General features: G+C 68.1%; 108 protein-coding genes, 2 tRNA genes and 1 pseudogene (2 of these 111 only partly in view). 60 read left to right on the top strand and 51 right to left on the bottom strand.

Going from position 1 to position 111,707, the window contains the following annotated elements; genetic code table 11:
* Positions 1-525, top strand: the end of a protein-coding gene (locus LSI54_RS05445; protein WP_241465538.1) for a threonine/serine ThrE exporter family protein. The gene continues 1,533 nt to the left of window position 1, outside the view; only the last 525 of its 2,058 coding nucleotides appear in the window; its start codon lies off the left edge, out of view; it ends in the stop codon at positions 523-525.
* A gap of 79 nt (positions 526-604) precedes the next feature.
* Here the strand turns inward: LSI54_RS05445 and LSI54_RS05440 are convergent, their stop codons facing one another.
* Positions 605-1,303: a uracil-DNA glycosylase gene (locus LSI54_RS05440; RefSeq protein WP_241470651.1), complete on the bottom strand. Its 699-nt coding sequence runs from the start codon at positions 1,301-1,303 to the stop codon at positions 605-607.
* A 101-nt stretch (positions 1,304-1,404) separates the two neighbouring features.
* Here LSI54_RS05440 and LSI54_RS05435 point away from each other — a divergent pair, with 101 nt between their 5' ends.
* Together LSI54_RS05435 and LSI54_RS05430 are read left to right on the top strand one after the other, a co-directional pair.
* Positions 1,405-1,638 (top strand): DUF3263 domain-containing protein, encoded by a 234-nt coding sequence (locus LSI54_RS05435; protein WP_241465536.1) that lies wholly within the window; start codon positions 1,405-1,407, stop codon positions 1,636-1,638.
* Positions 1,639-1,695: 57 nt separating this feature from the next.
* Positions 1,696-2,319 carry a LytR C-terminal domain-containing protein gene (locus LSI54_RS05430; protein WP_241470650.1) on the top strand — a complete coding sequence of 208 codons (624 nt, stop codon included), beginning with the start codon at positions 1,696-1,698 and terminating at the stop codon, positions 2,317-2,319.
* Positions 2,320-2,376: 57 nt separating this feature from the next.
* On the opposite strand, the gene LSI54_RS05425 is transcribed toward LSI54_RS05430, so the two are convergent.
* Complete coding sequence (locus LSI54_RS05425; protein WP_241470649.1) at positions 2,377-3,564, bottom strand: acyl-CoA dehydrogenase family protein; 1,188 nt, start codon at positions 3,562-3,564, stop codon at positions 2,377-2,379.
* A 146-nt stretch (positions 3,565-3,710) separates the two neighbouring features.
* Here LSI54_RS05425 and LSI54_RS05420 point away from each other — a divergent pair, with 146 nt between their 5' ends.
* Together LSI54_RS05420 and LSI54_RS05415 are read left to right on the top strand one after the other, a co-directional pair.
* Entirely contained in the window at positions 3,711-5,462 is a 1,752-nt protein-coding gene (locus LSI54_RS05420; protein WP_241470648.1) for an AMP-binding protein, read from the top strand.
* 137 nt (positions 5,463-5,599) lie between these two features.
* Positions 5,600-6,106: a MarR family winged helix-turn-helix transcriptional regulator gene (locus LSI54_RS05415; RefSeq protein ID WP_241465532.1), complete on the top strand. Its 507-nt coding sequence runs from the start codon at positions 5,600-5,602 to the stop codon at positions 6,104-6,106.
* Positions 6,107-6,115: 9 nt separating this feature from the next.
* Here LSI54_RS05415 and LSI54_RS05410 read toward each other — a convergent pair whose 3' ends face one another.
* The 4 genes from LSI54_RS05410 to LSI54_RS05395 are packed head-to-tail and all read right to left on the bottom strand — an operon-like array spanning position 6,116 to position 10,407.
* Positions 6,116-6,892 (bottom strand): enoyl-CoA hydratase-related protein, encoded by a 777-nt coding sequence (locus LSI54_RS05410; protein ID WP_241470647.1) that lies wholly within the window; start codon positions 6,890-6,892, stop codon positions 6,116-6,118.
* 3 nt (positions 6,893-6,895) lie between these two features.
* Complete coding sequence (gene mmsB, locus LSI54_RS05405; protein ID WP_241470646.1) at positions 6,896-7,831, bottom strand: 3-hydroxyisobutyrate dehydrogenase; 936 nt, start codon at positions 7,829-7,831, stop codon at positions 6,896-6,898.
* Positions 7,828-8,907, bottom strand: coding sequence for an enoyl-CoA hydratase/isomerase family protein (locus tag LSI54_RS05400; RefSeq protein WP_241470645.1), 1,080 nt, complete (start codon positions 8,905-8,907; stop codon positions 7,828-7,830). Before LSI54_RS05400 ends, mmsB begins: the two co-directional genes overlap by 4 nt.
* A gap of 3 nt (positions 8,908-8,910) precedes the next feature.
* On the bottom strand, positions 8,911-10,407 hold the full coding sequence (locus tag LSI54_RS05395) for a CoA-acylating methylmalonate-semialdehyde dehydrogenase (RefSeq protein WP_241470644.1): 1,497 nt from the start codon (positions 10,405-10,407) through the stop codon (positions 8,911-8,913).
* A gap of 339 nt (positions 10,408-10,746) precedes the next feature.
* Here LSI54_RS05395 and LSI54_RS05390 point away from each other — a divergent pair, with 339 nt between their 5' ends.
* Positions 10,747-11,520 (top strand): SDR family NAD(P)-dependent oxidoreductase, encoded by a 774-nt coding sequence (locus LSI54_RS05390; protein WP_241470643.1) that lies wholly within the window; start codon positions 10,747-10,749, stop codon positions 11,518-11,520.
* Between the two features lie 35 nt (positions 11,521-11,555).
* Here the strand turns inward: LSI54_RS05390 and LSI54_RS05385 are convergent, their stop codons facing one another.
* From LSI54_RS05385 to LSI54_RS05375, 3 genes are all read right to left on the bottom strand, one after another.
* Positions 11,556-12,782, bottom strand: a complete 1,227-nt coding sequence (locus LSI54_RS05385; RefSeq protein ID WP_241470642.1) for a 4-hydroxybenzoate 3-monooxygenase — start codon at positions 12,780-12,782, stop codon at positions 11,556-11,558.
* Between the two features lie 109 nt (positions 12,783-12,891).
* Complete coding sequence (locus tag LSI54_RS05380; RefSeq protein WP_241465525.1) at positions 12,892-13,635, bottom strand: IclR family transcriptional regulator; 744 nt, start codon at positions 13,633-13,635, stop codon at positions 12,892-12,894.
* Between the two features lie 41 nt (positions 13,636-13,676).
* Complete coding sequence (locus tag LSI54_RS05375) at positions 13,677-15,059, bottom strand: MFS transporter (protein ID WP_241470641.1); 1,383 nt, start codon at positions 15,057-15,059, stop codon at positions 13,677-13,679.
* A 216-nt stretch (positions 15,060-15,275) separates the two neighbouring features.
* On the opposite strand from LSI54_RS05375, the gene LSI54_RS05370 reads away from it, so the two are divergent.
* The 6 genes from LSI54_RS05370 (at position 15,276) to pcaC (ending at position 20,179) form a co-directional block, all read left to right on the top strand.
* The gene (locus tag LSI54_RS05370; protein WP_241477874.1) at positions 15,276-16,019 is read left to right on the top strand and encodes an IclR family transcriptional regulator; all 744 of its coding nucleotides are present in this window, start codon (positions 15,276-15,278) and stop codon (positions 16,017-16,019) included.
* A gap of 107 nt (positions 16,020-16,126) precedes the next feature.
* Positions 16,127-16,924, top strand: a complete 798-nt coding sequence (pcaH, locus tag LSI54_RS05365) for a protocatechuate 3,4-dioxygenase subunit beta (RefSeq protein ID WP_241465522.1) — start codon at positions 16,127-16,129, stop codon at positions 16,922-16,924.
* A 2-nt stretch (positions 16,925-16,926) separates the two neighbouring features.
* On the top strand, positions 16,927-17,508 hold the full coding sequence (gene pcaG / locus LSI54_RS05360; RefSeq protein WP_241465521.1) for a protocatechuate 3,4-dioxygenase subunit alpha: 582 nt from the start codon (positions 16,927-16,929) through the stop codon (positions 17,506-17,508).
* 23 nt (positions 17,509-17,531) lie between these two features.
* The gene (locus tag LSI54_RS05355; RefSeq protein ID WP_241477873.1) at positions 17,532-18,956 is read left to right on the top strand and encodes a lyase family protein; all 1,425 of its coding nucleotides are present in this window, start codon (positions 17,532-17,534) and stop codon (positions 18,954-18,956) included.
* Positions 18,949-19,800, top strand: coding sequence for an alpha/beta fold hydrolase (locus LSI54_RS05350; RefSeq protein WP_241470639.1), 852 nt, complete (start codon positions 18,949-18,951; stop codon positions 19,798-19,800). Before LSI54_RS05355 ends, LSI54_RS05350 begins: the two co-directional genes overlap by 8 nt.
* Positions 19,793-20,179, top strand: coding sequence for a 4-carboxymuconolactone decarboxylase (gene pcaC, locus LSI54_RS05345; RefSeq protein ID WP_241470638.1), 387 nt, complete (start codon positions 19,793-19,795; stop codon positions 20,177-20,179). The genes LSI54_RS05350 and pcaC overlap by 8 nt, the downstream gene beginning before the upstream one ends.
* A gap of 19 nt (positions 20,180-20,198) precedes the next feature.
* On the opposite strand, the gene LSI54_RS05340 is transcribed toward pcaC, so the two are convergent.
* Positions 20,199-21,398, bottom strand: coding sequence for a lipid II:glycine glycyltransferase FemX (locus LSI54_RS05340; RefSeq protein ID WP_241465517.1), 1,200 nt, complete (start codon positions 21,396-21,398; stop codon positions 20,199-20,201).
* Positions 21,399-21,747: 349 nt separating this feature from the next.
* Between LSI54_RS05340 and groL the strand changes: the two genes are divergently transcribed.
* A complete protein-coding gene (gene groL, locus LSI54_RS05335) occupies positions 21,748-23,385 on the top strand; it encodes a chaperonin GroEL (protein WP_241465516.1) in 1,638 nt (545 codons plus the stop codon).
* A gap of 250 nt (positions 23,386-23,635) precedes the next feature.
* Here the strand turns inward: groL and LSI54_RS05330 are convergent, their stop codons facing one another.
* The 6 genes from LSI54_RS05330 to LSI54_RS05305 form a co-directional block, all read right to left on the bottom strand.
* Positions 23,636-23,926, bottom strand: a complete 291-nt coding sequence (locus tag LSI54_RS05330; RefSeq protein WP_241465515.1) for a WXG100 family type VII secretion target — start codon at positions 23,924-23,926, stop codon at positions 23,636-23,638.
* A 203-nt stretch (positions 23,927-24,129) separates the two neighbouring features.
* A complete protein-coding gene (locus LSI54_RS05325) occupies positions 24,130-25,692 on the bottom strand; it encodes a sensor histidine kinase (RefSeq protein ID WP_241470637.1) in 1,563 nt (520 codons plus the stop codon).
* 61 nt (positions 25,693-25,753) lie between these two features.
* A complete protein-coding gene (locus LSI54_RS05320) occupies positions 25,754-26,482 on the bottom strand; it encodes a response regulator transcription factor (RefSeq protein WP_241465513.1) in 729 nt (242 codons plus the stop codon).
* 72 nt (positions 26,483-26,554) lie between these two features.
* Positions 26,555-28,213 carry a DNA repair helicase XPB gene (locus LSI54_RS05315; RefSeq protein WP_241470636.1) on the bottom strand — a complete coding sequence of 553 codons (1,659 nt, stop codon included), beginning with the start codon at positions 28,211-28,213 and terminating at the stop codon, positions 26,555-26,557.
* Positions 28,206-30,494 (bottom strand): helicase-associated domain-containing protein, encoded by a 2,289-nt coding sequence (locus LSI54_RS05310; RefSeq protein WP_241477872.1) that lies wholly within the window; start codon positions 30,492-30,494, stop codon positions 28,206-28,208. The genes LSI54_RS05315 and LSI54_RS05310 overlap by 8 nt, the downstream gene beginning before the upstream one ends.
* A gap of 1 nt (position 30,495) precedes the next feature.
* Positions 30,496-30,762: a hypothetical protein gene (locus LSI54_RS05305; RefSeq protein ID WP_241465510.1), complete on the bottom strand. Its 267-nt coding sequence runs from the start codon at positions 30,760-30,762 to the stop codon at positions 30,496-30,498.
* Between the two features lie 125 nt (positions 30,763-30,887).
* Between LSI54_RS05305 and LSI54_RS05300 the strand changes: the two genes are divergently transcribed.
* Positions 30,888-31,271, top strand: coding sequence for a cold-shock protein (locus LSI54_RS05300; RefSeq protein ID WP_241465509.1), 384 nt, complete (start codon positions 30,888-30,890; stop codon positions 31,269-31,271).
* A 2-nt stretch (positions 31,272-31,273) separates the two neighbouring features.
* Positions 31,274-31,759, top strand: coding sequence for a DUF3027 domain-containing protein (locus LSI54_RS05295; RefSeq protein ID WP_241470634.1), 486 nt, complete (start codon positions 31,274-31,276; stop codon positions 31,757-31,759).
* Positions 31,760-31,784: 25 nt separating this feature from the next.
* Here LSI54_RS05295 and serC read toward each other — a convergent pair whose 3' ends face one another.
* Positions 31,785-32,900 carry a phosphoserine transaminase gene (serC, locus tag LSI54_RS05290; RefSeq protein WP_241470680.1) on the bottom strand — a complete coding sequence of 372 codons (1,116 nt, stop codon included), beginning with the start codon at positions 32,898-32,900 and terminating at the stop codon, positions 31,785-31,787.
* Between the two features lie 178 nt (positions 32,901-33,078).
* Here serC and LSI54_RS05285 point away from each other — a divergent pair, with 178 nt between their 5' ends.
* The 9 genes from LSI54_RS05285 (at position 33,079) to LSI54_RS05245 (ending at position 41,974) form a co-directional block, all read left to right on the top strand.
* Positions 33,079-33,807: a metal-dependent transcriptional regulator gene (locus LSI54_RS05285; RefSeq protein ID WP_241465506.1), complete on the top strand. Its 729-nt coding sequence runs from the start codon at positions 33,079-33,081 to the stop codon at positions 33,805-33,807.
* Between the two features lie 460 nt (positions 33,808-34,267).
* The gene (locus LSI54_RS05280) at positions 34,268-35,320 is read left to right on the top strand and encodes a C40 family peptidase (RefSeq protein WP_241470633.1); all 1,053 of its coding nucleotides are present in this window, start codon (positions 34,268-34,270) and stop codon (positions 35,318-35,320) included.
* A 251-nt stretch (positions 35,321-35,571) separates the two neighbouring features.
* A complete protein-coding gene (locus LSI54_RS05275; RefSeq protein WP_241465504.1) occupies positions 35,572-36,072 on the top strand; it encodes an HNH endonuclease in 501 nt (166 codons plus the stop codon).
* Positions 36,056-36,775 (top strand): NTP transferase domain-containing protein, encoded by a 720-nt coding sequence (locus LSI54_RS05270; protein WP_241470632.1) that lies wholly within the window; start codon positions 36,056-36,058, stop codon positions 36,773-36,775. The genes LSI54_RS05275 and LSI54_RS05270 overlap by 17 nt, the downstream gene beginning before the upstream one ends.
* A 48-nt stretch (positions 36,776-36,823) precedes the next feature.
* Positions 36,824-37,114, top strand: coding sequence for a DUF6457 domain-containing protein (locus LSI54_RS05265; RefSeq protein WP_241465502.1), 291 nt, complete (start codon positions 36,824-36,826; stop codon positions 37,112-37,114).
* A gap of 16 nt (positions 37,115-37,130) precedes the next feature.
* Positions 37,131-38,375, top strand: coding sequence for a molybdopterin molybdotransferase MoeA (locus LSI54_RS05260; RefSeq protein ID WP_241470631.1), 1,245 nt, complete (start codon positions 37,131-37,133; stop codon positions 38,373-38,375).
* Positions 38,363-39,199, top strand: coding sequence for a formate dehydrogenase accessory sulfurtransferase FdhD (gene fdhD, locus LSI54_RS05255; protein ID WP_241465500.1), 837 nt, complete (start codon positions 38,363-38,365; stop codon positions 39,197-39,199). Before LSI54_RS05260 ends, fdhD begins: the two co-directional genes overlap by 13 nt.
* Positions 39,196-41,577 carry an FdhF/YdeP family oxidoreductase gene (locus LSI54_RS05250; protein WP_241470630.1) on the top strand — a complete coding sequence of 794 codons (2,382 nt, stop codon included), beginning with the start codon at positions 39,196-39,198 and terminating at the stop codon, positions 41,575-41,577. Before fdhD ends, LSI54_RS05250 begins: the two co-directional genes overlap by 4 nt.
* Before the next feature lie 193 nt (positions 41,578-41,770).
* Positions 41,771-41,974: a cold-shock protein gene (locus LSI54_RS05245; protein ID WP_036473143.1), complete on the top strand. Its 204-nt coding sequence runs from the start codon at positions 41,771-41,773 to the stop codon at positions 41,972-41,974.
* Positions 41,975-42,309: 335 nt separating this feature from the next.
* Here LSI54_RS05245 and LSI54_RS05240 read toward each other — a convergent pair whose 3' ends face one another.
* The 4 genes from LSI54_RS05240 to LSI54_RS05225 all read right to left on the bottom strand — a co-directional run bounded on the left by LSI54_RS05240 (position 42,310) and on the right by LSI54_RS05225 (position 45,283).
* Positions 42,310-43,416: an alkene reductase gene (locus tag LSI54_RS05240; RefSeq protein ID WP_241470629.1), complete on the bottom strand. Its 1,107-nt coding sequence runs from the start codon at positions 43,414-43,416 to the stop codon at positions 42,310-42,312.
* Between the two features lie 427 nt (positions 43,417-43,843).
* The gene (locus tag LSI54_RS05235; protein ID WP_241465497.1) at positions 43,844-44,011 is read right to left on the bottom strand and encodes a hypothetical protein; all 168 of its coding nucleotides are present in this window, start codon (positions 44,009-44,011) and stop codon (positions 43,844-43,846) included.
* Between the two features lie 376 nt (positions 44,012-44,387).
* Positions 44,388-44,463, bottom strand: a tRNA-Arg gene (locus tag LSI54_RS05230).
* Positions 44,464-44,554: 91 nt separating this feature from the next.
* A complete protein-coding gene (locus LSI54_RS05225; protein ID WP_241465496.1) occupies positions 44,555-45,283 on the bottom strand; it encodes a hypothetical protein in 729 nt (242 codons plus the stop codon).
* Positions 45,284-45,383: 100 nt separating this feature from the next.
* Here LSI54_RS05225 and LSI54_RS05220 point away from each other — a divergent pair, with 100 nt between their 5' ends.
* The 3 genes from LSI54_RS05220 to sucD all read left to right on the top strand — a co-directional run bounded on the left by LSI54_RS05220 (position 45,384) and on the right by sucD (position 50,259).
* Positions 45,384-48,077: an ATP-dependent helicase gene (locus LSI54_RS05220; RefSeq protein ID WP_241476110.1), complete on the top strand. Its 2,694-nt coding sequence runs from the start codon at positions 45,384-45,386 to the stop codon at positions 48,075-48,077.
* A 73-nt stretch (positions 48,078-48,150) separates the two neighbouring features.
* On the top strand, positions 48,151-49,329 hold the full coding sequence (gene sucC / locus LSI54_RS05215) for an ADP-forming succinate--CoA ligase subunit beta (protein WP_241470679.1): 1,179 nt from the start codon (positions 48,151-48,153) through the stop codon (positions 49,327-49,329).
* Positions 49,330-49,344: 15 nt separating this feature from the next.
* The gene (gene sucD, locus LSI54_RS05210; protein WP_241470627.1) at positions 49,345-50,259 is read left to right on the top strand and encodes a succinate--CoA ligase subunit alpha; all 915 of its coding nucleotides are present in this window, start codon (positions 49,345-49,347) and stop codon (positions 50,257-50,259) included.
* A 137-nt stretch (positions 50,260-50,396) separates the two neighbouring features.
* Here sucD and LSI54_RS05205 read toward each other — a convergent pair whose 3' ends face one another.
* The 3 genes from LSI54_RS05205 to LSI54_RS05195 all read right to left on the bottom strand — a co-directional run bounded on the left by LSI54_RS05205 (position 50,397) and on the right by LSI54_RS05195 (position 53,148).
* Positions 50,397-50,849 carry a pyridoxamine 5'-phosphate oxidase family protein gene (locus LSI54_RS05205; protein ID WP_241465493.1) on the bottom strand — a complete coding sequence of 151 codons (453 nt, stop codon included), beginning with the start codon at positions 50,847-50,849 and terminating at the stop codon, positions 50,397-50,399.
* A 128-nt stretch (positions 50,850-50,977) separates the two neighbouring features.
* On the bottom strand, positions 50,978-52,114 hold the full coding sequence (locus LSI54_RS05200; RefSeq protein WP_241465492.1) for a VIT1/CCC1 transporter family protein: 1,137 nt from the start codon (positions 52,112-52,114) through the stop codon (positions 50,978-50,980).
* A 59-nt stretch (positions 52,115-52,173) separates the two neighbouring features.
* On the bottom strand, positions 52,174-53,148 hold the full coding sequence (locus tag LSI54_RS05195) for an inositol monophosphatase family protein (RefSeq protein WP_241470626.1): 975 nt from the start codon (positions 53,146-53,148) through the stop codon (positions 52,174-52,176).
* A 73-nt stretch (positions 53,149-53,221) separates the two neighbouring features.
* On the opposite strand from LSI54_RS05195, the gene LSI54_RS05190 reads away from it, so the two are divergent.
* Entirely contained in the window at positions 53,222-54,361 is a 1,140-nt protein-coding gene (locus tag LSI54_RS05190; RefSeq protein WP_241465490.1) for an App1 family protein, read from the top strand.
* Between the two features lie 71 nt (positions 54,362-54,432).
* Here LSI54_RS05190 and LSI54_RS05185 read toward each other — a convergent pair whose 3' ends face one another.
* A complete protein-coding gene (locus tag LSI54_RS05185) occupies positions 54,433-55,704 on the bottom strand; it encodes a glycosyltransferase family 4 protein (protein WP_241470625.1) in 1,272 nt (423 codons plus the stop codon).
* A gap of 102 nt (positions 55,705-55,806) precedes the next feature.
* Here LSI54_RS05185 and LSI54_RS05180 point away from each other — a divergent pair, with 102 nt between their 5' ends.
* On the top strand, positions 55,807-56,559 hold the full coding sequence (locus tag LSI54_RS05180) for a TSUP family transporter (protein WP_241465488.1): 753 nt from the start codon (positions 55,807-55,809) through the stop codon (positions 56,557-56,559).
* Positions 56,560-56,608: 49 nt separating this feature from the next.
* Positions 56,609-57,967, top strand: a complete 1,359-nt coding sequence (locus tag LSI54_RS05175) for a cell division protein PerM (protein ID WP_241470624.1) — start codon at positions 56,609-56,611, stop codon at positions 57,965-57,967.
* 70 nt (positions 57,968-58,037) lie between these two features.
* Here the strand turns inward: LSI54_RS05175 and LSI54_RS05170 are convergent, their stop codons facing one another.
* On the bottom strand, positions 58,038-58,463 hold the full coding sequence (locus tag LSI54_RS05170; RefSeq protein WP_241465486.1) for a hypothetical protein: 426 nt from the start codon (positions 58,461-58,463) through the stop codon (positions 58,038-58,040).
* 74 nt (positions 58,464-58,537) lie between these two features.
* On the opposite strand from LSI54_RS05170, the gene purN reads away from it, so the two are divergent.
* Positions 58,538-59,116, top strand: coding sequence for a phosphoribosylglycinamide formyltransferase (purN, locus tag LSI54_RS05165; protein WP_241470623.1), 579 nt, complete (start codon positions 58,538-58,540; stop codon positions 59,114-59,116).
* Here the strand turns inward: purN and LSI54_RS05160 are convergent.
* Complete coding sequence (locus tag LSI54_RS05160) at positions 59,103-60,080, bottom strand: hypothetical protein (protein WP_241477871.1); 978 nt, start codon at positions 60,078-60,080, stop codon at positions 59,103-59,105. The genes purN and LSI54_RS05160 overlap by 14 nt on opposite strands.
* A gap of 170 nt (positions 60,081-60,250) precedes the next feature.
* Between LSI54_RS05160 and LSI54_RS05155 the strand changes: the two genes are divergently transcribed.
* From LSI54_RS05155 to ccsB, 5 genes are all read left to right on the top strand, one after another.
* Positions 60,251-60,952, top strand: coding sequence for a histidine phosphatase family protein (locus LSI54_RS05155; protein WP_241476107.1), 702 nt, complete (start codon positions 60,251-60,253; stop codon positions 60,950-60,952).
* A 147-nt stretch (positions 60,953-61,099) separates the two neighbouring features.
* On the top strand, positions 61,100-61,780 hold the full coding sequence (locus LSI54_RS05150; protein ID WP_241470620.1) for a TlpA family protein disulfide reductase: 681 nt from the start codon (positions 61,100-61,102) through the stop codon (positions 61,778-61,780).
* Positions 61,780-62,571, top strand: a complete 792-nt coding sequence (locus LSI54_RS05145; RefSeq protein ID WP_241465481.1) for a cytochrome c biogenesis CcdA family protein — start codon at positions 61,780-61,782, stop codon at positions 62,569-62,571. The genes LSI54_RS05150 and LSI54_RS05145 overlap by 1 nt, the downstream gene beginning before the upstream one ends.
* Positions 62,571-64,256 (top strand): cytochrome c biogenesis protein ResB, encoded by a 1,686-nt coding sequence (gene resB / locus LSI54_RS05140; RefSeq protein WP_446740415.1) that lies wholly within the window; start codon positions 62,571-62,573, stop codon positions 64,254-64,256. The genes LSI54_RS05145 and resB overlap by 1 nt, the downstream gene beginning before the upstream one ends.
* Positions 64,256-65,329, top strand: a complete 1,074-nt coding sequence (gene ccsB / locus LSI54_RS05135; protein WP_241470619.1) for a c-type cytochrome biogenesis protein CcsB — start codon at positions 64,256-64,258, stop codon at positions 65,327-65,329. The genes resB and ccsB overlap by 1 nt, the downstream gene beginning before the upstream one ends.
* Before the next feature lie 118 nt (positions 65,330-65,447).
* Here the strand turns inward: ccsB and LSI54_RS05130 are convergent, their stop codons facing one another.
* Positions 65,448-65,792 carry a DUF4229 domain-containing protein gene (locus LSI54_RS05130; RefSeq protein ID WP_241465479.1) on the bottom strand — a complete coding sequence of 115 codons (345 nt, stop codon included), beginning with the start codon at positions 65,790-65,792 and terminating at the stop codon, positions 65,448-65,450.
* 61 nt (positions 65,793-65,853) lie between these two features.
* Here LSI54_RS05130 and LSI54_RS05125 point away from each other — a divergent pair, with 61 nt between their 5' ends.
* A complete protein-coding gene (locus LSI54_RS05125) occupies positions 65,854-66,411 on the top strand; it encodes a PLD nuclease N-terminal domain-containing protein (protein WP_241465478.1) in 558 nt (185 codons plus the stop codon).
* A 72-nt stretch (positions 66,412-66,483) separates the two neighbouring features.
* Here the strand turns inward: LSI54_RS05125 and LSI54_RS05120 are convergent, their stop codons facing one another.
* The 5 genes from LSI54_RS05120 to LSI54_RS05100 form a co-directional block, all read right to left on the bottom strand.
* Positions 66,484-67,359 (bottom strand): 1,4-dihydroxy-2-naphthoate polyprenyltransferase, encoded by an 876-nt coding sequence (locus LSI54_RS05120; protein WP_241470617.1) that lies wholly within the window; start codon positions 67,357-67,359, stop codon positions 66,484-66,486.
* Between the two features lie 119 nt (positions 67,360-67,478).
* On the bottom strand, positions 67,479-68,819 hold the full coding sequence (locus LSI54_RS05115; protein ID WP_241465476.1) for an AMP-binding protein: 1,341 nt from the start codon (positions 68,817-68,819) through the stop codon (positions 67,479-67,481).
* The gene (locus LSI54_RS05110; protein WP_241470616.1) at positions 68,785-69,102 is read right to left on the bottom strand and encodes a TMEM208 family protein; all 318 of its coding nucleotides are present in this window, start codon (positions 69,100-69,102) and stop codon (positions 68,785-68,787) included. Before LSI54_RS05110 ends, LSI54_RS05115 begins: the two co-directional genes overlap by 35 nt.
* A 361-nt stretch (positions 69,103-69,463) precedes the next feature.
* Entirely contained in the window at positions 69,464-70,084 is a 621-nt protein-coding gene (locus LSI54_RS05105) for an NAD(P)-dependent oxidoreductase (RefSeq protein ID WP_241470615.1), read from the bottom strand.
* A complete protein-coding gene (locus LSI54_RS05100) occupies positions 70,081-70,965 on the bottom strand; it encodes an NmrA family NAD(P)-binding protein (RefSeq protein WP_241470614.1) in 885 nt (294 codons plus the stop codon). Before LSI54_RS05100 ends, LSI54_RS05105 begins: the two co-directional genes overlap by 4 nt.
* A gap of 17 nt (positions 70,966-70,982) precedes the next feature.
* Here LSI54_RS05100 and LSI54_RS05095 point away from each other — a divergent pair, with 17 nt between their 5' ends.
* The 8 genes from LSI54_RS05095 to LSI54_RS05060 all read left to right on the top strand — a co-directional run bounded on the left by LSI54_RS05095 (position 70,983) and on the right by LSI54_RS05060 (position 75,483).
* A complete protein-coding gene (locus LSI54_RS05095; RefSeq protein WP_241470613.1) occupies positions 70,983-71,447 on the top strand; it encodes a MarR family winged helix-turn-helix transcriptional regulator in 465 nt (154 codons plus the stop codon).
* A 438-nt stretch (positions 71,448-71,885) separates the two neighbouring features.
* Complete coding sequence (locus LSI54_RS05090) at positions 71,886-72,368, top strand: Asp23/Gls24 family envelope stress response protein (RefSeq protein ID WP_241465471.1); 483 nt, start codon at positions 71,886-71,888, stop codon at positions 72,366-72,368.
* On the top strand, positions 72,365-72,553 hold the full coding sequence (locus tag LSI54_RS05085; RefSeq protein WP_241465470.1) for a DUF2273 domain-containing protein: 189 nt from the start codon (positions 72,365-72,367) through the stop codon (positions 72,551-72,553). Before LSI54_RS05090 ends, LSI54_RS05085 begins: the two co-directional genes overlap by 4 nt.
* Positions 72,554-72,654: 101 nt before the next feature.
* Positions 72,655-72,948: a hypothetical protein gene (locus tag LSI54_RS05080; RefSeq protein WP_241465469.1), complete on the top strand. Its 294-nt coding sequence runs from the start codon at positions 72,655-72,657 to the stop codon at positions 72,946-72,948.
* Positions 72,945-73,526 carry a DUF6286 domain-containing protein gene (locus LSI54_RS05075; protein WP_241470612.1) on the top strand — a complete coding sequence of 194 codons (582 nt, stop codon included), beginning with the start codon at positions 72,945-72,947 and terminating at the stop codon, positions 73,524-73,526. The genes LSI54_RS05080 and LSI54_RS05075 overlap by 4 nt, the downstream gene beginning before the upstream one ends.
* Positions 73,523-74,125 (top strand): hypothetical protein, encoded by a 603-nt coding sequence (locus LSI54_RS05070; protein ID WP_241470611.1) that lies wholly within the window; start codon positions 73,523-73,525, stop codon positions 74,123-74,125. Before LSI54_RS05075 ends, LSI54_RS05070 begins: the two co-directional genes overlap by 4 nt.
* Positions 74,126-74,287: 162 nt before the next feature.
* Positions 74,288-74,863, top strand: a complete 576-nt coding sequence (locus LSI54_RS05065) for an RNA polymerase sigma factor (protein ID WP_241465466.1) — start codon at positions 74,288-74,290, stop codon at positions 74,861-74,863.
* Positions 74,860-75,483 (top strand): hypothetical protein, encoded by a 624-nt coding sequence (locus tag LSI54_RS05060; RefSeq protein ID WP_241470610.1) that lies wholly within the window; start codon positions 74,860-74,862, stop codon positions 75,481-75,483. Before LSI54_RS05065 ends, LSI54_RS05060 begins: the two co-directional genes overlap by 4 nt.
* Before the next feature lie 12 nt (positions 75,484-75,495).
* Here LSI54_RS05060 and LSI54_RS05055 read toward each other — a convergent pair whose 3' ends face one another.
* Both LSI54_RS05055 and LSI54_RS05050 read right to left on the bottom strand, forming a co-directional pair.
* Positions 75,496-76,503 carry a universal stress protein gene (locus LSI54_RS05055; RefSeq protein WP_241477870.1) on the bottom strand — a complete coding sequence of 336 codons (1,008 nt, stop codon included), beginning with the start codon at positions 76,501-76,503 and terminating at the stop codon, positions 75,496-75,498.
* Positions 76,504-76,719: 216 nt separating this feature from the next.
* Entirely contained in the window at positions 76,720-77,256 is a 537-nt protein-coding gene (locus LSI54_RS05050) for a BON domain-containing protein (protein ID WP_241470608.1), read from the bottom strand.
* Positions 77,257-77,575: 319 nt separating this feature from the next.
* Between LSI54_RS05050 and LSI54_RS05045 the strand changes: the two genes are divergently transcribed.
* Positions 77,576-80,500 (top strand): FAD-binding and (Fe-S)-binding domain-containing protein, encoded by a 2,925-nt coding sequence (locus LSI54_RS05045; RefSeq protein WP_241470607.1) that lies wholly within the window; start codon positions 77,576-77,578, stop codon positions 80,498-80,500.
* A 142-nt stretch (positions 80,501-80,642) separates the two neighbouring features.
* Here the strand turns inward: LSI54_RS05045 and LSI54_RS12975 are convergent, their stop codons facing one another.
* Together LSI54_RS12975 and LSI54_RS13255 are read right to left on the bottom strand one after the other, a co-directional pair.
* Positions 80,643-80,900 carry a DUF4386 family protein gene (locus LSI54_RS12975; RefSeq protein WP_342357799.1) on the bottom strand — a complete coding sequence of 86 codons (258 nt, stop codon included), beginning with the start codon at positions 80,898-80,900 and terminating at the stop codon, positions 80,643-80,645.
* Between the two features lie 52 nt (positions 80,901-80,952).
* Positions 80,953-81,210, bottom strand: a pseudogene (locus tag LSI54_RS13255) (DUF4386 family protein); the annotation flags it as partial.
* 18 nt (positions 81,211-81,228) lie between these two features.
* On the opposite strand from LSI54_RS13255, the gene LSI54_RS05035 reads away from it, so the two are divergent.
* Positions 81,229-81,621 (top strand): TetR/AcrR family transcriptional regulator C-terminal domain-containing protein, encoded by a 393-nt coding sequence (locus tag LSI54_RS05035; RefSeq protein WP_274617527.1) that lies wholly within the window; start codon positions 81,229-81,231, stop codon positions 81,619-81,621.
* A gap of 217 nt (positions 81,622-81,838) precedes the next feature.
* Entirely contained in the window at positions 81,839-82,033 is a 195-nt protein-coding gene (locus tag LSI54_RS05030) for a ferredoxin (RefSeq protein ID WP_342357798.1), read from the top strand.
* 337 nt (positions 82,034-82,370) lie between these two features.
* Here the strand turns inward: LSI54_RS05030 and LSI54_RS05025 are convergent, their stop codons facing one another.
* Both LSI54_RS05025 and LSI54_RS05020 read right to left on the bottom strand, forming a co-directional pair.
* Positions 82,371-83,372 carry an acyl-CoA thioesterase gene (locus LSI54_RS05025; RefSeq protein ID WP_241470605.1) on the bottom strand — a complete coding sequence of 334 codons (1,002 nt, stop codon included), beginning with the start codon at positions 83,370-83,372 and terminating at the stop codon, positions 82,371-82,373.
* 656 nt (positions 83,373-84,028) lie between these two features.
* Complete coding sequence (locus LSI54_RS05020; RefSeq protein ID WP_241465459.1) at positions 84,029-85,033, bottom strand: 1,4-dihydroxy-2-naphthoyl-CoA synthase; 1,005 nt, start codon at positions 85,031-85,033, stop codon at positions 84,029-84,031.
* A gap of 120 nt (positions 85,034-85,153) precedes the next feature.
* Here LSI54_RS05020 and LSI54_RS05015 point away from each other — a divergent pair, with 120 nt between their 5' ends.
* On the top strand, positions 85,154-85,813 hold the full coding sequence (locus tag LSI54_RS05015) for a TenA family protein (RefSeq protein WP_241465458.1): 660 nt from the start codon (positions 85,154-85,156) through the stop codon (positions 85,811-85,813).
* Between the two features lie 55 nt (positions 85,814-85,868).
* On the opposite strand, the gene LSI54_RS05010 is transcribed toward LSI54_RS05015, so the two are convergent.
* Genes LSI54_RS05010 through LSI54_RS05000 form a run of 3 tightly spaced genes read right to left on the bottom strand, consistent with a single transcriptional unit; the run spans position 85,869 to position 89,742 of the window.
* A complete protein-coding gene (locus LSI54_RS05010) occupies positions 85,869-86,717 on the bottom strand; it encodes a class I SAM-dependent methyltransferase (RefSeq protein WP_241470604.1) in 849 nt (282 codons plus the stop codon).
* Positions 86,714-89,002 (bottom strand): S9 family peptidase, encoded by a 2,289-nt coding sequence (locus LSI54_RS05005; protein ID WP_241477868.1) that lies wholly within the window; start codon positions 89,000-89,002, stop codon positions 86,714-86,716. Before LSI54_RS05005 ends, LSI54_RS05010 begins: the two co-directional genes overlap by 4 nt.
* Positions 89,003-89,034: 32 nt before the next feature.
* The gene (locus LSI54_RS05000; RefSeq protein ID WP_241465455.1) at positions 89,035-89,742 is read right to left on the bottom strand and encodes a response regulator; all 708 of its coding nucleotides are present in this window, start codon (positions 89,740-89,742) and stop codon (positions 89,035-89,037) included.
* Positions 89,743-89,825: 83 nt separating this feature from the next.
* Here LSI54_RS05000 and LSI54_RS04995 point away from each other — a divergent pair, with 83 nt between their 5' ends.
* Both LSI54_RS04995 and LSI54_RS04990 read left to right on the top strand, forming a co-directional pair.
* The gene (locus LSI54_RS04995) at positions 89,826-91,751 is read left to right on the top strand and encodes a sensor histidine kinase (RefSeq protein ID WP_241465454.1); all 1,926 of its coding nucleotides are present in this window, start codon (positions 89,826-89,828) and stop codon (positions 91,749-91,751) included.
* Between the two features lie 86 nt (positions 91,752-91,837).
* Positions 91,838-92,941, top strand: coding sequence for a fatty acid desaturase family protein (locus LSI54_RS04990; protein WP_241477867.1), 1,104 nt, complete (start codon positions 91,838-91,840; stop codon positions 92,939-92,941).
* 108 nt (positions 92,942-93,049) lie between these two features.
* Here LSI54_RS04990 and LSI54_RS04985 read toward each other — a convergent pair whose 3' ends face one another.
* Entirely contained in the window at positions 93,050-93,967 is a 918-nt protein-coding gene (locus LSI54_RS04985) for a phosphatase PAP2 family protein (RefSeq protein WP_241465452.1), read from the bottom strand.
* Between the two features lie 21 nt (positions 93,968-93,988).
* Positions 93,989-95,512, bottom strand: coding sequence for an alanine/glycine:cation symporter family protein (locus LSI54_RS04980; RefSeq protein WP_241470599.1), 1,524 nt, complete (start codon positions 95,510-95,512; stop codon positions 93,989-93,991).
* A gap of 105 nt (positions 95,513-95,617) precedes the next feature.
* Between LSI54_RS04980 and LSI54_RS04975 the strand changes: the two genes are divergently transcribed.
* On the top strand, positions 95,618-96,370 hold the full coding sequence (locus tag LSI54_RS04975; RefSeq protein ID WP_241465450.1) for an MBL fold metallo-hydrolase: 753 nt from the start codon (positions 95,618-95,620) through the stop codon (positions 96,368-96,370).
* A 32-nt stretch (positions 96,371-96,402) separates the two neighbouring features.
* On the opposite strand, the gene LSI54_RS04970 is transcribed toward LSI54_RS04975, so the two are convergent.
* Positions 96,403-97,371 carry a phosphatase PAP2 family protein gene (locus LSI54_RS04970; protein WP_241476078.1) on the bottom strand — a complete coding sequence of 323 codons (969 nt, stop codon included), beginning with the start codon at positions 97,369-97,371 and terminating at the stop codon, positions 96,403-96,405.
* Positions 97,372-97,414: 43 nt separating this feature from the next.
* On the opposite strand from LSI54_RS04970, the gene LSI54_RS04965 reads away from it, so the two are divergent.
* Entirely contained in the window at positions 97,415-98,500 is a 1,086-nt protein-coding gene (locus LSI54_RS04965) for an o-succinylbenzoate synthase (RefSeq protein ID WP_241477866.1), read from the top strand.
* Complete coding sequence (gene menD, locus LSI54_RS04960; RefSeq protein WP_241477865.1) at positions 98,497-100,536, top strand: 2-succinyl-5-enolpyruvyl-6-hydroxy-3-cyclohexene-1-carboxylate synthase; 2,040 nt, start codon at positions 98,497-98,499, stop codon at positions 100,534-100,536. Before LSI54_RS04965 ends, menD begins: the two co-directional genes overlap by 4 nt.
* 35 nt (positions 100,537-100,571) lie before the next feature.
* Here menD and LSI54_RS04955 read toward each other — a convergent pair whose 3' ends face one another.
* Positions 100,572-101,978, bottom strand: a complete 1,407-nt coding sequence (locus LSI54_RS04955; RefSeq protein ID WP_241477864.1) for an isochorismate synthase — start codon at positions 101,976-101,978, stop codon at positions 100,572-100,574.
* 60 nt (positions 101,979-102,038) lie between these two features.
* On the opposite strand from LSI54_RS04955, the gene LSI54_RS04950 reads away from it, so the two are divergent.
* Positions 102,039-102,767, top strand: a complete 729-nt coding sequence (locus tag LSI54_RS04950) for a demethylmenaquinone methyltransferase (RefSeq protein WP_342357729.1) — start codon at positions 102,039-102,041, stop codon at positions 102,765-102,767.
* Positions 102,768-102,788: 21 nt separating this feature from the next.
* Positions 102,789-103,841: a polyprenyl synthetase family protein gene (locus LSI54_RS04945; protein WP_241465445.1), complete on the top strand. Its 1,053-nt coding sequence runs from the start codon at positions 102,789-102,791 to the stop codon at positions 103,839-103,841.
* A gap of 14 nt (positions 103,842-103,855) precedes the next feature.
* On the opposite strand, the gene LSI54_RS04940 is transcribed toward LSI54_RS04945, so the two are convergent.
* Entirely contained in the window at positions 103,856-104,365 is a 510-nt protein-coding gene (locus tag LSI54_RS04940) for an HIT family protein (RefSeq protein ID WP_241465444.1), read from the bottom strand.
* The gene (locus tag LSI54_RS04935; RefSeq protein WP_241465443.1) at positions 104,362-104,811 is read right to left on the bottom strand and encodes a hypothetical protein; all 450 of its coding nucleotides are present in this window, start codon (positions 104,809-104,811) and stop codon (positions 104,362-104,364) included. The genes LSI54_RS04940 and LSI54_RS04935 overlap by 4 nt, the downstream gene beginning before the upstream one ends.
* 99 nt (positions 104,812-104,910) lie before the next feature.
* Here LSI54_RS04935 and LSI54_RS04930 point away from each other — a divergent pair, with 99 nt between their 5' ends.
* Positions 104,911-106,350: an FAD-dependent oxidoreductase gene (locus LSI54_RS04930; protein WP_241477863.1), complete on the top strand. Its 1,440-nt coding sequence runs from the start codon at positions 104,911-104,913 to the stop codon at positions 106,348-106,350.
* A 90-nt stretch (positions 106,351-106,440) separates the two neighbouring features.
* Here the strand turns inward: LSI54_RS04930 and LSI54_RS04925 are convergent, their stop codons facing one another.
* Positions 106,441-107,322, bottom strand: a complete 882-nt coding sequence (locus tag LSI54_RS04925; RefSeq protein WP_241470596.1) for a M48 family metalloprotease — start codon at positions 107,320-107,322, stop codon at positions 106,441-106,443.
* Positions 107,323-107,597: 275 nt separating this feature from the next.
* Between LSI54_RS04925 and LSI54_RS04920 the strand changes: the two genes are divergently transcribed.
* Positions 107,598-108,833, top strand: a complete 1,236-nt coding sequence (locus LSI54_RS04920; RefSeq protein WP_241465440.1) for a Na/Pi symporter — start codon at positions 107,598-107,600, stop codon at positions 108,831-108,833.
* 101 nt (positions 108,834-108,934) lie between these two features.
* On the opposite strand, the gene LSI54_RS04915 is transcribed toward LSI54_RS04920, so the two are convergent.
* Complete coding sequence (locus tag LSI54_RS04915; protein ID WP_241465439.1) at positions 108,935-109,423, bottom strand: YajQ family cyclic di-GMP-binding protein; 489 nt, start codon at positions 109,421-109,423, stop codon at positions 108,935-108,937.
* 239 nt (positions 109,424-109,662) lie between these two features.
* On the bottom strand, positions 109,663-111,030 hold the full coding sequence (locus tag LSI54_RS04910; RefSeq protein WP_241476073.1) for a GntR family transcriptional regulator: 1,368 nt from the start codon (positions 111,028-111,030) through the stop codon (positions 109,663-109,665).
* A 206-nt stretch (positions 111,031-111,236) separates the two neighbouring features.
* Here LSI54_RS04910 and LSI54_RS04905 point away from each other — a divergent pair.
* Both LSI54_RS04905 and trxA read left to right on the top strand, forming a co-directional pair.
* Positions 111,237-111,321 (top strand) — tRNA-Tyr (locus LSI54_RS04905).
* 144 nt (positions 111,322-111,465) lie between these two features.
* A protein-coding gene (gene trxA / locus LSI54_RS04900; RefSeq protein WP_241465437.1) for a thioredoxin crosses the window boundary here: on the top strand, positions 111,466-111,707 show its 5' portion. 145 nt of this gene lie beyond the right edge of the window; the window shows 242 of its 387 coding nt (coding positions 1-242); it begins with the start codon at positions 111,466-111,468; the stop codon falls past the right edge of the window.

Genomic DNA, 111,707 nt, shown 5'->3' with positions numbered 1-111,707 from the left:
AATCTGCTCGGCGCCCCGGAGGTCGAGGTGGCGGTGGGTCTGACTCGGATGTATCACCCCACCGTGCTGGTGGCGCTGGTGTTCTTGGCGGCGATGGCCGCCGCCGTCGTCGAACAGGCGAGCTGGCGGATGCTGCTGCCCATCGGTGCGGTCTCCGCGCTGGGATTCTGCGCCTTCTACGCCGCAGAGATCATCGGCCTGGGCGAACGCGTCACCCCGGTCTTCGGCGCCGTGGTGGTCGGGGCGCTGGGCCGGGTCCTCGCCCTGCGCATGGGGTCGCCTCAGCTGGTCGTGGCCGTGCCCGCGATGATGTTCATGCTCCCCGGGCTGATGGTCTTCCGCGGGATGTATCAGATCGCCATCGAATCCACGACCGTCCACATGATGGACGGGCTCACCGAGCTGTTCAACGCGCTGATCATCATCATGGCGATCGCCTCCGGGATCGTGCTCGGCGACGTGCTGATGAGACCGTTCACCGCAGGACTGCAGTCCCACGAACGATCGCGCACCCGACGCCGCTGACCGACCCGCGCTCGCGGACCTCGCGGCGCTGCTCGGTGCTGCTCGGTGCTGCTCGGCGCTGCTCGGTGCTGCGCCGGGGTCAGCCGTCGGGGTTCAGTCGCCAGTCCACCGGGTCTTCGCCGAGCCGGCGCAGCGCCTCATTCGCCTGTGAGAACGGTCGGGAGCCGAAGAACCCGCGTCGCGCTGAGAGCGGTGAGGGATGGGGGCTGGTGATGACCGCGGTGTGCTCGCCGGAATCGAGCACCGGCGCCAGCTTGCGCGCGTCGGCGCCCCAGAGGATCGAGACCAGGGGAGTGCCCCGATCCACCAGCGCGCGCAGCGCCGCCTCGGTGATCTGCTCCCAGCCGATGCCGCGATGCGAGGCCGGTGAACCCGCGCTGACCGTGAGCACCCGGTTGAGCATCAGCACCCCCTGCCGGGCCCATGCGGTGAGATCGCCGTGGGGACTCTTCGGGATCCCGAGGTCCGATTCGAGCTCGGTGAAGATGTTCCCGAGGCTGCGGGGCAGCGGACGCACCGCGGGGTCCACCGCGAAGGACATGCCGATGGCATGTCCCGGGGTCGGGTAGGGGTCCTGACCCAGAATCAGCACCTTCACCGCGTCGAAGGGCTGACGGAAGCCGCGCAGCACCAGCTCTGGGGAAGGCAGCACCTGCTCCCCGGCGTCACGGCGGCGGGCCAGCTCCTCGAGGACGGTCTCGAAGTGGGCGGACTCGCCGGCCAGGGCACGTTGCCAGCCCGTTTCCAGCGGAGCGATCAGTTCAGTCTCAGGTGTCATCGCCTCCACCATAGACAGCTCAGCCGATTGAACACACCGTCGAGCCCACGAGGGCCGATATTCCTGCAATGCGCGCTGCCCAGCCGTAGGATGACGGTGAGATGATCACTGAACAGCAGAAGAAGATGCTCGACCTGGAGCGCCAGTGGTGGAAGTACGCGGGCGCGAAGGACGAGGCCATCACCGATGCGCTCCAGATGTCAGCCGTGGCGTACTACCAGGCGCTGAATCTGCTGATCGACACGGAGGCGGCGCTGGCCCACGACCCGATGCTGGTGAAACGCCTGCGCCGGCAGCGGGATGCCCGGCACCGCGCCCGCGCGACCCGCCGCTGACGCAAGGTCGAGATCAGCAGCACCGAGCATCGCCCCCGCACTTTGAGGACAGGACCTATGAGCCAGCACCCGCACGACGAGTTCGACGACGTCCCCCCGTATCAGACCGGGGAGGCCGGCAAGCATCGGGCTCCAGGCGCAGCCGGAACGGGCGGGGCCGGTGGCAGCGGCCTGCGCTGGATCGGGCTCTTGGCTGGATTCGTGCTGCTCGTCGGGGCCTTCGCCTACTTCATCGTGCCGATGCTCTCCGACTCGGACCCGGACAGCACCGCCGAGGATCAGGATGCGGCGGTGTCCGAATCCGAGGACGACGCCGAGGATGACGCCGAGGCCGATGACGGCGCCGAGGGCGATGCGGACCAGACGGAGGAGCCCGCCGGGCCACAGCCGGCCAGCGACACCGAGACCCCGGTCCAGGTGGCCAACTACCAGGGCGCCGAGGGTGGCGCGACGGCGATGGGCGCCGAGCTCGAGGAGCTCGACTACAACGTGGTCTGGCAGGGCGACTGGGGCTTCGAGGAACGCGCCGAGACTCCGGCCGTGGTCTACCCAGCAGGCTCCGGAGACGCAGAGCAGGCCATCGCCGAGGAGCTTGCCGAGAGCTTCGGGGTCGACACCGTCGAAGTGCACGACCAGGCCAGCTTCGTCACCCTGATCATCGGGGACGAGTACGAGGGCTGAGCCCGCTCAGAGACCGTGCTCCGAAGGGGTGGTGCTCGCTCGTCCCGGCCTCCCAGGTCAGGCGAAGGCGGAGACTCCGGTCAGCTCACGACCGGCGATCAGCAGGTTGATGCCATGGGAGCCCTCGTAGGTATAGATCGCCTCGATGTCTCCTGCGATCTTGGCTGCTTCGTGATCGCTCAGTATGCCGTTCCCACCGAAGATCTCCCGCGCGGCGGCGGCGGACTCTCGTGCCAGCCGGGTCAGCGTCGCCTTGCCCAGGGACGCGTGCATCATGGTCAGCTCGCGGTCACTCTGCAGCCGGGTGAGCTCGGCCATGAAGGAGGTCGAGACCGCGAGGTTTCCGGCGACCTTGGCCAGAGCGGCCTGGACGAGCTGGAAAGAGGCCAAGGGTGCACCGAACTGGTCGCGCCTCTTCGCATAGTCCCGTGCGATGTCCAGCAGGGCCTGCTGGGCGCCGACGGCCTGCCACCCCACCCATGCCCGTGAGCTTCGCAGTCCGGTGTTCGTGGCGGTGAACGAGGTCGCCCCTGGCAGCAGGGCGTCCTGCGGCAGGGTGACATCAAGTTCGATGTCGGCGTTCGGCATGATGCGCAGTCCGGTCTTGTGGGTGATCTTTCGGGCCTGGTATCCCGCACACGATGTGGGCACCAGAAAGCCTTTGACCTGCCCGTCAGCGGTGTCTCGCGCCCACACCAGGGCGACGTCGGCCACCGTGCCCATGCCGATCCAACGCTTGGACCCCTGGATGCGCCACTGTCCGCCGCGCAGAGTCGCCGACGTGGCCAGTCCGCCGGCCACGTCGGAGCCGTGCTCAGGCTCGGTGAGGCAGAAGGCGCCGAAGGCCCGCAGCCGGCGCAGGGCCGGAAGCCATTCCTCACGCTGACGCTCCGAGCCCAGGGCTTGGATCATGCCGACGATGAGCTCATTGTGGATGCCGATGACCGCAGAGATCGAGACGTCGGCGCGTGCCAGCGCGGTGTGGGCAAGGCCGCGGAGCAGCGGTGAGGAACCGTCGAGGTGCAGTTCGCCGAGTCCGATGCTGCCCAGCCCTGCAAGCATGTCGAGCGGAAGGCGATCGTCGTTCCACGGTTCGAGGGACTGGCGTCGAATGTTGCGCTGCGCGTACTCGTCGATGACGGTCAGCCGGTCACGTTCTGCCGGACCGAGGTGGCGGGCCAGGTGCATCAGATCAGGGTCTTCGGAAATGGGGTCTGCGGCAGCGTGGGCGTCCTGCTTGGTCATCGAGGTCTCCTTGTCATCCGGCGGATCCGGGGCTGGGTGGGCGGGCCGCCATGTCACTGCACGTAAAACTGCATCTTTACCAACTATATGACTTCCAAGTATATTCTAGAGTGACCAAAATCACACAGACCTCGAGGAGGAGCGCCATGACAGTGACCGAAGAGTTTCGCGCAGCTCGGGACCAGCTCGTCGGTGCGCAGCAGGACTGGGAGCGCGCGCGCCGGGATTTCCGCTGGCCTCGGTTCACGCATTTCAACTTCGGCTTCGACTGGTTCGATCAGGTGGCGAAGAGCCCCGAACGATCGGGTCAGGACGCGCTGGTGATCATGGAAGAAGATGGGTCTCGGCTCACCCGCACCTTCGCGCAGCTGCGCGAAGACTCCAATCGAGTGGCCAACTGGCTGACCAGCATCGGGGTGAGGCGAGGCGACCGCATCATCCTGATCCTCGGCAACCAGGTCGAGCTGTGGGAGACGATGCTCGGCGCGATCAAGCTCGGTGCTGTGCTGATCCCCACCACGACTCAGATGGGCCCACACGACCTGCAGGACCGAGTCGGTCGGGCCGAAGCGAGCTGGATCGTCGGAGATTCCGAGACGCTGCGGAAGTTCACGCAGGTCGAGGGTGACTATGCGCTCATCCACGTGCCCGGCGTGTACGCCGATCGGCAGGCAGCGGTGCGGCCTGAGGTGTCGGGCCGCACCGTCCACTCGTACCAGGAGGCCTACGCGGCCTCACCGGAGTTGGAGCAGGTCGTGCCGACTGCCGCTGATGAGACGATGCTGCTGTACTTCACCTCCGGCACGACGTCGAAGCCGAAGCTGGTCGAGCATACGCACACCTCGTACCCGGTGGGGCACCTCTCAACCCTGTACTGGATCGGGCTCGAGCCCGGCGATGTGCATCTGAACGTCTCTTCGCCGGGCTGGGCCAAGCACGCGTGGTCGAACTTCTTCGCGCCGTGGATCGCGGAGGCGACCATCTTCCTGTACAACTTCAGCAAGTTCGACGCCGCGGCGCTGATGCGGTCCATGGACGACGCCGGGGTCACGAGCTTCTGCGCCCCGCCCACGGTCTGGCGGATGCTCATCAAGGCGGACCTCGCGCAGCTGAAGAATCCACCGCGCGTCACGGTCTCGGCCGGAGAGCCGTTGAACCCGGAGGTCATCGAACAGGTCCAGCGGGCGTGGGGGTGCACGATCCGCGATGGCTTCGGACAGACCGAGTCCTCGCTGCAGATCGCCAACACTCCGGGCCGGCGGGTGAAGTTCGGCGCCATGGGTGTCCCGCTGCCGGGATTCGACGTCGCCCTGATCGACCCGGTGTCGGGTGAGGAGGCCGAGGAGGGGGAGATCTGTCTCGCCCTCGACCCGAGGCCGGTCGGTCTGATGAAGGGCTATTACGGCGCGGAGGAGAAGAACGCCGAGGTCTTCCGCGATGGCTACTACCACACGGGGGACATCGCCTCCCGTGACGGCAACGGCGTCATCACCTACGTGGGACGGGCCGATGACGTCTTCAAGTCCAGCGACTACAAGGTCTCACCGTTCGAGTTGGAATCCGTGCTCATCGAGCACCCTGCCGTGGTGGAAGCCGCGATCGTGCCCGCACCGGATGAGCTGCGGCTGGCGGTTCCCAAGGCGTACGTGACGCTGGCCTCCGGGTGGGAGCCGAACGAGGCCACCGCGGCGGAGATCCTCCAGTTCGCGCTGAACAAGCTGGCGCCCTATAAACGGATCCGGCGCATCGAGTTCGCGGAGCTTCCAAAGACGATCTCGGGGAAGATCCGGCGGGTCCAGCTGCGCCAGGCAGAGGAGCGGCGCGCCGAAGCCAGTGAGGGACTGGAGGGATTCGGGGTGGAGTACCGAGAAGCCGATCTGGGACTGAGGCGCCCATGACGCTGCCCGCCTGAGCCAGAGCCGGGGCCACGGTGAGGCCTCAGCCCTCGGCGCAGGTCCGACATCAGATGATTCCCAGATAAACTCCGGTCCATCCCCACAATGGTCGGACCGAGCACGGAAGAGGAGACGCCTACATGCACCCCCCGCTTGCCAAGGACCCGATCGCTGAGATCCAGAAGAACTGGGAGCGGCAGGGATGGACGTCCGCGGCCGCCCCCGCGGCGGCGGTCACCGCAATCATGCGGACGCAGCAGATCCTCTTGGCGCGAGCACGGGACATCCTGAAGCCGTTCAAGCTGACCTTCGCCCGCTATGAGGTGCTCGCGCTGCTGGGGTTCTCCCGAGAAGAGCGGCTGCCGATGAACAAGGCCAGCCAGCTGCTGCAGGTCCATCCGACGTCGATCACCAACGCCGTCGACCGGCTGGAGTCGGCGGGTCTGGTGCGCCGCGAGCCGCATGACTCTGACCGGCGCGCAATGCTCCTGGTGCTCACCCCGGAGGGCAAGCAGGTGGCCGAACAGGCGACCAAGGCGCTCAATGAGCAGCTCTTTGAGCGCACCGGGTTCGAGTCGCAGGAGATCGACCAGCTGAACACCATCTTGGCGAACTTCCGCCAGCGAGCGGGCGACTTCCCGTCCTGAACCGCCGGGTCAGCGATGCCTCCACTGAGGTTCGCGCTTCTGGATGAACGCGCTCATGCCTTCGGACTGATCCTCGAGTGAGAACAGCGAATGGAACATCCGCCGCTCGAACGCAAGGCCCTGATGAAGCGTGGAGTCGAAGGCCGCACCCACGGCCTCCTTGCCCATCTGCGCAGCCGGCTTGGATTTCGAGGCGATCAGCTCAGCGACCTTGGTGGCTTCCGCGACCGTGTCTTCGTCTGCCACGACTCGTGAGACCAGGCCGATGCGCTCGGCTTCATCGGCGTGGATGTGCCTCCCGGTGAGGATCATATCCATCGCCTTGGCCTTCCCGACCGATCGGGTGAGCCGCTGGGAGGCGCCCATCCCCGGGATGACCCCCAGGTTGATCTCGGGCTGACCGAACCTCGCACCTTCTCCGGCCACGATGACGTCGGCCATCATCGCGAGCTCACACCCGCCGCCCAGGGCGTAGCCGTTCACGGCAGCCACGATCGGGGTGCGCAGGCGGGTGAAGTCATCCCAGCGGCGGAACCAGTCCGCGGCATACATCCCCGGATGGTCCTGCTCCGACATCTCGTTGATATCGGCACCCGCCGCGAACGCCTTGTCCGAGCCGGTGACGAGGATCGCCCCGATGTCGGGGCTGGCGTCGAAGACGCCGGCGGCGTGGACGACCTCCTCCATCATCATGGTGTTCAGCGCGTTGAGGGATTCGGGCCGGTTCAGCGTGATCCTGCCGACCCTTGCTTCGGTCGAGACCAGGATCGTCGAATATTCGGTCATGCCTCACGCTCCTGCGTTGTGGGAGTTGTCTCGGATGGTGTTGATGATGGCGGAGAAGTCCTGCCGCTGCCCGGGACCCTGGGCGAACTCGGAGAAGATGGCCGCCGCGAGTCTTCCCAGCTGTGCATCGACCCCCTGTTGGTCCAACGCGTTGGTGGCGAGGGTGAGGTCCTTGGCCATCAGGGCGCCGGCGAAGCCAGGCGTGAAGTCACGGTTGGCGGGGGAGGTCGGCACGGGACCTGGGACGGGGCAGTTCGTGGTCAGCGCCCAGCACTGACCCGACGCGTTGGACACGACGTCGTAGAGCGCCTGGTGGTCCAGCCCCAGCCTTTCGCCCAGAACGAAGGCTTCACCCACGGCGATCTGGCTGATGCCGAGGATCATGTTGTTGCAGAGCTTCGCAGCCTGGCCCAGGCCGCTGCCGCCACAGTGGACCACCCGAGCGCCCATGATCTCCAACAGCGGGAGGACCTCCTGGAACACCTCGAGACGGCCTCCGGCCATGAACGCGAGGCTGCCGGCCTCGGCGCCCACCACGCCCCCGGAGACCGGTGCATCGGCGGCCCGGAATCCCGCGCGCTCGGCCAGCTCCGCAGCCTCCTGCGCCTCGGAGATGTTGATGGTGGAGCAGTCCAGGAAGATCGTCCCTGGCCTGGCCGCGGAGAGCAGTCCCGGTGAGTCCCGATAGGCCGAGAGCACGTGCTGACCCGAGGGCAGCATCGTGAGCACCACCTCAGATCTCGCGACGGCGTCAAGAGGGTCGGTGACGACATCGATTCCCTTGGAGCGGGCGGTCTCCACGGCTTCGGCGCTGAGGTCGAACCCGTAGACCTGCACACCGGCCTGGACGAGGTTCGCGGCCATCGGGCCGCCCATGTTGCCGAGTCCGATGAACGCCACGGTGGGGTGTGTGTCGACGTCGTGTGTGGTGCTGTTCATGAATGTGCCTCCTGAATCGGTGAAAACAGCTCGAAGGTCGGATGTGGGCCGGGCAGGAAGTGCTCCTCGATCCTCATCTCGTCGACCTCCGGCAGGGTGGCCGGGTCCCACCGTGGGCTGCGGTCCCTGTCGATGACCTGCGCCCTGATGCCTTCGGCGAAGTCATGGCCGCGCAGCTGGTGCTGCCCGGCCGCATACTCCCGCACCAGGGCGGCCGACAGCTCCAGACGTGAGGCTTCGCGGATCCCGTGGAGCGTCAGCTTCAGCGCGGTGGGGGACCTGCTCAGGATGTCCTCTCGGGCCCGCGCCGCGTCCGGGTGCGTCGCTCCCCACGCCGCCAGCCGCTCGAGGATCTCTTCCGCGGTCTCGGCGGAATATGCGTCGTCGATCCAGTCCTGCGCGGACCGCAGCGGGGCGACCGGCGGGGTCTCGGTGAAGCCTGCCTTGACCTGGTCGAACGTCTCCTGCTCGAGGGCTTCCGCCAGCGCCGCCAGCTTGCCGGAGGGCACGTACACGTCGGCCAGGCCGAGGTGGATGGTGTCGGCGGCGCCGAAGATGCCCGCCGTCAGGCCCGCGTGGAGGCCCGCTCGTCCCGGTGAGCGGGCGAGCAGATGGGTCCCGCCGACGTCCGGGAAGTATCCGATGGTGGTCTCGGGCATGCCGGCCTTCGTGCGTTCGGTGACCACCCGGTGGCGGCCGTGGGCGGAGATGCCGATGCCGCCGCCCAGGGTGGCTCCGTCCATGAAGGCGATATACGGCTTCGGATACTGGCTGATCAGGTGGTTCAACCGGAACTCGGTGGCGAAGAACTCCGTGGTGGTGTAGTCGTCACGGCCGCTCGCCCGAGTGGCACGGATGTCTTCGTAGATGCTGCGCACGTCGCCTCCCGCGCAGAGGCCACGGTCTCCCGCGCCGAGGACCAGCACCTGGGAGACGCCCGGAGCATCGCGCCATTCCTGCAGCTGGTGCAGCATCTGTCGCACCATGTTCAGGTTCAGCGCATTCATCGCCCCGGGCCGGTTCAGTCTGATGACGCCGAGGGTGCCGCGCGCCTCGAAGAGCACCTCAGCGGCCATCGCTCAGCTCCCCTCGGGCATGATGAAGCTCGCACCCTCTTTGGTTCCGGAGGGCCAGCGCGTGCTGACCGTCTTGGTCTTGGAGTAGAACTTCAGTCCATCCGCACCGTGCTGATTGAGGTCGCCGAATCCCGAGGCCTTCCAGCCGCCGAAGGTGTAATACGCGATCGGCACCGGGATCGGCACATTGACGCCGACCATGCCCACCTCCACCCGGGAGGCGAAGTCTCTGGCGGTGTCGCCGTCGCGGGTGAAGATCGCCACCCCATTGCCGAACTCGTGCTCCGTGGGCAGCCGCAGGGCCTCCTCATAGTCCCGGGCTCGTGCGATGCACAGCACCGGACCAAAGATCTCCTCCTTGTAGATGCGCATCGCTGGTGTGACGTGATCAAAGAGCGTCGCGCCGATCCAATACCCCTCGGGGTGGCCCTCGACGACGACGCCGCGCCCGTCCACCACCAGCTCAGCACCCTCCTCGACGCCGAGCCCGATGTAGCCCTCGATCCGCTGCTTCGCGTCCGCGCCCACCACCGGACCGAAGTCGCTGGAGGGATCCAGGGAGGGTCCGACGACGAGCTTCTCGATGCGCTCCAGGAGCTTGGCTCGCAGCGCCTCAGCGGTGGCCTCGCCGACGGGGACGGCGACCGAGATGGCCATGCATCGCTCACCGGCGGAGCCGTAGCCGGCGCCGATCAACGCGTCGGCGGCCTGATCGAGATCGGCGTCGGGCATGATCACCATGTGGTTCTTCGCGCCGCCGAAGCACTGTGCGCGTTTTCCCCGGGCGGCGGCCGCGGTGTAGATGGACTGGGCGACGGGGGTGGATCCGACGAACCCGATGGCCTTCACCCGGGGGTCCTCGATGAGGGCGTCCACCGATTCCTTGTCCCCATTGATCACGTTCAGCGTGCCGGGCGGCATGCCCGCCTCCAGTGCGAGCTCGGCCAGGCGCAGCGGCACCGAGGGGTTGCGCTCCGAGGGTTTCAGCACGAAGGTGTTGCCCGCGGCCAGGGCGGTTCCGGCTTTCCAGAGCGGAATCATGGCGGGGAAGTTGAACGGAGTGATGCCGGCGACGACTCCGAGAGGTTGGCGCAGGCTGTGGATGTCCATGCCGGTGGCCGCGTCGTGGGAGAACTCGCCCTTGAGCAGATGGGGAGCTCCGGCGCCGAACTCCACGACCTCCACGCCGCGCTGGATGTCGCCCAACGCATCGTCGAAGGTCTTGCCGTGCTCATTGGAGAGCGTCTCGGCAAGCTCATCACGGTGGGTATGGATCAGGTCGGCCCACTTCAGCAGAATGCGTCCGCGCCGCTGGGGGTTCAGAGCCGACCACTCTCCGAACGCGGCCAGGGCGGAATCGATGGCCTGGGAGACTTCCTCGGCGTTGGCCAGGGGCACCTCGGCGGTGACTTCGCCGCGGACCGGGTTGAAGACCTCGCGGCTCCTGCCTGAGGTGCCATGTATGTGTTTGCCGTGGATGAAGTGGGTCAGATCCGTCATGGACGTGCTCCTTCGCGTCGAGATCAGCCTCGGGGATGCCTGGCGAGGGGCTGATCGACCTGGTATCGCATGTGATTCAGCTCTCACTGTGTTAGCCTAAACTCAACTTATTGGAAGTGCAACTATCGAGCTTGCGACCGGTATTCGAGCCAGGGAGCTCCAATCGGCAGAGGATGAGGCATCATGACCGGGTCCAGCCCGGCACCGTCGCCATTGCGGACGCGCTGGGCCGGGTGGACATCGCCGGGGGAGTGGATCCCTCCACCCCGGCGATCACCCTCATGCAAGGTCTGCCCTCATGCTCAGCGTGGATGAACCAACTCGATGAAGGAGATTCGGATGGAACTGACACGAGCCAGCGCAATCGTCAGCGGAGGAGCCTCGGGCCTCGGCCATGCCACGGCGAAGGCCCTGATCATGGCGGGCGCGCAGGTGGTGGTCGTGGACCTCCCGGACGCCGAGGGCAGCACGGAGCGGGCCGACGCCGTGTCCTCGCTCGGTGGACGCGCCGCCTTCTGCCCCGGGGACATCACGGATCCGGCCACTTCTCGCGAGGCCGTCGCTGCGGCAGCCGGGCGGGGGCCGCTGCGGGTTGCCGTGAGCTGCGCCGGTGTGGCCACCCCGGGAAAGCTGCTGGGTCGAGACGGCCCGCTCTCCCAGGAGCAGTTCATGGGTGTCCTCGCCGTCAATGTCGGCGGCACGGTGAACCTGATGGCGCAGGTCGCCGCCGCGATGCGGGACAACGAACCCTCCGCCGGCGAGCGCGGGGTGCTGATCAACACCGCGTCGGTGGCCGCCTTCGAGGGTCAGATCGGTCAGATCGCCTACGCGGCCTCGAAGGGGGCAGTGGCCTCGCTGACCCTTCCGGCGGCCCGCGAGCTCGCCCGGCATGCCATCCGGGTGATGACGATCGCGCCCGGACTCTTCGAGACCCCCATGATGGCGGGTCTGCCCGAGGAGGCCAAGGAGTCGCTGCGCGCCAAGACGCTGCACCCCGCCCGGCTCGGTGCGCCCGAGGACTACGCCCAGCTGGTCATGCAGATCGTGGCCAACCCGATGCTCAACGGCGAGACCATCCGGCTCGACGGCGCGATCCGGCTCGAGCCCAGATAGCCGCGGCGCTCGCGGTCCGAGCCTCGTCGGGAGGGTCAGTCGCTCCAGCCGGTGTAGGAATCCGCGAAATAGGCCTGGCCGTGCACGGAGCCGGTGATCGCGTCGAACTCGCCGCGGCGACGCCGGTGGGTGAAGGGGTTCTCGTCCGGCTGACGGTGCAGAAGGTTCGTCGCCCAGTAGGAGAAGTTCTGCGCCTTCCATACCCGGTCCAGTGCGGTCCGGGAGTATCGACGCAGCGACTCCGGGGTCTCGGCCGCTTCTCCTTCATGGCCGGGCGCATCGGCGCGCAGCTCGGTGATGAACTCCTCCACGCACGGAATCAGCACCCGCACATCGGCGAAGGCCAGGTTCAGACCCTTGGCCCCGGTCGGCGGGACGGTGTGGCCGGCATCGCCGGCCAGAGCCAGCCGGCCGTGGCTGAGCGGGTCACAGACATAGGAGCGGAAGGGCAGCACGGTCTTGTCGATGATCGGTCCGCGCTTGAGCTGGACGCCGCCCTCGGTGCCGAGCACCTGCTGGATGTGGTCGAAGATCGCGTCCTCGGACCAGCTGTCCGGATCGGTGTCCGGGTCGCACTGGAAGTACATGCGCTGGACGGTCTCATTGCGCTGGGAGATCAGTGCGAAGCCGAGCTCGGAGTTCGCGTAGATCAGCTCTGGGGCGGTCGGTGGGGCCTCACAGAGGATCCCGAACCAGGCGAAGGGGTAGGAGATGAAGTGGTCGGTGCGCACCTCCTCGGGGATCAGCCTGCGACACATGGAGCGGGACCCGTCGGTGCCGATGATCAGGTCGGCCTCGATGCTGCGTGCCTGAGCGTGCGCGTCGGTGAAGCTGATCCGCGGAGACGTGGTCTCGATCCCGTGGACCTGGGTGTCGGTGACGGCCCAGTGGATCTCCCCGCCTTCTCGTTCCCAGGCGTTGGCGAGGTCGAAGAAGACCTCGTTCTGTGGGTAGAGCCAGACCGAGCGTCCGACCAGCGCCTGGAAGTCGATGCGATGCTGCTCTCCGTCGAAGCTGAGCACCGTGCCCTCGTGTTCATGACCCTCGGTGAGCACTCGTGACCCGACTTCGGCGTCCACCAGCATGTTCACCGTGGCGGCTTCGAGGATCCCTGCACGCTGAGTGTGGTGGATCGTGTCCTTCGTGCGGGTCTCGATCACGGCGGCGGAGATGCCGCGTCGCTTGAGCAGCAGCGCGGTCATCAGCCCTGCGGGGCCGCCGCCCACGATGCCGACGTCGACTCGGGTGGTGTGCGCGGTCATGTCTCTCCTTCTCCTGGGCCGGTTCGACCCTGTGCAGATCAGTCTGGTCAGCAGATGTGCCCAGCGCCACAGAGATCCCATTGAATGCGATGGCAGCGCGGGGCGCGGTTCACCCCTTGCCGCTGATCTCGCGCTGTATGCCCCGTGCGGCGATCTGCAGCATCTGCACCCAGGGTGCGGGGCGTCGGGCGACGTCGTCGTCGTCGGTGACCACGCCCAGGGCGGCGACCACGGAGCGGCCGCGCTGCCGGATCGGCACCGCGACTCCGGTGACCTCGCGCTCGATCACGCCGGTCTGCGCGCAGTAGCCCTGCTGGCGGACCTGTTCCAGCCGGTCCTCGGAGATGATCTGACCAGGTGACGCGTCCTGATGGTGGGTCCGGTAGAAGGTGCGGAACTCGGGGGAGGCGTGGGCCAGGAGCACGAGGCCGGTGGCCGAGACGTGCAGCGGCAGTCGGCCGGCGACCCCGCCGTGGATGCGCGGCGCCTCCCGTGCCGAGAGTCGGTCCACGAAGAGCACCTCGTGGCCTTCGATCACCCCGAGCTGCACATGCTGACCCATCACGGTGTGGACATCGGAGAGGTAGGGTCGGGCGCGCACGGCGAGCTTCATCGTCGGCGCCGAGCGGTTGGTCATCTCCCAGAGGCGGGTGCCGACCATGTACCCGGCCGGCAGCGACTCCAACCAGCCCAGCTCGGCCATGTCGCGGCAGAGCCGGTGCGCGGTGGCCGGCGGCAGGCCGGTGCGCCGGGCGATCTCGGCCGCGGTGAGCAGGCTGTCGGCCGCCGAGAAGGTGGAGAGCACCCGGTCAAGCCGGGCCAGGACCGAATCACCGGTGGGGGAGTTCGCCATGGATCACATGCTAGCTTCCGCGGCCCCGGCCGGGTCCCGGCTCACTCTCGCGCCGCGAGCGCGTCGGCGCGCAGCGCGCTGGCCGTGCGCTGGTGCAGCGAGATCCGCAGCACGACGACGGCGGCCAGTGCCACGATGATCCCGGCGCCGGTGTAGAGCGCGGTGGGGGTGGCGCCGAGGTCCAGCAGCGCTCCGACTGCGATCGGGGCGATGATGGCGCCGGTGCGGCCGACGCCGAGGGCGACGCCGACCCCGGTGGAGCGCAGCCGTGGCGCGTAGGTCATCGGGGCGATCGTGTAGATGCCGGAGATGCAGCCGTTGATGATCATGCCCAGCAGCACGCCGGCGACCAGCGCGGCCGGCAGCCACGCGGTGGCGTTGATGAACACGATGAACATCACCCCGGAGCCGATGGCGAAGACCGCCTGGACTCGACGCACGTCCCAGCGGGAGGCGAACACCCCGTACAGGACCGCACCGATGGTGCCGCCGATCATCAGCATGATCCCGCCCATGATGCCCTCATCGGTGGAGAAGCCGACCTCGGTGAGCAGCTGCGGGGTCCAGGTGTTGGCGAAGTAGAAGCCGAACATCACGATGAAGAACATCGCCCACAGCAGAAGCGTGTTGCGCCGGTTCTCCGGACTGAACAGCGCGGCGTAGGAGTTCTTGGAGCTGCCCGGCGTCTCGGTGTCACCCGTGTCGTAGTTCTCCAGGACCACCGGGCCGGTGATCCCCATCCGTGCGGCGATGTCCTCGGCGCGGCGCTGCTCAGAGCCGTCCCCTGCCGCCTGTGGGCTGGTGGCGCGGGCGCCGAGGAAGTCCAGGGACTCGGGCATCTTGAGCCAGACGAAGACCACGGCCAGCACGGTCACGGCACCGCCGAGCAGGAAGACCGCCTGCCAGCCGATGGTCCCGATCAGCGGGATGGCGGCCAGACCGCCCAGGGTCGCGCCCACCGGGTAGCCGGCCGCGTAGATGCTCATGCACAGGCCGCGGTATTTGGCGTTGGAGTACTCCGAGACCAGGACGGTGCCGGAGGTGAGGATGCCGCCCACGCCGAGCCCGGTGATGACCCGCCAGGCCATCAGCTCCGGCATCGAGGAGGCGGTGGCGGAGAGGAAGAGCCCGGCGGCATTGATGATCATCGCGATCATGAGCATCCGACGCCGTCCGAAGCGGTCCGCGAAGGGGCCCACCCAGATCGCGCCCAGCGCCATGCCGATCAGCCCTCCGCTGAGCAGCAGGCCCAGCTCGGTTCCGGTGAGGCCGAGGTCGGCCGAGACCGGGTTCGCGGTGAACGCCATGGCCTGCACGTCATAGCCGTCCAGGCCCATCAGGGCTGTGGCGAGGGCGACCACGAACCACTGGTAGCGGCTCATCGGTCGGGAGTCGATCGACTCGCGGAGGCTGGTCTGGGTCATGGGGATCTCCTTGCACGGCAGTGAAATTCCGTGGCTCAGCTCACAGAACCTGTTGGACGCTAGCCGCTCGTGACCCAGGGCACAATTGCGCGGGATGGACAGGCGTGGACGTCTCGATGAATGGGATCGGCCTTGACGGTGCGTCTGGACGATGGGCCCCATGGTGCGCCGCGGAGGGGCGTCTCGACCCCGCGGCGCCGCGACTACGCTTGGCCCATGGCAAACTCGCCCAGCGGTGACGCGGTGCTGGATCGTGCGATGCGGATCCTCATGGCGCTCGAGACCCGGACCAGCCTTCCCGCCGGGGAGCTCATCGACGCCGTCGGGCTGCCCCGGACCACCGGATACCGGCTGCTGCGCACGATGCGCGCGCACGGCCTGCTCGCCGTCGCGGCCTCCGGGGAGCTGGTCCTGGGGCAGCGGCTCTGGGAGATCGCCCAGAGCGCCCCGATCAGCCGCACGCTGCGCGCGGCGGCGCTTCCCTTCATGCATGACGTCAACGCGGTGGTCCGTCAGACCACCCAGCTCTCGGTGCTCGATGAGCAGGGGGTGCTGATCGTGGAGCGGCTCTCCCGTCATGGTGCGGTGGTCAACCCGGCCGAGGTGGCGACCACCATGCCGGCGCACCTGACCTCGATGGGGCACGTGCTGCTGGCCCATTCCCCGGCCCACGTGGTGGAGGGCTGGTGGGATCCGCGGCGGCAGCTGATCGAGGAGTCTCGGCCACAGCTGCGCCGCGAGCTCGCCGAGGCGCGCACCCGAGGTCATGCGCAGCTGAGCGGGATGATCAATGCCGAGACCACCGGCGTCTCGGTTCCGGTGCTGGGCGCCGATGGCCACGCGGTGGCGGCGCTGACCGTGGTCGTCCCGCGCGACTCCAGGGAGATCCCGCAGTTCCTGATGGCGCTGCAGACCGCCGGCCGCGGAATCACGCGCGCCCTGGAGGGCATGGGCCATTGAATGGCAATCGTGTGGCGGCCGGTGCTGCAGGCCGGGCAGACTGAGTGAGAACCACGTCACACCTCGGCGACGTACGCCGCTGATCCCCTTCAAGGAGCGAGAGCCCGATGGCCGAGAAGAACACAGACCCGGACGCCGCCGCAGTCTCCCAGGCGGAGATCGACGCGGAGATCGCCGCCATCCACGGCGAATATCGAGCCCAGCGCGACGCCGGCGCTCAGGTGGAGACCAACGCCCGGCTGAACTTCCCGCCCTACCGCAGCTCGCTGCTGCGGCACCCGACGAAGTCCCTGCATCACGCGGACCCCGAAGACATCGAGCTCTACAGCCCGGCCTTCGGCCATCGCGACGTCTCCCCGCTGGAGGCGGACCTGACCATCGCGCACAACGGCGAGCCCATCGGTGAACGGATCATCGTGACCGGCCGGGTCCTCGACGGTGAGGGCCGCGCCGTCGCCGGCCAGCTCGTGGAGATGTGGCAGGCCAACGCCGCCGGGCGCTATATGCACAAGCGCGACCAGCACCCCGCCCCGCTGGATCCCAACTTCACCGGTGTCGGGCGCACGCTGACCGGCCCCCATGGGGAATACAGCTTCACCACGATCAAACCTGCGCCCTATCCATGGAAGAACCACCACAACGCCTGGCGCTCGGCCCATATCCACTTCTCGCTCTTCGGCACCGACTTCACCCAGCGCATCGTGACCCAGATGTACTTCCCCGGGGACCCGATCTTCGATCTGGACCCGATCTACCAGTCCATCACCGACCAGGCCGCCCGCGATCGCCTGGTCGCCACCTACGACCACTCGGTCTCCCAGCATGAATGGAACACCGGTTACCGTTGGGACATCGTCCTTTCCGGAAGCAACCGCACCTGGGCCGAGCAGGAGGAGGAGCACTGAACATGAAACTCACCCCCACCCCCGCCCAGACCGTCGGACCCTTCTTCGGCTTCGCGCTGCCCTATCCAGGCGGGGAGGCACTCGTCGACCGCTCGCACCCGGGAGCCGTGCGGCTGCACGGGACGGTCTACGACGGCGACGGCGTGCCCGTGCCCGATGCGCTCCTGGAGATCTGGCAGCCGGATGAGCACGGGGCGATCTCGCGGCAGCCAGGGTCTCTGCACCGCGACGGCTACACCTTCACCGGGTGGGGCCGCGCCGCCGTCGACGGCGTGGGCCATTACTCCTTCACGACGGTGGAACCGGGCAGCACCGGCGCCGGCGTCGCACCCTATGTCCTGGTCACGATCTTCGCTCGCGGGCTCATGGATCGGCTCTTCACCCGGGCCTATCTGCCCGCCGACGCCGCCGCCCTCGAGCAGGACGCGCTACTGAGCTCGGTGTCTGAGGATCGCCGCCACACCTTGATGGCCGCCCGGGAGTCCGATGGCAGCCTGCGCTTCGACATCCACCTTCAGGGCGCAGACGAGACCGTGTTCCTGACCTACCCCAACACCCCGCAGTTCACCGGCCCGGTGGAGTGATCGACAGGAGCGTGCCGCCAGCCATGACCGGACCCTACGGAATCCTCAGCCCGGTGTGGGCAGGCACCGCGACGGCGCAGCTGATGTCCGAGGAGTCCATCCTGCGGGCGATGCTGCGCGTCGAAGCGTCCTGGGCCCAGGCGCTCGCCGATGCCGGCGAGGCCCCTGCCGCCAGTGCCGCGGCCATCGTGGCGATCAGCGAGGACCCCGCGCGGGCCGGCCTCAGCGTCGAGGAGATCGCGTCGCAGAGTCCCGGCGGCGGGAACCCGGTGATCCCGATGCTGGCCGCCGTGCGCCGCGCCCTGGTCGAGGCCGGTGAATCCGATGCTGCGCTGCACCGGGGAGCCACCAGCCAGGACATCCTCGACACGGCGCTGATGCTGCTGTGCCGCGAGTCCGTTGCGGCTCTCTTGAGCGACGCGCGCCGGGCAGGAACAGCGCTGAGCAGGCTCAGCCAAGAACACCGGAACTCCGTCTGCGTGGCCCGCTCGCTGACCCAGCACGCGCTGCCGACCACGTTCGGGCTGCGCTGCGCCGGCTGGCTCGATGGGCTGACCCAGGCGATCCAGCGGCTGGAGCTGGCCGCGGCGAAGCTGCCGCTGCAGTGGGGCGGAGCCGTGGGCACCCAGGCCTCGCTCAGTGACTCACTCGGGCCGCAGCGAGCCGCCGCGCTGACCACCGATCTTGCGGCCCGCCTGGGACTGCGTGCGATGCCGCGACCTTGGCACACCCAGCGTCAGATGATCCTTGAGCTCGCCGCAGCGCTCGCCGGCCTGCTCGCGACGCTGGGAAAGGCCGCGGGAGATGTGCTCACCCTGCAGCGTCCTGAGGTCGCCGAGCTGCGCGAACCCACGGTGCCTGGCCGCGGCGGCTCCTCGGCGATGCCGCAGAAGCAGAACCCGGTGCTCTCCACCCTGATCCGCTCGGCGGCCCTGGCTGGTCCGGGGCAGCTGAGCACGCTCTACCTGGCCGCGGCCACGGCAGAGGATGAACGCCCGGCGGGCGGCTGGCATGCCGAATGGCCGAGCCTGGTCGAGCTGGCCCGGCTCAGCGGCGGTGCCGCCACCCGCGCCGCCGAGCTGTTCGAGGGCCTCGTGGTGGACCCCGGGGCCATGGCGGTGAATCTGCGACTCAGCGGCGACGCCGTGCTGAGCGAGCGGCTCATGGCGCGCCTGGGCAGCTCCTTCCCCGGGGGCAGGCAGGCGCTGCAGGATGTGGTGCGGCGCAGCGCCGTCGAGCGCGTCGGCCTGCGCGGCCTGCTGGAGGAGCAGCTCGGTGATTCGATCGCTCCAGCGGATCTCGATCGGCTGCTCGACCCGCACCGGTACCTGGGTCGGGCCCAAGAGTTCATCGATGCCGCCGTCGATGAGTTCAACCAGCAGGACTTCAACCAGCAGGACTTCAACCAGACTGCCGCGCAGCCGGAAGGACCCACCGACCATGCCTGAGCCAACTGTGTCTGAGCCGACGGCGTCTGAGTCAGGGACCGCACTGACTCTCACCCCGCAGCTGCTCTCCGGATCCGTGCAGGATCTCGCCGCCGGGACCCGCCCGGTGCTGGTGCTGGGGCCTTCCCTGGGGACCAGCGTCGCCGTCCTCTGGGAGGGTGCTGTGCCGCATCTCCAGGAGGCCTTCACCGTCATCGGCTGGGACCTGCCGGGCCACGGCGACGCGCAGCCCCATCCCGAGCCCTTCGAGATCACCGACCTCGCCGACGCCGTGGAGCACCTGGTCGCTGAGCTCGCCAGGTCCCACGGGATGCCTGCGGATCTTCCGGTCTACGCCGCCGGGGTGTCCATCGCCGGCACCGTCAGCCTGACCCTGGCGCTGCGCCCGCAGACGCGGTTCACCCGGCTGGCAGCCCTGTGCACGGCCGCGAAGATCGGTGACCCGCAGATGTGGAGCGAACGCGCCGAGCTCGTCGCGCAGGCCGGAACCCCCACCATGGTCGAAGGCTCGGCCCAGCGCTGGTTCGCCCCGGGGTTCATGGCCCGGCATCCGGCCGTGGTCACCGGACTGCTGAGCTCGCTGCAGCACGCCGATCGACACTCCTATGCCCAGGCCTGTCGCGCCCTTGGCCGCTACGACCTCACCGCCGAGCTCTCCGGCGTCGCCCGCCCGCTGCTGGTGATCAGCGGGGAACAGGACCCGGTCTGCCCACCCTCGGCGGTCCGGGACCTCGCCGCGGCCCCGCACACGAGGACCGCAGTGCTCGACGGCGTCGCTCACCAGGCCCCAGCCGAAGCGCCCGAAGCCACCGCCCGACTGCTCAAGGAGTTCCTCGATGACTGATTCCAGCTACCAGGAGGGAATGAAGGTGCGCCGGGAGGTGCTCTCCGACGCCCACGTGGACCGCGCCGAGGCCCGCAAGGACACCTTCACCGAGGACTTCCAGGAACTGATCACCAACTACGCCTGGGGATCGATCTGGACCCGCCCCGGACTGGACCGGCCCACCCGATCGGTGATCACCCTCACCGCGCTGATCGCCGGCGGCTACTGGGAAGAGCTGGAGATGCACATCCGCGCGGCGCTGCGCAACGGGCTCACCGAGGATCAGATCAAAGAGGTGTTCCTGCAGTGCGCCATCTACTGCTCGGTGCCCGCGGCGAACACCGCGTTCAGCATCGGGCACCGAGTCCTGGAGGAAGAACGCACCAGCGGCGCCTGATCGCCCGCAGCGGTCCCGCTCAGCGGCGCGACATGTACAGGTTGAACGCTTTGGCCAGCAGCGGATTGACCGGGTAGTCCCATTCGCCGAGCGTCTGGACCACATCGGCGCCCATGGTCGTCTTGAACCGGGTGAGCCCGGCCAGCGGGTACTCAGGGTCCAGCGAGGGGCTGAGCCCGCCGAGGTCGAACCACTGGCAGCCTGCGGCCAGCGAGTCTTCGATCTGGCGCAGCTGCAGCGCGCGCGGGGCGTAGCGCTTGCGCTCCTCGGAGGAGGAGGCGCCGTAGACGTACCAGGCGAACTCTCCCTGCCGGACGTAGATCGCCGCGGCCAGGAGCTGATCCTCAAGATGCGCCAGGTAGAGGGTGCACTCGCTCAGCGGCGAGGCATTGAGCTCGCGGTACATGTCCTGGAAGTAGGAGAGCGGCCGGCCGGTGAAGTCATCACGGTCGGCGGTCTCCGCGTAGAGCGCGTGCCAGGCCGGGAGGTCTGACTCGTCGCCGACGCTGACGCTCAGCTCGGAGCGGGTGGACTTCTTGGTCTGCCGGCGGGAGGACTGATCCATGCGGGCCAGCACGCCATCGATGGGCAGGGTGGCGCCGGTCTCGTCGGTGAGTGGAATGCGGGCCTGGAACTGGGGCTGCCCGGCCTCGAAGTCGGTGCTCGGGGCGGGGGCCTTGAAGCCCAGTGCGCGCAGCTGCTGCTGCCACTGGGCGGCCTGGGCGGCGCCGGCCGGATCGACCTCGAGCGGGTCGAGTTCTTCAATGCTGGTGTTCTCGCCGGCGGCCAGCGCGCGGCGGACCTCCTTGGCCTCCCACCGGCGCAGCACCGAGGGCAGGCCCATGCGGATCAGGAATGCGCCGGAGGCCTTGAGATGGGCGAGCAGCGGCGGGAGCAGCTGCTCCAGATCAGCGGCCGGGTCCAGCACCGGGCCCTCGGCCAGATAGGCGAGCGTCTTGTTCCCGAGCAGCGGCACCGCCGCGGGGATCGGGAGCCGACGGAAGAGCACCAGCGTGGCGGCCACCGGGGCGGATTCGGCTCCGGCGCTGGCGTCGAAGACTCCGAGGCTCTGGGCCCGCCACTCCTTCTTCACCGCGGGCCAGCGCGGGTTCTGCAGGAACGATGCGGTCTTCTGGTCGGCCAGGAAGCTGGTGTGCTCCTCTGCGCTGATCGGGCGGACCTCGTACACGGCGGCAACGCCTGAATCTCTATGCTCCATCACGCCTCAAGGGTACCGTCTGGTTCCTGTGCGGCTGGGAGATCAGGTTCAGGGGCAGTTCCGCTCCGCCGTCCCAGCCCGGCCCTCCTGCGCGAGAGCGGCGGCACAATCTGCCATCGGCGCAGAGGTTTGCACTCGGTAGGGGAGAGTGCTAAAAATTGGTTTAGCACTCTCGTGTCGAGACTGCTAGAGGAACCTGAGCAGGTGAGGCCATATAGATGTTCCCGGTGACGCGGGGACGGCCGTCCGTCGCGGGCACCTGGAATGGTTCGACCCAGCAGACGCGAACACGTCTGACAGTCACACACCACGGCTTGAGACAAGCCGAGTCCAGGAAGGACACGCCACTATGGCAAAGACTATTGCATTCGATGAAGAGGCCCGCCGCGGCCTCGAGCGCGGACTGAACGTCCTCGCCGATGCCGTCAAGGTCACCTTGGGTCCCCGCGGCCGCAACGTCGTGCTGGAGAAGTCCTGGGGTGCACCCACGATCACCAACGACGGTGTCTCCATCGCCAAAGAGATCACCCTTGACGACCCCTACGAGAAGATCGGCGCCGAGCTGGTCAAGGAGGTCGCCAAGAAGACCGACGACGTCGCTGGCGACGGCACCACCACCGCCACCGTCCTCGCCCAGGCCCTGGTCAAGGAAGGCCTGCGCAACGTCGCAGCCGGCGCCGATCCGATGGCGCTCAAGCGCGGCATCGACCTCGCCGTGGAATCCGTCACCGCCGAGCTGTTCAAGTCCGCCAAGGAGATCGAGACCACGGAGCAGATCGCTGCCACCGCCTCCATCTCCGCCGGTGATACCCAGATCGGCGCCCTGATCGCTCAGGCGCTGGACAAGGTCGGCAAGGAAGGCGTCATCACCGTCGAGGAGTCCAACACCTTCGGTCTCGAGCTCGAGCTCACCGAGGGCATGCGCTTCGACAAGGGCTACCTCTCCGGCTACTTCGTCACCGACGCCGAGCGCCAGGAAGCAGTCCTGGAGGACCCCTATATCCTGATCGCCAACTCCAAGATCTCCTCGGTCAAGGACATCATCGGCGTCCTCGAGCAGGTCATGCAGTCCGGCAAGCCGCTGCTGGTCATCGCAGAGGACGTCGAGGGTGAGGCGCTGGCCGCACTGGTGGTCAACAAGCTCAAGGGCACCTTCAAGTCAGTGGCCGTCAAGGCCCCCGGCTTCGGTGACCGTCGCAAGGCCATGCTGGCCGACATCGCCATCCTCACCGGTGGTCAGGTCATCGCCGAAGAGGTCGGCCTGAAGCTGGAGAACACCACTCTGGAGCTGCTCGGCACCGCTCGCAAGGTCGTCGTCACCAAGGACGAGACCACCATCGTCGAAGGTGCCGGCGAAGCCGACGAGATCTCGGGCCGCGTGGCCCAGATCAAGGCCGAGATCGAGAACTCCGACTCGGACTACGATCGCGAGAAGCTCCAGGAGCGTCTTGCCAAGCTCGCCGGAGGCGTGGCAGTCATCAAGGCCGGTGCCGCCACCGAGGTCGAGCTCAAGGAGCGCAAGCACCGCATCGAAGATGCCGTGCGCAACGCCAAGGCCGCTGTGGATGAGGGAATCGTCGCCGGCGGCGGCGTGGCCCTGATCCAGGCCGGCGCCCGCGCCTTCGCGACCCTGCAGCTCAGCGGAGACGAGGCCACCGGCGCGAACATCGTGAAGTTCGCCGTGGAGGCCCCGCTGAAGCAGATCGCCATCAACGCCGGCATGGAAGCCGGCGTGGTGGCCGAGAAGGTCCGCGGACTCCCCGATGGTCACGGCCTCAACGCCGCCACCGGTGTCTACGAGAACCTGCTCGAAGCAGGCGTCAACGATCCGGTGAAGGTGACCCGCTCTGCACTGCAGAACGCCGCCTCCATCGCGTCGCTGTTCCTCACCACCGAGGCCGTCGTCGCCGAAAAGCCGGAGAAGCACTCGGCCGGCGCCGGCGCCGAGGGCATGGACCCGATGGGCGGCATGGGCGGCATGATGTGATCACCTGATCACCGGCGCCCCCGCCGCACACCAGAGAGCCCCGCCGCCCACAAAAACAGCGGCGGGGGGCGAGGGTGTTGTTAGGGAAACGGGGGGGGCCCGGGCCCCCCCCCCCCCACCCCCCCCCCCCCCCCCCCCCCCCCCCCCCCCCCCCCCCCCCCCCCCCCCCCCCCCCCCCCCCGGGGCTCTCTGGTGTTGTACGGACTCCGGCCGGGCCATCCGGCTGCGGCCGTGCTCAGCTGAAAGTAGCTCAGTGGCCGAACATCCGGGTGTTCGCCGATTCGGTCTCCTCGTACTGGCTGGAGGCCGAGGCCATCGCCTGGCGGACGCTGGCCAGCGACTGCTCCACCTGCGCCTGGGTGGCGCGCCACTGGGTCAGCACATCCTGGAACGCCGTGGAGGCGGAGCCCTTCCAGGAATCCTGCAGCTGACGGAGCTGGGATTCCATCGAGCTGACATCGGTCTGGATGCGGCCCAGCGTGGCCTCCACGGTCTGGCTCTTGGCCAGCAGCTCCGCGGTGTCGATCTGAAGCATCGCCATGGTTCTCTCCTCGGGTGACCGGCGCGGCCGGTGCGGATCGGGTTCGGGCGGGGCCCGCTGCCCCGCCCGTGCTTGAGAAGAGTAGCCAGCCCGTCATCGGCGCAGGGCTGCGCCCGAGGCGCTGTGGAGGGCCGGGATCCTTCGGAGTCGAGTCGTCTCACTGGGGAAGACTGCGGTCCTGAGCGTCGCTCAGGCGCCGACGCTCATTCGGGAGTGCGCCGCTCTCGGGCTGTTGCACGGAGCTGGTCCAGCTCCTCCTCATCGATGTCCGTCTCATGGTCGCTCTGGTCATCGAGGGCCACCATGGGCAGCCGCAGGGTCATGGTGGCACCGCCGCCCTCCGTGGGGCTGTGGCGCACGGTGCCCTGGTGCTGCGCGGCGATCGCGGCGCAGATGGCCAGCCCCAGACCGGTGCCGCCGGTCTCGCGCTGTCGGGAGTTGTCCGCCCGGTAGAACCGCTCGAAGATCTTCGCGGCGTCCTCCTCGGCGATCCCGTCACCGTGGTCCCGGACCTCCAGCACGGCATCGATCTGAGAATCGGGGCGCTCCTGGGTGCCCACCGCGATCTCCAGCGGAGTCCCCTCAGGCGTGTAGCGCAGCGCGTTGGTCACCAGGTTCATCACGATCTGGCGGATCTTGCCCTCGTCGCCCACGGCGGGGGCCGGTACGGGGGAGCCGCCGTCGAGCCCGATGACCCGAGTCTCTCGATCCGGGGCATTGACGGCCAGGTCCATGATGGAGTCGTGGGCGATCAGGTTCAGGTCCAGCGGCGCCTTCTGCAGCGGCCGCTGCTCGTCCAGGCGGGCGAGCGTCAGCATGTCTTCGACCAGCTGACCCATTCGTTTGGCCTCGGACTCGATCCGCCCCATGGCCATGCCCACGGCCTCGGGGCTGTCACTGACCCCGCCCTGGCGGTAGAGCTCGGAGAACCCACGGATGGTCACCAGCGGAGTGCGCAGCTCATGGGAGGCGTCCTGGATGAACCGCCGCATGTTCTCCTCCGAGGTGCTCTTGGCCTGGAAGGCGGTCTCGATCTGCTCCAGCATGACGTTGAGCGAGCGCGAGAGTCGGCCGATCTCCGTCTCTGCCGGAGCCGCGGTCTCGACGCGTTTGGAGAAGTCTCCGGCGGCGATCTCTGCTGCGGTCTTCTCCACGTGGAAGAGCGAGCGGAAGGCCCGGGTGACCAGGGCGTAGGCGATGGTGGAGGCGCCGAGGGTGGCCATGAGCCCGATGGTGGCCACCAGGAAGGTGGCCCGCTCCACGGAGGTCTCCACCTGTTCCAGCGGCAGGGCGACCGCCAGGCTGTCCTCCCCGTTCTCCAGGGGCATCAGGTGCACGCGCCAGCCGCGGGAGCCCTCCAGGGTCCCTGGGACGTCGAGGTGCTCCTCCTGCTGCCAGAGCTCGAAGACCTCATCGAAGGTCATGCTGGGAATCTGCGGGATGTCTCCGCCGTAGCCGGCCGGGTGGGTGGAGTTGGCCTGCAGCAGCTCGCCGTCTTCATCCATCAGGATCCCGTAGAAGCGCAGGATGGACTGGGTGTCGCCGAACTCCGGGGGGCTGCGCCGGGTGAGGAACATCGAGACGTTGTTCGCGTTGGCGTAGATGTCCTCGTCCAGGTTGCGCAGCAGCTCCTGGCGGAACAGCGAGGCCGAGACGAAGGTGGTCACGAACAGGGTCAGGACCAGCAGCCCGGACATGATCAGCACCAGCTGGGTCCGCAGTGAAGCCTTGCGCCAGGTCTGAGTCACGGAGCTGAACGGGCGCATACGCAGACCTTACGTGCCGCAGCGAATCGGGGCGAGAACCCGTACAGGTTCAGCCGGTCTGTTACAGGCCCTGCGAGCGCTGACGGCGCTCCCAGGTCTGGAGCACATAGCCGACGCCGCGCTTGGTCTGGATCATCGGAGCGCCTTCGGAGCCGGAGTCGATCTTCCGGCGCAGGTAGGAGATGTAGGACTCCACGATGGAGGCATCGCCGTTGAAGTTGTACTCCCACACGTGATCAAGGATCTGCTGCTTGGAGAGCACCCGGTTGGGGTTCATCATCAGGTAGCGCAGCAGCTTGAACTCGGTGGGGGAGAGCTCCACCATCTCGCCTCCGCGGCGAACCTCATGGGCGTCGTCGTCGAGCTCGAGGTTGTCCACGACGATCACGGCGTCCTCATCTTCGAACGGCGCGGTGCGGCGCAGCACGGCGCGGATCCGGGCGACGACCTCGTCCAGGGAGAAGGGTTTGGTGACGTAGTCGTCGCCGCCCACGGTGAGGCCGGTGATCTTGTCATCGGTGTCATCGCGTGCGGTGAGGAAGAGCACCGGGAAATGCTTGCCGGCGGCGCGCAGCCGACGAGTGACGGTGAAGCCGTCCATATCGGGCAGCATCACGTCGAGGACTGCAAGATCGGGCTGGAACTCTTCGGCGGTCTCCAGCGCCTCGCGACCGTTGCCGGCCGCGGCGACCTCGAATCCGGCGAACCGCAGCGAGGTGGCCAGCAGCTCTCGGATATTGGGCTCGTCATCGACGACGAGCAGCTTCGCTTCAGGAGTCTTTTCAGTCACCCCTCCAGCTTGACCCCCATTTCTGGGTGCTTGCTGGACATTGCCTGTTCGTCGGGTGGTGTTCTCGTGGGTTCAGACGATGTCTTCGGCATCGAGGATCGAATAGCCGTAGCCCTGCTCGGAGAGGAACCGCTGACGTCGGGCCGCGTACTCCATGTCCACGGTGTCGCGGGTGACCACCGAATAGAAGTGGGCCCGCTTGGGGTCCTCTCCTTCGGCGGCCTCGCCAGGGCGCAGCAGCCGTCCGAGGCGCTGCGCCTCCTCCTGGCGGGACCCGAAGGTGCCGGACACCTGGATCGCCACCGAGGCCTGGGGCAGGTCGATGGAGAAGTTCGCGATCTTGGAGACCACCAGCACCTCCAGGTCGCCGGCGCGGAAGGCGTCGAACTGCTTCTGCCGGGCGGCGACGGAGGCCGATCCGGTGAGCACCGGCGCGCCGAGCTGCTCGCCGAGGCGCTGGAGCTGCTCGACGAACTGGCCGATCACCAGCACCTGTTCACCGCGGTGGCGGTGGCGTGCCACCAGTCGGGCCACCACGGCATCCTTGACCTCGGCCCCGGCGGCGAGCCGGTGCCGCTCCTTGTCCGCGGCGGAGGCGTATTCCATGCGCAGGCTGCGCGGCATGTCGGTGCGCACCTCGATGCAGGTCGCCGGGGCGATCCAGCCCTGGGCCTCCATCTGCTTCCAGGGAGTGTCATAGCGTTTGGGCCCGATCAGCGAGAAGACCTCGCGCTCCCGGCCGTCCTCACGGACCAGAGTGGCGGTCAGCCCGAGCCTGCGCCGGGCCTGCAGGTCCGCGGTCATCCGGAAGATCGGGGCCGGCAGCAGGTGGACCTCGTCATAGATGATCAGTCCCCAGTCGTGGCCGTTGAGCAGCTCCAGGTGGGTGAACAGCTCGTTCTTGCGGGCCGCGAGCACCTGGTAGGTCGCGATGGTCACCGGGCGGACCTCCTTCTTGGCCCCGGAGTACTCGCCGATCTCCTCCTCGGTCAGCGAGGTGCGCTTGAGCAGCTCTGCCTTCCACTGCCGGGCCGAGACGGTGGAGTTCACCAGGATCAGCGTGATCGTGCCGGAGGTGGCCATCGCCGCGGCACCGACCAGCGTCTTGCCGGCCCCACAGGGCAGCACGACGACTCCGGAGCCGGCCTGCCAGAAGTTGTCCACCGCCTCCTGCTGGTATCCGCGCAGCGTCCAGCCGTCCTGGCGCAGCGCGATCGGGTGCGCGGTGCCGTCGACGAATCCGGCCAGATCCTCGGCGGGCCAGCCCAGGCGCAGCAGCTGCTGCTTCAGCTCACCGCGGGCCTGTCCATGCACCGCCACGGTGTTCTCATCGATCTCGGGTCCGAGCAGGGAGGTCAGCGTCTTGGCGTGGAGCACCTCGCTCAGGATCCCAGGCTCCTGACTGCGCAGCACCAGCCCGTGGACCGGGTCCTTCTCCAGGCGCAGCCGCCCATAGCGGCTCATCGTCTCAGCGATATCGACCAAGAGCGCGTGCGGCACCGGGAATCGGGAGTGGTTGAGCAGGGTGTCGACCACGTACTCGGCGTCGAAGCCGGCGGCGCGGGCGTTCCAGAGGCCCAGCGGAGTGATCCGGTAGGTGTGGATGTGCTCCGGTGCGCGCTCGAGATCGGCGAAGGCGGCGACGGCCCGGCGCGCGGCATCGGCCTGCGGGTGATCCACTTCCAGCAGCACGGTCTTGTCCGACTGCACGATCAGCGGTCCATCAGCCATTGTTCTCCTCCATGTCGCGTTCCTGTGCAGCGGTGCCGCTCGTCAGGCCCGCTGCGGGATCCGCGGCGGTCTCCTCGACGGCCGCGATGCGGTGCAGCATCACCGTGGCCTCGCCTTCATCGTCTCGCACCCGGATCCTGACCCGCCCGGCGTTCATCCCGGTGGGCACCCCGGTGAGCCGGTGGGTGCTGCCCTGCGGGGACACCCGGGTCAGCGTCACCTCGCGCCGGGCCGCCAGGGCCGAGCGCAGCGTGCCGATGACATCCTGGGTCGCCGCAGAGTCCGAGGACGACGCCGGCGCCGCACGCCCGGCCTGCCGCAGCGCGGCCGCGGTGGCCCCCAGCAGGGTCTCGTCCAGGGCGCTGGGCTCCGCGCTGGTGATCCGCACCGGAGACTGCTCCCAGGGTGAGGTCTCCAGTGCCCAGGAGGCTGTGTGCTCGGCGGAGGTCCCGGTCTGCGCGCTGCGGTTCTGGTCTGGTTCGGCCTCGGTGTGCCGCGCGGTGTCGACGCCTGCCTCCGCCAAGGCCTGTTCAAGCGCGGCCGCGGGGGCGCGGCAGACCAGGATGTCCTCGGCCAGCACGCGCAGCCCGAGTCCACGGAGCACCGGATCATCGAGCAGGGCGTCACGCTGCTGGGAGTCGGTGACCCGCAGCCAGGCGCCCGCCTCTCCGATCTGCACACCGCGCCAGGTGCGTGCGGCATCCTCGACCTGGGTCCGCAGCGACGCCGGCACGTCGGTGAGGCTGTGCGCCTCGAGCCAGGCGAGAATCTCGGGCCCGGTCCATCCCCGAGTGAGTCCGCGGTGCAGCGAGTCGGGGCTGAACCGATAGGTCGGCACGGCCCCGTGGCCTTCGCGCTGGCCGAAATCTGCCAGCGCGGCTGTGCTCGGGGCGGAGAGCGCGCCGGTGGCGATCGCGGTGAGGTCCGACTGGACCAAGATGGTGTCCACCTGGGCGGGCATGGAGGAGGCCAGCTGCTCGGCGAGGCGGCTCAGCCCCGGTCGCCAGCTCGCACCGGGACTCGGCGAGACATCCTCGCGGACCCCGTCGGGCAGCGCCGACCCGTCGAGCAGCGCGGCCCCTGTGGTGCTCAGCGCACCCACGGCGAAGAGGCCGAGTCGTTCGGCTTCGCGGACCAGCCAGGGCAGCAGGTGCGCCACGCGCGCGCTCAGCAGCGGCCGGTCCCATGCGAGTCGGCGCGGCAGCGCACCGGTGAGGGCATCGAGGCCTGGAAGATCGTTCTCGGGAAGATTCAGTGCATAGAGCTGTCCGCCCTGCCCTGCGGGGTCTGCGCTGAGCGTCTCCGCGGTGCCCAGCAGTGCGCGACGAAGTCTTTCGGCATCCCCGCGCTGGCGGTCCAGGCCCAGCGTCGGGGCGATCCGGCTCGTCGGGTGGGGTCCGCGCAGCAGCATCGGCGCGCGCGGTGCCAGCAACCATCCGGAGACCAGCAGCTGGTGCTGGTGATGGCGTGCTGCGGCGCTCCATTGCTGAGCCAGCCGGCTCGGGGACCACGCCTGGTCGTCGGCGAGCTCGATCAGCCCGGAGGCGGCCGTGAGCTCCAGAAGCCATCCGATCTCCCCGACACTGGCATCGGAGCCCGCCGTGGCCCCGAGCGCTGCCGCGGCGGCGCGGCCACGCGCCGAGCCCGCCGGGACGGAGGGTCCCCACCGCGCTGACGCTGCGGCGATCCGGCGCAGTTCGCGCATGCCGACACCGCCGGTGCGCAGCGTCACGGCGGGGGAGTCGGACAGCAGCGCGAGCAGCTCCGCGACGTCGTCGAGCAGCTCGAAGATGGCGGAGAGCGAGGCGTTCTCGGTCACCGCGGCCTTCGCGCCGGCCGGGCTCGGCACTGAAGCGCGCTGACTCGAGAGGGTCTCGACGAGCTGCGGCAGATGTGCGGTGAGCGAATCGAAGATGTGCGGGAGCCGTGCGGGCGTCGCCAAGGTCTGCGCGGGCCCCGCTGCGCCGCCCGCTTCAGCGGAGGCCTCGAAGAACAGTCCCGCCGCCTGCAGGGCGTCCAGGGTGAATGGGTCCACGCGACCGGCCGGGACCGACTGCGCCGCAGCGCGGGAGAGCTCAGCGGCCGCGCGCAGAGTCGGGGCATCCAGGCGCTGCAGATGCTGCCGGAGGCTGGCCTCGGATCCGGCCCGCACCGCCAGCGTGGTCAGATCATGGGGGCTGGGCTGCAGCAGGTCGGGCCGAAGTCGCAGCAGTGCGGCCAGTCGGCTCTCGTCCCACGTCTCGAGGCGCTCAAGCAGAGCTTCCAGGCTGAGCAGGGACACTTCAGCCGATGCCGGTGCCGCGGCGGCGCCGGTTCACCGAGAGCAGCAGAAAAGCGATCAGCAGCGCGAAGCCCAGCGGAAAGCCCCATAGGGCGGCGACGTAGAACGCGGGATGCGGGTCGGTCTCCATGAAGTAGAGGCTCAGGATGACCAGCAGAGCGATCCCGGACAGGGCGGTGATCACCACTCCGGACCACAGCAGCGCCTGCGCAGGGCGGGAGCCGCTGCGCCGGTTCGCGCCATGGGCGGCGGTCGTCGTTGGGGACATGCTGCGATTCTAGCGCGCAGCACCGGGAGTCCTGTGCCCAAGTTCGGGCTCTGGCGCGGACGGCGGTACTCTAGAGGCCTTGATGATCAGTATCCGTCTCCGATGATTCATGAGGTAAGCGCACCGTGCCAACCGGGAAAGTGAAGTGGTTCGACGCCGAGAAGGGCTTCGGATTCCTGACTTCAGATGACGGCCAGGAAGTGTTCCTGCACTCTTCTGCCCTGCCGGCGGGAGTGCCCAGCGTCAAAGCGGGCGCACGCATGGAATACGGCATCGCCGACGGCAGGCGAGGCAAGCAGGCGCTCTCTGTGCGACTGCTCGAGGAAGCGCCCTCTGTGGCTCGCGCCTCCCGCAAGCCGGCCGATGAGATGGCCGAGCTGGTCCAGGACCTGGTCAACGTCTTGGAGAACTCCACCGGTGCGCTGCGCAACGGCCACTACCCGCAGACGGCGCAGTCGAAGAAGATCGCTTCGATGCTGCGCCGCGTGGCCGATGAGTTTGATGCCTGATCATGACTGAACAGACTTCTGAGCAGACCGTCGGCGAGAAGGCCAGCCTTGAGGCCGCCAGCACCGAGAAGACCAGCGCCATCAAGACCGGCGCCGTCAAGACCAGCGACCAGCCGGTCGCGCGCACGCGCCGGCCGGGGAAGCCGAAGGTGGACCCGGTTCTGGCCGATGCCGTGGAGTTCGCCCACGATGCGCTCTACGAGATCACCGATCCCGCCCAAGTGGGAGCTCACCTCGGCGTGACCGCAGAGGGAGACCGGCTGCTCACGCACCGGTTCGCCGCCGCAAAGCCCGGCTACCGAGGCTGGGAATGGTTCGTCACCGTGGCCCGCGCACCCCGGGTCAAGAAGGTCACGGTCTGTGAGATCGGGCTGCTTCCCGGCGAGGACGCGCTCATCGCTCCTCCATGGGTGCCCTGGCTCGAGCGGATGAACGACGAGGAGAAGCAAGCGCACAAGGCGGAGCAGGCCGAAGCCGACGAAGGCTGAGCCTGCCCCGCTCCGCGGTATCGGGTCAGCGCCCCAGCACGTGATCGATGCAGTTGAGCAGCCGGGTGACGTCCTCGGGCTCGATGGCGGTGAACGTCGCGATCCGCAGCTGATTGCGGCCGAGCTTGCGGTACGGCTCGACGTCGACGATCCCGTTGGCGCGCAGCGTCTTGGCCAGCTCGGCGGCATCCACCTCTTCGGCGAAGTCCACCGTGGTGATCACATTCGAGCGCTCCGCCGGTTCGGTGACGAAGGGCTGAGCAAGTTCATGCGCCTCGGCCCAGGCGTAGACCCGGCCCGCCGAGTCTGCGGTGCGGGCGGCGGCGAAGTCCATCCCGCCGTTGCCGTTGAGCCAGCGGACCTGCTCGTTCAGCGTGACCAGCGTCGCCAGCGCCGGAGTGTTGTAGGTCTGGTTCTTGCGTGAGTTCTCAATGGCCGTGGTCAGCTGCAGAAAATCGGGCACCCAGCGGGCGGCCGCCAGCTTCTCGGCCCGCTCCAGGGCTGCCGGTGACATCATGGCCAGCCACAGTCCGCCGTCGGAGGCGAAGTTCTTCTGCGGACCGAAGTAATAGGCATCGGTCTCGGTGACGTCCACGGCCAGCCCGCCGGCGGCGGAGGTGCCGTCGATGAGGACCAGCGCGCCGTCGTCGGCCCCGGTGACCCGCTTGACCGGTGCCGCCACTCCGGTGGAGGTCTCGTTGTGCGGCCAGGCGTAGGCATCCACGCCAGCCTCCGCCTCAGGTGAGGGCAGTGTGCCCGCTTCGGAGGTCAGGATGCTGGAGGCCTCGAGGAACGGGGCCTTGTCCGTGGCCTTGGCGAACTTGTGGCCGAACTCGCCGAAGGACAGGTGCTGGGCCTTCTTCTCCACGAGGCAGAAGGACGCGATGTCCCAGAACGCGGTGGAGCCGCCCACGCCAAGGATCAGTTCGTAGCCCTCGGGGGCGCCGAAGAAGGTGTGCAGGCCCTCGCGCACCTCGCCGACCAGGTTCTTCACCGGCGCCTGGCGGTGGGAGGTGCCCAGCAGCTCTCGACCTGCGGCGGAGAGCGCCTCGACCTGTGCCGAACGCACCTTGGAGGGTCCGGCGCCGAAGCGGCCGTCCTGCGGAAGCATCTCGTGCGGAATAGTGACGCGCTGGGACATGGAGACTCCTAGGTCGGTGAGAGTTGGTGGGCCCACGGGGTCCTCGGTGGTCGCATCGGTCAGCGTCATTGCCGAGGGGTTCCGGTGCGGAACTATGCTGTACAGCAGCTGCTTCCACCAGGACGAACAGCGCCGAGGCTCACGTTACCAAGGCCCGGCGCAGGAGAGTGAGTCATACGTGACCGATCTGATCGACACCACTGAGATGTACCTGCGTACGATCCTGGATCTCGAAGAGGAGGGGATCGTGCCGCTGCGGGCTCGGATCGCCGAGCGGCTCGAGCACTCCGGCCCCACGGTGTCCCAGACGGTGGCCCGCATGGAGCGCGATGGGCTCCTGGTGCTCACCCCGGATCGTCGCCTCCAGTTCACCGAGTCCGGCCGCGACCTCGCCGTACAGGTGATGCGCAAGCACCGCCTCGCCGAACGGCTGCTCTCCGATGTGATCGGGCTGGAATGGCAGTACATCCATGAGGAGGCCTGCCGCTGGGAGCATGTGATGAGCGAGCGGGTGGAGCGCCGGCTGGTGGAGATCCTGCAGTCCCCGGTGGAATCTCCCTACGGCAATCCCATCCCCGGACTGGACAAGCTGGGGGTGGTGCTCGCGGAGCAGCCTCCCGTTCCGACGAAGATCACTCTGCGTCAGGTCGCGGAGGCGGACCCGACGGGGCAGAGTTCTGCGCTCTGGATCGTCAAGCGCCTCGCGGAGTCCATCCAGATGGAGCCAGAGGTCCTCGAGCAGCTGCTCGAAGCCGGACTGCGTCCCGGCGGTGTGGTGCGGCTTCGCGGGGTGAATCAGGCCTACGTCATGTTGGAGGTCGTGCTCGCGGCCGAAGAACAACTGGAGGTCGAGCTGCCGCTGGAGGTCGCCCAGCATCTGTTCGTGGAAGAGTCAACGGCCTCCTGAACGCCCTCCCGAGGCACCCGAACACGGCAATGTCACGGTGAGATGAAGCACAAGGTCACGGTATGACAAAGCTCTCGTGATCGATTCGTTTCCTCAATGAAACTCGCATAAATCGCGCTGACTAGTAATTATGTGAGGATTCCCCGTGCTGGAAGAGCGCAATGACCCGTGTCTGATCGTGGCGCTTCCTGGGACTTGTGCACCGACCGTGACCTGAGCGTGACAATTTTATCGATCTGTTATAACGTCGTAGTCGTGCTCGCGGCCGATGTCCGAAGTCGCAGCGCCTCCAGTCAGATCTTCTCCTGCCGCTGACCGGAGCTGTTCCACGAAAACTACCGCAAGGCAGGGTGCAGGGCATCGCGGTCGATCAGGACCTGAAGACAGTGAGCTTCCCGGCTCGCACTTCACTTAGGCGGCCCCGCAACTACAGGGAGAGGTTTCCAGAGAAGTGACAGACATGACTTTCGTCTCACGCCGTGACCGGCGCCGCCAGGCCAAGCCATCATTGGCAAAGGCCGTGGCATCCAACGCCGGCACCGTCGGACGGGGCGCGGCAGCTGCCGTCGCCGCATCCGGCCTCGTGATCTCCTCAGGAGTCGCCGCGAACGCCGGCACCGACATCCAGGTCCCCGAGGTCACCACCTTGGACGTGACCGCATCCGGTCTCAGCGTGGAGCGCGCCAGCGCCACCTCCGCTGTGGCAGTGAGCGCCTCCCAGGACGTCGAGCTTTCCTTCGACCGTCCCGTGGTGACCTCCACCCCCGCACCGGAGCCCGCTCCTGCACCGGAGCCCGCTCCTGCACCGGAGCCCGCTCCTGCACCGGAGCCCGCTCCTGCACCGGAGCCCGCTCCCGCACCGGAGCCCGCTCCGGTCGTCGAAGAGGTCCAGGAGGCTGCTCCCGCCGCCCCGCAGGCCGAGCCAGAAGCCCCTGTGCAGGAGGCCCAAGAGGCCCCAGTGCAGGAGGCCCAGCAGGCCAGTGCCCCGCAGCCGACTCAGCAGACCGACACCGGTCAGCAGAGCCAGCAGTCGAGCTCCAACTCACAGTCGAGCTCCAACTCACAGTCGAGCTCTAACTCGCAGGCCAGCACCGGCCAGCAGTCACAGGGCAACACCCAGGTCGCCTCCACTTCTTCCGCACAGGACGAGGCCCCTGCCTCTTCCAGCGGTGGCAACGGCTCGATCGTGGGCGCAGCCTACGCCGGAGTCGGCAACCCCTACTCCTTGGGCGGCACCACGACCTCAGGCTGGGACTGCTCCGGCTTCATCAACTGGGCCTACAACCAGGCTGGCGTCTCGCTGCCCCGCACGACCTACGGGATGATGGCGTCGATGCGCCAGGTCTCCTCGCCATCCCCGGGCGACATCGTCATCCAGAACGGTGGCAGCCACGCCGCCATCTACGTCGGCAACGGTCAGCTCATCGGTGCGAACAACCCTCGCGTGGGCACCGTTCAGTACCCGCTGAACTCCCCGTACTGGTCCAACACGATGTACCTCAGCGTCAACTGATGCTTCTGCCGCCACGGCGGTGAACAGACCTCGGCCGCAGGGCGCGATCCTCACAGGGATCGCGCCCTGCGGCTTCTGTGTCGGCGCCTGCCACGTCATCAAGTGGGCATCATGGTCAGCACGGTCTATATTGAGCCTGTACAGGCAGAGCAGAATGCTGTTGAACCCTGTGAGGACCGCGCCGAGAAGCGCCCTGGAGGCGCACACACCGGCAGCACGACGAGCAGGGGTGAACGCACGGGAGCCCCGACATGCGCACACTGGTGCTCAACGCAGGCTATGAGCCGCTGAGCGTGGTCACCTCGCGCCGCGCCGCCGTGCTGGTCATGCACGGCAAGGCCAGCGTGCTCGCCGAGGATCACACCCCGATCGCCACGCCCTCGTCACTGGTTCCGCGTCCGGCCGTGATCCTGCTCCACCACTACGTCCGGGTGTCCCGGCGACGTCCGGCGGCGCCCTCGCGACGAAGCATCCTGCGCCGGGACGGGCGCCTGTGCACCTATTGCGCCCGGCCCGCGGCCACCGTCGATCACGTCATCGCACGGGCTCGCGGGGGAGACTCCAGCTGGGAGAACCTGGTCGCCTGCTGCGGGACCTGCAATGCGCGCAAGGGCAGCAAGACCCTCGACGAGCTCGGCTGGACGCTGAGCTTCACCCCCCAGGCGCCCCCTCATCACGTCTGGATGCCGGTGGAGCTCGACGCCCCCCGCGACGCCTGGATGCCATTCTTGACCCATGCCTCCTTCCGCTGACACGCACCCCCCAGAACTGCAGCCTTCCGCGGTCAAGCTGTCCGCGATCCTGCTCGCCGGGGGACGGGGAAGCAGGATGGGCGGGGTCGAGAAGGCTCTGCTCCGACGCGGGCAGCAGACTCAGATCCAGCGCTGGCTCCAGGAGCTTCAGCGTCTAGACATCCGCACCGTGGTGGTGGGGCCCCCCTCGCTCAAGCCCCAGATCCCGACCCCGGTCCCGCTGGTGCGTGAGACCCCTGCCTTCGCGGGACCCGCCGCGGGGGTCCTCGCTGGCGCCGTCGAGCTGCAGCGCCACGAGCGCGACACCAGCGCTGGCGCAGCTCCCGCCGGGTGGACCCTGCTGCTCGCGGTGGACCTGACCGAACCTGCACCGCTGCTGGACTGGCTCCTCGGCCAGCTGGAGGACTCCGCACAGTCAGAAGCGGCCACCGGCACCGACGATCCAGAGGGTGCACCAGCCGCGCTGCTGCCCTGCGATGACAGCGGGCGGCATCAGTATCTGAGCGCCGCGGTGCCCACCGGCTGGCTCCTGCGCCGCGCCGGAGCGCTGACCCCCGAGGAGGTCGAGCACCGCCCGCTCCGATGGCTGCTGAGCGGACTGGAAGACGCCGCCCGGCTGCGCCACCCCGTCGTTCCCCGCGGACTCAGCGAGGACGTGGACACCCTGCACGACGCACACCGGCTCGGCGTCCATCTGCCCTGACCTGCCCGGCTGTGAGATTCTGGAGGCAGCGTCAATGAAGGAGTCGGAATGACCGCAGAATCCACTGAACCGCATGAGTCCATCGAGCTCTGGGTCAAGGAGCTCGCCCACCACCTCGAGGTAGACGGCATCGAGATCGATATCGACGCCGTCCTCGCCCTCGCCGGCCAGGCGGCGCACACCGTGGTCCGCCCCGCGGCGCCGGTGACCACCTATCTCATCGGCTACGTCGCCGGCCTGGCCGAGGCCACCGGGCAGGCTGACTTCCAGACCGCCTCCCGCGCCGCCTCCCGGGTGGCCTCACAGCTGCTCGAGCGCCGTTCCGGCGCCGTGGGCTGACCGGCACCGAGCAGAGATGATGACCCTGATGCAGGCCCGCGAACGGGCCGCTGCCCTCGATGCGCTGGCCCCTGCCCGGATGAGCCTCGAGGAGGCCATCGGCAGCGTGCTCCTGGACCCGGTGCTGGCCCTGCAGGACATCCCGCATGTCTCGACCTCCGCGATGGACGGATGGGCCCTGGCCGCGGAGTCGCTGCCATTCCCCGACGGAGATTCAGGCTGGGCGCTGCGACCCGAGAGCGCGCACAGCCCCGCGACCCGCCCGACCCCGCTGCGGCCGGGAGAAGCCACCGAGGTGCTCACCGGCTCTCCCGTGCCGGCGGGAACACATGCGGTGCTGCGCTCCGAGCACGGTGTCATCGACGGGGACCGGCTGCGGGCGCTGCGCACCAGCCCGGACACCGCTGCTCAGCGCAACGTCCGCCAAGCCGGCGCGGAGTGTCGGGCCGAGGATGAGCTGGTGCCGGCCGGCGTCGTGCTCACCCCGGCGCGCGCCGCCGTCGCCGCCGTCGCCGGACACGACTACCTCACGGTGATCCGCAGACCACGGGTGCAGCTGGTGCTCACCGGCGCGGAGGTCACCACCAGCGGGACACCGGCTCCCGGACAGGTGCGCGACGTCTTCGGCCTGGCGCTGCCGCAGATGCTGAAGGAGCTGGGAGCCGCGTCGGTGGCATCCCAGCGGCTCGGCGACGACCCCGAGACGCTGGCCCGCACCCTCCGGCAGATCTCCGCCGCCGGCACCACCGACCTGATCATCAGCAGCGGCGGCACGGCCCACTCCCGGGCCGACGCGCTGCGACCCGCCCTGGACATGCTCGGAGCCCAGCTGGAAGTGGATTCGGTGGACATGCGCCCAGGCCACCCGGTGCTGCTCGCCCAGCTTCCCCGCGAGGAGGGCCCCCTGTATCTGCTCGGACTCCCCGGGAATCCCCTGGCAGGGTTCTCCGCGCTGACCGCGCTGGGCGTGCCGCTGCTGCGCGCACTGCGCGGAATCCCCGCCGAGGCTCGCACGCCCACGCTGCGCCGCACCGCCGGAGCGCAGCTGCCGGGTGCGCGCCGCGGCGTCCGACTGCTGCCCGTGCGACGGGGCCCGCAGGGCGTCCTGCCCGCCGGTCACAGCCGGGCGCACATGATGCGCGGCCTGGCCGACTCAGATGCGCTGGCACTCGTGCCAGAAGGCGGACTGGCGCAGGGTGACCCGGTGGTGTGCCTCCCGGTGCCCGGACAGCGGGAAGAAGGCCTGGAATGGGACGGCTGATCGAACGTCGTCGCGTGATCACCCTGCGCGCCGACGGCACCCGCAGCAAGATCGATCTGCTCGCCGTCGAAGAGCCCCTGGAGCTGCGCCTGGCGGGGGAGTCCTTCACCGTGACCATGCGCACCCCGGGGCATGACTTCGAACTCGTCGCCGGGTTCCTGGTCGCCGAGGGCATCATCAGCTCCCAGGACCACCTGCGCAGCCTGCGCTACTGCGCCGGCACCGACGAGCAGGGCAATCAGACCTATAACGTCATCGACGCCGAACTGGACCCCGCGCTGGCGCCGACCTCGCTGCTGCGCACCCGAAATGTGCTGACCACCTCGGCCTGCGGGATCTGCGGAACCACCTCCATCGACGCGGTGGAGAAGACCCTGCCGCCGTGCAGGACCGACATGCTGCGGCTGAGCCCCAGTGTGCTGCTGGAGCTTCCTGAGCTGATGCGCGAGAGACAGACCCTCTTCGGCAAGACCGGGGGCGTCCACGCCGCCGGGCTGTTCGACGCCGACGGCGCGCTGCTGTGCCTGCGTGAAGATGTCGGGCGGCACAACGCCGTGGACAAGGTGGTCGGATGGGCCCTGACCCAGGGCCGGCTCCCGCTGAGCGGCACCGCGCTGCAGGTCTCCGGCCGGGCCTCATTCGAACTGGTGCAGAAGGCCGCACTGGCGGGGATCGAGATGCTCAGCGCCGTGGGGGCGCCGTCGTCGTTGGCGGTGGACCTCGCCGAACGCTCCGGGGTGACCCTCGCCGGATTCTCCCGCGGCGGGTCCATCAACCTCTACACCCACTCACAACGAGTCGAGATGAAGGACGAGAAGCCATGACCAAGGTGCGCGATGAATCAGTCCGCGGTCACGCCGCGCAGTTCGAGGACATCGACGAAGACTCCCTCCAGGTGACCGAGCCTAAGGCCTACGCGGCCGGGCTCAAGGCGGTGGAGGTCTCCTTCTCCCGCGGCATGGCCCAGGGCGGACTCTCCCGCACCGTGCGGTCCATGTACCGGGTCAACCAGCCCCAGGGGGTGGACTGCCCGGGGTGCGCCTGGCCCGAGCCCACCGAGACGAAGCGCAAGCCGGTGGAGTTCTGCGAGAACGGCGCCAAGGCGCTCGCCGAGGAATCCACCACCCGGGTGGTCACCCCGCAGTGGTGGGCGGAGCACTCCATCGCCGAGCTGGAGACCAAGACCGAATACTGGCTGGGCCAGTCCGGGAGGATCACCCACCCGATGGTGATTCACGCCGGGGAGACCCACTACCGGCCGATCAGCTGGGCGGAGGCCTTTGAGACCATCGGCGCCCACGTCCGGGCGACGACGCCGGAGCGGTGCATGTTCTACACCTCCGGTCGCACCGCGAACGAGACGGCCTTCCTGTACCAGCTGCTGGCACGCTCGCTGGGGACCAACAACCTGCCGGACTGTTCGAACATGTGCCACGAATCCTCCGGGACGGCGCTGAACCCGACCATCGGCATCGGCAAGGGCACCGTCTCACTCAAAGACATCGAAGAATCCGAGCTGATCTTCGTGGTCGGGCAGAACCCGGGCACCAACCATCCGCGGATGCTCGGATCCCTGGCGCAGGCAAGGAAGAACGGCGGCAAGGTGGTCTCGGTGAACCCGCTGCCCGAGGCCGGACTGCTCCGGTTCAAGGACCCGCAGACCCCCAAGGGTCTGGTCGGCGAGGGTGAGCGGATCAGCGACGAGTTTCTGCAGATCAAGGTCGGCGGGGATCAGGCACTGTTCCAGGCGCTGGGGCATCTTCTGCTGCGCAAGGAGCAGGAGCATCCCGGATCCGTGGTGGACCGCGAGTTCGTGGAGTCCAAGACCAAGGGCTTCGCCGAGTACAGCCGGGCCCGCGCGACGCTGGACTGGGCCGAGACCGAGCAGGCCACAGGGCTGCAGCGCGCCGAGATCGAGCACATCGCCGAGTTGCTGGCGGCCTCGAAGGCGACCATATTCTGCTGGGCGCTGGGACTGACCCAGCAGCCACATTCGGTGGACACCATCAAGGAGATCGTCAACCTGCTGCTGCTCCAGGGCAACTTCGGCAAACCCGGGGCGGGGGCCTGCCCGGTGCGCGGGCACTCCAACGTCCAGGGCGACCGGACCTTCGGCATCTGGGAGCGGCCCACCGAGCCGTTTCTCAGCCGGCTCGACACCGAGTTCGGCATCCGCTCCCCGCGCGCCCACGGCTACGACTCCACGAACGGCATGTCCGCCATGGACTCCGGAGACGTCGACGTCTTCGTCTCCATGGGAGGAAACCTCGCCGCGGCGAACTCCGACACCGCGGTGATGGAGGCCGGGCTCAAGCGCACCGGGCTCACCGTGCACATCTCGACCAAGCCCAACCGCTCCCACGTGGTCCACGGCCAGACCTCGATCATCCTGCCCACGCTTGGCCGGTCCGACCGAGACGACAAGCACCCCGGCGGCGCCCAGTTCCTCTCGGTGGAGAACTCCATGTCGGTGGTCAGCTCCACCCGTGGGCGTCTCGAACCGGTCTCAGACCACCTGCTCGCGGAACCGGTGATCATCGCGCGGATGGCCGAGGCGATCTTCGGGCCCGACCATGTGGTCGACTGGCAGGCCATGGCCGAGGACTACGACGTCATCCGGGACCACGCCTCACGGGTGGTCGAGGGAACCGAGGACTTCAACCGGCGGATCCGGGACAAGATGGGATTCGTGCTGCCGAACCCGCCGCGGGACCACCGCTCCTTTGCCACCGCAGACGGCAAGGCAGGGTTCACCGTCCGGGCGCTGGAGTATCTGACCCCGCCACCGGGACACCTGGTGCTGCAGACGATGCGCTCCCATGATCAGTACAACACCACCTTCTATGGCCTCGATGACCGCTACCGCGGGATCTCCGGAGGCCGGCGGGTGATCCTGATCCACCCGGAGGACCTGTCCGAGACCGGCTTCGCGGACCGCGAGCTGGTCGACGTGGTCTCGGTGTTCCAGGGTGAGGAGCGCCGCGCCGAACGTTTCCACCTGGTGGCGTACCCCACCGCCCGCGGCTGCGTCGCGGCCTATTATCCCGAGGCGAATGCCCTGACCCACCGCAATCTGGTCGCTCGGGAGTCCAACACCCCCGGCTTCAAGGCGATGATGGTCCGGTTCGAGGCGCGCTCCCCGGAGGCCGATGCCCAGGCGGCTGAATCAGGGCGTGCACGGGTCGAATCGACGGCCCCATGAGACGCGCGATGACGCCTTCCGGACACCGGTAGTGACCCCAGCCGATTATTAGCGTAGGCTGACGGAGTACTACAAGGGCTTCCACACTTATGCGGTCGCCCGAATAGTCACCGCATTCGACCGGCCAGGTTGGCTGCGGAACATGCATCGTGAGATCGATGCGTAGCAAGAGCAAGTATATTAAGGAAACATCATGGCTACAGGCACAGTTAAATGGTTCAACGCTGAAAAGGGCTACGGCTTCATCGCTCCCGAAGACGGTTCAGACGATGTCTTCGTGCACTTCAGCGCGATCACCACTTCCGGCTTCCGTTCCCTCGAGGAGAACCAGAAGGTTGAGTTCGAGACCGCCCGCGGCCCCAAGGGTCTTCAGGCTGAGAACGTCAACCCTCTCTGAGCTTCACTGAGTTCGCCGAAGATGGCTGTATAGCCGTCGGACGCTGAGCATCTCGGGTTCGATGAACAGAACCTCAAAAGACCGGCCCCCTGATCTTGCATCTGTGAGATCAGGGGGCCGGTCTCTTTGTATGCCCATTTCCCAGCGTCGTGGCACGGGATCCACCCCGCGCACCGGCCGGAACCTGCTGGTGCGGCAGCGAGATCACGTCTTCGGCTTCGGCTGCACCGGGTTCGGGCTCATCGAATGGAGCAACGGCGCTCCCAGGATGAGACTGCCGACGAGTCAGGGCGCGTGCACTTCGAGGGGTCCCGCAGCGCCCAGTCCGGCAGCGTTCAGCTCTGCAGGGCTGGGTAATCGGTGTAGCCGCGCTCGCCGCCCACGTAGAACGTCGAGGGATCGGGCTCGTTCTCCTCGAGTCCCAGTTCCCAGCGCCGGGCCAGGTCCGGGTTGGCGATGACTGAGCGGCCCACGCCCACTGCCTCGGCCAGGTCCTGCTCGACCAGCCGGACGGCCTCCTCGCGCGTGGTCTGCACCCCGAAGCCGGAATTGGCGATCAGCGGGGCACCGGAGACGAGGCGGATCAGCTGCACGATCTCGCTCGCCGGGTCCGCGTTGAGCACGTCGATGTGGCTCAGCCCCAGCGGGGCGAAGCCCTCCGCCATCGAGCGGTAGGTGGCCATCGCGTCGTCGTGGTCCTCTTCCAGGGCGCCCTGGATGTTGTGCTGCGGGGAGAGCCGGATCCCGGTGCGGTCCGCGCCGATCGCCTCGGACACCGACGCCGCGACCTCCACCGAGAGTCGTGCGCGGTTCTCGGGGGAGCCGCCGTAGCCGTCGGTGCGGGCATTCGATCCCGGGGCGGTGAACTCATGGAGCAGGTAGCCGTTGGCGCCATGGAGCTGCACACCGTCGAAGCCTGCTTCGATCGCGTTGCGCGAGGCTTCGGTGAAATCGATGATCGTCTGCGCGACCTCCTCGGCGCTCAGCGCGTGCGGCACCGGGTGGGGCGCCTTGCCCTCCGGGGTGCGGATCTCACCGGGCGCGGCGAGCGCACTGGGTGCGACGACGCGGCCGGTGCCGGAGATCAGCTCATGGCCGATGCGGCCACCATGCATGATCTGGGCGACGATCTTGCCACCCGCGGCGTGCACCGACTCGGTGACCCTCCGCCAGCCGGCGACCTGCTCGGCGGTCTCCAGCCCGGGCTGACCGATCCAGGTGCGCCCCTCCATCACCGGGAAGGTGCCCTCGGTGACGATCAGACCGAGCGAGGCGCGCTGGGTGTAGTACTGGACCATCATCTCGTTCGGCACCCCGTCCTCCTCGGCTCGGATCCGGGTCAGCGGGGCCATCACGAGTCGGTTGCGCAGTTCGACGGCACCGAGGGAGAGCGGCGAGAAGAGCTTGTCCTGCACCTGGCTGGCCTGGGTGGAAGAAGTCATGGGGAGGTCCTTTCATGCACGGCGGCAGGCGCGCTTCCTGGAAGCGACGCCCGATGTGTTCTGCCCAGGGCAACCGTGCGGAGGCGGCTTCGATTCCTGATCCGGGGCAAGGTCACACTTGGCGGCGCAGCGGACCGAGGCGCCTTTCGCGCCATCTGATCTCCTGACCTCTGGTTCCTCCGGCAGGATCCGAACCTGCGACACCCGCTTCAGCAGGCCTGTGCACGATCGGCTCCGGGACGGGAGAGAGGGCCGGTCACCAGGACCGGCCCTCTCCGATAAGCTTTACAGCAGTAGATGTATTTACGAAGACTACAAAAAAGTATATGCATAAGAAAATGCGAGAGTGTCGATACCTTAGATCAGAAGAAAATCAAAACGCTTCTTTTGTCTTCGTCTTTTGAGGTGCCTCAATCCAGCTCAAACCTCATCGCGTATCGGTCGTGGACTCTCGAGTTGCGTAATCGGTGTGATCTTCTCCCAAATTTTGCTGGTAATTCTTGACAAGCAGCAATTCGGCTTCGATCCTTTGAATCGACTGTTCCAACGACCGAAGCTTGTTCAGAACCTCATCCTGGAAATTGGTCTCGGGCATGTTGCTCACTCTCCTCTAGTCGGCCCCGGTCCTGAGTAGACCGGCTAGGTCTACTGTAGATGTGTTCTGCGACACTGCACCTGTCCGACATCTCCGAACGGTCTCCGCGGCATGAGGGGAGCTGGTCATGCGGATTCAGGATCTGCTGTGTACGTGTGCGTCTCTCGCATCCAGGGTGGAGCCGAGATCGAGGCGTTGCAGCGCGTCCTCGGCCACGAATCAGCGGCTCTCACACTTGACGCCTGCGCGGACCTTTATGAGGACGATCTGACCAGCCTCGGGGATCGGATCGAAGCCGCTGCGTGCTCACTGCGTACTGGCTCGAAATCGGTAGACGCCGTATCGTGCCATCAAGCGCCCTGACTAGTGCTTTCAGTGGTCCCCCCGGCAGGATTCGAACCTGCGACACCCGCTTTAGGAGAGCGGTGCTCTATCCCCTGAGCTACGGAGGGTGGAGCGATGAAAGTTCACCGCGCGCCGCGAGTCCAGCGCGGCACCGAACCATCCTACCTGCGGCGCCGCCCAACCGCGGGTGGCCTCAGGCTAGGGGCGTTCCACGCCCTTCCGGAGCAGGCTCATCACCACTGACCCGACCACCGCGGCCCCCAGGATGATCAGCAGCGCCCAGCTGACCACGGTGAACCATGAGGCGGCCGCCACAAGTCCGGCATCGAGGGATTCCATGGTCAGGATCCGATCGATCAGGAAGTTCTCGGTGATGTCCACCGCGGCAAAGATCACCGCGCCGGCGAGCACGAGCCAGCGTAGGAGTCCGCGGCGCATGACCAGCCCGACCACGGCCCAGCTCGAGAGCAGGAAGAACAGCGGGAAGAGGATGCCGGCGGTGCGGTGCAGGAAGCTGAGCTGACCGGTGCCGTCGGAGTCCATGACATTGCGCAGCCGCTCGATGTCATCCACCGAGTAACCCAGCAGTCGGCTGTCGGGCATCGAGAAGCCGCCGGCGAAATAGTTCATCTGCGGCAGCGCATAGAGGTGCAGGTACGCGAAGAGGAGGGCCGTCAGCCCCAGGAGCGCGTAGAGCAGCAGGTGCGGATTGGAGTCTGTCCCCTCACCGGCGCGCTGACTGGCTGCGCTGAGGTATCCGTCTTGGACGTCGTCGCGCCGCTTGGGCGTCGTGGAGATGTCCCGCCCCTCACGGCGCGCCTGGCGGAACGCCCGGAGCCCGCCCGGGGTCCCGGGGGCTCCTGTGGATTCCGGCTCCGTGGCCTCGCGTGCGGGGTTGCCCCGCACCTTCTTGCGCCGCTTGGACATGACCCTCCTGAGTAGATCTGCTTCGCCTCCAGTCTGGCAGAGGTTCAGCGGCCCTCCACGCCGAGTGGGTGTCAGCTCCGGCGCTTAGACTGGGGCCACCATGGATTTCCTCTTCACCCCGCCGAAAGCCACACCCGCCGAACGTCTTCGCAGGCCTTCCAGCCCCAGCGCCGCAGGCAGTCCCGCCCACCAGGACGACGGCGGCGCCGCCGTCCTGCAGCAGGACCAGCCGCCAGCCGCTGAGGCCCCCGCCGACGCCGTCGCCGAGCTGAACCCGGAGCAGCAGGCGGCCGTGCTGCACTCGGGCTCCCCGCTGCTGATCGTCGCCGGCGCCGGCTCCGGCAAGACCCGGGTGCTGACCCGCCGGGTGGTGCACCTGTTGCGCAGCGGCGCTGCTCGCCCGCATGAGATCCTGGCGATCACCTTCACCAACAAGGCTGCCCGGGAGATGAAGGACCGCATCGCGGAGATGATCGGTCCACCCGCCGAACGCATGTGGATCTCCACCTTCCACTCCTCCTGCGTGCGGATCCTGCGCGCGGAGGCCGCCCACCTGGGTCGCCGAACCACCTTCACCATCTACGACAGCGCGGACTCGCTGCGGCTGATCACCACCATCGCGAAGTCCCATGACCTGGATCCGAAGCGGTTCGCCCCGCGTGCGCTGAAGAACAAGATCTCGGCGCTGAAGAACGAACTCATCGACGCCGAGGCGTTCCAGTCCACCGCGGCCCACGAGCCGTTCTCCGAAGCGGTCGCCACGGTCTACCGGGAGTACAGCGAACGGCTGCGCGCGGCGAACGCCTATGACTTCGATGACCTGCTCGCCGAGACGGTCTACATGTTCGACGCCTTCCCGCGGATCCTGGACAGCTACCGGCGGCGATTCCGGCACGTGCTGGTCGATGAGTATCAGGACACCAACCACGCCCAGTACCGGCTGGTCCGCCAGCTGACCGGCCCCACCGAGACCAGCGGGGACGCCATGGCGCAGGTCCCCACCCCCGGGGCGGAGCTGACCGTGGTCGGCGACTCGGACCAGTCCATCTATGCGTTCCGCGGTGCCGACATCCGCAACATCGTGGAATTCGCGCGCGACTACCCCGACGCCACCACGATCAAGCTGGAGCAGAACTACCGCTCCACGCAGACCATCCTCAACGCCGCCAACGCGGTGATCTCGCAGAACCCGAACCGGACCGAGAAGAAGCTCTGGACCGCGCTCGGCGAGGGCTCCCCGGTGGTGCTGCACGTGGCCCCCTCGGAGAACGACGAGGCCGAGTGGATCGCGCGCACCATCGACTCACTCGGTGACGCCGAAGGCATCAGGCCATCCGACGTCGCCGTGTTCTACCGGACCAACGCGCAGTCCCGCTCGCTGGAGGAGCGGCTGATCAACCGCGGCATTCCGTACCGGGTCATCGGCGGCACGCGGTTCTATGACCGCAAAGAGATCAAGGACGCGCTGGCCTACCTGCGGGTGGTCAACAACCCTGACGACGACGTCAATCTGCGCCGGATCCTCAACGAGCCCAAGCGCGGGATCGGGGAACGGGCCGAAGGGGCGGTGGCCACGCTGGCCACGCGTGACCGCACCACCTTCCTGGAGGCGCTGCGCCGAGCCGAGGAGGCCCCCGGGATCGCGACCCGCTCGCTCAAGGCCATCGCCTCCTTCGTGAGGATGATCGATGACCTGATCCAGCTCAACCAGGACGGTCGGCCCTCGGTGGTGCTCGAAGCCGTGCTGGAACAATCCGGCATGCTTGAAGCGCTGCGCCAGTCCAAGGACCTCCAGGACGAGTCCCGGGCGGACAACCTCGGTGAGCTGGTGGCGGTGGTCAAGGAGTACGAGACCGAGGCGGCCGCCGCAGACTCCGCACGCGACGCCGGCCAGGGGGGAGTGACGCAGGGAGAGGACCTCCTCGAGCCCGAGGTCGACTCTGCGGCGCCGGGCGAGGCAGGGTTCGTCGGCGCCGACCTGCAGGAGGGCCCCGGTGCGCTCGCGAACTTCCTGGAACAGGTCTCTCTGGTCGCGGACGCCGACGCGCTCCCCTCGGCCGGGGACGAGGAGTCCCAGCGCCTGGCCGTGGAGCAGGGCCAGGTCACCCTGATGACCCTGCACACCGCAAAGGGCCTGGAGTTCCCGGTGGTCTTCCTCACCGGCATGGAACACGGGATCTTCCCGCATTCGCGCTCGATGTCGGATCCCGAGGAGCTCGCCGAGGAGCGCCGGCTGGCCTATGTGGGGCTGACCCGCGCCCGGCAGCGGCTCTACCTCTCCCGGGCCGAGTCCCGGCACCTGTGGGGCCAGCACCAGTTCAACCCGCCGAGCCAGTTCCTCGGTGAGATCCCTGAGGAGCTCATCGAGGTCAGCGCCGCGTCCTCCACCTCCTCCCGCGGCCCTCGCTTCGGCTCGGCAGGGTTCGGATCATCTGGATTCGGCGGCTCCATCCAGGGCGGCGCCGGCAGCCTCAGCGGCGGCTGGGGCTCAGGATCGAACTCCTACAACTCCGGCGCGCCACGTTCCGGCGCGACCATCTACGGCGCGGCCGACAGCACGAAGACCTCCTCCTCGCTGCCCGGGGCCACCCGCGGCGCGGCGCCGAGCCAGGTGGATCCGGATCGTGAGATCCCCAGCCTGAGTCCCGGTGACCGAGTCAGCCACAAACGCTTCGGGCTGGGCGAGGTGCTCGCCGTCGAAGGTTCCGGGGCCAAGACCGTGGCCAAAGTGAGCTTCTCCGGGTCTGAGAAGCGACTCCTCCTGCGATATGCTCCACTGGAGAAGGTCAGCTGAGCGCTGCGCGTGAAGCGCGCGACGCCGTCGACCTTCACATGTAGAGATGACTTCGACGCAGAAGGACACACACGTGGACCTGTATGAGTACCAGGCGCGCGATCTCTTCGAGGCACACGGCGTTCCCGTGCTGGCCGGAATCGTGGCGCAGACCCCGGAAGAAGCGAAGGCGGCCGCCGAGAAGATCGGTGGCACCGTCGTCGTCAAGGCTCAGGTAAAGGTCGGAGGCCGCGGCAAAGCCGGCGGCGTCAAACTTGCCAAGAGCGCCGATGAAGCGCAGCAGCATGCTGAAGCCATTCTGGGCATGGACATCAAGGGGCACACAGTGCACCGCGTGATGATCGCCCAGGGTGCAGACATTGCAGATGAGTACTACTTCTCGATCCTGCTGGACCGAGCCAACCGCGACTACCTCGTCATGTGCTCCAAAGAGGGCGGCGTGGAGATCGAGCAGCTCGCCGTAGAGCGGCCCGAGGCACTGGCACGGGTGAGCGTGGATCCGAACACCGGCATCGATGCGGCCAAGGCCAAAGAGATCGCCGAGCAGGCAGGGTTCCCGGAAGAGCAGCATGAGCAGCTGGCTCACGCCTTCATCCAGCTGTGGACCGTCTTCTCCAAGGAGGACGCCACCCTGGTCGAGGTGAACCCGCTGGTGAAGACCGGCGACGGGCAGATCATCGCCCTCGACGGCAAGGTGACCATCGACGAGAACGCCGAGTTCCGTCAGCCGGCGCACTCGGAGCTCGTGGATGAGCAGACCGAGGACCCGCTGGAGGCCAAGGCCAAGGCCAACGACCTGAACTACGTCAAGCTTGACGGTCAGGTCGGCATCATCGGCAACGGCGCCGGTCTGGTCATGTCCACCCTCGACGTCGTCGCCTACGCGGGCGAAGCCCACGGCGGCGTGAAGCCGGCGAACTTCCTCGACATCGGCGGCGGCGCCTCGGCAGAGGTCATGGCCAACGGCCTCGACGTCATCCTCGGCGATGAGCAGGTCGAGTCCGTGTTCGTCAACGTCTTCGGCGGCATCACCTCCTGCGACGCCGTGGCCAATGGCATCGTCAAGGCACTGGAGATCCTCGGGGACTCCGCCACCAAGCCGCTCGTGGTCCGCCTCGACGGCAACAACGTGGAGGAGGGGCGCCGCATTCTGGAAGCGGCGAACCACCCGCTGGTCACCACCGCTGACACCATGGACGCCGGCGCCGACAAGGCTGCCGAACTTGCGCACTCCGCGCGGACTGACAAGTAAGGACCTGCTCACACAATGTCTATCTACCTGAACAAGGACTCGAAGGTCATCGTCCAGGGCATCACCGGCGGCGAGGGCACCAAGCACACCGCCCTGATGCTCAAAGCAGGCACCAACATCGTCGGCGGCGTCAATGCTCGCAAGGCCGGCACCGCCGTGTCCCACAAGGACAAGACCGGCAACGATGTCGAGCTGCCCGTGTTCGCCACCGTGGCCGAGGCCATGGAGAAGACCGGCGCTGACGTCTCGGTGGCCTTCGTGCCGCCGAAGTTCGCCAAGGATGCCGCCGTCGAGGCCATCGAAGCCGGCATCGGCCTGCTCGTGGTCATCACCGAGGGCATCCCGGTGCAGGACTCCGCGGAGTTCTTCAACCTCTCGCTGACCAAGACCGGTGCCGACGGCAAGCCCGTCACCCGGATCATCGGCCCGAACTGCCCCGGGATCATCACCCCGGGTCAGGCGCTGGCAGGCATCACCCCGTCCAACATCACCGAAGCCGGGCCCATCGGCCTGGTCTCGAAGTCCGGGACGCTGACCTACCAGATGATGTACGAGCTCCGCGACATCGGCTTCTCCACCTCCATCGGCATCGGCGGCGACCCGGTCATCGGGACCACCCACATCGATGCGCTGGAGGCCTTCGAGAACGATCCGGACACCAAGGCCATCGTGATGATCGGCGAGATCGGCGGCGATGCTGAAGAGCGCGCAGCCGACTACATCAAGGCGCACGTCACGAAGCCCGTCGTGGGCTACGTGGCTGGCTTCACCGCACCCGAGGGCAAGACCATGGGCCACGCCGGCGCCATCGTCTCCGGCGGCTCGGGCACGGCTGAAGGCAAGAAGGAGGCCCTCGAGGCTGCAGGCGTGAAGGTCGGCAAGACGCCGTCCGAGACCGCTTCGCTGCTTCGCGAGGTCTTCAAGGGCTGACGCTCACAGACACCGCAGCGCGGGGCCGTTCCTGATCATCAGGGACGGCCCCGTTCTGGTCTGTGCCAGGGGTCCGCGGGGCGCTGCGCAGCGGGATCACCCGGAGCGCAGCGAGCATCCCAGCGACGACGGAGGGCTCAGCCGCCCTCGGAGCCTTCGCCCAGCTCCCGCTCCGGATGCTCGCCGAAGCGGAAGTGGCGCCCGCTGATCTCTTCCGGGCGGATCCGCACGAAGAAGTCCTTGAGAGTCGGCACCCACGGCTTCAGATTCAGCTCCTCGGCGGCCTCCCGCTCTGCGGAGGTCTCCAGGCGGGCCGCCGTGCCCCGCAGCACCACCGACCAGGCCTGATCCGAGAGGATCCCGTCGGTCTCAAAGACCACGCTCTCGTTGATGGCCATCTCCGCAAGTTTCGAGCCGGGAGCGGTGCGCAGCACGATGGTGCGGTCCTGCACCGCGCAGTTGATCGGGAAGATGTCGGCCCGTCCGCCGACCACGGTGACCAGACGCCCATGCTGGACGCCTTCCAACAGGGACCAGCACTGGTCCTCGCTCAGCACCAGGATCGGTTCGCCCTCAGCGTGTTCAAACATTGCCGCCGCCTCTCAGTCGGTGATGCACTTCGCTGTGCACCCCTGAGTCTAGACCGTGTCTACATCGCGTAGAAGAGCCGGCTGCGGCGGGAGGCGGCGCCCGAGCGGGCCGCTGATGAGGCCGCCGATCAGACCAGCGTTCCGCCGAGCAGCGAGCCCAGCAGGTAGGTGACAGCGGCGGCGCCGAGGCCGATGCACAGCTGGCGCAGCCCGCGCTTGAGCGGGGAAGCCCCGGAGAGCAGCCCCACGGCTGCGCCGGTGGCGAGCAGCGCGACCCCGACCAGCGAGCTGGCGATCAGGATCGCCGTGGTCCCCTCGCTGCCCAGCAGGTAGGGCAGCACCGGGATCAGGGCGCCGACGGCGAAGAACACGAAGCTGGAGCCCGCCGCGGTCCAGGCCGAGCCCACGATGGCGTGGGAATCGATCGACTGCTCCGGATCGTGGGAGAGCTCGGGCTTGCAGTCGCAGGTGAAGACGTCGAGCCGCTCCAGCGCACGATGCTCCGCGTCGGCCTCGCTCATGCCGCGGGCCCGGTAGACCAGGATCAGCTCGTTATGGTCGAAGTCCAGGTCGGGGGCGGCGCGCAGGGTGACCTGGGTGGGGCGGGTCGCGTCGAGCAGCTCGCGCTGGCTGCGCACCGAGACGAACTCGCCGGCGGCCATCGACAGCGCCCCGGCGAGCAGCCCGGCGAGCCCGGTCAGCAGGATCACCCCGGACCCCACACCGGTGCCACCCATGCCCACGATCAGCGCGAGGTTCGAGACCAGCCCGTCATTGGCGCCGAAGACCGCGGCGCGGAAACCACCGGAGAGCTTCTCCCGACCGCGCGTGGCCAGTGCCCGGATGACCTCTTCATGGATCGCCTCATCGGCGGCCATCCGCGCAGTCGCGTCGTCATCGCCGTCATAGGGGGAGCCGCCCTCGGCGCGCTGAGCCAGCGCGAGGATGAACACCGACCCGAAGATCCGCGCCATCCAGCCCAGCAGGACCCGGTGGGCCGAGGGGGCGGGAAGCCGCTCCGCGTCGGGTCCGAGGAGATCCCGCCAATGCTGTTCATGGCGCTTCTCCGCCGCGGCCAGGCCGAGCAGGACCTGACGCTCTTCACCGCGCTTGCGCTCCGCGAGAGCGGTGTACAGCCGCCCCTCGGCCTGCTCATCGGCGAGGTATTTCCGCCAGCGACGGATCTGCCGAGTCGTCGGGCCGGCGTTCTGCGTGCGCGGTGCGCGCGACGCGGCGGCGGAATCTGCGGGCTCGCTTGGTCTCATTGGACTCAGTCTTCCCGATCTTCGCGCGTCCGGGACTCCTGAACGGCCTGTGACGAAGTTCAGGAATGGCTAAACCGACGACGCCGGGCGCTGGCCTCACTGAAGAGTCGGTGGGCCGCGGGGGAGTCCACCCCGGGGCCCAGCCCCAGATAGTCCGGGGCCAGGTGGTCAGCGGTCCCGTCGAGGTGCTCCGCATCCCCAGCGAGGGGCTCGGGGCTCCCGCCGAGGGCGAGGTAGGTGCCGCCGGCGCGACGCAGGATGAGCATCCCTGCCGCGATGTCCCAGGGCTTGGTGTCCACCCCGAGCACCACGTCATTCCATCCTGCCGCGGCATGGCAGAGCTCCAACGCTCCGGAGACCACCCGGCGGACCGTGGAGAAGCTGGTGACCATCTCCGCGAAGGCCTCCAGCGCGAGCGGCCCCTCCTGGGCCAGCACCTCCGCGGAGGGGTAGCTGGTCATCAGGTTCAGCTGCGCACCGGTGCGCGGGGCGCTGCGGGAGGCTCCCAACCGGGTCTCGGCCCGCTGGTGGCAGGAGAGGTAGGCGCCGTCATCGTCGGCGGAGAAGCTCAGCCGATTGATCGGGTCGTGGACCACACCGGCGATGACCTCGCCGGCGAAGACCGCGGCGATGGAGATCGAGAACATCGCGAAGCCGTGCGCGAAGTTGCTGGTCCCGTCGATGGGATCGATGATCCATTCCAGTGAGCCGCTGCCGCGGGCGCCTGACTCCTCCCCGGTGATCCAGGAGTCCGGGACGGCCGCGGTCAGTGCGGCGGCGAGGGCGTCCTCGGTGGCCGTGTCATGGATGGTGACCAGGTCATGGGTGCTGGTCTTGGTGCTCACTCCCATCGCCACACTTCCGGAACCAGCACCTCCGGAACCCGCACTTCCGGGGCCCGCGGTGCCAGGCTCAGGGTCGTCGGGGACTGCGCGGAAGGCCTGCACCAGCGGGGCCCCGGCCGCCTCTGCGGCCTCCAGGGCGATCGTGCGCAGCTGGCGCGGGTCGGGGCGGGGAGCGGTGGTGTTCAGCACAGGTTCACCCTACCCACCTGCCACCTGGGAGTTGCGGCAGTGGCCCAGCGCACAAGCCGGTATGATCGAGCCGATGACGAACCCAGAGCCCACTGAGGTTATTCAGGACAACGCCGCCGTGCTATCGCACTACCGCGATCGCACCCGGAACCGGGTGATGAAGACCGAGGACGGCTGGCACCAGTTCCGGCTCGGACTCGCGCGCCGGCGCGGGCTCAATGTCACGATGCTCTCGATGACCGGCTACGGCTGTCGGCGCTGGGTCCGCGTGTTCTCCCGGGTGGTGATGGCCCCGGACTCCGATTTCGAGAACGGCCGCCGCGTGGCCAAGGTCATCGCCGACGGGGTCCGCGGCTGGCGCAACTTCGTCTCCGCCCCCGTGCCCTTTGCGGAGATCACGGTGGAGATCGCCGGCCGGGAGTTCGAGGTGGTCGCTGACCGCGGCGGGATCGTGGATGCGGTGATCAAGGTCGACCTGGAGCCGGGCTGGCAGCAGGTCACCCTGCGTGCCCCCGGAAGCGAGGCCACCACCGCCGAGGTGCACATCATCGATGATGCGACGCTCACCGGTGTGGTCTGCGACATCGACGACACCGTGGTGGTCACCACGCTCCCGAGGCCGCTGCTGGCGGCCTGGAACTCCTTCGTGCTGGACGAGCACGCCCGCACACCCACCCCCGGCATGGCGGTGATGATGGAGCGGCTGATGGTCAGCTTCCCCGGCTCCCCGGTCATCTACATCTCCACCGGTGCCTGGAACGTGGCGCAGACGCTGACCCGGTTCCTCACCCGGAACCTCTACCCGCAGGGGCCGCTGCTGCTCACCGACTGGGGCCCGACGGCGGACCGCTGGTTCCGCTCCGGCCAGCAGCACAAGGCGGAGCAGCTGGAACGCCTGGCGCAGGACTTCCCCGAGATGTCCTGGGTGCTGATCGGCGATGACGGTCAGCACGACCCCAGCATCTACGCCGACTTCGTCCGCCGCCATCCTGAACATGTCACCGCGGTGATCATCCGCGAGCTGACGTACTCCGAGGCGATGCTGGCAGGTGGCCGCGCCGAGGACCCGGTGGGCAACGATCTGCTCAACTACGGCGACCCGACCGAGCCCAACGACGCCGTCCAGCTCGCCGGGGATCGGCGGATCCCGTGGATCTACGGCCCCGACGGCAAGGACATCGCCGCGAAGCTCTCCCAGCACGGCCTTCTCTGAGGTTCAACCGGCGCTGAGGTTGAACCGGCGCTGAGGTTCAACCGGCGCTGAGCGCAGCCCTGTTCTGAGGCTCAGCTGGTCGAGGTCGCTTCGGCCGCCCAGGACTCGGAGCGCCGCGGCCGGGCGTGCATCGTGCGGACCCGTCGGTTGACCTCCACGGCGCGGGCATAGTGCCCGATCAGCTCATTGGACACCGCCTCCCAGGTGCGGCCCTGCACGCTCTCGTGCGCGCGCAGTCCGAAATCCCGGCGGGCCGCGTCATCGTTGACCAGGTGCTCCACCGCGGAGCGCAGCCCGTTCAGGTCACCGGGGCGGTAGAGCCAGCCGGTGCGTCCGACGTCGACCAGGTCCAGCGGTCCGCCCCGGCCCACCGCGACCACCGGCACCGCAGCGGCCATCGCCTCCTGGATGGTCTGGCAGAAGGTCTCGGCCTCTCCGGGGTGGACGAAGACATCCAGGCTCGCCACATGGGCGCCCAGATCATCGCCTGACTGGAAGCCGGCGAAGTGCGCGCGGGGCAGCCGCCGGCGCAGCGCATCTTCCTGCGGCCCCGAGCCGATGATCACCAGCCGGGTGCCCGGAAGCGCGTCGAGCACCGCCAGGTCCTCGATCTGTTTCTCCGAGGCCAGCCGCCCGACGAATCCGATCAGCTTCTCGCCGGTGTCTGTCCCGACAGCGCCCGGACCGGCTGCTGAGCCGTCTGGACCGGCCGCCGGGCTGCTGATCCGGGCCCGGAGCTCCGCGCTGCGCCGCTCCGGGGAGAACCGTGCGGTGTCCACGCCCCGGCGCCAGGTCTTCAGCCGTTTGATGCCGCGCCGGGTGAGCTGCTCACGGCAGAAGGAGGACGGGACCAGAGTCAGCGTGGATGAGGTGTGCATCCGGTCCACGTGCTGCCAGAGCAGCTCCGTGGCCCAGGGGAGTCCGTAGCGCGCCGCATAGGTGGGCACCTCGGTCTGGTAGATCGACACGGTGGGCACTCCCAGCGCGGCCGCCGCCTGGATCGCGCGCCAGCCGAGCACGAAGGGAGACGCCACATGGACCACGTCGGGACGGATCTGCTCGAGCAGGTGGCGGATCCGGGTCACGAAGCCCGCTGCGACCCGGACCTTCGGATAGTCCGGCAGCGGCAGCGAGGGAACCCGGATGACCGGGAAGCCTTCACAGAGCTCTCCGCCCGGGCCGCCGGACTCTGTCCGCGGGCCGGCGTCGAACATGGTGTCGGCGGGGGCGATGACGGTGACGTCATCGCCGCGGCGACGTAGGTGGGCGAGTACATGAAGCACGGAGTTCGTCACGCCGTTCATGTGGGGCAGGAATGATTCGGTCACCACGACAACTCTCACGCCCTCAGGCTAGGCAGGCCGGAGAAGCGCGGGCCGTCGTGGCCGTGACCGCACTGTGAACGCTGCTCAAACGTTTTCCCCACCAGCGGATAAGGTGACCAGGTGGAAGCACTGATCCCTCTCGCCGTCGTCGGCCTGGTCCTGCTCGCCGCAGTCATCCAACGTCTGGTGGGACTCGGCTTCGGCATGGTCATGGCCCCCTTTCTCGTCGTGCTCATCGGCGCCCACGAGGGTGTGATGCTGGTGAACTTCCTGAGCATCTTCGCGCCGATGCTGGTGCTCCCACGGATCTGGAGCGACATCGAATGGCGCAAGGTGCTCTGGCTGGGCCTGCCGGCGCTCGCAGTGATGCCGGCCGCCGCGTGGATCTCGGTGAACTCCTCGGCCGGGCCGCTCTACGTGGTGGTCGCGGCCCTGGTGATCATCGGTCTGATCACCTCGATGCTGCTGAGTCGGATCACCTTCCAGGCCGACGGCGCCACCACACGGGTGATCGCGGGCATCGGATCGGGAGCAGGCACCGTCATCGCCGGGGTCGGCGGCCCCGCGATGACGATCTACGCGGTCCTCTCGCGCTGGCCGATCATGTCGATGATCGCCACGCTGCAGCCGATCTGGATCCTGCTCTCGCTGGGCTCCTTCGGGATCAAATGGTCCTTCGACGACGGCGCGCTCCCCGGTCTGCCCTGGTGGGCCTGGGCCGGGTCCGTGGTGGCGATCGTGCTCGGGATCGTGATCGGGGAGTGGCTGCAGCGCCGCATCGACGAGGCGCTGGTGCGCCGACTCGTGCTGATCCTGGCCTTCATCGGTTCGATCATGGCGCTGATCACAGGTCTGCGACTGATGTTCGGCTGAGGCCTGTTGCTCCAGCCGAAGACCGGTCCCTGCTGGCACGATAGGACCGATGGCCACCACCGACACCGAACCCAGCGCCGCCGCGACTCCAGCAGCGAAGCCGCCGACCCGCACCCGGCGTCGATTCAGCCTGCCCGCCCCTCCGCTGTGGCTCATCGGGCTGGTCGAGGCCGCGCAGATCCTGCTGATCACGATCCTGCTGGTGGGGCTGCCGGTGCTCGTGATGAGCCTCGCGGGGGGCTTCTCCGCGTTCAACCCGAACTTCGTGGTATCCCTGGCGGCGCAGGTGTGGCTGGTGCTGCACGGCACCCCCGTGGAACTGGTGATCACCCTCGACCCCGGCGCCCTGGGCGGGGCCCTGGAAGTCCCCGGCGGGGGCTGGTTCCACCTGGTGCCGCTGGGCCTGACGCTGATCCCGCTGTGGCTGGGCTGGCGGGCCGGCGGGCGGATCGCCCGCGGCTCCTATTCAGATCAGCTCTGGCAGGGGCTGCTTCCGCTGATCCTCGGATACGCGGCCGGCGCGGCCGGGATCGCCTGGGTGGCCCAGGCCGCGACCTTCCAGGTGATGCCCTGGCTGGCGGCGCTCTGCGCCGCGGTGCTGATGAGTCTGGCGGCGCTCGCCGGCTGCTACGCCGAGGCGCGCAGCGCGGCGCGGATGATCGGCACGGACCTGGAGGCTCGGATCGACGAGCTGTCTCAGCGGCTGCGCTGGGCCGGGTCCTACGCCTGGGCTGTGGGCCGGGCCGGCCTGGTCGGCTTCGTCGCCGCCTGCGGACTGGCGGCGCTGCTGCTGGCCGGGCAGCTGGGCGTGCAGTGGATGCAGATCGCGAACGTCTATGAGCAGCTGAACCCGGGGATCGCAGGTGTCCTCGGGCTGACCATTCTACATCTGGGTCTGGCTCCGAACCTCATCCTCTGGGCACTGGCCTACTCCACCGGGTCCGGCTTCGCGCTGGGCTCAGGATCGCTGGTCTCTCCGCTGGGCACCGAGCTGGGCGCCGTGCCGGCGGTGCCGGTGCTCGCCGCGCTGCCGGTGGAGGCCCACCCGTACGGGCTCTTCGTGCTGGGTCTGCCGGTGCTCGCCGGTGTGCTCGCCGGCTGGTGGCTCATGCGTGAGGGGGAGAACCATCTGGACGACTGGTTCACGCTGCGGATCTCCTGGCGTCCACTGGCGGCGGTGCTGTCCACCCTCTCGCTCGGAGTCCTCACCGGACTGGTCACCGCCCTGCTGGCGGTGGGGCCGCTGTGGCTCTCGCACATCTCGCTGGGGGTGGGACGGATGACCGACATCGGTCCGCACGCGCTGCTCAGCGCTGGGATGCTCGGAGTCTGGGTCGCTCTCGGCGCCATCCTCGGCTACAGCGTCTCGGTGGCGGGGCAGAGGCTCCGCCGCCGCACCACAGGCTGAGCAGAGCTGCCCGAGGCTCGAGCGAGGATCGTCCGAGACGCACCCGAGCCCGGCGGGTCTGTTCTGACTCTCAGCGCCCGAAACCGGGGATCGAGCTCATCATGCCGTCCTCGTATTCGAGCAGACACCGGTCCATCGAGCGTTCGGTCAGCGCGCTGGCCTTGCAGTCATCGAAGTCCACCGTGGCCTGCCAGAAGATGGCCTGCGAGCCGGCGGTGAAGGTGAAGATCCCGCAGCACAGCAGAGCCGCGATCGCGCTGACGTGCATCATCACCGGAAGCCGCCTGCGAAAGCATTGGACCAGCAGGATGATCCCGCCGGCGAAGCCGACCAGGCCCGCCACCACTGCCAGCAGCCGCCAGGGCAGCGGCAGCTGCAGACCCAGATAGCTCAGCAGCAGGGCCAGCACGAGCCACCCGGTGAAGCGGCCATAGAAGCGGAATGTCGACTCATCAAGGTCAGTGGCGCGGCTCCGGCCTGGTGATGGGGTGCTCATGGTCCACCACCCTATCCGGGTCCCTGCACGGGTCGGGACTGCCGAGGCGAAGAACCGGCAGTAGGCTGGCGGTCATGCGAATAGTGGTCCTGGTCTCCGGTTCGGGGACGAATCTCCAAGCCGTCATCGACGCTGTGCAGGGCGGTGAGCTGGACCTCGAGATCGCGGCCGTAGGGTCCGAGGTCCCCGACTGCGGCGGGCTCGTCCGGGCGACGACGGCGCAGATCCCCACCTTCGCGGTGCCGCTGGTCAAGGGCGGGGACCGCTCCGCGTGGAACATGGAACTGGCGGATGCCGTCCGCGCCCACACTCCTGATCTGGTGGTCTCCAGCGGATTCATGCGGATACTGGGCACCGAGTTCCTCGCGAACGCAGGCGCTGCGATCATCAACACCCATCCGGCGCTGCTGCCGAGCTTCCCCGGTGCACACGCGGTGCGCGACGCCCTGGCCCACGGGGTCAAGGTCACCGGCTGCACCGTGCATCAGGTCGACGCCGGGGTGGACACCGGGCCGATCCTCGCCCAGGAGGCCGTGCGGGTCCGCGAGGACGATGACCAGGACTCGCTGCACGAGCGGATCAAGGTGCACGAGCGACGGCTGCTGGTGGACACGCTCGCCGGCATCAGCTCCGGGACGATCACCGTGGGGTAGATCCTCCATACGGGTTGTCCTGCGGCGGGCCCTGCTGATGGGGGTTCTGCTGGTAGGGGCCCTGCTGTTGGGAGGGGCTCTGCTGCTGGTACGGGTCAGGCTGCTGGGGCGCCCAGCCCTGAGGGTTCTGCGGGCCATGCTGACCTGGACCGCCATAGGGGTTCCCGGGCCGCGAGAATTCCTTCCAGGCCTTGCGATCGCGCACGTAGGCATTGCTGGCGGGCAGCCAGAGCGCCACGATGGCGGCGAGGCTCAGTCCGGTCACGATCAGGTTCTCGGGGCCGAAGAGAATCATGAACACGCTGCCGGCGAGGAAGATCGTGGCCAGGATCCGCCCGACATTGCCCGTCATGGTGCCGACGAAGGCGAAGACCGTGTAGAGCACAGCCAAGATGATCCCGCCCAGCAGCACCATGACTCCGAGCCCGAGCATCAGGTCCTGGACGCTGAGCTCCTCGGCACCCGGGCCCTGCTGGGCCTGGGACTCCTCCGCCACCTGGGTCCAGAACGGATCGATGTCCTGCGGGTCCATCGAGGTGAAGTCCAGGAAGCTCAATATGCTCAGCGTGAGGGTCGCGGCGCCGGCCAGGAGCATCAGCACCATGGCCAGGATCAGCGTCAGCGGACGCTTCGGCTTCCGGGTGGGGACAGCCCCCGGCCCGTGCCCGCCGCCGGGGTGCTGGCCATAGCCGGGCTGGAGCTGCCCCTGCGTCGTTCCGTAGCCGAACTGACCACCACCGGGCTGACCATAATTCGACTGGCCGTAGCTTGCCTGGCCGGAGCTGGGGGGCTGGCCGTAGCCGGCCGACTCGCCATACCCGGCAGACCGCCCGTACCCCGGGGACTGTCCCCGGCCAGGATCCGAGCCCTGTCCGGGCTCCTGATGCGGGACAGAGCCCTCTGGTCGGCGCTGACCCCAGCGGGGCTGCTCCGGGGGGCGATTCTCTTCCGGTGTGCTGCTCATGCTGTCCCTCCTCTGCGCCCGGTCCTGGTCAGCACGCTGGGCACCTATAAGACCCGCGGCGCTGCCACGGTCCGATCTCAGCACTACTGTATCGGCGGCCAGGTTCGCACCCCACCCTGGGTGCTCCCGCAAGTGCGGCGGCCGCGCAGATCTCTGCAAGACTGTGCCCCATGAAACCTCGGGACATCACGGATCCACTCAGCGCGCCACAGGCCGGCTCCACCGTGCACCTGGTGCGCCACGGCGAGGTCCACAATCCAGGCAGGGTCCTCTACGGACGGCTGCCCGGTTTCGGTCTTTCTGAGCTGGGCCAGCAGATGGCGGAGGGGATCGCCGACTACTTCCAACAGCGGGCCGCGGCCGGCCGGCCGGTTCACATGCTCGCCGCGTCGCCGCTGCAGCGGGCGCAGGAGACGGTGACCCCGATCTCCGCACGTCTGGGACTTCCCGTCACCGTGGAGGAGAGGGTGCTCGAGGCCGAGAACGCCTTCGAAGGACTCTCCGAGGTGAAACAGCAGCTGAAGAACCCACGCTGGTGGCCGCTGCTGATCAACCCGCTGCGACCCTCTTGGGGTGAGCCGTACACGTCCCAGGTCAACCGGGTGCTCGCCGCGGTGAAGGACCTCTCCGACCAGGCCGTCGCCGCCCATGGCGACGGGGCCGAGGTGGTCGTCGTCTCCCATCAGCTGCCGATCTGGGTGACCCGGCTCTGGGCCGAGGGCCGCCCGCTCTTCCACGACCCGCGCGACCGCGAGTGCTCGCTGACCTCGGTGACCTCGCTGCACATCGGCCCTGGCGGTGTGGAGTCCGTCAGCTACGCCGAGCCCAACCGCGAGCTGCTCAAGGACGCCACGAACCTCCCCGGCGCCTGACCGGCGCCGGGCTCGCGCCTGACTCAGCGTCCAATCCCTCCGCCAGGCACCGCTGTGTGACTTATGGCCCCGGCAGCACTTCTACGGACTGTAGAATTAGTGCTCGGCTGACCCTGACTCCCTCTTCAGATCTGGACACCGCAGCGCATGACCGTCTTCAACAAGCGAACCTCCCGGACATCCCGCCTCCGCGCCCTGGCCGCAGTGGGCCTGGCCTCGGCCCTGGCGCTCGCAGGATGCAGCTCCGCCAATGATGAGCTGAGCCAGCGCGCCGCGAACGACGGGACCAACTACGTCGCCGGCGACGGCTCGGTCAAAGAGCTGGCCGCCGAAGACCGCGGCGAACCGGTGCAGTTTGAGTCCACGCTCTTCGACGGCTCCGCCGTAGGCCCCGAGCGCTGGGAGGGCGAGGTCACCGTGATCAACTTCTGGTACGCCGCCTGCGCCCCCTGCCGCGTGGAGGCCCCCGACCTGGCCGACCTCGACGAGGAGTTCACCGACGAGGGTGTGCAGTTCTACGGGGTCAACACCCGCGACACCCAGCCGACCGCCGAGGCCTTCGAGCGCACCTTCGGCATCGAATACCCCTCTATGGAGGACCGCAGCGGTGAGGTCATGCTCGCGATGACCGACTATGTGCCGCCCTCGGCGGTGCCCACCACGCTTGTGCTGGACAAGCAGGGCCGGGTCTCCGCGCGGATCCTGGGGATCGCCGAGCCCGGCACGCTGCGCGCGCTGATCAACTCCGCCCTGGACGAAGACGCCGACGCCGCCGCGTCTGAGGCCGCAGCCTCCAGCCTCGCCGCGCCGGAGCCAGCGCAGCAGTGATGGACACTCTGTTCCTCGCGGCGCCGCTGGCCGGCACCGCCGACAACCGCTTCGCCGAGATCGTCTTCGACGGTTCCCTGCTGATCTCTGCCCCGGTGGCTCTGCTCGCCGGGCTGGTCTCCTTCCTCTCACCCTGCGTCCTGCCGCTGGTGCCCGGCTATCTGGGTTACGTCACCGGACTCTCCGGCGTTGAGCTGCACGAGCGGCGCAGATCACGGATGGTCCTCGGCGCGTCGCTCTTCGTGCTGGGCTTCTCCGTCGTGTTCGTGCTCATCGGGGTGGTCTTCACCCAGGCGATCGTCTGGCTCCGCGTGGATGGGGGCTGGCTGACCCAGGTGCTGGGCGGCGTCGTCGTGATCATGGGGCTGGTCTTCATGGGCGCCTTCACCTTCTTCCAGCGCGAGCGCAAGATCGAGCGCCGCCCGCCGGACGGGCTGCTCGGCGCGCCGCTGCTGGGCGCCACCTTCGGCATCGGCTGGGCGCCTTGCATCGGCCCCACCCTGGCCGCTGTGCTCGCCCTGGCCACGCCGATGGGGGGAGATCCGGGCCGCGGAGCCTTCCTGATGTTCATCTACTGCCTGGGACTCGGGATCCCGTTCATCCTGATCAGCATGGGTCTCAAGCGCGGGATGACCACCCTGCAGTTCTTCACGCGGCACAAGGTCGCCGTGATGCGCTTCGGCGGTGCCGTGCTGATCCTGGTCGGGCTGCTGATGCTCTCCGGGATCTGGAACACCTGGGTCTATGCCCTGCAGGACTGGTTCGCCAATGAAGTGAGGCTGCCCATCTGATGGCGGAAAAACGAGAGAACACCTATATGCCGGCCGGGCACCGCGACGCGCCCGAGGCCGCCGAGAACGACCCGCGCAGCCCGTCAGGCGGAAAGACCCAGGTCACCACCCCGGCACTGGGCCCCAAGGGCATGCTGCGCTGGGCCTGGACCCAGCTGACCTCGATGCGCACCGCGCTGATGCTGCTGCTGCTGCTCGCCGTGGCCGCCGTGCCCGGATCGATATTCCCGCAGCGGGTGCAGGACTCCTTCGCGGTGGCCACCTGGATCGAGGACAACCCCGGGGTCGGGGAGGTGCTGGACTTCCTGCAGTTCTTCGACGTCTATTCCTCCATCTGGTTCTCCGCGATCTATCTGCTGCTGTTCATCTCACTCATCGGCTGCATCCTGCCGCGCGCGAAGAAGCACTGGCAGCAGATCACCTCCGCGCCGCCGCGCACCCCGCGCCGGCTCGAGCGCCTCCCGGAGTCAGGGGCGCTGGAGCTGCAGTCCGGCGCCGCCGGCGACGCCCAGGACGGACCTGCTCCGGATGAGGCCCTGCAGGACGCGGCAGCGATCCTCAAGTCCCGGCGCTACCGGGTCGAGGTCCGCGACACCTCGGTGGGCGCCGAGAAGGGTTACCTCAAGGAGACCGGGAACCTGCTCTTCCACGTGGCGCTGGTCGGTGTGCTGATCTGCGTGGCGCTGGGCTCGATGTTCAGCTACCGCGGACAGAAGATCCTGGTGGAGGACGAGAGCTTCGTCAACGCTCTGGTCGCCTATGACAACTTCTACCCCGGTGCGTACTTCAGCGAGGACCAGATGCAGCCCTTCTCGGTCCGGCTCGACGCCTTCGAGCGGGTCTTCGACCGGGAATCGACCACCCACTTCGGCCAGGCCCTGGACTTCACCGCCGATGTCACCACCCGGCTCGGCTCGGACGGGGAGCCGCAGACCGAGGAGCTCAAGGTCAACCAGCCGCTGACCATGGACGGCGTCCGCGTCTTCCTGGTCGGCAACGGCTACGCCCCCGAGGTCACGGTGCGCGACGGCGACGGCGAGGTCGCCTTCTCCGGCCCGGTGGTCACCCGTCCGGAGGATGAGGTCTACACCTCCATGGCGGTGATCAAGGCGCCCGACGCCTCCCCCGAGCAGCTCGGCTTCGTCGGCCTGTTCCTACCCACCTCGCAGGACGCCGGCGACGGCCTCGCCGTCTCCGTGGACCCCGAGCTGGGCAACCCGGAGCTGCAGCTGAACTCCTACTACGGCGACCTCGGTCTCGATGACGGGCTCGCGCAGAACGTCTACGTGCTCGACACAGAATCCCTGGAGACGCTGAACTCCCGTGAGCTCGACGTCGGCGGCATCGTGCTCTCCCCGGGTGAGACCCACGAACTCCCCGAAGGCATGGGCTCGATCAGCTTCGACGGGGTCCAGGACTACATCGCGGTCGACATCCACTACAACCCGGCGCAGCAGGGAGTGCTGATCTTCGCGCTGACCGCCCTCGGCGGCCTGGTGCTCTCACTGTTCCTGCGCCGCCGTCGCGCCTGGGTGACTGTGGAGACCACATCCGTCGGGCGCACCCTGGTGCGCTACGGCCTGCTTTCCCGCGGCGAGGACTTTCGACTGCGAGATGAGAACATTGCCCTGCGCACCCAGTTCGAGAAGAAGTGGCCGGTGCGCGCCCCAGAGAAGGAATCCTGATGCAATCCATCAATATGGAACTGGCGCAGTACAGCGAACTGTTCATGCTGATCGCCGCGTTCATCTACACTGCCGCGTTCATGCTCTTCGCGGTCGACATGATCCGCAGCTCCGCGACGATCCGCCGGGTGGAGGATGAGCTGGCGGCAGAGAACGCCGCCGAGCGCGAGCTCGTCGGGGCAGAATCTTCGACAGGCGCAGCAGCGGGCGCCGGCACCGGGGCTGGCGCCGACCAGCCGGTGGCGGCCGCCCCCGCCGATGAGCTGGTCGACGACGGGATGGCCTACCTGGGCACGCCTCGCCCGTTCGCCAATGTCGCGGTCGCCCTCACAGTCCTGGCAGTGGCCGCGCACACCTTCGCTGTGGCTGCCCGCGGCATCGCCGCCAACCGGGTGCCCTGGGCGAACATGTACGAATTCCTGGCCACCGGCGCGCTGGTGGTCGCCGCGGTCTATCTGCTGGTGCTCACCCGCAAGGATGTCCGTTTCCTGGGGACCTTCGCACTGGGCCTCGTGGTCACCATGATGGCCGCGGCCACCATCGGGTTCCCGACACCGCTGGCACATGTCCAGCCCGCGCTGCAGACCCCATGGATCGCGATCCACGTCTCGCTTGCGGTGCTCGCGATCTCGCTGTTCACGCTGACCTTCGCGATGAACGTGCTGCAGCTGATCCAGCACCGGCGCGAGCTCGCACAGGCCGCTGGGGAGACCACCAGGCGCAGCGGCTGGCAGTTCCTGCGGCTGGTGCCCTCGGCGACCTCCCTGGAGAACTGGGCCTACCGGATGAACGCCGTGGGGTTCGTGTTCTGGACCCTCGGCCCGCTGATCACCGGCGCGATCTGGGCCGAAGAGGCCTGGGGCCGGTACTGGGGCTGGGACGTCAAAGAGGTCTGGACCTTCGTGATCTGGGTGGTCTACGCCGGTTACCTCCACGCCCGCGCCACCCGCGGCTGGACCGGCAACCGCGCGGCCTGGCTCTCGATCATCGGCTACGGCTGCATCATCTTCAACTACGCCGTGGTCAACATCTACTTCCCCGGACTGCACTCCTACGCGGGCCTGCCGGAGTAGGACGGCCGACCAGAGCAGGTCGGCCTGCCGGATGCAGGCCACGAGGCGGACTCACCGCACGGCGGTCTGCCGGCGCAGGCTGCACGGCGGGCTGCCCAGCGGCCCGCCGTCTGGCTGACTAGCGGGGGGACTCGGTCTGGGGTCCCTGCTCCTCTGCGCTGCGCTGCTGCGCGCGGAGCTTCTCCTGGGTGAGGTGAAAGTCCTCGGCGAGGGCGTCTTCTGCCTGATTGTCATCGAGCTCCGAGCTGCCCAGCTTGCGGTCTCCGCCGAAGCGGCGGGCCAGCTCCTGTCCCGCCTCGAGGCGCAGCCTGTTGAAGAACAGGTAGCCCAGCGCCCAGGACACGATCAGGCCGACGATCAGGGCGAAGATCACGGTGTATCGGCCCAGATCTAACATCAGGCAGGCGGCGAACACGATGAAGAAGGCACCCAGGCGGAGCAGCGAGTATTTCAGCACAGACATGATCCCAGTGTAGGTCCGCTCGCTGGTGAATCCGAGCTCACAGATCAACTACGCTGGAGAGATGATCAGGATCATTATCGGCTTGGGAATCGTGGGGCTGGGGCTGTTGATCTACAGCCTGGTCGAATGCCTGCAGACCCCGCGCCATCGGATCCGCGTGATGCCCAAGGTGGCGTGGATCGCGGTGATCGTGCTGCTGCCGATCATCGGTGCCAGCCTCTGGCTGGGCTTCGGACGTGTCCGCGCCCCGAAGAAGGGCGGCCAGGCCCCGCGCCGGCCCCGCTCACCCGATGATGACCCCGACTTCCTGCGCCAGGTGGAGATCCAGCGCCGCCAGCGGCAGCGCGCCGAGGAGCAGCGCCAGCGGGATGCCGACGCACGCCGCAAGGAGCGAGAGCTCAACGCCCGCACCCAGGACGCCCGTGAGAGGGAGCTCGGCGACGCCGCCGATGCGGCCGTGGCGGGGAGCTCCTCCGCCGAGGACGCCGGTGAGCCCAGCTCCCAGGACGGCGGCCCCAGCAATGGCCGGCCCAAAGGTGGAGACGCCGGGGAGAGCCGGAAGAAGTCGTCAGATGACGACGACGACGCCGGCGGCCCCCAGCCCGCACCGCGCAGCTGAGCTGAGGATCCGCTCGGCGCACGGTCAGCTCGGCTCCCCGCCGGTTGAGGATCAGGTCACCTCAGAACCAGGTCAACTCAGAACCAGCGCCGCCGAGTAGGTCAGCGCGAAGGCCATGCCGATCAGGCTGGTCAGCTGCAGCACCTTGATCAGCGCCGGACCCTTCTTCTGCGGTGAGAGCATGATCCGCGCCGGTCCCAGCGCCAACGGCAAGGCCAGCAGCACCAGCAGGAACCACCAGCTGTGCACCAGCAGCGCCAGCGGCAGCACCAGTGCGAGGCCCACCATGGCGACATAGCTGAACCGGGCACGGCGTTCCCCGAGCCGGACGGCCAGGGTCACCTTTCCTGCCTCGCGGTCCGTGGGGATGTCCCGGACGTTGTTGGCCATCAGCAGCGCCGCGGCGATCAGTCCTGAGCCCACGGCGCCGATGCCGGCGCCCACGCTCAGCTCGGCGGCCATGGCCCAGGTGGTGCCCAGGGTGGCCACGAGTCCGAAGAAGACGAAGACCATGATCTCGCCGAGTCCGCGGTAGCCGTAGGGCCGGGACCCGCCGGTGTACCACCAGGCGGCCAGCACGCAGGCGGCGCCCACGGCGAGCATCCACCACATCCCGGTCAGGATCACGATGATCAGCCCGGCCAGCGAGGCCAGACCGAAGCTGACGAAGGCGGCGTCCTTGACCTGCCGAGGCTTCGCCGCCTTGGATCCGGTCAGCCGCATCGGCCCCACACGCTCGTCGTCGGTGCCGCGGATCCCGTCGGAGTAGTCATTGGCGTAGTTCACGCCCACCTGCAGCGCCAGCGCCACCACCAGGGCCAGTGCCGCGATCAGCAGATCGAAGCTTCCCAGTGCGTGCGCGGCGGCGGCGCCGATGATCACCGGGGCCACCGCCAGCGGCAGGGTCCGCGGCCGTGCTCCCGCGACCCATTCCTTCACAGTTGCCAAGTCGTGTCCTTTCGTTGCTGTCTTCTTACGCGGTGACGCGCGGATAGCTCGGTATTTCATCTTCAGCGCTCCCGTGTCGGGCCGGAGCGCGCGGTCCGCCCGCTCTGTGTCGGACCGGCTCAGGACGGTGATTCGCTGAGCAGTCGCAGCAGCCGCTGCCGGTCAGGCTTGCCGCTGGCCAGCAGCGGGAGCTCAGGAAGGATCAGCAGCCGCTTGGGGGTGGCCGCGCGGCCCAGAGCCTGACGCACCCGTGCGGTGAGCTCGCGGTGGACCTCCTCGGCGCTCGGTGCCGCAGGGGCGGGGATCGGGCCGGCGCTGGCGCCGGAGTATGAGCGCGCATCCGCTCCGATGCTCGCGGTGAGCGTGACGGCGACACTGATCTGCTGTCCCCACTCGGGGTCCGGGACCGGGCCGACGAAGGCCTCCCGGACCTGCGGGTGGCTGAGCAGAACCGAGCGGACGCGCTCGGCGGAGACCTTGACCCCGCCGGTGTTGATCACGTCATCGGTTCGGCCCGAGATGCTCAGGAGCTGACCCGCGGCGTCGGTGCGGACCTCGCCCAGATCATCGGTGAGGAAGCGGCGCTGCCCGGACTCGGGGTCGACGTCGAAGTGCGCCGCGGTCAGGTCCGGGTCGGCGATGTAGCCGGAGGCGACCATGGGCCCGCTGATCCGCACTCGTCCTGAGCCTGCGTCTTCGGCGTCCTGAATTTCGAGATGTACGCCGGGCAAGGGTCGGCCGTCGTAGACGCAGCCGCCGCAGGTCTCGCTCATCCCGTAGGTGCGCACGACGGTGAGCCCATGCGCCGCTGCGCGCTGCAGCAGCTGCGGGGAGGAGGCGCCGCCGCCCAAGAGGATCGCGTCGAAGCGGGCGAGCGCCGCGGTGAGTGCCTCATCCTGCGGGACATGGTCCAGCAGGCGCTGCAGCTGGGTGGGGACCAGGGAGATGAACCGACGTGCGGCCGAGAGCTGCTGGGCGGCCTGGGTGAAGGCTGTCGGATCGGTGGTGTGCTGCAGCAGCGGCACCGGAGTGGTGCCGGCGGCGAGGCTGCGGGCGAGCACGGCGAGGCCCGCGACATAGCTCGGCTGCAGGGTGAGCAGCCACTGTCCGTGCCCGCCCAGCGCCTGCGCGGTGGCTGTGACCGAGGCGTGGATGGCCGCGGCAGGAAGCAGCGTCTGCTTCGGGGTGCCGGTGGAGCCGGAGGTGCGCACGATCACCGCCCTCAGGTCGGCGGGGACGTCGTGGCGTGAGGTCCAGGTGGGAACGCCGGTGGCGTCAGCGGGCTGGAACTCCAGCGGGGGAGCCGCGGGGCCAGATTCTCGGTGCAGGGCAGCTCCGGCGTCGAGAGCTGAGCCCAGTGCGGCGTCGAGGGCGGTGAGTGCCGCGGGAACCCAGGAGTCGGTCGGCGAGGTGGTCTCGGGCACCTCAGCTGCCGCCGTCGTCCTTCTTGTCTCGGTCATCTCGTCTGCGCTTCTCCAGCTCTTCCAGTCGGGCTTCGAGCATGTCCAGGCGCCAGCGGTCCTCGGCGGACAAGTTCTCCTCGGACTTGGTGGGGATCTGCGGGCGCTCGAGCTCTCCCTTGTCGCCCTTCTCCAGCTTCTTGACCCGCTTGCGCAGCGTCTCGATCTCATCCGCCGCGTCGGAGCCCCCTGGCAGTGGCCTACCGGTGGCCATGCTCACGATCTGGGCGAGGGTGAACATGACGATTGCGATAATGACGATCCACGCAAACCAAGGCAACATGAGCCAAGATTAGCAACTGTGCTCCTCAGCCAGGGAGATGCGGGTGCTCAGGGTGCGATCGGGACATGGCGCCTAGGTTCGGCATCGTCTCCACCAGCGGCCATGCGGGTCCCCGGCGTCGGTCGCTCCGACAGTGTCCTGCTGCCGTTGCGCGTCCCCCGCAGCAGCGGAGTGACTCATCGGGCCTATCGAACCTGCTCCGTGCCGCGACGACGACGGCCAGGGTGGCGGGGACCACGGCGTCAGGAACACCACGATGGCCCCGGTGAGGGTCACGAAGAGTCCCGCCGTCGTGGACATCGTTGGCTTGGACATGGTCATGCTGGACCGAACCGCGTTCGAGGGTTCCAGCCCAGCAGCGTCATCGGGTGGCGGCGAACGGGGCCTGCCGGACGTAGATCTCCTGGTCGAGCACGTCGGTCAAGAAGATCGCGAGATCGGTCCGGCGCATACCGGTGGAGCGTGTTGACACGTGCGCATCATGTTCGACGCCGCCGGTAGCGGGTCCGTCCATCAGTCGGGGTGGGCGCACCAGGGTCCAGTTCAGCTCGGTGTCCTGCCAGGTGGCCAGCTCGACAGTCTTGTCAGCGACCAAGGAGCGGGCGAACAGGCCCATGGCTGCGGAGATCACCCGGTCCCGTCGGCTCTTGCAGTCCCCGTCGGCGTCGACTCCGGCGCCACTGATTCCGATGTAGCGGCGCACCCCGGCCATTCGCATCGCCGGCACCAGCTGCTCGACGGTCTGCCGGTGCAGCTGGTTCTGCTTCCGTGCAGGGCCCAAGGTCGAGATCACCGCCTCGGCTCCTACCAGCGCCTCGGCCAGCGCCTGTGGGTCCCGGCTGTCCCCGATGACCACCCGTGCGTGCTCCGGAGCCCTGTCCGGGTCACGAACCAGCGCCGTGACCTGGTGGCCTCGTCGGAGCAGTTCTTCCACCAGCAGTCGACCTGTCCTGCCGGTTCCTCCGAGCACAGTGACGTTCATGATGTTCGGCCTTTCTTCTGCGGGGTCTGAAGAGGGGAGTGGGGTTCCCACGCGGCGCGCTCGCGCAGCGCGAACTCCCTCAGGGTGGTGGGTGCCCGGCCGGTGACGGCCCGGATGTCGTCGGTGAGGTGCCCTGCCAGTCCCAGTCGGGCGGTGGAGTGGATGATGGTGGTGGCCACAGTCATTGCAGGATCGAAGCCCAGCGTCGTGCGGGCATGCCGGGCGTAGTCGAGCGTGCTGGGCCGCCGATAGGTGATGGTGCGGCCCAGCACGGAGCTGAGCACCTCGGCGACCTCGTCATAGGTCAGGGACTCGTCACTGGTGGGCGTCCAGATCCGGTCGGTGTGGTGTGCGGGGTCCAGCAGCGCCGCTGCGGCGACCTCAGCGACGTCGTGGGCGTCCACGAATGCCGTACGACCTCCGCCGGCGGGCACCATGATCTGGTTGCGTTCGCGAATGTCCGCGGCGAAGACGGTGGAGAGGTTCTGGTCGAAATAGGAGGGACGCAGGAAGGTCCAGCTCAAACCGGATCTTCGCAGCCATCGCTCGAGTCCCGCGTGGGGCAGCGCGGGTACGCGCCCGGCTCCCTGCACGGAGAGCAGAACCACGTGCCGCACTCCCCGTGAGCGCGCGTCCCTGAGTGTCGGCACCAGCCCGCGGCGCACATCGCCGATCTGCGGCGGACGCACCAGGAACATCGACTGCACTCCGGCGAACGCCGGGCCCCAGGTGCTCGAATCGGTGAAGTCGAAGGACACGCCTTCGGGGTCCTGGTTGCCTCGGGAGGCCGGGCGAACCTCTGCTCCGGCCTGGCGGAGTGCCCGGAGCAGAGGGGCGCCGACGTTGCCGGTGGCCCCGGTGACAAGTATCGGCGGACTCATATGTGTATGGTACACATATGGATGTTGATCTGCACCTGCTCGATGATTCGCTGATTCGGCTGCGTCGGCTGTGGGGGGCCTCGCGCAATCGACTGGTGGCCGATGGCAGCGCCTCAGTGGAGATGTCGAGTCTGCTGGTCGTGGAGGCCTGTGCCCGAGGAGCGGATGAGCACCGCGAAGTCACCGTCGGAGATGTCGCTGATCTGGCTGATGTGACCGCTTCGACCGCCAGCCGCCTCGTGGATCGCGCTGAGGAAGCAGGACTCCTCCACCGCACCCCGTCTGGCGTCAACGCCCGGCGCACTGCCCTGGTCTTGACCCCTGCTGGCTCCGCATTGCGCCAGCGCGCGGTGACGACCCGCACGGCATGGCTCGCCGACCAGGTGCGTGAATGGGACCCGGATGATGTCGAGCGACTGGGGGTGCTCCTCGCTCGTTTCGCCGACGGGCTGAACCACAGCAGTGCTCAGGACCTGGTGTGATCAGCTTCAGGGCGCGGCAGGAAGAGCATTGATCTCCCGCACCATGATGTCCGGTGCCCCTCCCGAGGCCAGGTGCGGGCGAGGGCCCTGCGTTCCTGCCACCTCGGGGCCTGCCGGAATGTGACAACCACCAGGACAGACATCCCCACCATGTCCCTGAATGCCAGTTCCAGCGAGTGGTCCCGGTTGCCGCTGCCGATCAGCGTCGTCATCTGATCCACCTGATCGTGGCCGGACAGAGGGGCATCCAGTGCAGAGACCGATGCGGCTGCGACGGTGGTGCGCCAGGCGCCAGGCGCCGAACGCTGAGCCGGTGACCGGCAATCGTTATGTGACCGACACGTCTGGAGGCGTGACGATGACTGACGTGGATGCGTCTTATCAGTGTGACCATCAACCACGATGATCAGGCACGACCTACACGATGGAGTGATTACTGTGACTACTCAGACTCAGAACAAGCCGACCTCGGGTAAGCCTGGCGTCGCGGCGGCGGGGTCCGCGACCGTGGTGAAGTCCGAAGACGGCGGCAGGGGGTCCACCACCATCGTGGACAACGTGGTGGAGAAGATCATCGGCATCGCCACGGTAGCGGTTCCCGGCGTGTGGGCCGTGGGCGGTGGCGTTGAACGCGCGATCGGCTCGATGCGCGACGTCGTGGGCCAGCACAACCTCACGCAGGGGGTCTCGGTCGAAGTCGGTCAGACCCAGGTCGCCGCAGATCTGAACCTGGTGGTGGAGTACCCGTACCCATTGCAGGAGGTGGCCGAGAACGTCAGGAATGCCGTCTACGGCGTGATCCAAGAGCTGATCGGCATGGAGGTCACCGAAGTCAACGTGGTCATCAGTGACATCCATCTCCCCGAGGTGGCGGACGAGAGTGACGACGCGCCCGAGTCCAGAGGCTCTCGCGTCTCATGAGTGCCACCGTCTCCGGCGCGGCCATCGGAGCGGTTCTGGCGCTCACGCTCCTCGTGTTCGGCTTCTGGGGACTTCTGCTGGTTGCCGTTGCGACGGTCATCGGGGCGATGCTGGGCCGGATCGTGGAGGGTCGGCTCGATCTTGCCGGCGTGATGGACGCCCTGCGCGGTCAGCGCTCCTCATGAGCACCGTTTCGGAGGTCGGACTCGTTCCATCAGGAACCTCCGGTGCGGTGCATCGGCGTGTCGGCCATACCAGGATCAGCTCACGGGCCCTGACCGGAGTCGTGGAAGCGGTGACCGCCGACGTCTTCTGCGTGCCGGTACAGAGCCTGAAGGCCCAGCTTCGCGATGACCAGGGGATGCTCTGGGTCTCGATTGCCGTCCCGATGGCCGTGTCGCCGCTGCGTGGGATCGGACGCATCTCGGATGGCGGTGGACAGGGCTCGCTCTACGATCGCGCTGAGGCAAACCGCCGACGCATCATCGAGCAGACGCGTCTGCTCACGGGATATGTGGTCGGGCGGGTCGACCTCCGCCTGATGGGTGAGCCCTTGGCGCGGCAGGGAAGACGCCGATGAGCACAACACTTCCTGCGCGACGGGTCGCCCGCCGAACCACCCATTCCTCGCGGGCCATGGCGTCGGTGGTCACTGCGGCACTGCTGATCCTTGTGCTGGTGTGGGTGGGGGCAGAAACCGTGCTTTCTGCTCTCGACGCGCCGGCACTGCTGGTCTCTTCGGTTGAGATGGGCGAGTGGCTGATCGCGGTGCCGCAGCACACCACACCCGCGGGACTTGTGGGTGCCGGTGTGGGGCTGGCGCTGATCGGCCTGGCACTGGTGCTGGTCGGAATCCTCCCGGGTCGCCGGCCCCGCCACGTTCTTCCCAGCGAACGCAGCGCCATGGTGGTCGATGACGAGGTCATCGCCGCGGCGCTGTCTCGCGCGGCCCGCAAGGCCGCTGGACTGCTGCCGGGACAGGTCACCACCGCGGTGAGGCGCCGCGGCGTGGACGTGAGGCTCCGGCCCACCTCGGGGGTGGCACTCGACCAGGCGGCCGTGGAGGAGGCGGTTCGCCACGAGCTGGCCTCCTATGGGCTGCGCCCGGAACCGGCCGTGAGGGTCCATGTCAGCAACCGGGGGGTGGTGGGGGGATGAACGGCACGCCGCGCAGCCTGAACCGGCTGCTGATCACCCTGCTGGGAGTGTTGCTGATCGCTGCGGGAACGCTCACCGCTGCCGCGGGGCTCAACCCGAGCATTGCTCAGGCCTGGTCCCGCACAGGAACAGACACATGGGCATGGGTCCTGGAGCAGCTCCGATCGGCACCGATGGGGGACACAGGCATCAGCTGGTGGACCGTGGCACTGGTGGGTCTCGTGGTCTTGGCGATCCTCCTCCTGCTCCGCTGGATCTTCTCTCAGGGTGGTGGTCGCAGCGACAGGCTCGGCGTCCGCAGCACGAGCAGCGGCACCACCACGGTGGACCACTCCCTGGCGGCCCGAGCCATCAGGGAGGCCATGGAAGGTGATGGCGAAGTCCTCTCCCTCAGGGTGTCCTCGTGGAAGATCAAGGGCGGCTACGGGGTGCAGATGGTCGTCCGTGCCCGCAGGGGCGCGTCACCCCGGCGGATCGCCGCCACGGCGGAGGAGGCGATCGCGGGCCTGGACACGCTGCTGGGGGAGCTGATCCCGATCTTGGTCCACATCAGAGCCGGCCCACGTTCGCGCTCGACCCGCACCGGGCGCCCCCGTTGATCCTCTCGCCCCTTCCCGAATCGCGGCTCCCGGCGGCCGCCAGGAGTGCGGAGCCCATATAAGCCGCTGCAAGACACAAAGCGATGCTCGGGCTGACAGGGGTCGCTGGATAGACTGTGATCACCATCACGTGGCATTGGTAGGTGTTGGGACGGAGGAGCGATGGACGGGCCGGAGGCGCCGGGCTCGTCGGACCTGGCGCAACAGACAGATGTGCTTCTGGTCGAACGCGCCATCGATGGCGACGTGGACGCCTTTGAGGTCCTGGTCCGCAGACACGGTCCCATGGTGTACGCCTACGCTCGGCGCCTTGCGGGGGCAGCCGTCGACGCGGAGGACATCACCCAGGAAGCCCTGTTGCAGGCATGGCGGCAGCTTCCCACTCTCAGGGATGCCGTTGCTCTGCGAGGCTGGCTTCTCAGCATCACCAGCCACTGCGGCATTGACCTCTTGCGTCGGCGCCGCACGACCCCCACACCCAAGGACCTTGAACCCGGAACCGTCGACGACAGTCCCGCCCCTGAGAGCTCTGCCATCGAAGCTTGTCTGCTGGAGGCACTCTCCGAGGCGCTGCACCGATTGCCGGAACAACAGCGGCAGTGCTGGGTCCTCAGAGAGATCGGCGGGCACTCATATCAAGAGATCGCAGAGATCTTGACCATCAGCATCCATAGCGTCCGAGGGAACCTGTCCAGGGCGCGTGCCGCCCTGCTTAGAGAAATGGAGGCGTGGCAATGACCTCGGTGCCCACCCATCCCGGCTACAGGCACTCACTCGAAGACCTCAACGAGTACCTGCGCACCGGCGAGCCCAACTTGGAGCCCCATGTCCGAAACTGCCCCAGATGTCGATCCAGCCTTCAAGGCCTTCGACGCCTGGACAGTCTCACCGACCGCCTCGCCCAGGACGACATCTGCCGGGCCGAGAGCGTGGGTGCGCTCTGGCTGGACCGCCTCGTGGCGCGGCTCCGCGTGGAGCCCAGAGCGCAGGAGCCGCTGTCCATACCCGTCAAGGGTCCAACCCCGACTGCCGAGGGTTTCGTGCTGGCACTGATTCGCTCCACCGGAGACTCCGTGGCAGGTGTGACGATCGGTCGGTGCCAGGTTCAGGGAGACCGCGAGACGCCTAGCTCTGGAGTCCGAGTCCAGGTCAATCTGAGTGCCCGGTGGGGCCATCCGCTGCCAGACCTGGTCCACGCCTTGCGCGACCGACTGTTCGACGCGCTGACGCGCCACGCCGCTCTCGACGTCGACGGCATCGATATCACCGTCACGGATGTCTATGTCCCACGCCCGCAATCGACCGGGCCACCCGGGCAACGGACCGGCGCTGCCCGAAGGGATCAAAGCGCACCGTGATCTTCTCAGGACTCACCGGATGAGGTCGGGCTGGTCACTCAATCGCTCGTCCTGCAGTTCAGGGACGATCATGACCGGACCAGCGGCTCGCAGGAGCACACCGTGGGAGACCGAACCGAGCAGCACCCCGGTGAATCCGCTGCGGCCTCGGGTGCCGACCACGGTCAGCTGCGCCTCGTGGGTGGATCTGCTCAGCTGTGCCACCGGATCCCCAGGTTTCACCGCGGCCGTGATGGTCAGCGAGGGATAGTGTCGGCCCAGCCACGCGACTTCTGCCGCCAGTGACTCCTCCAGCTGCAATCTGCGCTGGTCGATGATGCGTTGGTCGGGGGTGTCAAGTCCTGGATACCAGTCCAACCACCCCTCCAGGGTGGGCAGAGCCATCAACAGATGCAGGACCGTGCCGCGGTTCAGCGCCTGCTCTGCCGCCTGAAGAGCCGCGATCCTGCTGTGCGGCGAACGGTCTATGCCGACGATCACCGGCCGCTCGTCCGGCACCGGCTCGAAGCGGGTCGGGCCCGCCGCATCAGTGATCTTGTACTGCCGGGCGACGACGACGGTGGGGCAGCGAGCATGGGCCGGGAGCGCCGATGACACGGAGCCCAGGAGCCGTCCCACGAATCCGCCGCGACCCCTGGCGCCCACCACTGCCAGCTCCGCCACGGTGGAGAGATCCACCAACACCCCTGCGGCGTCTCCGCGTTCGGTCCGGTAGATGACTTCACCCGGGTAGTCCTGAAGATAGCTCCGCGCCTCATCGAGCAGAGCCTTCGCGGCAACGACGGAGTGTTGGGCCTCGAACTTGTCCGGCACTGCCCCGATCGTGGCTGCGACCGGAGCGGGCACGCTGTACGCGCTCACGATGGTCAGCCTTCGACCGCTGCGCTGAGCCTCCATGGCGCCGTAGTGCAGCGCCTGGATGGACTGCTGGGAGCCGTCGAATCCGACCAGCACGCCCAGGTCGCGCGCGGCGGGGTCGAAGGCCAGGGGGCGTGGCGCCGAGTGGGTGTCATTCTCCATTGCGGACCTCCACAGGGGCCTGTTCGGAGGGTGCGGACGAAGGCCCCTGTCAGGTGTTCGCCCGCTCGTCTTCTTGGATCTCAGTGAGTGATGGGGCTCGGAGCGTTCAGCTTGGATGACACGCTGAAGGGGCCCCGTGGCTCCAGGGTCTGCACACCATCGGATCCGTCGCCCTGCACGAGGGGAGGGCATCTGCGATGCCGCATTGATGCCGCTTCACTTGCGACGCCGAAAGGGTGCGAAGTGGATTCGACGAACTGCAAGGCGGTTGTCGATCCGAGTCACATCAGGAGAGACCCACGTGGCGAGGCTGGCCTGCTTCTTCTCAGCCAGTGATCTCACATAACCGGTGAACACCGCAGTGTTGCCGGTGATGGTGACGATCACGTGGCTCGCGTCGATCTTCTGGTTGAGAGACATCGCCTTCTTGACCCGGTCCGCGGCATTTTCGATGGGGGTCCGCACCCGGAGCGTGGTCTGGTCCTCCACATGCTCCACGCCAGCGACGTTCTCAACGGCCCGTTTCGCGAGTTCGCGTTGGAAGTTCCAGTCCACCTGACCGGTGAGAACTGCTGTGAAGTTCTCCACCCGGGCTTCGATCGTGCTGGGGCTGTTCGTTGATCGCGCCAGAGCCTTCACGATCGCGGCATTGGCTTCCGATTGGATGTTCGATTCCTGAGTATGCGTGAGCGGGGTCCGGTCGTCGGCCGTTTCCAGTTCATGTTCGAATGCGGTCTGTTCGCTGGGTTTCACAGGCGCTCCCTAAACTCATGGCTCGCTGTTTCGCGGAGCTCACTCCACTGTGGCGGGTATCGCACAGGTGACACAGGGCCATTGGTCCCACAGTGCTGCTGGCAGCACCGAAGGAGATCTCGGTTGCCACGGTGATCCTGCCGTGGAGCGGGTCCGTGCGGCTGGTTCGTGCAGGAAGTGCTGCTCCGGGGGTGACTGTGGACTGGCGGTCGGTCAGAATGCAGGTATGCGATGGAGGCTGAAGCCTGCATCGCTGTGCAGGTCAGATGACTGGTGATCAGACCAATCTCGTGTGGAAGGGGATGTAGTGGAGCTGTCGGTGAAGAGCGAAACCGCCCAATACCTGGTTCAGGAGCTGATCCGCGCGGGAGTGTCCAAGGTTGATGCCTCTGTGCTGGCGCGCGGCATGTACTCCTCCGATGCGAGCCTGTATCGCGTGGTGCCTACGGTGGTCGTCCGGCCCCAACACGTCGACGAGCTCCACGCCGTCCATGAGATCTCGCGATCGGTGGGCGCGCCGGTCACGATGCGCGGGGCCGGCACCTCGATCGCGGGCAATGCCGTGGGCGAGGGGATCGTCGTCGACACCCGAGACCTCAAGCGCATCATCTCCATCGACCCGGATGCCCAGACCGCCACCGTCGAGCCGGGGGTGGTGCACGCGGACCTGCAGCGCGCAGCGGCACCGCATGGCCTGCGCTTCGGCCCCGACCCCTCGACCCATTCGCGGTGCACCATCGGCGGGATGATCGGCAACAACGCCTGTGGTTCCCGCGCACTCGGATACGGTCGCACCGCGGACAACGTCGAGGCGGCCACCGTGCTCTTCGGCAACGGAGAGGTGGGCAGCTTCGACTCACGCAGCGGCACGGCGCAGGGAGTGACGGCGGAGAAGCTGCTCGGCCTGGCCGAGGGCAATCTGGCTCATGTCCGCACTCGGTTTGGGCAGTTCAGTCGCCAGGTCTCCGGTTACAGCTTTGAGCACCTGCTGCCCGAGAACCGGAGGCGCATCGAGCGGTTCCTGGTGGGCAGCGAGGGCACGCTGGCAACGGTGCTCGAGGCCGAGGTGCGATTGGTCGTCGATGACCCCCGTCGGCTCCTTCTTGTGCTCGGCTACGACTCGGTCAGCGAGGCAGCCGACGCTGTCCCGCACATCCTTGACGCGGTCCACAGCGAGTTCGGGCCCAACAGCCTGATCGCCTGTGAAGGCATGGACTCCCGACTGGTAGCTCTGGTCCGCTCGGCCGGAAAGCCCGTCCCGCAGCTGCCCGGAGGCCAGAGCTGGCTGTTCGTAGAGGCAGCAGGAGAGGCGGCGAGCGCGGTCATCGAGAAGGTCAGGACCGCGTCCGCTGCCGTGGACACACGATTCATCGAGAGTCCCGCCGAGGCCGCCGCGCTGTGGAAGATCCGGGAGGACGGGGCGGGACTGGCCGGGATCAGTCTGGCCACCCCGGCGCATTCGGGGTGGGAGGACTCCGCGGTGCCCCCGAAGCACCTCGGCGCGTGGATGCGAGACTTCGAATCGCTGCTGGAGGAATTCGGCCTCCATGGCTACCCCTACGGTCACTTCGGCGACGGATGCATCCACTGCCGCATCGACTTTCCCTTCCAGCACGGAGATCCTTCCAGCACCGGGGTGTTCCGAGAGTTCATGCTGGCCTGCGCTGAACGGCTCTCCGTCTACGGCGGATCGCTATCAGGGGAGCACGGTGACGGACGCGTGCGCTCAGAGCTGCTGCCCTTCATGTACGACGAGACCTCCCTGGATCTCTTTGCCCAGGCGAAACGGATCTGCGACCCGCAGAATCTGCTGAACCCCGGGATCATCACGGGTCCGCAGACCGACGGCGCCCGAGCGGGCCAGCCCGGCGGCACCGGCGCCCGGCCCAACACCGAGGACATCCGCCCCACCCGGCCGAAGCAGACCCTGCCCTGGCCCGGACTGCTGATGACTCACGACGACGGCGACTACGGTGCCGCTGTGCACCGCTGCTCCGGCGTCGGCCGCTGCGTGGCGCCGAAGACCAACGGGGTCATGTGTCCCTCCTATCTGGCGACCACTCAGGAGAAGGACTCGACCCGGGGCCGGGCCCGCGTCCTCCAGGAGGCCATGGACGGGACGCTGGTGCACGGGCTCGCCGACCCCGCGGTGCACGAAGCCTTGGACCTGTGCCTGTCCTGCAAGGGCTGCGCCTCGGACTGTCCCGCCGGGGTGGATATGGCCGCCTACAAGGCCGAGGCGCTGCACCAGAAGTACGACCGTGACGCAGACGGGCTCCCGCGGCGCCGGCTGCGCCCGCGCAGCCACTATGTCCTGGGACGACTCCCCGTCTGGGCGAAGCTGGCCGCACCGGTGGCGCCCGTGGCGAACCTGATGATGAAGCTGACCCCGCTCGCCGCGGCAGCGAAATGGGTTGCCGGCATCGATCAGCGCCGGTCCGTGCCGAGGTTCGCGCGCCGGACGCTGCGCCGAGCCGAGCAGAAGCTGAGCCCCACCAACAGTGCCAGTCCCAACAGCACCGACCGGCCCGACGTATGGGTCTGGGCCGATTCCTTCACCAACCACTTCTTTCCCCAGTCCGGGCTGGCGGCGATCGAATACCTGCAGTCACAGGGCCTCGAGGTGCGGCTGATCCAGAAGGAGGGCTGCTGCGGGCTGCCGTGGATCTCGACCGGTCAGCTGGACCAGGCCCGTCGGCGGATCACCCAGGCCGTCGAGGTGCTCGCCCCCTATGTCAGTTCAGGGGTGCCGGTGATCGGCCTGGAGCCCAGCTGCCTGGCCACGCTGCGCAGTGACGCGCTGGAGCTCTCCGACAGCGAGCAGACCAGAACCGTCGCTGCGGGAGTGCTCACCTTTGCCGAGCTGCTCACCCGTCTGGAAGGCGAGGGCCGGGTGCGGCTGCCTGACCTGAACGGGGTCGACGTCGTCGCGCAGCCGCACTGCCACCAGTCGGCGATCATCGGGTGGGAAGCTGACCGGGCGCTGCTGGAGAAGGCCGGCGCCGAGATCACCAAGGTCGCGGGATGCTGCGGGCTCGCCGGGAACTTCGGCGTGGAGAAGGGTCACTATGAGACCTCCGTCGCAGTCGCCGAGACCTACCTCATGCCAGCGGTGCGGGACCAGCAGCAGCGTGGTGGGGACACCGTGGTCCTCGCGGACGGGATGTCCTGCCGGATCCAGCTCGATGACCTCGCTGATGTTCCGGCGATGCACCTCGCGGAGCTGCTGAACGCACGGAAGTGATGTCTGCGGCGTCAACTCACGCGGGGTCTCGATGACATCGGGCCTGGTGCCGTTGAGACCTCCCGGCGCCGGATGCCGCGGATGAGCAGGTAGCCAGCCAGCCAGCCAGAACTCCCCGATTCCTGTGGGAATGGTCATCGCCTCAGCAACGACGTCGAGGTCGGGCAGGAACGGGGATCCCGAACGCGCTGAACGTGTACCCGACGCCGCCCACGATCAGGAGCCAGTCCAGGGGTCGGGGCATCCACTGTGATTCCAGCACCAGCGGACCCATCGGGGTGAGCCACAGACCGAAGAAGATCGCCGTCGCGTCCCGGATGTTCGCGCTGAAGGCGTAGGCGAACTGAACGGTCGCCTCGGCGGCGCCTCCCGGCGCCAAGCCGGGGTACGCCGGCGACACTCTGCGCGGTGGCGATGATAGCCGCGCTCGTGAGGATCGCAACAGCGTTCACGAGTCCGAAGGCTATGACGGCTCCCGCCGCAACCACGTTGACAGTGCGGAAGAGCCTGAACAGCCACAGCGCGACGAGGGCCTGGGTGAGAACGATTCCGAGCCTAAGGGCGATGCCTGCGCGAGCGAGCGAGTCATTGTCGACCAGCTGGCCGAGGGTGACGTCGAGCTTCGCAGGTTTGATGCGACCGGCCCCGCCGAATGGCGACGCCTGGTGCGCGAACGCTGCCTGGTCTCGCGGGAGATCATGCTGAGCCATCCGTGAGCTTCGAGCCTCATGGTGTCGGGCTCGAGTGTTCCGTTCGGCGCCCTTCGTCGATACGAGGCTGTTGTGGCGACGTTCGTCGAGGGCGACTTCAGCTATCACCTGGCCCACCGCGCCCTGCATGCGTTGGGAAGCATGATCCTCGGATTCGTCCAGGAGCCCTTCAGCGCGCCGGCGGGTCAGATCGACGGCGTGGCGGACCCGGCGAGCTCGGCCAGCTTCGCGACGATGATGCTCCACCTCGCAGCTATGGCAGAGGCGGAGGTGCGCTCGGCGCACGACCTGATCCTGGGGTGGTGGGACAGTCAGGCAGAGTTCGAGTTCACCCTCGACCTGCTGCTGGACGGGCTGGCTCGGTTAAAGGCCGCTGAAGAGACCTGTGACAACGTCCCGGCCAAGCCCTGACGGTAGTAAGCGGAGCTGGATGCTGCGGCTCCGGCACACATCCTCTCGTGAGAGCGGACTGAACCCTATCTGCTCGATTGCCTCGTGCAGTCTCGGGGAGGGGCATGAATCGTGACTCCATCGGTGTGCTGTGACCCTTGGTCTAGATCCTCGCGGGTACCCCGCGTAGCATTCGATCAACGGACCAGTTCCATCGCAGGAAGAAGGGACCATCGCCGTGAAGATTGCGACCACCGAGGACACCTGTGTTGCAGCCGGACAATGTGTGCTGTCAGCACCGAACGTGTTCGCACAGCGTGCCGACGACGGCAAAGTGGAGCTGCTCAATGAGAGTCCTCCCGAAGCAGAGCACGACCTTGTCCGAGAAGCTGCGGACTTCTGCCCATCCGCGTCCATCCACATACGGGAGTAGAGCCCAGAGCGTTGTGGGCCCGGCGGATCCACCAAGACGCTCGCGAGGGGTACAGCTTCAGGCGACATGGTGTGCCAGACCGATGGTGCTTCTGTGGAGTGCAAAGTTGCGCCCCGATGACTCATCGCAGGCGGTTGATGAGACCGCGTCGGGTGAACTGGAGCCGGATCCGGTGGTCGTGCCCGGGGTCTCAGAGTCAGAGGCGTGCCGGGCGGAGTAGCCGGGTTGCCGGTTCCCGACTCGAGACCGGGAAGCGGGACCAGCACTTCCGGGACGGGCTCGGTCACATCTGAGGCGGGTGACGTCGTGCGGGGTGTGTGAGAACGGGGCGCTCCGGTCACTTGTAGTCCTGCGCTTCAGCATCGTTCAGGAGGTGGTCAGGGAGACGACTGCCGGGGGCGCGGCTCCGGATCTCCAGCAGGGTGCGGGTATGCGTCCAGAGCTCACGGTCCTCCTCGCTGACTGGCTCCCATGGAGGAACGGGGACAGAAGTTCCGTTCTCGTCGCGGGCGACCATGACGGTGATGCAATTCGTGGTCTGGGTGAGTTCGCCGCCCTTGGGGTCTCCCGAGCGGACCTCCACGGCGATATGCATGCCCTTGTTGCCGGTGTAGATCAGTCGGGCTTCCACCTCGACGAGGTCCCCGATGCGCAGCGGGCGGGTGAAGCGGATCCCGCCGGAGAACACCGCCACAGTGTCTCGGCCGCAATAGCGGGACGAGCAGAGGTAGGCGGCGGTGTCGATCCACTCCATGACGACGCCGCCGTGGACCTTGCCGCCCCAATTCACGTCCGTGGGTTCTGCCAGGAAACGCAGCGTGACGCGTTCGGCGGTGCCTGCGTCGGTGTAGCGCTGGCTCTTCAGCGCCGCCGTGATTGCATTGCGGATGGGGACGCGTGACATGGCGTAATCGCGGGCACGCTGCTGCTCCAGGGTGTGGGGGACGAATTCCGGCACCGGCGTGGCGTGGCCGTTCGCGTCCACCGCCACGAAGATGACGAGGCAACGGGCGCGCTCCTCGAGGTGTCCCGTCTTGGGGTCGCCAGAGCGGACCATCGTTTGGATATGCATCGAGGTCCGGCCCGTGTAGAGCACGGTGCCGGTGACTTCCACCATCTCGCCGACTTGGACCGGATCGTGGAAGTGGATGTTGCCGACGTAGGCGGTCACACAATAGCTGCCGGACCAACCGGTGGCCGCAGCGAAGGCCGCCTTGTCCACCCATTCCAGGACCCGACCGGCATCAACGGTCCCGGCCTTGCCGCGGTCCGTGGGCGCGGCAAGGAAACGCAGAGTGACCTCGTGACGCTGGCCGCTGCCGCTCGTCCGGGTGGCCATCGCTGAGGGATCAGGTCCGACTTGCACCGGGCTGGCGCGCGAATGTGTTCCATTGGGGTTCAGACTGGAACTCGAGTTCATTTCAGGCCGGTCTCCTGTCCGCGCATCAGCGCCTTGAAGGCCATGACTCCCTCGTCCATAGGCCTGACCCGCAGCACATTCGTTGTGGGTTCGATCGTTTCCGGCTGTGTGATGGCCAGGTCGAACGTCGGCAGACCCCAGAGGATATGGATGCTGTAGGTGCGGTGGCGTTTCGATGCTCTCAGCCACGACCACGACCACGACCACAACCGCAGACGTGGCCGGTCCCGCAACGCGTTCCCTGCTCGGGGGTTGGCGCGGCAGGGATGGGACTGGCGACCTGGGTGAGAGGACGACCAGGAGTGAATTCGTGCCCACGGCTCATGGGTCGCCGCAGCTTCGTGGAACATCACGGAAGCACCCCCCCTCTCCAGTCGCCCTGGGAGCGAGGCGCTCTCACCTCAGGGAGATACGTCAAGACTACGCGAGAGCCGTGTGCACAACGTCGGGATTTTCGTCCTACAGGGCCGAGTTCAACGGTGAAGACGTCTGAATCTCCACGCTCGGGGTCCTCGACGCCCGGCGCGCGCCCGGTAGGGTGATCATCAGGCGCTGACATGGATCAATGCGGCTGATCAGTAGTAGTACGGGAACTCAGACCAGTCGGGTTCGCGCTTGGCGAGGAAGGCGTCGCGGCCCTCCACCGCCTCATCGGTCATGTATCCCATACGGGTGGCCTCCCCGGCGAAGACCTGCTGGCCGGCGAGACCGTCGTCGGGGGCGTTGAAGGCGAACTTCAGCATCCGGATGGCCTGCGGGGACTGCCTGGCGATGTCGGTGGCGTAGCCCAGGGCGACCTCCTCCAGCCGCTCGTGGTCGACCGCCTCGTTGACCGCGCCGGCGGCCACCATCTCTTCGGCCGAGTGTTCACGAGCCAGGAAGAAGATCTCGCGGGCCTTCTTCTGACCCACCTGGCGGGCCAGCAGCGCCGAGCCGTAGCCGGCGTCGAAGGAGCCCACGGTGGCGTCGGTCTGCTTGAACTTCCCGTGCTGCGATGAGGCGATGCTCAGATCGGCGACCACGTGCAGCGAGTGCCCGCCACCGGCCGCCCAGCCGTTGACCACGGCGATGACGACCTTGGGCATGGTGCGGATGAGCCGCTGAACCTCGAGGATGTGCAGCCGCCCGGCTCGGGCGGGGTCGATGGTCTCGGCGGTGTCGCCCTCGGCGTATCGGTACCCGTCACGGCCACGGATGCGCTGGTCCCCGCCGGAGCAGAAGCTGTGCCCGCCGTCCTTGGGGGAGGGTCCGTTGCCGGTGAGCAGCACCGCACCCACGTCTGGGGTCATCCGGGCATGGTCCAGGGCACGGTAGAGCTCATCCACGGTGCCGGGCCGGAAGGCATTGCGCACCTCGGGGCGGTCAAACGCGATGCGCACCGCTGGGAGATCTGCGGTGATCGTTCCGTCCTCGTCGCGCTGCACGCGCCGGTGGTAGGTGACGTCGGTGAAGTCGAATCCCTCCACGGTGCGCCACTGCCACGGGTCGAAGATGTCGGAGACCTTCGCGGGCAGGCTGGGGACGGTCGGGCTGCTGGGGGTATCGGATCCGGTCACATGGCCGAGTCTACCGAGGAGCATGGGTGCGTCGTCGTCATGATCTCGCTCGCGGATCTTCGCGACGCTCTACGATGTCTCGGGAGAGAGTGGGCCTGGACCACAGTCAAAGCCGCTGATGAGGCGGTGCTGGAGAGGGAGAGCATGACCGGGAAGCGTTTCACCGAGGAAGCCTGGGCGAGCACGGAGGCAATCCGTGCCGAGATCGAGAAGCTGCCGTTCCTGCAGCAGCTCGAAGACGGGTCGCTGCCGCGGGCGACCTTCGAGCACTATATGGGCCAGGACGCGCTGTACCTGACCGAATACGCCCGGGCGCTCGCCGCCTGCGCCGTTCAGTCCACCGACCCAGAGCACATCATGTTCTGGTCGCGAGCCGCCGCCGGCGCGATCGAGGAGGAGCGTGCGCTGCACGCGACCCATGTGGTGGACTTCTCCGCGGTGCAGCCCTCACCGACCACCGTCGCCTACACCTCCTACGAGCTCGCCCTGGTCTCGGCCGGCTCGCTGCCGGTGCTGGCGGCGTCGGTGCTGCCCTGCTTCTGGATCTACGACGACGTCGGCACGCGTCTCAAGGCCCGGGTCGGGACCCTCGATGGGCACCCCTACGCGGACTGGATCAGCGCCTACGGGGATCCGGAGTTCCACGAGCTCACCGAAGCTGCCAAGCAGGTCGTCGACGAGCTGGCGGAGACCGCCAGCGAGCAGACCCGGGCCGCGATGCACGCCGCCTACCGCCGGGCGAGTCAGTACGAGTGGATGTTCTGGGACTCAGCCCACCGGCAGGAACGCTGGCCGGTCGGCTGAGCGAGGCTGTCATTCACCGACTCGGCGGCCCCTCGCAGCCTCCCGAGCAGGGGGATCAGTCGGGCCTCTGAACCAGGAAGATCATCTCCGGGGAGTCATCGCTGAGCTCTTCGCGGTCCCAGTCGCCCCAGAGCTGAACCGGGCGGAACCCGGCGGCGCTCAGCGTCTGGCGCAGGACCGACAGCGGCCGGTAGCGCAGCGTCTCCTCGGCGATGAGCTCACGGGAATCGGGCAGGATGTTGTGCGCCTGGGCGGTGATGAGCGCGCCGTCCGCCGGGTCCTCGGTGACGCGGACGATCTCCATCCAGGAGGTGAACTCTCCGCCGTCGGGGTGCGGCTGGGTCTCCCGGGTGGACTCCGGATCCCAGGCGTCGAGCTCCAGCGCGGCCGGGTTGCGCACCTCGAAGGCCAGATGCCCGCCGGGCCTCAGCGCCTGGAAGGCGTGGTCCAGCACGGCCTCCCAGTCGGCCCGGGTGAGGAAGTACTGCGCCACGTGGCCCTCCATGACGACCAGGTCCGCCGCCTGCGCCTCCAGCTGATCGGCGAAGCCGTGGATCCAGCGCGGCGGCGGAGTCAGCTGCGACTCGGCGGTCCGGGAGCGAGCGACGTCGATCATCGCCGCCGCCGGGTCCACACCGGTGACCTCGATGCCATGCTCGGCCAGCAGGATCCCGAAGACCCCGGTGCCGCAGCCGATATCGGCCACGCGGGCGGCACCGAGCTCCTGGGCCAGCTCGAGGTAGAACTCGTGGTCCCAGCCCCCGGAGTTCTCCACGTCATAGATCGCCACAAGCTCCGGGTCCGTCACCCAGGCGAAGGCCGGGTCCACCTCCGGGGCTGAATGTCGGCTCGAGCTGCCCGGCTCCGCAGGATCCCCGGGGCTTTCGGTCTCGGCAGGGCTCATCGGCGCGGCTGGCTTGCGCTGGGAATCTCAACGGCGCTGTGAATCTCACCGGCGCCCAGACGCTCGCTTGCGCCGAGGTGATGCGCGATGAACGCGTAGTCCCAGGCGCGTTCCTTCCAGGTCTCATACCGGCCCGACGCCCCGCCGTGGCCGCCTTCCATCTCGATCTTCATCACCACGGGGGCCTCGCCGCGCTGGTGCTCGCGCAGCACCTGCACCCATTTCGCGGGCTCCACGTAGAGCACCCGGGTGTCGTTGAGGCTGGTCACCGCCGCGATCGCCGGGTATGCCAGGTCGCGGACATTCTCATAGGGCGCGTAGGACTTCATATAGCGGTAGACCTCCGGGTCGGTGATCGGGTTGCCCCATTCCTCCCACTCCAGCGCCGACAGCGGCAGCTCCGGGTCCAGGATGGTGGTCAGGTTGTCCACGAAGGGCACCTGCCCCAGGATCGCCACATACTTCTCCGGGGCGAGGTTGGCAACCGCTCCCATCAGCAGTCCGCCGGCGGAGCCGCCCAGCGCGGCGACCCGTGCCGGATCAGCCCAGCCCTGGGTGATCAGGTGATCGGTGGCTGCGATGAAGTCGGTGAAGGTGTTGGTCTTCTTCAGCTTCTTGCCGTCCTCGTACCAGCCGCGGCCCAGCTCACCGCCGCCCCGGATATGCGCGATCGCGAAGACGACCCCGCGGTCCAGCAGCGACAGCCTTGGGATTCCGAAGCTTGGATCCATGCTCATCTCATAGGAGCCATAGCCGTAGACCAGCGTCGGATTCGTGCCATCGGCTGCGACATCGCGATGATGCAGCACCGTGACCGGAATCGCGATCGCCGAGCCGTCCGCGCGGGTGTCCCCGCTGGGTGCCCAGATCCGGGTGGCGCGGTAGGCGCCGAGATCCACGTCGTTCACCGGGGTCTCCCGGCGCAGGAGCGGCTCCGCGGTCTCATGGTCGATGTCATAGATCCGGGTCGGGGTCAGCCAGGACTCATACGCCACCCGGAACAGCGGCGCCTCGTACTCCGCGGCGATCACCGCACAGGTGTAGAGCTCCTCGTCGAACTCCGGGCCGGGCAGCGTCGAGGTCGGCACCGGGTCGGCGCCGGCGAGCGCCGCGCGCAGCTGCTCCAGGTTGAGCAGCTGGATGGACTCGATGGTGTCCCGGCGGGCGGTGACGATGATCTGCGCGGCGGTGACGCTCACGCCTTCGAGCTTGACCGTCTCCTCATGCGGCAGCACCGGCCGACCCAGGTCCAGCGGCCGGTCAGCGCTCGGCGCGGCGTTCGGGTCCTGGGCGGTCAGCGCCGCGGCTGTGGTCACCGAGAGGGCGTTGTTCGGTCCGGACTGGTTGTGTGTGACCAGCAGCAGGCGCTCGCCGTCGAGCTCGATCGGGTCGATGCTGTGCAGCAGGCGCTGCTCGGCGCTGATCAAGAGCACCGGCTCCGCCTGCGGGTCGGTGACGTCGAGGAGCCGGGACTCGTCGTACTCGGAGTTCCCGGAGATGATCACCAGTTCACGCTTGTCCGCGGAGAGCCCGACGCCGGTCCAGAGCTGCTCGTCGCTGACCTCCAGGATCAGCCGATCCTGCTCCGCGTCGGTGCCCAGGGTGTGCATGTACAGCTGGTGGGGCCGCCACGCGGCGTCGGCCACCATGTAATAGGCGCGCGCGCCGGAGGGCTCCAGCACGGGTCCGCCGTGGACGTTGCTGATCTGCTCGGGCTGGTTCTCCCCGGTGGTGAGGTCGCGGAAGCGCACGGTGTAGTGCTCGTCGCCGGAGGTGTCCTCGGAGTAGGCCAGCAGCGTCCCCTCGGCGTTCAGCGACATCCCGCCGAGCTGGTAGAAGGGGTGCTTCGCGGCCTCGGCGTTGGTGTCGAAGAAGGTCTGTTCACCAGGGAGGACGACGCCGGCCTCGACCTGCGGCGGGGTCCAGGACCCGCGCTCGACGTCGTTCTGCTCGGTCTCCGCTGCGCTGCCGGCGGCGACCCGGCAGTACACCGGGTGCTGCTCGCCTTCGATGGTGCGGGTGAAGTACCACCAGTCTCCGCGGCGAGAGGGGACCGAGAGGTCGGTCTCCACCGTGCGGTGCTTGATCTCGTTGAAGATCGTCTCGCGCAGCGGCTTCTGCGCGGCGGTCACCGCATCGGCGTAGGCGTTCTCGGCGTGCAGATGTGCCAGGACCTCGGGGGAGTCCTTGTCCCGCAGCCATTCGTAGTGATCCACGAAGGTGTCCCCGTGATGGGTGCGTTCGGTGGGGACCTTCTTGGCCTGCGGGGCAGTTGAATCAGACATGCCGCCATTCAATCAGACCGCCGAAGTCCGCATCACTCCCCGGCGCGGACCAGCCCGCACTCATAGGCGTAGACCACCATCTGGGTCCGGTCGCGCAGCGCCAGCTTGGTCAGGATCCGCGACACATGGGTCTTCACGGTCTGCTCGGCGAGAAAGAGCTCAGCGGCGATCTCCGCGTTCGACCGGCCACGGGCGACCGCGGTCATCACCTCCTGCTCACGCTCGGTGAGCTCGGAGAGCAGCCGCGACTGGACCGGGGTCGCCGTCGGGCGGGCAGCATAGTCCGCGATCAGGGTGCGGGTGATCTTGGGCGAGAGCAGCGCGTCGCCGTCGGCCACCACCCGGACGGCCTGGACCAGCTCCTCCGGGGTGGCATCTTTGAGCAGGAAGCCGCTGGCTCCGGCGCGCAGCGCGTCGAAGACGTACTCATCGGCGTCGAATGTGGTCAACATCAGGATCCGCGGGGGAGTCCCTTCCATGCTGAGGATCTGCCGGGTGGCCTCGAGACCATTGACCTTCGGCATCCGGATGTCCATCAGCACGACGTCTGGGGTGGTGCCGCGCACCACCTCCTCGATCCCCTCACCATCGGCGGCGGTGCCGGTGACCGTGATGTCCACCTGAGCGTCGAGCAGGGCGGCGAAGCCGGCGCGGATCATCGACTGGTCATCGACGATGAGCACCCGGATGGCAGAGCCGGAGAGCGGGGCCGAGGAGTCGGCGGAGACGGCGGGGGGCATGCTTCAACGCTACCCCGGTACCGCGCTCGCCGATGCCTATGGTGTGATGTGAACACCATGCCTCCCCAGCCCAGGATTCCTCAGTGCACAGCCCTCGACCTGAATCCCTGACCCGACGGCTCCTGCGCGACAGCGCCTATGTGTTGCCGGGGCTGCCGATCGCGCTCTTCGGCGCCAGCCTGCTGATGACCCTGCTGGCGGTCTCCATTGCGACGGCGCCGCTGTGGGTGGGTGCCCTGGTGCTTCCGCTGGCCCTGGTCACAGCCTCGGAGTTCGCGGAGCTCTCCCGGCGTCGGCTGCGGATCTGGGGCGCGGTGCTCGCCCCGGTGAGCTATCGGCCCAGGGACCCGGGCCTGGCCGGTCGACTGCGCCCGGTGGCCGACCCTCGCCGCTGGCTGGATCTGATCTTCGAGATGATCCTCGCGCTGCCGGTGCGGCTGGTGACCTTCGTCGTGGCGGCCCTCTGGATCCTGATGGGCCCGGTGGGGCTCACCTACTTCTTCTGGTCCCGATTCATCCCCGGGGAACGGGGCCTGATCCGAATCCTGGAGCTGATCGAACCCGCGCTGGTGCCGGCCAGCGGGTTCTGGCAGTACGTGCTGGATGCCGCCGTGTTCTTCATCCTCGGCGTGGTCTTCCTGGTCACCCTGCCCGCCGTGATGCGCGGGCTGGCCGCACTGGATGCGCTGCTGGCCACGAGCCTGCTCGGCGCAGGCGGCCGGGGCCGACTGATCCCGCTGGAACACCCCCAGGCGCATCCGCTGGAGCGCACGCTCTCCCGCGCCGCCGTGGGTCGCCCGGGAGCCCGGGTCGAGGAGTCCTCAGCCTCCTTCAGCGCCGCCGCCTGGTCCTGGATCGGGATCTGCTTCGCCGCGGTGGTGCTCTTCGTGGTGGCCTGGCCGCTCACCACCACGGTCTATGGGATCCACCCGGCCTTCGCCCTGGTGCTGACCCTGGGGCACTGCCTGAGCCTGGTGCTCACGCTGAAGTTCCCCTGGGCCGGGATCGGCGCCTCGGTCCTGGTCTCGGCGGCACTGATGGGCGCCACCGCGGAGGCAGGGGTGGGGATCTGGCCCTGGCCGGTCACCGCGATGCTCATCCAGTGCGGGGTGATCCTGGTCGCGGCGCTGCGCGAACCCTGGTACTGCGCGGCCAGCGGCTGGGCGGCCAGCGCGCTGCTCACGTTCGCGGCCATCGTCATGGCGGCCCCGGAGCTTCCTGACGGGGCGGTGAGCACCGGCATCGTGTTCGCCTCGGTCGGCGGGGGCGTCGCCGTGCTCGGCAGCCTGACCCGGCAGTGGATCCGCGACGCCGACCGGCTGGAGGTCTCCGAACGCACCAGCGCCCAGCAGAGCCGGCGTCGTCGGGAGCTCGAGGAGCGCAACCGGATCGCCCGGGAACTCCACGACGTGGTCGCCCATTCCATGTCGGTGATCAGCGTGCAGGCCGCAACCGCCCGCTACCGGCTCCCTTCCATCACGCCGGAGGCGCAGCAGGAGTTCGAGGAGATCGCCCGGTCCTCGCGGCAGGCGCTGGGGGAGATGCGGATGCTGCTGGGCACCCTGCGCAGCGAGGAGGAGGCACCGACCGGGCCGACCCCGGGGCTCGCGGAGATCTACTCGCTGGTCGAAGCCACCCGCGCCTCCGGCACCCCGATCCGGGTCACCGGGCTCGACGTCGTGGAGGCGTCCTCCGCCGTCGGCCTCGCCGCCTACCGGATGGTCCAGGAGGGGCTGAGCAATGCGCTGCGCCATGCGCCCTCCTCCACGATCGAGGTCAGCGCCGAGCTGATCGGAGAGTCCGACAAGGATTCGGAGCCCGCCGACACCCGCCACCTGCTGATCCAGGTGCGCAACACCGCCCCGCCGCACCCGGTCTCGGTGCCCGCGCCGGGCGCCGGCCTGGGACTGGAGGGCATCCGGGAGCGGGTCAGCGCCGTCGGCGGCACGGTGGAGACCGGGGAGACCCCGGACGGCGGATACTTCATCCGCGCCTCCTTCCCGCTGTGAACCCCGCGCACCCCCTACCCGGGTAGGGGGTGAAGATGGCTCCGCCGGGTGACGCGCGGGAGGTCTCAGCTCGATAACGTAGGAGCATGACAATCACTGAGACACGGTCGGAGGCCGCGCAGGGCCGCCCCGAGCGGGTGCGCCCAGCAGGTAACAAGCAGGTCAACGAATTCTTCGAACTCGCCCAGCGGGTCAAGGATGAGGGCCTGATGGACCGCGGCGCCTCCAGCTACGTGCTCCGCGTGATCGTGCTGACCCTGGCCTTCGCCGGTGCCTTCGTGGCGATGTTCACCCTCGGTGACAGTCTCTGGCAGCTCGCCCTCGCCGCGTTCTTCGGGATCGTGCTCACCCAGGTCGCCTTCCTCTCCCACGACGGCGCACACCAGCAGGTATTCCGCACCGGCAAGCGCAACGAGTGGTTCGGCCGGGTCACCGGCAACCTCATCGTGGGCCTGTCCTACGGCTGGTGGACCAAGAAGCACGGCAGGCACCACGCCAACCCGAACACCATCGGCAAGGATGGCGACATCGCCCCCGGCGCCCTGGTCTTCGTCGCCGAGGACGCTGCGCAGCGCACCGGCTTCATGGGCTGGCTCGCCCGCCGTCAGGGCTGGATGTTCTTCCCGCTGCTGACCCTCTTCGCGATCGCGCTGCACTACAACGCGCTCAAGACCGTCTTCACCGCCAAGAAGCTCAAGCGCCGCAAGACCGAGCTGGCCATGCTGGCCGTGCGGCTGATCGGCTTCCCGGTGCTGATCTTCCTGGCCATGAGCCCCGGCCTGGCACTCGGCTTCCTGGCCGTGCAGCTGCTGGTCTTCGGCGTCTACATGGGTGGCAGCTTCGCCCCGAACCACAAGGGCATGCCGATCATCCCCAAGGATTCCGACATGGACTTCCTGCGCCGCCAGGTGCTGACCTCCCGCAACATCAAGGGCGGTCGGGCCATGGATGTGGCCATGGGCGGGCTGAACCTGCAGATCGAGCACCACCTCTTCCCGCGGATGCCCAGCCCCAACCTGCACAAGGTCAAGCCGATCGTTGAGGAGTTCTGCGCCGAGAAGGGCATCAGCTACACCGCGACCGGACTGGTCCAGTCCTACGGAATGGTGGTCACCTACCTCAACCGCGTGGGTCTCGGCTACGCCGACCCGATGGACTGCCCGATCATGAACCAGTACCGCCCCCGCTGACCCTTTCTGGGTCTCGGCAGGCCCGCAGCACGGGGCCCTGCGCACCCGTTGCTCGCCGCCCGGTTCACTTGTGGACCGGGCGGTTCTGCTCTGCCCGGCGAGGAGCCTTCAGGCCTTCCGAGCAGTGCGGGTCAGCCGCCGGGTCTCGCTGGAGAACAGGGGAATCAGCGCCGCGCTGAGCAGAAGTGCCGGCGCGGAGGACAGCGCGGCTCCGGCCAGGAACAGCCACGGTGTCGGTGAGGCGGTCGCCTCGGCCAGCCCATGGCGAGCCACCGGCCCGAGCAGCGCGGCGAGCCCGAGCACGGTGCCCATCACGCCGAGCGTCAGGGACAGTCCCGCCTGACGTCCCCCGGGGATTCCCGGTTCCGCGGGCAGCGGCGCGAGTTCCGGGTCTCGCGCCTCCACGTGATGCACCACGGCTCCGCCGAGCAGCGTCCACGCCGCCACCACCAGGTAGGCCGCCATCATGTCGCTGGGCAGGTGCCAGCCCTCGATATAGATGTAACCGCCCCACCCGGCGGCCCAGAGCCCGGCCAAGACCCCCCAGAAGGCGCGGTCCCGTGGTCGGCAGATCAGGAACGCCGCCGCCGCGGCCCCCGCGGCCATGGTCGTGTGACCGCTCGGAAGCGAGTTGGCCGGCCACTCCGAGCTCAGACTCACCAACGTGGGCCGCCCAGACCAGACCAGCTTGATCACCTGCGTGGTGACATTGGCGCCCAGCGCCACCGCGGCCCCGCACAGCAGGATGAGCCAGCGCTGGTGGGGCCCGCGCTGATGCGCCAGTGCCACGCAGGCCAGCGCTGGCGGCAGCAGGATCCAGGCGGTGATCCAGTCGTTCTGCGGGCTCAGCGGCGGCAGCGGATTCCAGGTCCCGGAGGCGGTGCGCTGCATCATCTGGTCCAGCAGCTGGCCCGGTCCGGTGCGGACCGCGCCGAGGTAGAGCACCCCGAAGAGCGCCACACACAGCAGAAACCCGGCCACCCACCGCTCGAGGTGGAAGGCCGGGTTTCTCTGGTGCAAAGGCATGCGGCTATTCTGCCGCACCTCTCAGCGGTGGGTGTGCGCGCGCTCCGACTCTGACTCGGGTGACGTCGCGGGTGCAGGCTCAGTCCGGTGGTCGGCCATGTCGGCCTCGGTCCAGCACTCGATGTTGCGCAGATCCGGCATGTCAGAGGCGAGGAACAGCGGATCGAGACCCTGTCGCTTCTGCGCCTCATAGTGCTTGAGCAGGCGCACGGCGGTGCCGCCCAGCAGAGTGATCACGACCAGGTTGTACAGCGCGATGATGACCATCGTCACACCGGCGATGGCCCAGGCCAGGTCCACCGGGATGATCGCGCCGAGGAAGACGACGCCGGTGAGTGCCACCGCATAGATCTTGCGGCTCTTCTCGGAGTTCGAGATGAACAGCACGTTCATCTCACCGTAGGAGTAGTTGCCCAGGATCGAGGTGAAGGCCAGCAGCAGGATGATGACCGCCAGCGCGATCGCGCCGAAGGCTCCGAAGTTCGCGGTCAGCGCCGCCTGCGTCAGCTCACCGCCGACGTTGGTCTCAGCCCGGAACGCCTGATCCGGGAAGGTCACCAGGATGATGAACGCAGTGACCGAGCAGATGATCAGCGTGTCCAGGTAGACCCCCAGGGTCTGCACGAGCCCCTGCTTGACCGGGTGTGACACGTCGGCGGTGGCCGCGACGTTGGGGACCGAGCCCATGCCGGCCTCATTGGAGAACATGCCGCGCTGGACGCCGGCGGAGATCATCGCGCCGAGGGCGCCGCCCGCCGCGGAGGTGAAGTTGAACGCCTCGCCGAAGATCATCCCGAACACCGCCGGGATCGCTTCGATGTTGAACGCCACCACGACCAGTCCCAGCAGGATGTAGGTCATCGCCATGATCGGGACGACCCGCTGGGTCACCTGCGCCACTCGGCGCAGTCCGGCTAGGACCACGAGCCCGGTGAGCCCGGTGAGCACCACGGCGAGGATCCAGACCAGGCTGGTGGTGTCATCCATGCCCAGCTCGGTGGCCGCACCGGTCGCGGCGTCGACGATCGTGTTGGACTGCAGCGAGGTGAAGGAGAGCGCGAAGCAGAAGATGAAGATCAACGCGAAGACGATGCCGCCGGAGCGGGTTCCCAGCCCACGCTCGATGTAATAGGCGGGCCCACCCTTGAAGGTGTCGAAGCGGCGGACCTTATAGAGCTGAGCCAGGGTGGACTCCACGAAGGAGGCCGCCGAGGTGAAGATGGCCATCAACCACATCCAGAACACGGCCCCGGGGCCGCCCAGGGCGATCGCACCGGCCACGCCGGCTATGTTGCCGGTGCCCACTCGTGCGGAGGCGGTGATGGTGAAGGTCTGGAAGGCTGACAGCGATCGGGTGCGGCCGTTCTCGTCGCTGGTGGCCTTGTCGGTGATGGCCCGGAACATGTCCGGGATGTGGCGCAGCTGGACCAGCCGGGTGCGGAAGCCGAGGTAGAGGCCCACGAAGACGATCACGGGAATGCCGAGCCACGTCCACGCGGAGTCCTCGATCAGGCTGATCGTAGAGAGAAGATCGTCATTAGTCATAATGGGCTGACTCTACCGCCCACGGCACCCCAAGCCTCCTCCCAGCCTGTGTTCGGATGGTGAGGCAGAATGGGGGAAACTACGGTTTCACAGAAGGTGATCACGATGGACCACGCTCCCGAATCTGCGCTATTCCGCCGCCTGGACGACCACGTCTTCCTCGCCGAGCTGGGAGGCCCCACGCCGCTCAACGTCGGACTGATCCTGGGGGAGGACACCGCCGTCCTCATCGACCCGGGTCCGGCCGAGGGTGACCATGAAGCACTGCTGGCTGCAGTGCGTGAGCTCAGCTCCGCCGAACTGGTCGTGGTCAGCACCCACGGCCACCCCGACCACATCGGGGCCAATGACTTCCTGCGCCGCCACGGCGTGCAGCGCATCCTCGCCCATGCCGACGCCGGGGTGGTGACCGCGACCGACCTGGTCTCCGCGGAGCCGGTGACGCTGCAGCTGGGAGGAGGCGTCGACGTCGTCGTCGAGCATCTGGGCCGGGGCCACACCCAGGGAGACCTGGTGGTCGGCGTCAGCGCCGAGGGCTCCGCCGGGATCATGTTCTGCGGGGACCTGGTCCGGGAGGGCGATGACCCGGAGTTCCATGACTCCTACCCGAAGGAATGGGTCCGCGCGCTCGGCCGGCTGTGGTCCATGGCAGGGGCCTACCGCCGCTTCATCCCCGGTCACGGGCACGAGGTCGACGCCGACTTCGTCGCTTCGATGCGCCGGAGGATGCAGCAGGGCTACAACGTCTCATCCCAGGCCATCCGCGATTCGGTCAACGACGCCACCAAGGCGATCCCGATCGTGCCCTACGGGCCGGGAGAGTCCCGAGAGCTCATCACCCGGCTGCGCGGCCGCTGAGCGACGGGCGCGCAGACCGCGTCGTCGCCGGCTCAGACTCGGTAGAGCTCGGTGAACTCGGGTGGGATCGGGTAGTGCACCGTCTCACCCTTCGGGGAGGGGACGGGGGCGCCGCGCTGGCGCCGGCCGGTCTCCGCGCCGAACAGGTTGATCCCGGCGGCGGCCATCAGGAAGCCCGGGCCGATGGAGAAGAACAGCCCCGCGAACCAGTGCCAGAGGCTGGGATCCTCCCCGGCGAGCGCGATCCCGCTCCAGCCCCCGGAGAAGAGGAAGCACAGCACCGCCACCACGGTCAGGGTCACGCCGAGGAACCAGGCGAGTCCGGCCAGCGGGGCGGTCTCGGGCTCATAGTCCACCACCGCGGTGTTCCATTCGGGGCCGGTGCGCATGACCAGCCAGCCACCGATCAGGGCCCAGACGGCCACCACCAGGTAGGCCGCGATCACGTCGGCCGGGCGGTGCCAGGTCTCGGTGAACGTGTAGGCACCCACCAGTCCGGCGTAGAACGCGGCCAGCACCGCGACGAAGGGACGCTGTCGCGGGGAACTGACCAGGAAGACCGCCACCGCCATCGACGCCGCCAGGGTGGTGTGCCCGGAGGGCAGGGAATTGCCGGTCCAGTAGGGGACGCCGTTGTCGAGGTCGGGGCGGTCGAGCCAGAGGGTCTTGAGCACCTGGGTGGAGAGATTCGCGCCCACCACCGTGGCAGCCGCGATCAGCGCCGCCAGGAAGCGCTGCCGGGCCAGCACGATCACCAGGAAGATCACCGCCGGCAGCGCGATGATCACCGGGCTCAGCCACCACAGGTCGAAGCCGCGCTCGGAGAGCGAGGTCACCCGCTCCGCCGCGGCGTCGAGCATCGCGTATTCCACCCACTGCCCCGAGTTGGAGCGGACGAAGTATTCGTAGACGGCGATGAAGACCGCGCAGCAGAGAAGGATTGAGACGATCCACAGGCCTGTGCGCCGGGCCGGGGGACGAAGTGCGCGGGCAGCTGACATGTCCATCAGTATCGCAGGTCCACCCCTGCCTAGACTGAACGGCATGGATCACCACACCCCGGGCCCCGCAGGCCTGAACGTCAGCTGGCAGCTCCCCGAGGTGGAGGAGATCCTGGCCCAGGCGCATGTGGTCTCGCTGCCGCTGCGCACCCGCTTTCGCGGTCAGACCCGCCGCGAGGCGATGCTCTTCCGCGGACCGGCCGGCTGGGGCGAGTTCGCGCCGTTCCCGGAGTACGGCGCCGGCGAGTCCGCGCAGTGGCTGCGCGCGGGGATCGAAGCGGGCTGGCGGGGGTTCGGGACACCGCTGCGGACCCATATCCCGATCAATGCCACCATGCCGGCAGTCTCCCCGGACCAGGTCGAGTCGGTGCTGACCCGCTTCGGCGCGGTGGAGTCGATCCCGGCGGTGAAGATCAAGGTCGCTGAACCCGGTCAGACCCTCGACGACGACGTCGCCCGGTTCCGCGAGGTGCGCCGGCTCGCCCCCCATGCAGGGCTGCGCGCGGACGCCAACGGCGGCTGGAGCATCGCCGAAGCCGTGCCGGCCCTGGAGCGGCTTGCCGAGGTCTCCGGAGGGCGCTTCGAATACGCCGAACAGCCGGTGGCCGGGGTGGAGCCGCTGGCGGATCTGCGCGAGGCGCTCGCCGCCGCGGGAGTCACCTCTGCGGGGGTGCCGCTGCGGATCGCCGCCGACGAGGCGGTGCGCAAGGCAGAGGACCCGCTGCGAGTGGCCAGGCTCGGCGCGGCGGACCTGATCGTGGTCAAGGTCCCCCCGCTCGGCGGGGTGGAGCGGGCGCTGCAGATCGTGGAGCAGGCCGGCCTCGACGCGGTGGTGTCCTCGGCGCTGGACACCTCGGTGGGCCTGGCCGCAGGCCTCGCGCTGGCCGCCCGGCTGCCCAGCCTGCCCTACGCCTGCGGGCTCGGCACCGCCGCATTGTTCGAGCACGACGTGACCCACGCTCCGCTGATCCCGGTCGCCGGCGTGCTGGCGGTCCCCGGTGCGGTGACGCCGTCGTCGGACCTGCTTCACCGTCACCGGGTCAGTCCCGAGCGGGCGCAGTGGTGGATCGACCGGCTGCGTGCCGCCCACCGGGTGCTCGCCGCGGAGCTTCTAGGATTGAGCACATGACCACACCCCGGCGCCCGTTCCGTGAGTTCGATGACGCCTACGACGTGGAGTCCCTGCGCCTGGCCCGGCGGGTGATCCGCGGGCTCACCATGAGCATGCGGCACATCGTGCTGGCCCCGGGCTCGCGGTCGGCGCCGATGGCGTATGCGCTGCGCGAGGCCGAGGCGCTCGGCGCGATCACCGTGCATGTGCGCATCGATGAGCGTTCCGCGGCGTTCACCGCGCTCGGGATGGCGATGGCGACGAAGTCCCCGGCCGGGGTCGTGACCACCTCCGGCACGGCGGCGGGGAACCTGCTGCCGGCGATGATGGAGGCCGATCTCTCCGGGATCCCGCTGGTGGCGATCACTGCGGACCGGCCCGAGGAGCTGCACGGCACCGGCGCGAACCAGACCACCTGGCAGCAGGGGATGTTCGCCGGTCGGGTGCGAGATGAGATCCACCTCGAACAGGGCGAGGCGCGGCTGGAGCCGGAGTCACGCGATGACATGCTCGCCGCCGAGACCCAGGTGGGGCTGCTGCTGCGCGTCGCGACCGGGTCCGCCCCCGGTCCGGTGCACCTGAACATCGGGTTCCGCGATCCGCTGGTCCCCGCCGCGCCGGGGGAGGGACGCAAGAGCGGAGCCCAGCGCTGGGCCCGGACCCCCTTCCTTCCGCGCAGCCGAGGCACCGACTCCGCCGAGCAGCTGCGCGCGGAGATCATCGGCACCGAGATCCTCAGGTCCGGGAGCTCGGCCACGGGAACACCTGCGGCCGGGGCCCCGGGGGAGCGTGCCGGTGGGACACCTGCTGAGGCCCGTGGTGAGGCAGCCGCCACGCTGAATCCCGCCGCGGCGGAACCCGACTCCCCGGCCGGGGCACGTCCTGAGTCACCGGCCGAGTCGCCGGCCGAGTCACCGGCCGAGTCACCGGCCGAGGCGGCGGCGAGGTTCGAGGCCGGGCTGGGCACCGCGCGCACGGTCTTCGTCATGGGCGCCGATGCCCCGGCCGAGGCGCGCGAGCTGGCCCGGCGGCTCGGGCACCCGCTGCTCGCCGAGCCCAGCAGCGATGCGCGCTGGAGCGATCTGGGGACCATCCAGGGGTACCGGCTGATCCTGCAGGCACCGGAGGGTTCCCCCGCCAGCGTCCTGGCGGGAAGCATCGAACGCGTGGTCGTCGCCGGTCGGCCCACCCTGACCCGTCCGGTCCAGCAGCTGATCAACCGGGACGACGTCGAGGCGGTGCAGTACGCCCCCGGCGGGGAGGCCTGGTTCGATCACCGGCTCGCCCGCCGGCAGCTGTCCGACGTGCTCGCCCTCGCGCAGTTCGCCGCGATGGCCCCTCCAGGCTGGCATGACGCCTGGACCGAGCGCGGACTCGCGGCGCAGCGGCTCATCGACGCCGCACTGACTGAGCAGGAGGCCCTCGCCCAGGGGGAGCTCTCCTCGGTGCGGGTGGCGCAGTACGTGGCTGAGACCGTGAAGACCCCGCTGCTGCTGGGCTCCTCCTCGGTGATCCGCGACGTGGACCTGGCCGCGGTGCTCAACCGCACCGTGCTGGGCGCCCGCGACGATGCCCGCCGGGTCTACGCGATGCGCGGTCTCGCCGGCATCGACGGCAACCTCTCCGCCGCCTCCGGGATCGCACTGGCCCGCAGCACCCGGGTCACCGCTCTGGTCGGGGACCTGACCTTCCTCCACGACGTCAACGCGCTGCTGCTGCCGACCACCGAACGCGAGCCGGACCTGGACATCGTGGTGGTCAACGACTCCGGGGGTGCGATCTTCGATCAGCTCGAGCACGGGGCGGTCGGGCGCCGGGAGGGCCAGGCCGAGGCGGTGGAGCGGTTCTTCGGCACGCCCCAGACCGTGGACATCGAGGCGCTCGCCGATGCCTACGGCCACGAGTACCACTACGCGGAGGATCTCGAGTCCCTCGGCGAGGGACTCTCCGGTCTCGAGGACCGGGTGGGCATCCGGATCATCGAGGTGCGCACCGACAGGACCGTGCTGCGCGACTTCCACGCCAGACTACGCGCCGCCTCCGCCGAGCTCTGAGGACCTCCGCCGACCTCTGGCGACCCGGCGCCGGGTCAGGGCTGGCGCACGCCGAGGGCTCCGAGCATCGGGCGCATCTTGGCCCAGGTCTCGGCGAGCTCCTCCTCGGGGACCGATCCGGCCACGATCCCGCAGCCCGCGAAGAGCCTGATCTGGGTTCCCTGCTCCTCCAGGATCCCGCCGCGCAGCGCAATCCCGAAGTCGGCGTTGCCATAGGCATCGATCCAGCCCACCGGCCCGGAGAAGGCCCCGCGGTCGAGTCCCTCCAGGGTGGAGATCAGCTCGGCGGCGGTGGCCGTGGGGGTGCCGCAGATCGCGGCAGTGGGGTGGGCGCGCTCGGCCACCAGCAGCGCAGGGGTCTGGGCGGTGAGCTGACCGGTCACATCGGTGGAGAGGTGGAAGACGTTGGGCAGCTGGAGCACCGCCGGAGGATCCTGGGCGTGCAGGTGCTGCGCCACCGGGGCCAGCTGGTCCAGCAGCGACTGCGCCGCCAGCCGGTGCTCATCGCGCTGCTTGGGGTCCTCCAGCAGCATGGCGCGGGCCTGTTCCAGTCCGGTGCCGCCGTCCACGGTGCCGGCGAGCACCCGGGCGGAGAGCTCGCGACCGCGGATCTTCACCAGCATCTCCGGGGTCGCCCCCAGCACGTCGCCGGCCAGATAGGTCCAACAGTCGGCATAGTCGGCCGCCAGCGCGGCCAGCACCGGACCGGGAGCCAGCGGGGCATCGGCGGCGACGACGACGTCGCGGGCCAGCACCAGCTTCTCCAGCCGGCGGTGCCCGATCGCCTGGACCCCGGAGCGCACGGCCCGCAGGTAGTGCTGCTCCGAATGGGTGCCCTGGATCAGCGAGGTCGCGGCGGCGGCGTCGAGCCGGTCCGTCTGCCCCGCACTGTGTGAACCGTCGCTGTGTGAACCGACGCTGTGTGACGGGACCAGACTCAGCCGGCGGCCATGAAGCTGCAGGGAATGCCTGGCCAGGAGACCATGGACCCGGCGCAGCGCCGCGTCGTCGTCGTCCTCAGCCTCGAAGCTCTCGTCCAGCGCCGAGGGACGGATCACAGTCGTGATCCACGCCCTGCCCTCGGCGGAGCCGAGGATCAGCTCGGGCAGGATCAGGTGTGAGTCCGCGGCCGAGGCCGAGGAATAGGTGATCGAGGTCAGCGCCACCGGGCCGGCGCCGGGGATCCCGGTCAGCTCCTCCGGCAGCGGGGAGACCTGGGCCAGCGGGGCCAGATGCTGCTCATGCCATTCCGCCAGCTCCGCGAAACGCTCCGCGCCCCGTGTCCTGATGTGCGCAGCGGTGCCCAGACCGATCAGCCCCTCACCGCGCAGCAGCCAGACGCCGCTGGGATCCAGGGCCGGCAGCATGTCCGCCAGCGTGGTTCCCGGGGGCAGATCCACCACCAGCGTGGTGGCGTCGAGGGAACCGGGGAGCGCTGTCATGGCTGGACAAGTCTAGGACATGGCGGCGGGAGCGATCCGCGCATGTGGGAGAATGTCAAGGTGAATCGCCCCAGCACCGGAAGCCGCGCAAGCCTCGCGAAGAAGCCCGAGGACGTCGCCTCGATGTTCGACGAGGTCGCCGACCGTTACGACCTCACCAATGACGTGCTCTCGCTGGGCCAGACCAAGCGCTGGCGCAAGAAGCTCGTCGCCGCGCTCGACGTCACCCCAGGTGAGCGGGTTCTTGACCTCGCCGCTGGCACCGGAAGCTCCACCGAGCCCTTCCACGACGCCGGTGCGACGGCAGTGGCCTGCGACTTCTCCTCCGGCATGCTCCAGGTGGGCAAGCGACGCCGCCCGGACATGACCTTCATCGCCGGAGACGCGATGAACCTGCCCTTCGCCGACGACACCTTCGACGCCGTCACGATCTCCTTCGGACTGCGTAACATCGTGGACCCGCTGGCCGGGCTGCGCGAGATGCTGCGGGTCACCAGACCTGGAGGACGGCTCGCCGTGATGGAGTTCTCCGACCCCACGAACAAGGTCTTCAACACCGTCTACAACGAGTACCTGATGCGGGCGCTGCCGCCGACCGCCCGGGCCGTGTCATCCAACCCGGAGGCCTACGTGTACCTGGCCGAGTCCATCCGGGCCTGGCCCGATCAGGACCATCTGGCCGCCGAGATCTCCGCCGCCGGGTACGCCGCGGTGAAGTACCGGAACCTCAGCGGTGGGATCGTTGCGATTCATCACGCCACCAAGCCCAGCGCCCTCCCCGCATCCTGACTCTGGATAGGCTAGACACCGATGAATGAATCCGCAGCTGATCCCCTGACCGCGAAGCTCCCGGCAGGGTTCGACGTCCTGGCCGACGACGAGACGCTCGCCGCCGAGGTCGCCGAGGCCCTGACCCGGGTCGAGGAGGATCTCCTCGGCTCCCTGGCCAGCGCAGATGAACTGGTGAACGCCTCAGCGCGGTACCTCGCCCAGGCCGGCGGCAAGCGGGTCCGCCCGCTGCTCACGGTGCTGACCTCGATGCTCGGCAACGGTGTCGATGACCGGGTCCGTCGTGCGGCCGCGGTCATGGAGATGACCCATCTGGCCACGCTCTACCACGATGACGTGATGGACTCTGCTCCGGTGCGCCGCGGGGCGCCTGCCGCCCACCAGGTGTGGGGAAACTCCGTGGCGATCCTCACCGGGGACCTGATCCTGGCCCGGGCCTCACGGCTGATGTCCGAGCTCGGGGTGGAGGCCTCGGAGATTCAGGCGCAGACCTTCGAGCGCCTGGTCATGGGGCAGCTCCACGAGACCGTCGGCCCGCAGGCCGGTGAGGACGCCTACGCCCATTACCTGCGCGTGATCGGTGACAAGACCGGTTCGCTCGTCGCCGCCGCCTCTCGGCTCGGGGCGCACTTCGGGGGCTGCTCCGCGCAGACCACCGCGATGCTGCAGAACTACGGCGAGGCGGTCGGCGTGGCCTTCCAGCTCGCCGATGACGTCATCGACCTCACCGCCGATCCCGAGTCATCCGGGAAGACCCCGGGGACCGACCTGCGCGAAGGCGTGGCCACACTCCCGGTGCTGCTGCTGCGCCAGCAGGCCGAGGACGGCTCCTCGCCGCAGAGCCGGCAGGACGCAGCCGCGCTGCTGGCCATGATCGACGCCGACCTCAGCTCGGACGAGGCGCTGGCGCAGGCGGTGGCCGCCGTCGTCGCCCACCCGGTGACCGAGCAGTCCTGGCAGGTGGCGCACAGCTGGGCCGAGCGGGCCAAGCAGGCGATCGTCGAGCTGCCCGAGAGCACCGTGAAGTCCGCGCTGGTCTCCTTCGCCGACGCCGTGGTCGAGCGCGACGGCTGATCCAGCCGCGGGGTTCAGCTGCTGCTGGCCAGCACCTGATCCAACGCCGCGCGCAGCTGGAGCGCCTTCTCGGCGCGGACCGCGACGTCGACCGGGTGTCGGACCTGCCGGTAGAGCATGTCATCGGCGTAGCGGGGAAACACATGCAGGTGGTAGTGCCACACGTGCTGGTTCCCGGCCGGCTCATTGTGCTGGCGCACGGAGGTGCCCTCCGGCTTCCAGGCCAGCTTCATCGCCTTGGAGACCTCGCGGGACATGATCGCGATCTTCGCCAGCAGCGCGTCGTCGAGGTCATAGAGCGTCTCGCGGTGCCGCACCGGGGTGATCATCGCGTGGCCCTCATGCGGACCGAAGCCGTCACAGGCCATGAAGACCATCAGCTCGGGGTCCTGGTAGACCAGATCGCTGAGCTCGCAGCGGTTCGCGGGGTGGTCCACCTCGCCGCGGGCCAGCCCGCAGAACGGGCAGGAGTAGCCCGGCGGGGCGTGAGAGCTCCAGAGCTGCGCCAGATCGGGGGCACTCACGGGTTGTCCTCCTCCTCGAAGGAGAACTCCAGCAGGTCGAAGATGAACTCGCTGACCGTTGCGCCCTCGTCGTTCCACATGCCGGAGTTGCTGCTGCGCCGCACGATCAGCGGATCCGGGACGTCGAGGGTGTCCACGTCGACGCCCCAGGCCCAGCGCTCCTCCTCGTCCTCGAGGAAGAGCAGATGTCCGTCCTCGACGACGAGCTCATCGGGATCGAAGAAGAAGTGATAGGCCTCCATGATCTCCTCGCAGCGGCCCAGCGCGAGGTAGAACTCCTCGAGCACCTGCGGCAGCCGCGGACGCGCCTTGAGATCATCGGGCAGCTCGGAATCGGCGATCATCTGGCGCAGCTCCTCGACGGTGAGACCCTCGGCAGGGGTCCACTTCGCGTCGAGATAGGTGGGCACCAGGGCGCGGAACTTGTCGAGGAACATATCAGCCATGACTTCAGTCTAGAAGACCGGGAACAGAGTCATTCGCCGCCGACGTTCACCCCAATACGGCATACTGTGCTGAGTTAATCAATCAGAAGGAACCCATCCGTGTCCCAGAATTCCTCGCAGCGGCCAGCAGGCCGGGCCATCCGAGTCGCCGTCGTCGGAGCCGGCCCCGCAGGCGTCTATGCCTCCGACATCCTGGCCAAGGCGCAGAAGAAGAGCGACTTTGAGTTCAGCATCGACCTCTACGACCGGTATCCGGCCCCCTTCGGGCTGATCCGCTACGGCGTCGCCCCTGATCATCCGCGGATCAAGGGAATCGTCAAGGCGCTGCACAAGGTGCTGGACCGCGGCGACATCCGGCTGATCGGCAATGTGGAGATCGGCAAGGACCTCACCCTGGAGGACCTGCGCCGGCACTACGACGCCGTGATCTTCGCCACCGGCGCGATCAAGGACGCCGAGCTGAACATCCCCGGCATCGAGCTGCAGGGCAGCTTCGGCGCCGCCGACTTCGTCTCCTGGTACGACGGCCACCCCGACTACCCGCGCGACTGGCCGCTGACCGCCGAGCGCGTGGCAGTGATCGGCAACGGCAACGTCGCCCTGGACGTGGCCCGGGTGCTCTCGAAGCACGCCGAGGACATGCTCACCACCGAGATCCCGGAGAACGTCTACAACGGGCTCAAGAGCTCCCCGGTCACCGACGTCCACGTCTTCGGTCGACGCGGCCCGGCTCAGGTGAAGTTCACCCCGCTGGAGCTGCGCGAGCTCTCCCACAGCCGCGACGTCGACATCGTCCTCTACGAGGAGGACTTCGACTTCGACGTCGGCTCCGACGAGGCGATCAAGACCAACAACCAGGTCAAGACCATGGTCAACACCCTGGGCAACTGGCTGGTGGAGCAGGAGGAGCGCGAGACGGAGGCCTCCCGGAAGCTCCACCTGCACTTCCTGCTGCAGCCGGTGGAGATCCTCGAGGGCACCGACGAAGACGGCCAGGGCACCGGCGCCGTCGCGGGCATCCGCTTCGAGCGCATGGAGCTCGACGGCACGGGCAGTGTGCGCGGCACCGGGGAGTTCCAGGACTTCGACGTCCAGGCGGTCTACCGCGCGGTGGGCTACCTCGGCTCAGTGATCCCCGGGCTGCCCTTTGATGAGCTGCGCGGCGTGCTGATCAACGAAGCCGGACGGGTCAAGGACGACGACGGCGCCCACGTCCCCGGCATCTACGCCACCGGCTGGATCAAGCGCGGCCCGGTCGGGCTGATCGGCCACACCAAGGGTGACGCTCTGGAGACCATCGGCTGCCTGCTCGAGGACCTGCACCACCTGCCCGTGGCGCCTGAGCCGGCCGAGGACGCGGTGATCGAGCTGCTCGAATCCCGCCGGGTGGAGTACACCACCTGGGACGGCTGGCAGAAGCTCGACGCCCACGAGATCTCGCTGGGCGAGTCCTACGGTCCGCTGCCCGACGGCGGCGCCAGGGAACGGGTCAAGGTCGTCGATCGCGAAGACATGATCCGCATCTCCCGCGAGAGCTGAGATCCTGCCGGCGGAGAGCCGCCCCGCGCAAGCGCGCATGAGAATGCCCCCTCGCCGTCGGCGCGGGGGCATTCTCATGCGCGGAACGGCTCAGCTCGGGCTGTGGCCAGCCATCGCTTCGAGCCGGGCGATGCGCTCGGGCATCGGCGGGTGGGTGCTGAAGAGCTTCTTCGCCCGGGCGCCGAAGGGGTTGGCGATCATCATGTGGGCATGCGCGTCGTGCTTGGGGTCTTCCTTGAGCGGGTAGCGCGAGATCCCGCGCTCCAGCTTGTCCAGGGCTGAGGCCAGCGCCAGCGGATCTCCGGTGAGCGCGGCGCCGTCGGCGTCGGCGTCGTACTCCCGGGTGCGGCTGACCGCCATCTGGATCAGGCTCGCCGCCACCGGCATCAGGAACACCGCGACGATCGCACCGACCAGCGCCAGCGGGTTGCCGCCCTGGTTGTTGCCGCGGCCACCGCCGAAGAGCAGGAAGAACTGGCTGATCGTGGTGAGGAACCCGGCGACTGCCGCGGCCACCGAGGAGATCAGGATGTCGCGGTTGTACACGTGCATGAGCTCATGTCCGGTGACCCCGCGCAGCTCGCGCTCGTTGAGCAGGTTCAGGATGCCCTCAGTGAAACAGACGACGCCGTTCTCCGGGTTGCGTCCTGTCGCGAAGGCGTTCGGAGTGGGGGCCGGCGCGATGAAGATCCGCGGTGCAGGCTGCTGGGCGCGCTGCGCGAGGTCTTCGACCATCTGGTAGAGCTGAGGCGCCTGCTCCCGGGTCACCGGGTAGGCCTTCATCGCCTTCAGTGCGATCTTGTCTGAGTTCCAGTAGGAGTAGGCCACGGAGACCAGGCCGATCAGCCCGAAGACGAAGATCATTCCGGGGGTCTGGGTGGCATAGGCGATCACGGCGCCGACGAGCAGGAGCATCGCGAAGAGGAACGCGAGCAGACCAGCTGTGCGCAGCCGTCCGTGGTGCTGGTGCATTGACGCTCCTAGGAGGGATCAGGGGTGGAGATGGCCCGCTTGTGACCAACAACATCCTACGCTCGCCAGGTTTCGGCTGATCGTTCACCTGCAGTTCACCTTCCCGTGTGACGCTCGTCGGGCACGCGGTGCACAGTGTTCTACGGCCCTTCATCCGGCAGTGATATCAACCCCTGTGATCCACCTCGCACAACATGCGAGGACCGGATCCGGGATGTGCCAGCGCCAACACTCAAGCAGGGCTCACCAATGCTCGTGTTCCAAGAGGAGATTGCATGTCCGCACCGTCGATGGAGGCCCCGCAGCGGGTCGCCGGCACTGTAGACGAAGCACCCGCCAAGCGACCCTTCAGCCCCTTCGAACGGTTCGGCCTCTCGGGGCGAACGCTCGACGTGGTGAACTGGGTCTCCGTGGCCCTCGCCATCTACGTGCTGATCACTGCGGTCAACGTGATCGGCACCGGATTCGGCATCGCCACCGGGGATCAGGCCGAGAGCCTCTTCGCCTTCGCGACCAACCCGATCATCGGGCTGATGATCGGCATCGCCGCGACCGCACTGACCCAGTCCTCCTCGACCACCACCTCGGTGACGGTGGGCCTGGTCGCCGGCGGGCTGCCGCTGGGGGTCGCGATCCCGATCATGCTCGGCGCCAACATCGGCACCACCTTGACCAACACCCTGGTCAGCCTCGGCATGGTGCGCGAACAGGAGTCCTTCCGACGCGGCTTCGCCGCCGCCACCGTGCATGACTTCTTCAACCTCATCGCCGTGCTGATCTTCCTGCCGCTGGAGATGATGTTCAGCCTGCTCGAGCGTCTCTCCACCTTCTCCGCCGGTCTGGCCGTTGGGACCGACGGAGGCCCTGTCGCCTACGTGCTGGCAGGTGTCGGCTCCACCATCAAGGCCGGCACGAAGCCGCTGGCGAACCTGATCGAGGACTCGCTGAGCTTCATCCCGGGCAGCTGGCACGGGGTGGCCATGGTCGTCGTCGCGATCGTGCTGATCCTGCTGGTGATCAACTTCATCGGCAAGCTGCTCAAGGTGCTGCTGGTCGGCAAGGCCAAGCAGGTGCTGCATTCCACCATCGGTCGCGGACCCGTCGCCGGCATCGGCTCCGGTGCGGTCGTCACCGTGATGGTGCAGTCCTCCTCGACCTCCACCGCGCTGATCGTGCCGCTGGCCGGCTCGGGTGCCTTCACGCTCAAGCAGCTCTACCCCTTCACCCTGGGGGCCAACATCGGCACCACCGTCACGGCCCTGATCGCGGCCTTCGCCTTCGACGGCCCCGCAGGTGAGATCGCGCTGACCGCGGCACTGGCCCACCTGTTCTTCAACGTGCTGGCCACCCTGATCATCTTCTGCACCCCCTGGCTGCGGGACCTCCCGCCGCGCGGCGCCACCTGGCTGGCGGATCTGGCCGCCGAGAAGAAGGTCTGGGCCTTCGCCTGGGTGCTGGGCGTGTTCGTCGTCATCCCGCTGGTGCTGATCGGTCTGAGCATCATCTTCTGATCCCCTCACACACCAATAAACCCCGCCAGTTGAGGTTTCCGGTGGATACGTATCCACCGGAGAACTCAATCAGCGGGGTTTTTTGGTGTGTGGGGTGAGGGTCAGCGCATGTTGACGAACTGCAGGTCGGCGTCGTCGAAGTTCTTCAGCATCGCGATGACCTCCTGCAGGTCGTCGCGGGACTTCGAGGTCACGCGCAGCTCGTCACCCTGGATGGTGGCCTTGACGGTCTTCGGGCCCTCATCGCGGATGAGCTTCGTGATCTTCTTCGCGGTGGGCTGGTCGATGCCCTCCTTGATGGTGCCCTCGATCCGGAACTCCTTGCCGGAGGCGTAGGGCTCTCCGGAGTCGAAGGACTTCAGTGAGATGCCGCGCTTGACCAGCTTCGAGCCGAAGACGTCCTCCACGGCCTTGGCCCGCTCCTCGGAGTTCGCCTTGATCAGGAGCTTCTCCCCGGAGTAGTCGATCTCTGCACCGGTGCCCTTGAAGTCATAGCGCTGAGCGATCTCCTTCTGGGCCTGGTTCAGCGCATTGGCGACCTCCTGCTTGTCCACCTTCGAGACGACGTCGAACGTTGAGTCCTTAGCCACGTGTACCTCCTGATCGGCATGGATATGTGCCGCTGAGTCTAATCGTGATGGACCGCCGAGCGGGTGTGGACTGTTCCGACGGTGACTCAGCTCCTGCCGCGGAGGAAGAGCGCATCTGGGCCTGGGCCGCGGTGCCGCTCCGGCAGGACAGCGCCTCTTCTGCGGTCGCACACTATGAAGAACGACTCGAGGTTCGGCTCTGAAAACAGATCCCGGAGTCTTGAGTCAAGCGACGTTCCTCAGACGAAGGTGGAGTTCAGGCCATCCTCGGTGGCGTGGAGCACTAGCTGGGCCAGACCATCGAGCAGCTCCTTGTCCTCGGGCAGCTGGGCGCAGGAGATGCGCAGCAGCCCGGTGGGCTGCTCGGTCATGTGTGAGCTGGTTCCGACGTCGGTGACGACCCCCTGGGCGCTGAGCGTGAGCGCTGCGGTGCGCTCATCGGGGACCTGCACCCAGATCGCCCAGCTTGCCGGGCCCGCGTGGGCGGTGAGCCCGACGTCGGTGAAGGCCTCGAGCGCCATCCTGCGGCGATTCGCGTAGCGCGTCCTGGCGCTGTTGATCCGGCGACCGGCAGCTGGATCGCGCAGCAGGAAGGCGAGCGTGTGCTGCAGGATGCGGCTGTTCGAGCTGACTCCGCCCGAGCGCTCGGCGATCGCCCCGGCGATGAGCCGCTTGGGGCCGGACATGACCGCAGTGCGAAGGTCCATGCCGTAGGCGCGTTCGAAGCCGATGACACGCAGGGTGCGCTCGGGCAGGAGGGCGTCCAACGAATGGGTGAAGGGGTCCATCTCAGCCAGCGGGCCCAGCGGGTCCTCTTCGATGATGACGGTCTCAGGTGAGGATTCCAGCACTGCCGCTAGCTCCTGGGTGCGGTCAGTGCTGAGGATGTGACGCGGAGAGAATGCGCCGCCGGGGCTGTGCACGAACGCGACGGCACCGGCGTCGAGTGCCTTCTTCAGCGCCTCGGGGACCGGGCCGTGTTCATCCACCGGGACCCCCATGGTGCGCAGGCCGAGGCTCTTGGGCACGGAGAGGTAGCCGGGGGAGGCGGGTTCCTCCACCGCGATCAGGTCACCGCTGCTGGTCACGGACCTGGTCCCGAGCCAGAGGCCTTCGGTGGCGGAGGAGACGGCGGCGAAGCTGCGTGCCCGGGGGCCCTCGGCCGGGTGTCCGAGCTTCTTCTCCACCGCGCGCTGCAGCTCAGGCAGGATGTGCTCCCGGCTCCAGCTGTGCAGCTGCGGCTGCTTGAGGCTGCGCACCATGCCCTCCTCCAAGGAGGGCAGAAGCCGCTGATCCGGGCTGCAGTGCAGCAGGTCGACTCCGGACCAGCTCCGAAAGCTCGGCCCGCCGACGTCGCCGGGTTCCACGATCCGGGTCCCGCCGCGGCGGCGAGTTTCCACCAGGTTGGACTCCCGCAGCAGGCTCCAGGCCTGGGCGATGGTGCCGACGCTGACGCCGATCTCCGTGGCAAGGTCGCGGACGGTGGGCAGACGCATCCCTCCGCTGAGCGTCCCGGCGCTGATCAGCTCCCGCACCTGTTCAGCGATGCCGCTGGGGCTGCGTTCACTCAGGTGTCGAGCCAGTGTCTCGGCCTCGATATCGGCCACGGTGCTCCTTGATGCTGGGTGCTGGGTACGGACCTGCACCAGTGCGGATGATCAGAACGGGGCCACCACGCACGCGTGGATGGTGGAGTCAACCCTACTCCCTGTGATGCAGTCGGATTCGAAAATTTCCAGTGTTGTCGCTAAAGTAATGGGGTGCCTCTTACGGGGCGTCGAAATCTGCTTCGGGAGGTTTCGTGTGGTTGCACGGCAGATTACCCGAGCGGCCAAAGGGGGCTGACTGTAAATCAGCTGGCATCGCCTACGGGGGTTCGAATCCCTCATCTGCCACCACATAGTTCAAGGGCGGTTCGGATCACAAGATCCGGACCGTCCTTCTTCGTCGGTCCTGCTCAGGTTCCGCTGGGCGCTTAAGTGGCCCCGCGTCACCAGGGGAGAGGCCGACAAGGCGCCGCTGCTCGCGTAGGGTGGCGAGGCATGGCTACCACTGATCTGACCACGACAGACTTTCAGCAGACCCTTGAGGACAGCGACATCCTGCTCGTCGACTTCTGGGCCGACTGGTGCGGTCCCTGCAAGCAGTTCGCCCCGGTGTACTCCCAGGTCTCCGAGCAGCACCCCGATGTCACCTTCGCCAAGGTCGACACCGAGGCCGAGCGTGAGCTCGCCGCCGCAGCGAACATCACCTCGATCCCGACCCTGATGGCCTTCCGCGAGAA

The organism is Nesterenkonia sp. AY15, assembly GCF_022565855.1.
GTDB lineage: Bacteria > Actinomycetota > Actinomycetes > Actinomycetales > Micrococcaceae > Nesterenkonia.
Note: the sequence above shows the minus strand (reverse complement) of the source record. Positions and strands in the feature narration are given on the sequence as shown.

Coding starts and splice junctions, on each gene's coding strand:
- LSI54_RS05440 (WP_241470651.1), bottom strand. CDS start 1,303: ATGACACCTGAGACTGAACTGATCGCTCCGCTGGAAACGGGCTGGCAA.
- LSI54_RS05435 (WP_241465536.1), top strand. CDS start 1,405: ATGATCACTGAACAGCAGAAGAAGATGCTCGACCTGGAGCGCCAGTGG.
- LSI54_RS05430 (WP_241470650.1), top strand. CDS start 1,696: ATGAGCCAGCACCCGCACGACGAGTTCGACGACGTCCCCCCGTATCAG.
- LSI54_RS05425 (WP_241470649.1), bottom strand. CDS start 3,564: ATGACCAAGCAGGACGCCCACGCTGCCGCAGACCCCATTTCCGAAGAC.
- LSI54_RS05420 (WP_241470648.1), top strand. CDS start 3,711: ATGACAGTGACCGAAGAGTTTCGCGCAGCTCGGGACCAGCTCGTCGGT.
- LSI54_RS05415 (WP_241465532.1), top strand. CDS start 5,600: ATGCACCCCCCGCTTGCCAAGGACCCGATCGCTGAGATCCAGAAGAAC.
- LSI54_RS05410 (WP_241470647.1), bottom strand. CDS start 6,892: ATGACCGAATATTCGACGATCCTGGTCTCGACCGAAGCAAGGGTCGGC.
- mmsB (WP_241470646.1), bottom strand. CDS start 7,831: ATGAACAGCACCACACACGACGTCGACACACACCCCACCGTGGCGTTC.
- LSI54_RS05400 (WP_241470645.1), bottom strand. CDS start 8,907: ATGGCCGCTGAGGTGCTCTTCGAGGCGCGCGGCACCCTCGGCGTCATC.
- LSI54_RS05395 (WP_241470644.1), bottom strand. CDS start 10,407: ATGACGGATCTGACCCACTTCATCCACGGCAAACACATACATGGCACC.
- LSI54_RS05390 (WP_241470643.1), top strand. CDS start 10,747: ATGGAACTGACACGAGCCAGCGCAATCGTCAGCGGAGGAGCCTCGGGC.
- LSI54_RS05385 (WP_241470642.1), bottom strand. CDS start 12,782: ATGACCGCGCACACCACCCGAGTCGACGTCGGCATCGTGGGCGGCGGC.
- LSI54_RS05380 (WP_241465525.1), bottom strand. CDS start 13,635: ATGGCGAACTCCCCCACCGGTGATTCGGTCCTGGCCCGGCTTGACCGG.
- LSI54_RS05375 (WP_241470641.1), bottom strand. CDS start 15,059: ATGACCCAGACCAGCCTCCGCGAGTCGATCGACTCCCGACCGATGAGC.
- LSI54_RS05370 (WP_241477874.1), top strand. CDS start 15,276: ATGGCAAACTCGCCCAGCGGTGACGCGGTGCTGGATCGTGCGATGCGG.
- pcaH (WP_241465522.1), top strand. CDS start 16,127: ATGGCCGAGAAGAACACAGACCCGGACGCCGCCGCAGTCTCCCAGGCG.
- pcaG (WP_241465521.1), top strand. CDS start 16,927: ATGAAACTCACCCCCACCCCCGCCCAGACCGTCGGACCCTTCTTCGGC.
- LSI54_RS05355 (WP_241477873.1), top strand. CDS start 17,532: ATGACCGGACCCTACGGAATCCTCAGCCCGGTGTGGGCAGGCACCGCG.
- LSI54_RS05350 (WP_241470639.1), top strand. CDS start 18,949: ATGCCTGAGCCAACTGTGTCTGAGCCGACGGCGTCTGAGTCAGGGACC.
- pcaC (WP_241470638.1), top strand. CDS start 19,793: ATGACTGATTCCAGCTACCAGGAGGGAATGAAGGTGCGCCGGGAGGTG.
- LSI54_RS05340 (WP_241465517.1), bottom strand. CDS start 21,398: ATGGAGCATAGAGATTCAGGCGTTGCCGCCGTGTACGAGGTCCGCCCG.
- groL (WP_241465516.1), top strand. CDS start 21,748: ATGGCAAAGACTATTGCATTCGATGAAGAGGCCCGCCGCGGCCTCGAG.
- LSI54_RS05330 (WP_241465515.1), bottom strand. CDS start 23,926: ATGGCGATGCTTCAGATCGACACCGCGGAGCTGCTGGCCAAGAGCCAG.
- LSI54_RS05325 (WP_241470637.1), bottom strand. CDS start 25,692: ATGCGCCCGTTCAGCTCCGTGACTCAGACCTGGCGCAAGGCTTCACTG.
- LSI54_RS05315 (WP_241470636.1), bottom strand. CDS start 28,213: ATGGCTGATGGACCGCTGATCGTGCAGTCGGACAAGACCGTGCTGCTG.
- LSI54_RS05305 (WP_241465510.1), bottom strand. CDS start 30,762: ATGTCCCCAACGACGACCGCCGCCCATGGCGCGAACCGGCGCAGCGGC.
- LSI54_RS05295 (WP_241470634.1), top strand. CDS start 31,274: ATGACTGAACAGACTTCTGAGCAGACCGTCGGCGAGAAGGCCAGCCTT.
- serC (WP_241470680.1), bottom strand. CDS start 32,900: ATGTCCCAGCGCGTCACTATTCCGCACGAGATGCTTCCGCAGGACGGC.
- LSI54_RS05280 (WP_241470633.1), top strand. CDS start 34,268: ATGACTTTCGTCTCACGCCGTGACCGGCGCCGCCAGGCCAAGCCATCA.
- LSI54_RS05275 (WP_241465504.1), top strand. CDS start 35,572: ATGCGCACACTGGTGCTCAACGCAGGCTATGAGCCGCTGAGCGTGGTC.
- LSI54_RS05270 (WP_241470632.1), top strand. CDS start 36,056: ATGCCTCCTTCCGCTGACACGCACCCCCCAGAACTGCAGCCTTCCGCG.
- LSI54_RS05265 (WP_241465502.1), top strand. CDS start 36,824: ATGACCGCAGAATCCACTGAACCGCATGAGTCCATCGAGCTCTGGGTC.
- LSI54_RS05260 (WP_241470631.1), top strand. CDS start 37,131: ATGATGACCCTGATGCAGGCCCGCGAACGGGCCGCTGCCCTCGATGCG.
- fdhD (WP_241465500.1), top strand. CDS start 38,363: ATGGGACGGCTGATCGAACGTCGTCGCGTGATCACCCTGCGCGCCGAC.
- LSI54_RS05250 (WP_241470630.1), top strand. CDS start 39,196: ATGACCAAGGTGCGCGATGAATCAGTCCGCGGTCACGCCGCGCAGTTC.
- LSI54_RS05245 (WP_036473143.1), top strand. CDS start 41,771: ATGGCTACAGGCACAGTTAAATGGTTCAACGCTGAAAAGGGCTACGGC.
- LSI54_RS05240 (WP_241470629.1), bottom strand. CDS start 43,416: ATGACTTCTTCCACCCAGGCCAGCCAGGTGCAGGACAAGCTCTTCTCG.
- LSI54_RS05235 (WP_241465497.1), bottom strand. CDS start 44,011: ATGCCCGAGACCAATTTCCAGGATGAGGTTCTGAACAAGCTTCGGTCG.
- LSI54_RS05225 (WP_241465496.1), bottom strand. CDS start 45,283: ATGTCCAAGCGGCGCAAGAAGGTGCGGGGCAACCCCGCACGCGAGGCC.
- LSI54_RS05220 (WP_241476110.1), top strand. CDS start 45,384: ATGGATTTCCTCTTCACCCCGCCGAAAGCCACACCCGCCGAACGTCTT.
- sucD (WP_241470627.1), top strand. CDS start 49,345: ATGTCTATCTACCTGAACAAGGACTCGAAGGTCATCGTCCAGGGCATC.
- LSI54_RS05205 (WP_241465493.1), bottom strand. CDS start 50,849: ATGTTTGAACACGCTGAGGGCGAACCGATCCTGGTGCTGAGCGAGGAC.
- LSI54_RS05200 (WP_241465492.1), bottom strand. CDS start 52,114: ATGAGACCAAGCGAGCCCGCAGATTCCGCCGCCGCGTCGCGCGCACCG.
- LSI54_RS05190 (WP_241465490.1), top strand. CDS start 53,222: ATGACGAACCCAGAGCCCACTGAGGTTATTCAGGACAACGCCGCCGTG.
- LSI54_RS05175 (WP_241470624.1), top strand. CDS start 56,609: ATGGCCACCACCGACACCGAACCCAGCGCCGCCGCGACTCCAGCAGCG.
- LSI54_RS05170 (WP_241465486.1), bottom strand. CDS start 58,463: ATGAGCACCCCATCACCAGGCCGGAGCCGCGCCACTGACCTTGATGAG.
- purN (WP_241470623.1), top strand. CDS start 58,538: ATGCGAATAGTGGTCCTGGTCTCCGGTTCGGGGACGAATCTCCAAGCC.
- LSI54_RS05160 (WP_241477871.1), bottom strand. CDS start 60,080: ATGAGCAGCACACCGGAAGAGAATCGCCCCCCGGAGCAGCCCCGCTGG.
- LSI54_RS05155 (WP_241476107.1), top strand. CDS start 60,251: ATGAAACCTCGGGACATCACGGATCCACTCAGCGCGCCACAGGCCGGC.
- LSI54_RS05150 (WP_241470620.1), top strand. CDS start 61,100: ATGACCGTCTTCAACAAGCGAACCTCCCGGACATCCCGCCTCCGCGCC.
- LSI54_RS05145 (WP_241465481.1), top strand. CDS start 61,780: ATGGACACTCTGTTCCTCGCGGCGCCGCTGGCCGGCACCGCCGACAAC.
- resB (WP_446740415.1), top strand. CDS start 62,571: ATGGCGGAAAAACGAGAGAACACCTATATGCCGGCCGGGCACCGCGAC.
- ccsB (WP_241470619.1), top strand. CDS start 64,256: ATGCAATCCATCAATATGGAACTGGCGCAGTACAGCGAACTGTTCATG.
- LSI54_RS05130 (WP_241465479.1), bottom strand. CDS start 65,792: ATGTCTGTGCTGAAATACTCGCTGCTCCGCCTGGGTGCCTTCTTCATC.
- LSI54_RS05125 (WP_241465478.1), top strand. CDS start 65,854: ATGATCAGGATCATTATCGGCTTGGGAATCGTGGGGCTGGGGCTGTTG.
- LSI54_RS05115 (WP_241465476.1), bottom strand. CDS start 68,819: ATGACCGAGACAAGAAGGACGACGGCGGCAGCTGAGGTGCCCGAGACC.
- LSI54_RS05110 (WP_241470616.1), bottom strand. CDS start 69,102: ATGTTGCCTTGGTTTGCGTGGATCGTCATTATCGCAATCGTCATGTTC.
- LSI54_RS05105 (WP_241470615.1), bottom strand. CDS start 70,084: ATGAACGTCACTGTGCTCGGAGGAACCGGCAGGACAGGTCGACTGCTG.
- LSI54_RS05100 (WP_241470614.1), bottom strand. CDS start 70,965: ATGAGTCCGCCGATACTTGTCACCGGGGCCACCGGCAACGTCGGCGCC.
- LSI54_RS05095 (WP_241470613.1), top strand. CDS start 70,983: ATGGATGTTGATCTGCACCTGCTCGATGATTCGCTGATTCGGCTGCGT.
- LSI54_RS05085 (WP_241465470.1), top strand. CDS start 72,365: ATGAGTGCCACCGTCTCCGGCGCGGCCATCGGAGCGGTTCTGGCGCTC.
- LSI54_RS05075 (WP_241470612.1), top strand. CDS start 72,945: ATGAGCACAACACTTCCTGCGCGACGGGTCGCCCGCCGAACCACCCAT.
- LSI54_RS05070 (WP_241470611.1), top strand. CDS start 73,523: ATGAACGGCACGCCGCGCAGCCTGAACCGGCTGCTGATCACCCTGCTG.
- LSI54_RS05065 (WP_241465466.1), top strand. CDS start 74,288: ATGGACGGGCCGGAGGCGCCGGGCTCGTCGGACCTGGCGCAACAGACA.
- LSI54_RS05060 (WP_241470610.1), top strand. CDS start 74,860: ATGACCTCGGTGCCCACCCATCCCGGCTACAGGCACTCACTCGAAGAC.
- LSI54_RS05055 (WP_241477870.1), bottom strand. CDS start 76,503: ATGGAGAATGACACCCACTCGGCGCCACGCCCCCTGGCCTTCGACCCC.
- LSI54_RS05035 (WP_274617527.1), top strand. CDS start 81,229: ATGGTGTCGGGCTCGAGTGTTCCGTTCGGCGCCCTTCGTCGATACGAG.
- LSI54_RS05025 (WP_241470605.1), bottom strand. CDS start 83,372: ATGGCCACCCGGACGAGCGGCAGCGGCCAGCGTCACGAGGTCACTCTG.
- LSI54_RS05020 (WP_241465459.1), bottom strand. CDS start 85,033: ATGCTCCTCGGTAGACTCGGCCATGTGACCGGATCCGATACCCCCAGC.
- LSI54_RS05015 (WP_241465458.1), top strand. CDS start 85,154: ATGACCGGGAAGCGTTTCACCGAGGAAGCCTGGGCGAGCACGGAGGCA.
- LSI54_RS05010 (WP_241470604.1), bottom strand. CDS start 86,717: ATGAGCCCTGCCGAGACCGAAAGCCCCGGGGATCCTGCGGAGCCGGGC.
- LSI54_RS05005 (WP_241477868.1), bottom strand. CDS start 89,002: ATGTCTGATTCAACTGCCCCGCAGGCCAAGAAGGTCCCCACCGAACGC.
- LSI54_RS05000 (WP_241465455.1), bottom strand. CDS start 89,742: ATGCCCCCCGCCGTCTCCGCCGACTCCTCGGCCCCGCTCTCCGGCTCT.
- LSI54_RS04990 (WP_241477867.1), top strand. CDS start 91,838: ATGACAATCACTGAGACACGGTCGGAGGCCGCGCAGGGCCGCCCCGAG.
- LSI54_RS04985 (WP_241465452.1), bottom strand. CDS start 93,967: ATGCCTTTGCACCAGAGAAACCCGGCCTTCCACCTCGAGCGGTGGGTG.
- LSI54_RS04980 (WP_241470599.1), bottom strand. CDS start 95,512: ATGACTAATGACGATCTTCTCTCTACGATCAGCCTGATCGAGGACTCC.
- LSI54_RS04975 (WP_241465450.1), top strand. CDS start 95,618: ATGGACCACGCTCCCGAATCTGCGCTATTCCGCCGCCTGGACGACCAC.
- LSI54_RS04970 (WP_241476078.1), bottom strand. CDS start 97,371: ATGTCAGCTGCCCGCGCACTTCGTCCCCCGGCCCGGCGCACAGGCCTG.
- LSI54_RS04965 (WP_241477866.1), top strand. CDS start 97,415: ATGGATCACCACACCCCGGGCCCCGCAGGCCTGAACGTCAGCTGGCAG.
- menD (WP_241477865.1), top strand. CDS start 98,497: ATGACCACACCCCGGCGCCCGTTCCGTGAGTTCGATGACGCCTACGAC.
- LSI54_RS04955 (WP_241477864.1), bottom strand. CDS start 101,978: ATGACAGCGCTCCCCGGTTCCCTCGACGCCACCACGCTGGTGGTGGAT.
- LSI54_RS04945 (WP_241465445.1), top strand. CDS start 102,789: ATGAATGAATCCGCAGCTGATCCCCTGACCGCGAAGCTCCCGGCAGGG.
- LSI54_RS04935 (WP_241465443.1), bottom strand. CDS start 104,811: ATGGCTGATATGTTCCTCGACAAGTTCCGCGCCCTGGTGCCCACCTAT.
- LSI54_RS04925 (WP_241470596.1), bottom strand. CDS start 107,322: ATGCACCAGCACCACGGACGGCTGCGCACAGCTGGTCTGCTCGCGTTC.
- LSI54_RS04920 (WP_241465440.1), top strand. CDS start 107,598: ATGTCCGCACCGTCGATGGAGGCCCCGCAGCGGGTCGCCGGCACTGTA.